The sequence below is a fragment of the Streptomyces sp. NBC_00873 genome (assembly GCF_045207415.1).
In the GTDB taxonomy this organism is placed as follows: Bacteria; Actinomycetota; Actinomycetes; order Streptomycetales; family Streptomycetaceae; genus Streptomyces.
This window is the reverse complement of the sequence record NZ_CP108803.1, coordinates 4,924,003-5,039,345: the sequence shown is the minus strand read 5'-3', so window position 1 is coordinate 5,039,345 and position 115,343 is coordinate 4,924,003. Positions and strand designations below refer to the sequence as shown.

101 protein-coding genes, 1 tRNA gene and 9 pseudogenes (2 of these 111 only partly in view) are annotated in these 115,343 nt (G+C 70.1%); 40 read left to right on the top strand and 71 right to left on the bottom strand.

Going from position 1 to position 115,343, the window contains the following annotated elements:
* The 5 genes from OH809_RS23230 to OH809_RS23210 all read right to left on the bottom strand — a co-directional run.
* Positions 1–799: the 5' portion of a methyltransferase gene (locus OH809_RS23230; protein WP_406420582.1), read on the bottom strand. It extends 713 nt beyond the left edge of the window; 799 of the gene's 1,512 nt are visible here — the first part of the coding sequence; the start codon lies at positions 797–799; its stop codon lies beyond the left edge, outside the window.
* Between the two features lie 80 nt (positions 800–879).
* Positions 880–1,506, bottom strand: coding sequence for a small secreted protein (locus OH809_RS23225; protein ID WP_406420583.1), 627 nt, complete (start codon positions 1,504–1,506; stop codon positions 880–882).
* A 298-nt stretch (positions 1,507–1,804) separates the two neighbouring features.
* A complete protein-coding gene (locus OH809_RS23220) occupies positions 1,805–4,237 on the bottom strand; it encodes a sodium-translocating pyrophosphatase (RefSeq protein ID WP_406420584.1) in 2,433 nt (810 codons plus the stop codon).
* Between the two features lie 287 nt (positions 4,238–4,524).
* On the bottom strand, positions 4,525–4,986 hold the full coding sequence (locus OH809_RS23215) for an ATP-binding protein (protein ID WP_406420585.1): 462 nt from the start codon (positions 4,984–4,986) through the stop codon (positions 4,525–4,527).
* 421 nt (positions 4,987–5,407) lie between these two features.
* Positions 5,408–5,761, bottom strand: a complete 354-nt coding sequence (locus OH809_RS23210; protein ID WP_003967428.1) for an STAS domain-containing protein — start codon at positions 5,759–5,761, stop codon at positions 5,408–5,410.
* Between the two features lie 78 nt (positions 5,762–5,839).
* Between OH809_RS23210 and OH809_RS23205 the strand changes: the two genes are divergently transcribed.
* Positions 5,840–8,365, top strand: coding sequence for a DEAD/DEAH box helicase (locus OH809_RS23205; RefSeq protein ID WP_406420586.1), 2,526 nt, complete (start codon positions 5,840–5,842; stop codon positions 8,363–8,365).
* On the opposite strand, the gene OH809_RS23200 is transcribed toward OH809_RS23205, so the two are convergent.
* From OH809_RS23200 to ssd, 7 genes are read right to left on the bottom strand one after another with little or no spacing between them, the layout of a single operon-like run.
* Entirely contained in the window at positions 8,259–8,726 is a 468-nt protein-coding gene (locus tag OH809_RS23200; RefSeq protein ID WP_406425034.1) for an Rv3654c family TadE-like protein, read from the bottom strand. The genes OH809_RS23205 and OH809_RS23200 overlap by 107 nt on opposite strands.
* Positions 8,727–8,776: 50 nt before the next feature.
* Entirely contained in the window at positions 8,777–9,106 is a 330-nt protein-coding gene (locus tag OH809_RS23195; protein WP_406515496.1) for a TadE family type IV pilus minor pilin, read from the bottom strand.
* Positions 9,107–9,164: 58 nt separating this feature from the next.
* Positions 9,165–9,374, bottom strand: coding sequence for a DUF4244 domain-containing protein (locus OH809_RS23190; RefSeq protein WP_406425036.1), 210 nt, complete (start codon positions 9,372–9,374; stop codon positions 9,165–9,167).
* Positions 9,375–9,430: 56 nt separating this feature from the next.
* Complete coding sequence (locus OH809_RS23185) at positions 9,431–10,234, bottom strand: type II secretion system F family protein (RefSeq protein WP_406420588.1); 804 nt, start codon at positions 10,232–10,234, stop codon at positions 9,431–9,433.
* Positions 10,231–11,112 (bottom strand): type II secretion system F family protein, encoded by an 882-nt coding sequence (locus OH809_RS23180; protein WP_406420589.1) that lies wholly within the window; start codon positions 11,110–11,112, stop codon positions 10,231–10,233. The genes OH809_RS23185 and OH809_RS23180 overlap by 4 nt, the downstream gene beginning before the upstream one ends.
* Positions 11,109–12,257 (bottom strand): TadA family conjugal transfer-associated ATPase, encoded by a 1,149-nt coding sequence (locus tag OH809_RS23175; RefSeq protein WP_406420590.1) that lies wholly within the window; start codon positions 12,255–12,257, stop codon positions 11,109–11,111. The genes OH809_RS23180 and OH809_RS23175 overlap by 4 nt, the downstream gene beginning before the upstream one ends.
* The gene (gene ssd, locus OH809_RS23170; RefSeq protein WP_406425038.1) at positions 12,254–13,327 is read right to left on the bottom strand and encodes a septum site-determining protein Ssd; all 1,074 of its coding nucleotides are present in this window, start codon (positions 13,325–13,327) and stop codon (positions 12,254–12,256) included. The genes OH809_RS23175 and ssd overlap by 4 nt, the downstream gene beginning before the upstream one ends.
* Positions 13,328–13,895: 568 nt before the next feature.
* On the opposite strand from ssd, the gene OH809_RS23165 reads away from it, so the two are divergent.
* On the top strand, positions 13,896–14,735 hold the full coding sequence (locus OH809_RS23165; protein WP_406420591.1) for an HAD family hydrolase: 840 nt from the start codon (positions 13,896–13,898) through the stop codon (positions 14,733–14,735).
* Between the two features lie 536 nt (positions 14,736–15,271).
* On the opposite strand, the gene OH809_RS23160 is transcribed toward OH809_RS23165, so the two are convergent.
* A complete protein-coding gene (locus OH809_RS23160; protein WP_406420592.1) occupies positions 15,272–16,096 on the bottom strand; it encodes an oxidoreductase in 825 nt (274 codons plus the stop codon).
* A 102-nt stretch (positions 16,097–16,198) separates the two neighbouring features.
* Between OH809_RS23160 and OH809_RS23155 the strand changes: the two genes are divergently transcribed.
* Positions 16,199–17,194 (top strand): ATP-binding protein, encoded by a 996-nt coding sequence (locus OH809_RS23155; RefSeq protein ID WP_406420593.1) that lies wholly within the window; start codon positions 16,199–16,201, stop codon positions 17,192–17,194.
* Between the two features lie 57 nt (positions 17,195–17,251).
* Here the strand turns inward: OH809_RS23155 and OH809_RS23150 are convergent.
* A pseudogene (locus OH809_RS23150) lies at positions 17,252–18,577 on the bottom strand (hypothetical protein).
* 287 nt (positions 18,578–18,864) lie between these two features.
* On the opposite strand from OH809_RS23150, the gene OH809_RS23145 reads away from it, so the two are divergent.
* From OH809_RS23145 to OH809_RS23120, 6 genes are all read left to right on the top strand, one after another.
* Positions 18,865–21,504 carry a bifunctional SulP family inorganic anion transporter/carbonic anhydrase gene (locus OH809_RS23145; RefSeq protein WP_406515495.1) on the top strand — a complete coding sequence of 880 codons (2,640 nt, stop codon included), beginning with the start codon at positions 18,865–18,867 and terminating at the stop codon, positions 21,502–21,504.
* Positions 21,505–21,667: 163 nt separating this feature from the next.
* Positions 21,668–23,665, top strand: a complete 1,998-nt coding sequence (acs, locus tag OH809_RS23140; RefSeq protein WP_406420595.1) for an acetate--CoA ligase — start codon at positions 21,668–21,670, stop codon at positions 23,663–23,665.
* Positions 23,666–23,918: 253 nt separating this feature from the next.
* Positions 23,919–25,325: a Na+/H+ antiporter NhaA gene (nhaA, locus tag OH809_RS23135; RefSeq protein WP_406515494.1), complete on the top strand. Its 1,407-nt coding sequence runs from the start codon at positions 23,919–23,921 to the stop codon at positions 25,323–25,325.
* Positions 25,326–25,372: 47 nt separating this feature from the next.
* Positions 25,373–25,912: a phage holin family protein gene (locus tag OH809_RS23130; protein ID WP_406420597.1), complete on the top strand. Its 540-nt coding sequence runs from the start codon at positions 25,373–25,375 to the stop codon at positions 25,910–25,912.
* A complete protein-coding gene (locus OH809_RS23125; protein WP_406420598.1) occupies positions 25,909–26,871 on the top strand; it encodes an alpha/beta fold hydrolase in 963 nt (320 codons plus the stop codon). The genes OH809_RS23130 and OH809_RS23125 overlap by 4 nt, the downstream gene beginning before the upstream one ends.
* A gap of 163 nt (positions 26,872–27,034) precedes the next feature.
* The gene (locus OH809_RS23120; protein ID WP_406420599.1) at positions 27,035–27,238 is read left to right on the top strand and encodes a hypothetical protein; all 204 of its coding nucleotides are present in this window, start codon (positions 27,035–27,037) and stop codon (positions 27,236–27,238) included.
* 54 nt (positions 27,239–27,292) lie between these two features.
* Here OH809_RS23120 and OH809_RS23115 read toward each other — a convergent pair whose 3' ends face one another.
* The 3 genes from OH809_RS23115 to nth form a co-directional block, all read right to left on the bottom strand.
* Positions 27,293–28,498, bottom strand: a complete 1,206-nt coding sequence (locus tag OH809_RS23115; protein WP_406420600.1) for a MarP family serine protease — start codon at positions 28,496–28,498, stop codon at positions 27,293–27,295.
* An 88-nt stretch (positions 28,499–28,586) separates the two neighbouring features.
* Positions 28,587–29,312 (bottom strand): NUDIX hydrolase, encoded by a 726-nt coding sequence (locus OH809_RS23110; RefSeq protein WP_406420601.1) that lies wholly within the window; start codon positions 29,310–29,312, stop codon positions 28,587–28,589.
* A gap of 59 nt (positions 29,313–29,371) precedes the next feature.
* Complete coding sequence (gene nth, locus OH809_RS23105) at positions 29,372–30,160, bottom strand: endonuclease III (RefSeq protein ID WP_406516272.1); 789 nt, start codon at positions 30,158–30,160, stop codon at positions 29,372–29,374.
* 424 nt (positions 30,161–30,584) lie between these two features.
* Here nth and OH809_RS23100 point away from each other — a divergent pair, with 424 nt between their 5' ends.
* A complete protein-coding gene (locus OH809_RS23100) occupies positions 30,585–31,259 on the top strand; it encodes a Crp/Fnr family transcriptional regulator (RefSeq protein WP_030925113.1) in 675 nt (224 codons plus the stop codon).
* A 127-nt stretch (positions 31,260–31,386) separates the two neighbouring features.
* Here OH809_RS23100 and OH809_RS23095 read toward each other — a convergent pair whose 3' ends face one another.
* From OH809_RS23095 to OH809_RS23080, 4 genes are all read right to left on the bottom strand, one after another.
* Positions 31,387–32,217, bottom strand: coding sequence for an MBL fold metallo-hydrolase (locus tag OH809_RS23095; RefSeq protein ID WP_366133474.1), 831 nt, complete (start codon positions 32,215–32,217; stop codon positions 31,387–31,389).
* A complete protein-coding gene (locus OH809_RS23090) occupies positions 32,214–33,128 on the bottom strand; it encodes an NUDIX hydrolase (RefSeq protein ID WP_406420603.1) in 915 nt (304 codons plus the stop codon). The genes OH809_RS23095 and OH809_RS23090 overlap by 4 nt, the downstream gene beginning before the upstream one ends.
* Before the next feature lie 209 nt (positions 33,129–33,337).
* Positions 33,338–33,808 (bottom strand): RidA family protein, encoded by a 471-nt coding sequence (locus OH809_RS23085; RefSeq protein WP_366689322.1) that lies wholly within the window; start codon positions 33,806–33,808, stop codon positions 33,338–33,340.
* Positions 33,808–33,966, bottom strand: coding sequence for a DUF4177 domain-containing protein (locus OH809_RS23080; RefSeq protein ID WP_019992579.1), 159 nt, complete (start codon positions 33,964–33,966; stop codon positions 33,808–33,810). Before OH809_RS23080 ends, OH809_RS23085 begins: the two co-directional genes overlap by 1 nt.
* Before the next feature lie 71 nt (positions 33,967–34,037).
* On the opposite strand from OH809_RS23080, the gene OH809_RS23075 reads away from it, so the two are divergent.
* The gene (locus OH809_RS23075; protein ID WP_406420604.1) at positions 34,038–35,024 is read left to right on the top strand and encodes an ArsA family ATPase; all 987 of its coding nucleotides are present in this window, start codon (positions 34,038–34,040) and stop codon (positions 35,022–35,024) included.
* Complete coding sequence (locus OH809_RS23070) at positions 35,021–36,391, top strand: ArsA family ATPase (protein WP_406420605.1); 1,371 nt, start codon at positions 35,021–35,023, stop codon at positions 36,389–36,391. Before OH809_RS23075 ends, OH809_RS23070 begins: the two co-directional genes overlap by 4 nt.
* 33 nt (positions 36,392–36,424) lie before the next feature.
* Here OH809_RS23070 and OH809_RS23065 read toward each other — a convergent pair whose 3' ends face one another.
* On the bottom strand, positions 36,425–36,772 hold the full coding sequence (locus OH809_RS23065; protein ID WP_406420606.1) for a WhiB family transcriptional regulator: 348 nt from the start codon (positions 36,770–36,772) through the stop codon (positions 36,425–36,427).
* 405 nt (positions 36,773–37,177) lie between these two features.
* Between OH809_RS23065 and OH809_RS23060 the strand changes: the two genes are divergently transcribed.
* Positions 37,178–39,391 (top strand): transglycosylase domain-containing protein, encoded by a 2,214-nt coding sequence (locus tag OH809_RS23060; RefSeq protein WP_406420607.1) that lies wholly within the window; start codon positions 37,178–37,180, stop codon positions 39,389–39,391.
* 82 nt (positions 39,392–39,473) lie between these two features.
* Here OH809_RS23060 and OH809_RS23055 read toward each other — a convergent pair whose 3' ends face one another.
* Complete coding sequence (locus OH809_RS23055) at positions 39,474–39,938, bottom strand: GatB/YqeY domain-containing protein (RefSeq protein WP_266984209.1); 465 nt, start codon at positions 39,936–39,938, stop codon at positions 39,474–39,476.
* 79 nt (positions 39,939–40,017) lie between these two features.
* Between OH809_RS23055 and OH809_RS23050 the strand changes: the two genes are divergently transcribed.
* A complete protein-coding gene (locus OH809_RS23050; protein ID WP_393298198.1) occupies positions 40,018–40,956 on the top strand; it encodes a metallophosphoesterase in 939 nt (312 codons plus the stop codon).
* 98 nt (positions 40,957–41,054) lie between these two features.
* Positions 41,055–41,128 (top strand) — tRNA-Pro (locus tag OH809_RS23045).
* A 166-nt stretch (positions 41,129–41,294) separates the two neighbouring features.
* Here the strand turns inward: OH809_RS23045 and OH809_RS23040 are convergent.
* Positions 41,295–41,530: pseudogene (locus tag OH809_RS23040) on the bottom strand (site-specific integrase); the annotation flags it as partial.
* 276 nt (positions 41,531–41,806) lie between these two features.
* A complete protein-coding gene (locus tag OH809_RS23035; RefSeq protein ID WP_406420608.1) occupies positions 41,807–42,613 on the bottom strand; it encodes a DUF1963 domain-containing protein in 807 nt (268 codons plus the stop codon).
* Positions 42,614–43,258: 645 nt separating this feature from the next.
* Between OH809_RS23035 and OH809_RS23030 the strand changes: the two genes are divergently transcribed.
* From OH809_RS23030 to OH809_RS23005, 6 genes are all read left to right on the top strand, one after another.
* Positions 43,259–44,080, top strand: a complete 822-nt coding sequence (locus OH809_RS23030) for a hypothetical protein (RefSeq protein WP_406420609.1) — start codon at positions 43,259–43,261, stop codon at positions 44,078–44,080.
* A complete protein-coding gene (locus OH809_RS23025) occupies positions 44,049–46,334 on the top strand; it encodes a hypothetical protein (protein ID WP_406420610.1) in 2,286 nt (761 codons plus the stop codon). The genes OH809_RS23030 and OH809_RS23025 overlap by 32 nt, the downstream gene beginning before the upstream one ends.
* A gap of 1 nt (position 46,335) precedes the next feature.
* On the top strand, positions 46,336–48,102 hold the full coding sequence (locus OH809_RS23020) for a vWA domain-containing protein (RefSeq protein WP_406420611.1): 1,767 nt from the start codon (positions 46,336–46,338) through the stop codon (positions 48,100–48,102).
* Positions 48,103–48,117: 15 nt separating this feature from the next.
* Positions 48,118–48,795: a vWA domain-containing protein gene (locus tag OH809_RS23015; RefSeq protein WP_406515493.1), complete on the top strand. Its 678-nt coding sequence runs from the start codon at positions 48,118–48,120 to the stop codon at positions 48,793–48,795.
* 356 nt (positions 48,796–49,151) lie between these two features.
* On the top strand, positions 49,152–50,123 hold the full coding sequence (locus tag OH809_RS23010; RefSeq protein WP_406515492.1) for a protein phosphatase 2C domain-containing protein: 972 nt from the start codon (positions 49,152–49,154) through the stop codon (positions 50,121–50,123).
* Positions 50,120–51,778, top strand: a complete 1,659-nt coding sequence (locus OH809_RS23005; RefSeq protein WP_406515491.1) for a hypothetical protein — start codon at positions 50,120–50,122, stop codon at positions 51,776–51,778. The genes OH809_RS23010 and OH809_RS23005 overlap by 4 nt, the downstream gene beginning before the upstream one ends.
* Positions 51,779–51,833: 55 nt before the next feature.
* On the opposite strand, the gene OH809_RS23000 is transcribed toward OH809_RS23005, so the two are convergent.
* Positions 51,834–52,532, bottom strand: coding sequence for a Crp/Fnr family transcriptional regulator (locus tag OH809_RS23000; protein ID WP_406420615.1), 699 nt, complete (start codon positions 52,530–52,532; stop codon positions 51,834–51,836).
* Positions 52,533–52,542: 10 nt separating this feature from the next.
* Complete coding sequence (locus OH809_RS22995) at positions 52,543–53,052, bottom strand: Pycsar system effector family protein (protein WP_078839924.1); 510 nt, start codon at positions 53,050–53,052, stop codon at positions 52,543–52,545.
* Between the two features lie 179 nt (positions 53,053–53,231).
* Between OH809_RS22995 and OH809_RS22990 the strand changes: the two are divergent.
* Together OH809_RS22990 and OH809_RS22985 are read left to right on the top strand one after the other, a co-directional pair.
* Positions 53,232–53,570 (top strand): annotated as a pseudogene (locus OH809_RS22990) (phosphotyrosine protein phosphatase); the annotation flags it as partial.
* Positions 53,571–54,692: 1,122 nt separating this feature from the next.
* Positions 54,693–55,037 (top strand): annotated as a pseudogene (locus OH809_RS22985) (GDSL-type esterase/lipase family protein); the annotation flags it as partial.
* A 190-nt stretch (positions 55,038–55,227) separates the two neighbouring features.
* Here OH809_RS22985 and OH809_RS22980 read toward each other — a convergent pair.
* Positions 55,228–56,667: an MFS transporter gene (locus tag OH809_RS22980; protein ID WP_406515490.1), complete on the bottom strand. Its 1,440-nt coding sequence runs from the start codon at positions 56,665–56,667 to the stop codon at positions 55,228–55,230.
* A gap of 55 nt (positions 56,668–56,722) precedes the next feature.
* On the opposite strand from OH809_RS22980, the gene OH809_RS22975 reads away from it, so the two are divergent.
* Complete coding sequence (locus tag OH809_RS22975; RefSeq protein WP_406515489.1) at positions 56,723–57,289, top strand: winged helix-turn-helix transcriptional regulator; 567 nt, start codon at positions 56,723–56,725, stop codon at positions 57,287–57,289.
* Here the strand turns inward: OH809_RS22975 and OH809_RS22970 are convergent.
* Positions 57,283–57,666, bottom strand: a complete 384-nt coding sequence (locus tag OH809_RS22970) for a nuclear transport factor 2 family protein (RefSeq protein WP_406420618.1) — start codon at positions 57,664–57,666, stop codon at positions 57,283–57,285. The genes OH809_RS22975 and OH809_RS22970 overlap by 7 nt on opposite strands.
* 40 nt (positions 57,667–57,706) lie before the next feature.
* Complete coding sequence (locus tag OH809_RS22965; RefSeq protein ID WP_406515488.1) at positions 57,707–58,543, bottom strand: class I SAM-dependent methyltransferase; 837 nt, start codon at positions 58,541–58,543, stop codon at positions 57,707–57,709.
* 70 nt (positions 58,544–58,613) lie between these two features.
* On the opposite strand from OH809_RS22965, the gene OH809_RS22960 reads away from it, so the two are divergent.
* Both OH809_RS22960 and OH809_RS22955 read left to right on the top strand, forming a co-directional pair.
* On the top strand, positions 58,614–60,482 hold the full coding sequence (locus tag OH809_RS22960) for a S9 family peptidase (RefSeq protein ID WP_406420620.1): 1,869 nt from the start codon (positions 58,614–58,616) through the stop codon (positions 60,480–60,482).
* A 227-nt stretch (positions 60,483–60,709) separates the two neighbouring features.
* The gene (locus tag OH809_RS22955; RefSeq protein WP_406515487.1) at positions 60,710–61,519 is read left to right on the top strand and encodes an SURF1 family protein; all 810 of its coding nucleotides are present in this window, start codon (positions 60,710–60,712) and stop codon (positions 61,517–61,519) included.
* A gap of 94 nt (positions 61,520–61,613) precedes the next feature.
* Here the strand turns inward: OH809_RS22955 and OH809_RS22950 are convergent, their stop codons facing one another.
* The 8 genes and pseudogenes from OH809_RS22950 to OH809_RS22915 all read right to left on the bottom strand — a co-directional run bounded on the left by OH809_RS22950 (position 61,614) and on the right by OH809_RS22915 (position 68,526).
* The gene (locus OH809_RS22950; protein ID WP_406420622.1) at positions 61,614–62,750 is read right to left on the bottom strand and encodes a hypothetical protein; all 1,137 of its coding nucleotides are present in this window, start codon (positions 62,748–62,750) and stop codon (positions 61,614–61,616) included.
* A pseudogene (locus OH809_RS22945) lies at positions 62,740–62,805 on the bottom strand (hypothetical protein); the annotation flags it as partial. The pseudogene OH809_RS22945 and the gene OH809_RS22950, both read right to left, overlap by 11 nt.
* A 106-nt stretch (positions 62,806–62,911) precedes the next feature.
* Positions 62,912–63,487, bottom strand: a complete 576-nt coding sequence (locus OH809_RS22940) for a SigE family RNA polymerase sigma factor (RefSeq protein WP_406420623.1) — start codon at positions 63,485–63,487, stop codon at positions 62,912–62,914.
* A gap of 358 nt (positions 63,488–63,845) precedes the next feature.
* On the bottom strand, positions 63,846–64,910 hold the full coding sequence (locus tag OH809_RS22935) for an aspartate-semialdehyde dehydrogenase (protein WP_406420624.1): 1,065 nt from the start codon (positions 64,908–64,910) through the stop codon (positions 63,846–63,848).
* On the bottom strand, positions 64,907–66,178 hold the full coding sequence (locus OH809_RS22930) for an aspartate kinase (RefSeq protein WP_406420625.1): 1,272 nt from the start codon (positions 66,176–66,178) through the stop codon (positions 64,907–64,909). Before OH809_RS22930 ends, OH809_RS22935 begins: the two co-directional genes overlap by 4 nt.
* Before the next feature lie 536 nt (positions 66,179–66,714).
* The gene (locus OH809_RS22925) at positions 66,715–67,374 is read right to left on the bottom strand and encodes a DUF5063 domain-containing protein (protein ID WP_406420626.1); all 660 of its coding nucleotides are present in this window, start codon (positions 67,372–67,374) and stop codon (positions 66,715–66,717) included.
* A gap of 134 nt (positions 67,375–67,508) precedes the next feature.
* Entirely contained in the window at positions 67,509–68,108 is a 600-nt protein-coding gene (recR, locus tag OH809_RS22920; protein ID WP_393298163.1) for a recombination mediator RecR, read from the bottom strand.
* 82 nt (positions 68,109–68,190) lie between these two features.
* Complete coding sequence (locus tag OH809_RS22915) at positions 68,191–68,526, bottom strand: YbaB/EbfC family nucleoid-associated protein (RefSeq protein WP_078839945.1); 336 nt, start codon at positions 68,524–68,526, stop codon at positions 68,191–68,193.
* 381 nt (positions 68,527–68,907) lie between these two features.
* Between OH809_RS22915 and OH809_RS22910 the strand changes: the two genes are divergently transcribed.
* Positions 68,908–69,708, top strand: a complete 801-nt coding sequence (locus OH809_RS22910) for an SLATT domain-containing protein (protein ID WP_406425041.1) — start codon at positions 68,908–68,910, stop codon at positions 69,706–69,708.
* 61 nt (positions 69,709–69,769) lie between these two features.
* Here the strand turns inward: OH809_RS22910 and OH809_RS22905 are convergent, their stop codons facing one another.
* From OH809_RS22905 to OH809_RS22895, 3 genes are all read right to left on the bottom strand, one after another.
* On the bottom strand, positions 69,770–70,420 hold the full coding sequence (locus OH809_RS22905) for a hypothetical protein (RefSeq protein WP_406420627.1): 651 nt from the start codon (positions 70,418–70,420) through the stop codon (positions 69,770–69,772).
* Positions 70,421–70,544: 124 nt separating this feature from the next.
* Positions 70,545–71,264, bottom strand: coding sequence for a GntR family transcriptional regulator (locus OH809_RS22900; RefSeq protein WP_406420628.1), 720 nt, complete (start codon positions 71,262–71,264; stop codon positions 70,545–70,547).
* Positions 71,265–71,378: 114 nt separating this feature from the next.
* Entirely contained in the window at positions 71,379–72,761 is a 1,383-nt protein-coding gene (locus OH809_RS22895; RefSeq protein WP_393298154.1) for an aspartate aminotransferase family protein, read from the bottom strand.
* Between the two features lie 211 nt (positions 72,762–72,972).
* Here OH809_RS22895 and OH809_RS22890 point away from each other — a divergent pair, with 211 nt between their 5' ends.
* A complete protein-coding gene (locus OH809_RS22890) occupies positions 72,973–74,829 on the top strand; it encodes a serine/threonine-protein kinase (RefSeq protein ID WP_406515486.1) in 1,857 nt (618 codons plus the stop codon).
* A gap of 5 nt (positions 74,830–74,834) precedes the next feature.
* On the opposite strand, the pseudogene OH809_RS22885 reads toward OH809_RS22890, so the two are convergent.
* The 7 genes and pseudogenes from OH809_RS22885 to OH809_RS22855 form a co-directional block, all read right to left on the bottom strand.
* Positions 74,835–75,029 (bottom strand): annotated as a pseudogene (locus OH809_RS22885) (hypothetical protein); the annotation flags it as partial.
* A 30-nt stretch (positions 75,030–75,059) separates the two neighbouring features.
* Positions 75,060–75,461 carry a hypothetical protein gene (locus OH809_RS22880; RefSeq protein ID WP_406420630.1) on the bottom strand — a complete coding sequence of 134 codons (402 nt, stop codon included), beginning with the start codon at positions 75,459–75,461 and terminating at the stop codon, positions 75,060–75,062.
* The gene (locus tag OH809_RS22875; protein WP_366137820.1) at positions 75,458–75,721 is read right to left on the bottom strand and encodes a hypothetical protein; all 264 of its coding nucleotides are present in this window, start codon (positions 75,719–75,721) and stop codon (positions 75,458–75,460) included. Before OH809_RS22875 ends, OH809_RS22880 begins: the two co-directional genes overlap by 4 nt.
* Positions 75,722–75,823: 102 nt before the next feature.
* Entirely contained in the window at positions 75,824–76,729 is a 906-nt protein-coding gene (locus OH809_RS22870; protein WP_406420631.1) for a hypothetical protein, read from the bottom strand.
* A 264-nt stretch (positions 76,730–76,993) separates the two neighbouring features.
* The gene (locus OH809_RS22865) at positions 76,994–78,457 is read right to left on the bottom strand and encodes a helix-turn-helix domain-containing protein (RefSeq protein ID WP_406425042.1); all 1,464 of its coding nucleotides are present in this window, start codon (positions 78,455–78,457) and stop codon (positions 76,994–76,996) included.
* Between the two features lie 373 nt (positions 78,458–78,830).
* A complete protein-coding gene (locus OH809_RS22860) occupies positions 78,831–79,523 on the bottom strand; it encodes a transposase (protein ID WP_406420632.1) in 693 nt (230 codons plus the stop codon).
* A gap of 94 nt (positions 79,524–79,617) precedes the next feature.
* Positions 79,618–80,019 (bottom strand): annotated as a pseudogene (locus OH809_RS22855) (transposase); the annotation flags it as partial.
* A 291-nt stretch (positions 80,020–80,310) separates the two neighbouring features.
* Between OH809_RS22855 and dnaN the strand changes: the two are divergent.
* Positions 80,311–81,426 (top strand): DNA polymerase III subunit beta, encoded by a 1,116-nt coding sequence (gene dnaN, locus OH809_RS22850; RefSeq protein WP_406420633.1) that lies wholly within the window; start codon positions 80,311–80,313, stop codon positions 81,424–81,426.
* Positions 81,427–81,704: 278 nt separating this feature from the next.
* On the opposite strand, the gene OH809_RS22845 is transcribed toward dnaN, so the two are convergent.
* Positions 81,705–82,988 carry an adenylosuccinate synthase gene (locus OH809_RS22845; protein WP_406420634.1) on the bottom strand — a complete coding sequence of 428 codons (1,284 nt, stop codon included), beginning with the start codon at positions 82,986–82,988 and terminating at the stop codon, positions 81,705–81,707.
* Positions 82,989–83,174: 186 nt separating this feature from the next.
* On the opposite strand from OH809_RS22845, the gene OH809_RS22840 reads away from it, so the two are divergent.
* Both OH809_RS22840 and OH809_RS22835 read left to right on the top strand, forming a co-directional pair.
* Complete coding sequence (locus OH809_RS22840; RefSeq protein WP_406420635.1) at positions 83,175–84,041, top strand: diacylglycerol kinase; 867 nt, start codon at positions 83,175–83,177, stop codon at positions 84,039–84,041.
* Between the two features lie 140 nt (positions 84,042–84,181).
* Positions 84,182–84,454 (top strand): DUF1876 domain-containing protein, encoded by a 273-nt coding sequence (locus OH809_RS22835; RefSeq protein WP_406420636.1) that lies wholly within the window; start codon positions 84,182–84,184, stop codon positions 84,452–84,454.
* A gap of 64 nt (positions 84,455–84,518) precedes the next feature.
* On the opposite strand, the gene OH809_RS22830 is transcribed toward OH809_RS22835, so the two are convergent.
* Positions 84,519–85,055 carry a GbsR/MarR family transcriptional regulator gene (locus OH809_RS22830; RefSeq protein ID WP_406420637.1) on the bottom strand — a complete coding sequence of 179 codons (537 nt, stop codon included), beginning with the start codon at positions 85,053–85,055 and terminating at the stop codon, positions 84,519–84,521.
* A gap of 113 nt (positions 85,056–85,168) precedes the next feature.
* On the opposite strand from OH809_RS22830, the gene OH809_RS22825 reads away from it, so the two are divergent.
* Positions 85,169–86,083, top strand: coding sequence for an ATP-binding cassette domain-containing protein (locus OH809_RS22825; protein WP_406420638.1), 915 nt, complete (start codon positions 85,169–85,171; stop codon positions 86,081–86,083).
* Positions 86,080–87,702, top strand: coding sequence for an ABC transporter permease (locus tag OH809_RS22820; protein WP_406420639.1), 1,623 nt, complete (start codon positions 86,080–86,082; stop codon positions 87,700–87,702). The genes OH809_RS22825 and OH809_RS22820 overlap by 4 nt, the downstream gene beginning before the upstream one ends.
* A 152-nt stretch (positions 87,703–87,854) precedes the next feature.
* On the opposite strand, the gene OH809_RS22815 is transcribed toward OH809_RS22820, so the two are convergent.
* The 15 genes from OH809_RS22815 to OH809_RS22745 form a co-directional block, all read right to left on the bottom strand.
* Complete coding sequence (locus OH809_RS22815; RefSeq protein WP_406420640.1) at positions 87,855–89,084, bottom strand: cytochrome P450; 1,230 nt, start codon at positions 89,082–89,084, stop codon at positions 87,855–87,857.
* A 160-nt stretch (positions 89,085–89,244) separates the two neighbouring features.
* Positions 89,245–89,907, bottom strand: coding sequence for a response regulator (locus tag OH809_RS22810; protein ID WP_406420641.1), 663 nt, complete (start codon positions 89,905–89,907; stop codon positions 89,245–89,247).
* A complete protein-coding gene (locus OH809_RS22805; RefSeq protein ID WP_406420642.1) occupies positions 89,904–91,223 on the bottom strand; it encodes a sensor histidine kinase in 1,320 nt (439 codons plus the stop codon). Before OH809_RS22805 ends, OH809_RS22810 begins: the two co-directional genes overlap by 4 nt.
* A 141-nt stretch (positions 91,224–91,364) precedes the next feature.
* Positions 91,365–92,240, bottom strand: coding sequence for an alpha/beta hydrolase (locus tag OH809_RS22800; RefSeq protein ID WP_406420643.1), 876 nt, complete (start codon positions 92,238–92,240; stop codon positions 91,365–91,367).
* Between the two features lie 109 nt (positions 92,241–92,349).
* The gene (gene kynU / locus OH809_RS22795) at positions 92,350–93,564 is read right to left on the bottom strand and encodes a kynureninase (protein WP_406420644.1); all 1,215 of its coding nucleotides are present in this window, start codon (positions 93,562–93,564) and stop codon (positions 92,350–92,352) included.
* Positions 93,557–94,405 carry a tryptophan 2,3-dioxygenase family protein gene (locus OH809_RS22790; protein WP_037690734.1) on the bottom strand — a complete coding sequence of 283 codons (849 nt, stop codon included), beginning with the start codon at positions 94,403–94,405 and terminating at the stop codon, positions 93,557–93,559. Before OH809_RS22790 ends, kynU begins: the two co-directional genes overlap by 8 nt.
* 161 nt (positions 94,406–94,566) lie before the next feature.
* The gene (locus tag OH809_RS22785; RefSeq protein WP_030977723.1) at positions 94,567–94,980 is read right to left on the bottom strand and encodes a DUF3151 domain-containing protein; all 414 of its coding nucleotides are present in this window, start codon (positions 94,978–94,980) and stop codon (positions 94,567–94,569) included.
* A gap of 56 nt (positions 94,981–95,036) precedes the next feature.
* Positions 95,037–96,560: an MFS transporter gene (locus tag OH809_RS22780; protein WP_406420645.1), complete on the bottom strand. Its 1,524-nt coding sequence runs from the start codon at positions 96,558–96,560 to the stop codon at positions 95,037–95,039.
* A gap of 88 nt (positions 96,561–96,648) precedes the next feature.
* The gene (locus tag OH809_RS22775) at positions 96,649–97,815 is read right to left on the bottom strand and encodes a MalY/PatB family protein (protein ID WP_406420646.1); all 1,167 of its coding nucleotides are present in this window, start codon (positions 97,813–97,815) and stop codon (positions 96,649–96,651) included.
* A 90-nt stretch (positions 97,816–97,905) separates the two neighbouring features.
* The gene (gene fbaA / locus OH809_RS22770; RefSeq protein WP_406420647.1) at positions 97,906–98,937 is read right to left on the bottom strand and encodes a class II fructose-bisphosphate aldolase; all 1,032 of its coding nucleotides are present in this window, start codon (positions 98,935–98,937) and stop codon (positions 97,906–97,908) included.
* 212 nt (positions 98,938–99,149) lie between these two features.
* Complete coding sequence (pyrE, locus tag OH809_RS22765; protein WP_406420648.1) at positions 99,150–99,689, bottom strand: orotate phosphoribosyltransferase; 540 nt, start codon at positions 99,687–99,689, stop codon at positions 99,150–99,152.
* A gap of 76 nt (positions 99,690–99,765) precedes the next feature.
* Positions 99,766–100,566, bottom strand: coding sequence for an aldose 1-epimerase (locus OH809_RS22760; protein ID WP_406420649.1), 801 nt, complete (start codon positions 100,564–100,566; stop codon positions 99,766–99,768).
* Between the two features lie 21 nt (positions 100,567–100,587).
* Positions 100,588–101,490 (bottom strand): SRPBCC domain-containing protein, encoded by a 903-nt coding sequence (locus tag OH809_RS22755; RefSeq protein WP_406420650.1) that lies wholly within the window; start codon positions 101,488–101,490, stop codon positions 100,588–100,590.
* Between the two features lie 121 nt (positions 101,491–101,611).
* On the bottom strand, positions 101,612–103,222 hold the full coding sequence (locus OH809_RS22750; RefSeq protein WP_406420651.1) for a polyamine aminopropyltransferase: 1,611 nt from the start codon (positions 103,220–103,222) through the stop codon (positions 101,612–101,614).
* Positions 103,223–103,306: 84 nt separating this feature from the next.
* Positions 103,307–103,828, bottom strand: a complete 522-nt coding sequence (locus OH809_RS22745; RefSeq protein ID WP_406420652.1) for a DUF2617 family protein — start codon at positions 103,826–103,828, stop codon at positions 103,307–103,309.
* Positions 103,829–104,581: 753 nt separating this feature from the next.
* Here OH809_RS22745 and OH809_RS22740 point away from each other — a divergent pair.
* Positions 104,582–105,763 (top strand): pyridoxal phosphate-dependent aminotransferase, encoded by a 1,182-nt coding sequence (locus OH809_RS22740; RefSeq protein WP_406420653.1) that lies wholly within the window; start codon positions 104,582–104,584, stop codon positions 105,761–105,763.
* 358 nt (positions 105,764–106,121) lie between these two features.
* Here the strand turns inward: OH809_RS22740 and OH809_RS22735 are convergent, their stop codons facing one another.
* Positions 106,122–106,715 carry a hypothetical protein gene (locus OH809_RS22735; protein WP_406420654.1) on the bottom strand — a complete coding sequence of 198 codons (594 nt, stop codon included), beginning with the start codon at positions 106,713–106,715 and terminating at the stop codon, positions 106,122–106,124.
* A gap of 693 nt (positions 106,716–107,408) precedes the next feature.
* Entirely contained in the window at positions 107,409–107,963 is a 555-nt protein-coding gene (locus OH809_RS22730) for a Uma2 family endonuclease (protein ID WP_406420655.1), read from the bottom strand.
* Positions 107,964–108,273: 310 nt separating this feature from the next.
* Between OH809_RS22730 and OH809_RS22725 the strand changes: the two are divergent.
* Positions 108,274–108,709: pseudogene (locus tag OH809_RS22725) on the top strand (aminotransferase class I/II-fold pyridoxal phosphate-dependent enzyme); the annotation flags it as partial.
* Between the two features lie 282 nt (positions 108,710–108,991).
* Here the strand turns inward: OH809_RS22725 and OH809_RS22720 are convergent.
* A complete protein-coding gene (locus OH809_RS22720) occupies positions 108,992–109,276 on the bottom strand; it encodes a hypothetical protein (RefSeq protein ID WP_406420656.1) in 285 nt (94 codons plus the stop codon).
* Between OH809_RS22720 and OH809_RS22715 the strand changes: the two are divergent.
* Positions 109,157–109,917 (top strand): annotated as a pseudogene (locus tag OH809_RS22715) (aminotransferase class I/II-fold pyridoxal phosphate-dependent enzyme); the annotation flags it as partial. The gene OH809_RS22720 and the pseudogene OH809_RS22715 overlap by 120 nt on opposite strands.
* 388 nt (positions 109,918–110,305) lie before the next feature.
* Here OH809_RS22715 and OH809_RS22710 read toward each other — a convergent pair.
* From OH809_RS22710 to OH809_RS22700, 3 genes are all read right to left on the bottom strand, one after another.
* Positions 110,306–110,569, bottom strand: coding sequence for a hypothetical protein (locus OH809_RS22710; protein WP_406420657.1), 264 nt, complete (start codon positions 110,567–110,569; stop codon positions 110,306–110,308).
* A 312-nt stretch (positions 110,570–110,881) separates the two neighbouring features.
* Positions 110,882–111,322 carry a hypothetical protein gene (locus tag OH809_RS22705; protein ID WP_406420658.1) on the bottom strand — a complete coding sequence of 147 codons (441 nt, stop codon included), beginning with the start codon at positions 111,320–111,322 and terminating at the stop codon, positions 110,882–110,884.
* Positions 111,323–111,637: 315 nt separating this feature from the next.
* Complete coding sequence (locus OH809_RS22700; RefSeq protein ID WP_406420659.1) at positions 111,638–111,877, bottom strand: hypothetical protein; 240 nt, start codon at positions 111,875–111,877, stop codon at positions 111,638–111,640.
* Between the two features lie 106 nt (positions 111,878–111,983).
* On the opposite strand from OH809_RS22700, the gene OH809_RS22695 reads away from it, so the two are divergent.
* From OH809_RS22695 to OH809_RS22680, 4 genes are all read left to right on the top strand, one after another.
* Positions 111,984–112,673: a hypothetical protein gene (locus OH809_RS22695; protein ID WP_406420660.1), complete on the top strand. Its 690-nt coding sequence runs from the start codon at positions 111,984–111,986 to the stop codon at positions 112,671–112,673.
* Positions 112,674–112,688: 15 nt separating this feature from the next.
* The gene (locus OH809_RS22690) at positions 112,689–113,678 is read left to right on the top strand and encodes a hypothetical protein (RefSeq protein WP_406420661.1); all 990 of its coding nucleotides are present in this window, start codon (positions 112,689–112,691) and stop codon (positions 113,676–113,678) included.
* A gap of 93 nt (positions 113,679–113,771) precedes the next feature.
* The gene (locus OH809_RS22685; protein ID WP_406420662.1) at positions 113,772–114,611 is read left to right on the top strand and encodes a hypothetical protein; all 840 of its coding nucleotides are present in this window, start codon (positions 113,772–113,774) and stop codon (positions 114,609–114,611) included.
* A protein-coding gene (locus OH809_RS22680; protein ID WP_406420663.1) for a hypothetical protein crosses the window boundary here: on the top strand, positions 114,598–115,343 show its 5' portion. Its footprint extends 1,651 nt past the window's final position; the window shows 746 of its 2,397 coding nt (coding positions 1–746); it begins with the start codon at positions 114,598–114,600; the stop codon falls past the right edge of the window. The genes OH809_RS22685 and OH809_RS22680 overlap by 14 nt, the downstream gene beginning before the upstream one ends.

The window sequence follows — 115,343 nt, the reverse complement described above, 5'->3', positions numbered from 1 at the left end:
CGTTCAGCCGGTCGCCGGCCTGCTGCACCAGCGTCCGGCACAGGTCGTCGCCGCCCATGCCGCCGTCGCGGTACGTGAGACGGGCGCCCGGCGAGATGACGAACGGCGGATTCGACACGATGAGGTCGTACGTCTCGGTGCCGACCGGCTCGAAGAGCGAACCCTCGCGCAGATCGGCCGGGGCGGCACCGGACAGGGCGAGGGTCAGCCGGGTGAAGGCGAGGGCGCGGGGGTTGAGGTCCGTGGCCGTGACCCGGATGGCGTGCTGCGCGGCGTGCAGCGCCTGGATGCCGGATCCCGTACCGAGATCGAGCGCGGAGGCGACCGGCGTCCGGACGGTGATCCCGGCGAGTGTGGACGACGCCCCACCGACGCCGAGGACCACCCCCTCCTCGTGCGAACCGATGCCGGCCGCGCCGCCGACCGCGCAGCCCAGGTCGGAGACGATGAACCAGTCCTGCCCCTCGGGCCCGCTGTACGGCCGCACATCGACGGCGGCCCACACCTCGTCGCCCGCGCGGATCACCCAGCCGTCCTCGACGCACTCGTCCAGCGGGAGCGCGGCGCGGGCCCGCTCGTACGGGACGGGGCACTGAAGCAGGAAGAGCCGCACCAGCGTGTCGAGCGGGGAGTCGCCACGGGTGGCCCGCAGCGCCGGAACCGTCTCGCTGCGGGCGAGCGCGGCATAGGCGGGCGCGCCGAGCAGGTCGAGGAGACCGTCGGCGGTGAAGGCGGCGGCAAGCAGGGCTTCGCGGAGCCGGGGCGAACGGTCGGGCGCGGGGAGACTGGTCGTACTCACCCGCCCATTGTGGCCGCTCCCACCGACAACGGCAGCGGCCCGGCAGCATCGGAGCTGCCGGGCCGGTCGTACCGCCGTTGTCAGGGCTTCTTGCTGGGCGACGCGGAAGCCGACTTCTCGGGGGTCTTCGACGGCGTGGCGGCCGGCGGGACCGAAGCCGTCGGCTTCTGGCAGCCCGGCTGCTTGGCCATCGCGATGCCGACCTTGCCGGACTGGAGCTGCTTCAGCGCCTGGTCACCGTTGGTGCTGATCTTGTTCAGCTCGTCGGCGATGCCCTTCAGACCGTCGGCGAACTTCGCCTGGTCCTTGATGTCGAGCGCGTCGACCTTCTTCTGCAGCTCCGCGTAAGCGGCCGAGGAGGCGTTGAGCTCCTTCACGGCCTCCTTGTGCGTGGTCGCGCCGTCGTCGACCGGCGGTGCGCCCGCCGAGTCCACAGCTGTGCCCAGCGCCTTGTACGCCTGCGAGATCTGCTGGAAGGCGGCCGAGTCGGTCTTCTGGACATCGGCGGGCTTGCTGTTGTCGGCGGTCTGCTGCTGGATGGCCGCGTTGGCGTTCGCGATCTTCTGCAGCTGGGGCTTGACCTGGTCACAAACCTTCTTGGCCCAGTCGTTGACCTTGTTGTCGCTGCCGCTGTTGTCGCTGCAGCCCGACAGCGTAAGTACCAGTACCGCACCGCCGGACAGTGCGGCTGCAAGCTTCTTGTTCACCGGATCGGTCCCTTCCAAGGCTCTCGGCCCCGGAACTTACACGCCAAATGACCTCCATCCGGGTGCCGGGTGTCCGATGGGTGGCCTTTTGTAGCCATTTGCACCAAGGGAAATGAGGGAGATACAACTCACGCACGAACGGGTGAACGCGCGCGGCGGACGAACGGCAAACGGGTGGGCAGCGCATCGGAATGCGCCGCCCACCCGTTCTTTGACCAGGTCATGCCCTTGCTTGATCAGGCGCTGCCCCGGGTTGACCGGGTCCCCGCGAGCTGTCGCTCTCTTCCCTGTACCCGCCTCATGAAACGGCAGCCGGATCGGTCGACTTGGCAGTCGCGCCGCCGTCGTCATCGGAGTCGTCCTCGTCGCCCACGGCGATCCCGCGACGCTTGGAGACATAGACCGCGCCGACGATGACGGCGAGGGCGAGCACCGCCACCAGCGCCCGCACGCCCGCGCTCGCGTTCGCCCCGTAGCTGAACTGCACCACCGCCGGCGCGATGAGCAGCGCCACCAGGTTCATCACCTTGAGCAGCGGGTTGATCGCCGGTCCCGCCGTGTCCTTGAACGGATCGCCGACCGTGTCGCCGATCACGGTCGCGGCGTGGGCCTCGCTGCCCTTGCCGCCGTAATGACCGTCCTCGACGAGCTTCTTGGCGTTGTCCCACGCGCCTCCGGAGTTGGCGAGGAAGACCGCCATCAGCGTCCCGGTGCCGATCGCGCCCGCGAGGTACGAACCGAGCGCCCCGACACCGAGGGTGAAGCCCACCGCGATCGGCGCCAGCACCGCGAGCAGCCCCGGCGTGGCGAGCTCACGCAGCGCGTCCTTGGTGCAGATGTCGACGACGCGCCCGTACTCCGGCTTCTCGGTGTAGTCCATGATCCCGGGGTGCTCGCGGAACTGCCGCCGCACCTCGTAGACCACGGACCCGGCGGACCGGGACACCGCGTTGATGGCCAGACCGGAGAAGAGGAAGACGACCGCGGCGCCGAGGATCAGCCCCACCAGGTTGTTGGGCTGCGAGATGTCGAGGCTGAGGGTCATTTCCCCGGCCTTGGCACCCACGTCGTCGACCGCCGTGGCGATCGCGTCGCGGTACGAGCCGAAGAGCGCCGACGCCGCCAGCACGGCGGTGGCGATGGCGATGCCCTTGGTGATGGCCTTGGTGGTGTTGCCGACGGCGTCCAGGTCGGTGAGGACCTGGGCACCGGCGCCGGTGACGTCGCCGGACATCTCGGCGATGCCCTGCGCGTTGTCGGAGACCGGTCCGAAGGTGTCCATGGCGACGATGACCCCGACGGTGGTGAGCAGCCCGGTTCCGGCGAGGGCCACCGCGAAGAGCGCCAGCATGATCGACGTACCACCGAGCAGAAACGCCCCGTAGACGCCCAGGCCAATCAGCAGCGCGGTGTAGACGGCGGACTCCAGACCGATGGAGATCCCGGCGAGTACGACAGTGGCCGGGCCCGTCAGGGAGGACTTGCCGATGTCCTGGACGGGGCGCCGGCCGGTCTCGGTGAAGTAGCCGGTGAGCTGCTGGATCAGCGCGGCCAGCACGATGCCGATGGCGACGGCGACCAGGGCGAAGACCCTAGGGTCACCGCTGTGCGCGGTGATCGCGCTGTCGGTGACGCCGTCCAGGTCGGCGTACGAGGACGGGAGGTAGACGAAGACGGCCACCCCCACCAGGACGAGCGAGATCACCGCGGAGATGAAGAAGCCGCGGTTGATGGCGGTCATCCCGCTGCGGTCGGCGCGCCGCGGGGCGACCGCGAAGATGCCGATCATCGCGGTGACCACGCCGATCGCCGGCACGATCAGGGGAAAGGCCAGTCCGGCGTCGCCGAAAGCGGCCTTGCCGAGGATGAGCGCGGCGACGAGCGTCACGGCGTACGACTCGAACAGGTCGGCCGCCATGCCCGCGCAGTCACCGACGTTGTCGCCCACGTTGTCGGCAATGGTGGCGGCGTTGCGCGGGTCGTCCTCCGGAATGCCCTGCTCGACCTTGCCCACGAGGTCGGCGCCCACATCGGCGGCCTTGGTGAAGATACCGCCACCGACCCTCATGAACATGGCGATGAGCGCGGCACCGAGCCCGAAGCCCTCGAGCACCTTGGGCGCGTCGGCGGCGTAGACGAGAACCACGCACGAGGCGCCGAGCAGCCCGAGCCCCACCGTGATCATGCCGACTACTCCGCCCGTGCGGAAAGCAATCTTCATCGCCCGGTGCGATACGTCGGTGAGATCTTTTTCCGGTTCGCCTTCCGCCGGAGTCGCCTCACGCGCGGCGGCGGCCACCCGCACATTGCTGCGGACGGCCAGACGCATGCCGATGTATCCGGTGGTCGCCGAGAAAAGCGCACCCACCAGGAAGAACAGCGACCGGCCGGCGCGCTGCGACCACGTGTCGGCCGGAAGCAGCAGAAGCAGGAAGAAGACCACGACGGCAAAGATGCCGACGGTGCGCAGCTGCCGGGCCAGATAGGCGTTCGCGCCTTCCTGGACGGCTGCCGCGATCTCCTTCATGCGGTCGGTGCCCTCGCCGGCCGCCAGCACCTGGCGGACCAGCAGCCGGGCGACGATCAGTGCGGCGACGGCGACGATCGCGATGACGATCACGATGACGCGGTTGTCATCGGTGAGTACCGCGGCCGCGAGAGAGGTGGGTCGGTCGGAAAGTGCGGAAACTTCGGGCAGTTCTGCCAGTGGTGTGTTGATGAAGCCCGCCATACGTCCTCCTTGACGCTCAGCGCTCAAGACGTGGACGGATTGTAGGGAGCAGAACCTGATCAAAACAGTCCGCGGTAAATGTAAATCGACTTTACCCGCCGATCGATAAATGATCGCGCCCTCGGATTGATCCGAATGCAGTAACGGGGCAGAAGCATTGTCCGTAGATCGCTGATCAAGCAGAAATGAAAAAAGGCCCTGCTCGGCAGGGCCCCGGAGAGTGGATCAGGAGTTACGGATCGAGGCGGCGCCGCGACTGGCCGGCCCGCTGTGACGCCTCCGGCGCCTCAGGGATGCGCCGATGCGGGCGTCTTGGGCCAGCTCATGCGGATCACTTCGCCGTCGGCCCCCGATCTGACTTCCACGTCGTCGACGAGGCCGCTGATGACCGCGAGACCCATCTCGTCCTCGCTGTCGGCATCGGCCTCGGCATCCGGTTGGCCGGGTCCCGCTCCGGGCGTGGCGCCGGGCGCCTCGGCGGTTCCGGTCTCCTCACCGCCAGGCACCTCGTCGCCGACCTCGACGGAGAAGGACTTCTCCTCCTCGGTCAGGACGACCTTGACCGGAGCGGTGATGCCGTGGTTGCGGTGCAGCCCTACGGCGCGGCTGCAGGCCTCACCGACGGCGAGCCGGACCTCGTCGAGCACTGCCTCGTCGACCCCGGCGCGGCGCGCCACGGCGGCCGCCACGAGGCGGGCCGTCCTGACGTGTTCGGGCTGGGCGCTGAAGCGGAGTTCAACAGTGGCCATGCGATCCCCCTCAGACGTACGGGCGTGCATCTCAGGGGCCCGGGCGCACTGCCCGGTACCCCCGCTCTCTCTTCCTCCGGAAGTCGGCAGAGCCACCGGCCCCCGACAGCCGACGTGCGACCGTCGGCGGCCGGCCCACCGATCTGCCGACGGGTTATCCCGTCGACGCCCGGAAGCCGTCCGTACCGATGACCGGCAGCCCGCTGCCGGGCGTGTCACAGCCGACGGCCCGGCCCGGCTGCCGGAATGCCGATGACCCGGCACCACGACTTCCAGCGAACCAGCCGCCCGCCGAACGGGCCGCGGTCCGACCCGGCTGTGCACCGGACCGACCGACTGCCGGACCGACCAGCTGACTGCCGGACCGACCGACTGGCTTCCGGACCGGCCTCCGGCCGATCCCGAAGCAGGCGGTCAGCCGTCAGTCGGTGGCCGCGACAGCCTCGTCGACCGTGGTGTGGATCGGGAACACCTTGGTCAGACCAGTAATCCGGAAGATCTTGAGAATGCGCTCCTGGTTGCAGACCAGGCGCAGTGAGCCCTCATGGGCCCGGACACGCTTCAGGCCGCCCACGAGCACGCCGAGGCCGGTGGAGTCGAGGAAGTCGACACCTTCCATGTCGACAACCAGGTGGTAGCTGCCGTCATTCACCAACTCGACCAACTGCTCGCGCAGCTTGGGCGCGGTATACACATCAATCTCGCCACCGACCTCGACGACCGTACGGTCGCCACCAGGGCCGGACACATTGCGAGTCGACAAGGACAGGTCCACGGATCCTCCAGCACCTTGCTATCGAGCGGTCGCCCCTCGGTCTCCCCGACGGAGCCAGGGGACGGATCGCCAGCCGCGATGGCATTCAATCACTTACCAGCAGCCATGCACGACGCCTTGGGACCATTGTCCGTCACAGCGGTGACACACTCGGTGCCGATGGCCAAGAATCACCGCCCCAGTCGACCACCCGAGAGCAGGGACTCCCGCCCCTCTCCCGCCATGGTCCTCGACCGGCTCGCCGCAGCGGCGGGCCGGTCCGCGCGCATCACTCATACGGAGCACTTGCCCCCGCGAACGGGTACCCATGCCATCTGGCCCGATCGCATCCGGCCGGAAGTGATCGCCGCTGTCCAGAAGGCCGGTATCGACCACCCGTGGGCACACCAGGCGGCCGCCGCGGAGCACGCCCTGGACGGCGAATCCGTCGTGATCGCCACCGGAACCGCCTCCGGCAAGTCGCTCGCCTATCTGGCCCCGGTCCTCAGCGCCCTGCTCGACGGCTCGGAGGCCCCCAACGGCCGTGGCGCGACCGCCCTGTACCTGGCCCCCACCAAGGCGCTCGCCGCCGATCAGCGGCGTTCGGTCAAGGACCTCGCGGCGCCGCTCGGCAACGCGGTCAGGCCCGCGGTCTACGACGGCGACACTCCGGTCGAGGAACGCGAATGGGTACGTCAGTACGCCAACTACGTCCTGACCAACCCCGACATGCTGCACCGCGGGATCCTGCCGTCCCATCCGCGCTGGTCCTCCTTCCTGCGCGCCCTGCGCTATGTCGTCATCGACGAGTGCCACACCTATCGCGGCGTCTTCGGCTCCCATGTCGCCCAGGTGGTGCGCCGGCTCCGCCGCCTGTGCGCCCGATACGGAGCCGATCCGGTCTTCCTGCTCGCCTCGGCGACCGCCGCGCAGCCCTCGGTCGCCGCGGGCCGCCTCACCGGCCTCCCGGTCATGGAGGTCGCCGACGACGCCTCGCCCCGCGGCGAGATGGTCTTCGCCCTGTGGGAGCCACCGTTGACCAAGCTGCACGGCGAGAAGGGCGCCCCCGTACGCCGTACGGCCACCGCCGAAACCGCCGACCTCCTCGCCGACCTGACCGTCCAGGGCGTCCGCTCGGTCGCCTTCGTGCGCTCCCGGCGCGGCGCCGAGCTCATCTCCGTCATCGCCAAGGAACGCCTCGCCGAGGTGGACCGCTCGCTGCCCGCCCGGGTCGCCGCCTACCGCGGGGGCTACCTCCCCGAGGAACGCCGCGCCCTCGAGCGCGCCCTGCACTCCGGCCGGCTGCTCGGTCTTGCCGCCACCACCGCCCTCGAACTCGGTATCGATGTCTCGGGCCTGGATGCCGTCGTCATCGCCGGCTACCCCGGCACCAGGGCGTCGCTGTGGCAGCAGGCGGGCCGCGCCGGGCGCTCCGGCCAGGGCGCCCTGGCCATCCTGGTGGCCCGCGACGACCCGCTGGACACCTTCCTCGTCCACCACCCCGAGGCTCTGTTCCAGCAGCCCGTGGAGTCGACCGTTCTGGACCCGGACAACCCGTACGTCCTCGCCCCCCATCTGTGCGCGGCCGCCGCGGAGCTTCCGCTCACCGGGAGCGACCTGAAGCTGTTCGGGCCGACCGTGGCCGAGCTGCTGCCGCAGCTGGAGGCCGCGAAGCTGCTGCGCAAGCGGGCGACGGGCTGGCACTGGACGCGGCGCGAGCGGGCCGCCGATCTCACCGACATCCGTGGCGAGGGCGGCCGCCCGGTCCAGATTGTCGAGGAGGGCACCGGCCGGCTGCTGGGCACCGTCGACGAGTCGGCCGCGCACACTGCCGTCCACGAAGGGGCCGTCCACCTCCACCAGGGCCTCACCTATCTGGTCCGGAAACTGGATCTGGAGGACTCGGTGGCGCTGGTCGAGGAGGCCAGTCCGCCGTACTCGACGACCGCCCGCGACACCACCTCCATCACCGTCCTGGAGACCGACACAGAGATCCCCTGGGGTGACGGAAGGCTCTGCTACGGCTCCGTGGAGGTCACCAACCAGGTCGTCTCCTTCCTGCGTCGCAAACTGATCACCGGCGAGGTCCTCGGCGAGACCAAGCTCGATCTGCCGCCCCGCACGCTGCGCACGCGCGCGGTGTGGTGGACGGTCACCCAGGACCAGCTGGACGCCGCCCGCATCAACCCGGAGATCCTCGGTGGCGCCCTGCATGCCGCCGAACACGCGTCGATCGGGATGCTGCCCCTCTTCGCCACCTGCGACCGCTGGGACATCGGCGGCGTCTCCGTACCCCTCCATCCGGACACCCTGCTGCCGACGGTCTTCGTGTACGACGGTCATCCGGGCGGCGCCGGATTCGCCGAGCGGGCCTTCCACGCTGCTCGCAGCTGGCTCGCCGCCACCCGCCAGGCCATCGCGTCCTGCGAGTGCGAAGCGGGCTGCCCGTCGTGCATCCAGTCCCCCAAGTGCGGCAACGGAAACGACCCGCTGCACAAGCGGGGGGCCCTACGCCTCCTCACCGAACTTCTCCGGTCCGCCCCGGCGGACCCGGAGCAGGCGGGGGAGCCGCCGAGCGCGGAATCGGACCGGGACCGCCCGTCGGAGGGCCCGCCCGAGACCTGACCTCGGGTGCGTACGGCCCGAACCGCACTCGGGCCGTCACATCGGCGATCTCCCCCTGCAGGGCGCACCGGACCACCGCCGCACCCTGCGCCTCGGCCACCTCCGCGGCCGCCCTGCACGCCGCCTCGGCCCCGCGAAGGGCCCGGTCTGCCGCTGCCAGGGCAGCCAGGTCCGCCGCCCCGCCGGCCCGGTGCCGAGCGACCACCACCTGGCCGAGCGCAAGCACGGCCGCGAACACCGCACACAACGCTGCCGTGGTCACCGCCACCCACACTGTCGCCACCCCCCGATCACGCCCCTCCCCACACCTACGCGAACCCACCACCCGCAACGCCCGTCGAACCCGCCACACCCACCGCATCCGTCGCACTCGTCGCTTCTGTCGCAGGGGCACCGCCCCGATCGCCCCCGTCACGGCTCCGCCCCCAGCGTGTCCTCGGCCATCGCCACCGCGTCCGCTCTCAGCGTCAGGGCCAGCGCACCCGGTCCGGGCGTCGGCGCGGCCACCCGTACCCGCCACAGCTCCCCGGCCCGTTCCACCTCCACACGCGCCCGGTCGGGTGCCACCGAACGGGTGACAGCCAGCACCTGCGCCTCGGGTTCGGACCGGGCCGCCGCCCTCGCACCGGCCCTTGCCGCATCCACACACCGGATCTGCGCGGCGGCGGCCACCAGCGCCCAGAGAAGAGCCAGAGCGAACAACACGAGCACCGGGATCACCATGGCCGCCTCCGCCGTCACCGCACCCCGGTCGCCTCCTCCCCCTTCGCGGTCCCCGAATCCGCTCCCCGAACGCCTCTCAGACCTTGGCATCGAGGGCGTCCGTGAGAATCGACTGCAGTGCCGCCATGACCGGCGGACTCGTGACCACCTTGTAGAGCACCGCCGCCAGCGCACAGGCGGCGATCGTCCCCACCGCGTACTCGGACGTCGTCATCCCGCGGTCCGTCCGGACTCGGCGCGCCACACCCCGTGCCCAGCCCCTGATGCGCTTGATTTGCCATGCCATGTCAACCCCCAGAAGTTTTCTTTTGTGCAGATTGGTCACTCATTCGATGCTTTTATTCATCGGGCTTGCAGGAGCCCGTTCGCCAGGCCGATGACCACCGGCGCCACACCGACCGCCAGAAAGGCGGGCAGAAAGCAGAGCCCCACCGGAGCTGTGATCAGCACGCCGGCCCGCTGGGCGCGCGCCACGGCCTCGCTCGACCGTTCCGCCCGCATCGCCTCGGCCAGCCGGGCGACCGGTTCCGCCGCCGGAGCCCCGGTCGAACCCGCCCGGTCCAGACAGCGGGCCAGCGCGCCTGCGCCCTTTATCTCGCCGAACCTCCCCCAGGACACGGCAGGTTCGCCGCCCAGCCGGATCTCCGCCGCTGTCCGTGCCAGCCGTTCGCCGACCGGACCGCCCAGCGACTCCCCGACCGCCTCGGCCGCTTCCCTCGGGCCGGCTCCGGCGGAGATGCACGCCGCCAACAGGTCGGCCGCCAACGGGAGCCGGCGTTCGGTCTCCGCAGCTTCCGCAGCGGACGCGGCGGGTCTGCGCCGATGCCGCGTCCGCTGCCATCGCCACGTGCCGTACGCCGCCACCAGTCCGACCGCGCACCCCCACGAACCGCCGACGAGGAACCAGCCCGTCACCACGGCGCCCAGCAGCGCGGCCCAGTTCTTCAACCGGGCCCCGCACACCGACCGCTTGCGCCGCCGCCTCCCGGCGTCGACCGCCAGCAGCACCGCGCCCCGGCGGCGCACCACCCGATGCCGCCTCCGCCCGGCCAGGCAGACAGCCAGGTATCCGACCGCGCCCAGGGCGACCGCCACCGGAACCGGCCCGCGGACGATGTGCGCCACCACGCCGGCCCCTTCGCTCATGGCCGCTCCCCCGCCCGTACGATCCGGCCGGCCCAACAGAGACCGGCCGTCTCCAGCAGCCCGCCCGCCAACAGGCAGACCAGCCCAGCCGGACTGTGCAGGAGCACCCCCAACGGGTCGGCCCCCAACGCCGCCCCCAGCCCCAGACCGAGCACCGGCAGCAGCGCCAGCACGGCCACCGTCGACCAGGCCCCCGCCAGCTGGGCCCGCAACTCCTCCCGCTGACGCCGCTCGGCCCGCAACGCGCCCTCCAGGCGGTCCAGACCGGCTGCCAGCCCCGCCCCGCCGTCGACCGCCACCCGCCAGCAGGCCGCCACCCCGGCGAGCCCCTCCAGCCCGGGTTCGCGCGCCGCCTGCCCGAGGGCCCCCGGCACATCGCCACCGAACCGCGCCGCGGCCGACACCGCGGCCTCCGCCGCACCCATCGCCCCCGTGCCACGCACCGCCACCAGCAGTGCCTGCCCCGGCTCGTGCCCGGCCCGCAGCTCGCCCACCACCGCACCGCACAGTGCCACCACGGCATCCGCTCTGCGCTCCCGCTCGTACCGCCCGGCCCGCTTACGAAGCCATCGCCGCACCAGTGGTACCGCCAGCGCCCCCGCGACCAGCGGCAGCACGGACTCGCCCAGCACAGCGAGAAGCAACGCCACCGGAAGACACAGCCACTCCCGCCGCTCCCGGAACATCCCCACGCACCACAGCCGGACCCGGTCCCGGCCGATCCGCGGCTCCGGCTCCAGCGCCGACCCGACGAACAACACCCGCGCCCGCCGCGTTCCTTGGCCCCGCCCCACCACCAGCCACGCCGCGGCCCCCGCACACACGGCCGACGCATATGTCGCGTACTCCGGCGCCCCCACCGCCGCGCCACCGGTCACAGCGCACCCCCGATCAGCGACCGCAGCCGCTCCCGGCCCCGCTCGTGGACGAAGCCGTCGGCGCCCCACCGCAGCGCCGGGACGGTCACCACCAGCCCGGCCGCATCCCTCTCCAGCACATGCACCTCGGCGATCCGGCGCACCCCGGCCCGGTCCCGTACGAGATGGACCACCACCGACAGCGCCGCCGCCAGCTGACTGTGCAGCGCCACCCGGTCAAGACCGGCTGCCGTCCCCAACGCCTCCAGCCGCGCCGGGACATGCTCGGCAGCGTTGGCGTGAACCGTCCCGCAGCCACCCTCATGGCCGGTGTTCAGCGCAGCGAGCAGTTCGGTGACCTCGGCGCCCCGCACCTCCCCGACCACCAGGCGGTCGGGCCGCATCCGAAGCGCCTGCCGCACCAGGTCCCGCAGAGTCACCCGTCCGGCACCCTCCTGGTTGGCAGGGCGTGACTCCAGCCGCACCACATGCGGATGGTCCGGCCGCAGTTCCGCCGAGTCCTCGGCGAGCACGATCCGCTCCCGCTCCCCGACGGCACCCAGCAAACTCGACAGCAACGTGGTCTTCCCCGCCCCCGTCCCGCCACTGATCAGGTACGAGACCCGGGCCTCGACCAGCGCCCGCAGCACCCGGTCACCACCCGGCGGTACGGTGCCCGCCGCGACCAACTCCGCCAGCGAGAAGGCCCGGGGGCGCACCACCCGCAGCGACAGACAGGTGGAACCCACGGCTACCGGCGGCAGGACCGCATGCATCCGGGTCCCGTCCGGAAGCCGCGCGTCCACCCAGGGCCGGGCATCGTCCAGCCGCCGTCCTGCCACTGCCGCGAGCCGCTGTGCCAGCCTGCGCACCGCCGGAGCATCACGGAAGGTCACCCCGGTGAGTTCGAGCCCACTGCCCCGGTCCACCCACACCCGGTCCGGTGCGGAGACCAGCACATCCGTCACCGCCGGATCGGCGAGCAGCGGTTCCAGCACTCCCGTACCGACCAGTTCGCCGCGCAACTCCTCTGCCGCGCCGAGCACTTCGGCATCGCCGAGAAGCCTTCCCTGGGCGCGCAGCGCGGCTGCCACCCCGGCCGGGGTCGGTGCGGCGCCGCTCTGCGCAAGCCGCTGCCGCACGGCGTCGAGGAGCCCGTCGGTCATGACGCACCTTCCCCACCGGGGCCCGTGGCGAGGCCCCCGCCGGCTCCACCGGCAAGCGCCCGCTCCCAGAACGCCGTACAGAATCTGGCGAGCGGTCCGCGGGCACTGGAGCCGGGCGGCGCTCCGTCGTCCTGAGCCGCCAGCAAACCTGATTCCAGCGGGAGTTCACCGGCGAGCGGCAAGTCGAGCGCCTGCGCCACCCAGCGCTCGTCCAGCCCCGCCGCGTAGGGGCCGCGTGCCACCACCCGCAGGTCGCCCAGGACCATCCCGGCCGTCGACGCCACGCGTTTTGCCGCCGCGACCGCCCGCAGTTCACCGGGGACCACGAGCAGCCCGAGGTCCAGCTGCGCAAGCGCCTTCGCCACCGACTCGTCGACCCGGCGCGGCAGATCGACGACGACCACGCCGCCGAGCCTGCGGGCGGCCGCCAGCACCGCCTCCATGGCCTGCGGCGGGATGACCACCCAGTCGTCACGCCCCCAGCTGAGCACCCGCAGCCCGTGCAGTGCGGGCAGCGACTCCTCCAAGGCGCCACCGCCCACCCGCCCTTTGGAATGGGCGAAATCCGGCCACCTCATTCCCTCGGCCCGCTCGCCGCCGAGCAGCACATCGATGCCACCGCCCAGCGGATCGCCGTCGATCAGCATCGTCCGCCGCCCGGCCCTGGCAGCGGTCACAGCGAGAGCACAAGCCAGCGTGGACGCACCGGCGCCGCCCCGCCCGCCGATCACCCCGACGGTGAGAGCGGGCCGCCCCACGCCCTCTGCCGCATTGGCGATCTGATCGACGAGCCAGCTCTCCGCATCGGGCAGCCGCAGCACATATTCGGCCCCGATCTCGACGGCCTGCCGCCAGACATCCGGTGCGTCCTGGTCGTGCCCGACAAGCATCACGCCCTGTCTGCGCAGCGCTCCGCGGCACCGCGAAGCCGCGTCGTCGCCCACCAGGACCATCGGAGCCTGCTCCCAGCCGCCCCTGCCCTCGGGCAGCGTGTGGTACACCTCAGGCTCCGCGCCGGCGGCCGCGCACAGCCGCAGCAGATCGTCGAGCAGTTCCACATCCTCGGTCACGATCAACGGTCCGCCCCGGCGTTCTCCGACGACCGACAGACGATCCCGTGCGATGGATTCAGCCACGATCTCCGCCCCCTTCTCACTGCACCTTCACCGCGGTTTCGCAGCGCTCTCGGAGCGTTCCGAGATCGGCGATATCCGGAACCCGCGGACTTCGCGGGTGGAATCACCGTGCAGCGCTTCGGAAAATCGTGTGGATCTTGCTCTAAAACTGTGGACAACTCCACGGTTGTGAATATCTCGGTCACCCAAACCGACGACTTCCGGAGAGCAGCACTTTCGTTACACACTGTGACGACACAGGGTCGTGAGGGAGGCCCGAAAAGACAGGCCGTCGCAGCCGAGAAGGAGACAGAATGCTTGATTCCGAGCGGCAGAAACGCGTCCGGACATGCGACGACCCCCGCCGGGGGGGAGAGCGGGGGTCGTCCCCACGGCCGACTCGGGGGGGGAGGAGTCGGACCGGGTTAGCACGGTCGCGAACGATCCGTGACTTCCATGGTGTACCCGAGAGCCTTCTCAGGCAAACCCGCGCACCAGAGTTTACGCCGAATGGTGGCCCCCTATGCTCTGCCTTGTGGAAAACCACTCCTTGCCGCGTACAGCAGCCTTCTTCGACCTGGACAAGACGGTCATTGCGAAGTCATCGACTCTGACCTTCAGCAAGTCCTTCTACCAAGGCGGACTGATCAACCGCCGTGCCGTACTGCGCACCGCGTACGCACAGTTCGTGTTCCTCGCCGGGGGCGCCGATCACGACCAGATGGAGCGGATGCGCGAATATCTCTCCGCGCTCTGCAAGGGCTGGAACGTCCAGCAGGTGAAGGAAATCGTCGCCGAGACCCTGCACGATCTGATCGACCCGATCATCTACGACGAGGCGGCGACCCTCATCGAGGAACATCACACCGCCGGACGCGACGTGGTCATCGTCTCCACCTCCGGCGCCGAGGTCGTCGAGCCGATCGGCGAGTTGCTGGGCGCCGACCGGGTCGTCGCCACCCGGATGGTCGTCGGCGACGACGGCTGTTTCACCGGCGAGGTGGAGTACTACGCGTACGGGCCGACGAAGGCCGAGGCGGTCAAGGCGCTCGCCGCGTCCGAGGGATACGACCTCTCGCGGTGCTACGCCTACAGCGATTCCGCGACCGATGTACCGATGCTGGAGTCCGTGGGCCACCCGCACGCGGTCAATCCGGACCGCGCGCTGCGGCGTGAGGCGACGCTCCGGGAATGGCCGATTCTCGTCTTCGACCGCCCGGTCCGACTCAAGCAGCGGCTGCCCGCCTTCTCGATGCCGGCGCGCCCGGCACTCGTCGCCGCGGCGGCGGTCGGCGCGGCCGCCGTCACAGCGGGGCTGGTCTGGTACACCTCGCGTCGGCGCGCGACCACAGCATCCGGCTGACCTCCCACATCCGGCCCAGACCTGCACCCGAACCCGGCCCGAACACGCCCTCGGCCGGCGGCCCCGGACGTGGGCCGGGGCGCCACCCACTCGCATCCGACACCCTCCGGCGACGCCCGGATCCCACACCCGACCGCCCGCCCGCCTCGTCCGTATTTGAACGCAAAAGTAAAGAAGTACGGCCAGCACTACCGCTCGCCCTGACTCTGGAGTACAAAGGACTCAACGGCCCGCGAGACCAAGGACATCCGAAAGGATTACCTGATAACGCAGAGAAGGCCCCACGGACCGAGCATGAATACCCAGCACCCACGCGACGTCGACCCGTCGATTACGGGCCAGCCGCACCAGGGAACGGGCTGAGTTCCCGACCTGATGGGCATTTTTCGAGGACGCATGGTAACTGGGTGGACGTGCCAGCGGCGGTACCGAGGACGGTACCGCCGCAACCCTTTTATCGGGCAGTGAAACTGACGAAGCACAACAGGGTTGACGGACCCGCCAGTTGAGGCGCGTGCCGGCAGTCTCGTGGGTCGTTACGCGGCTCCGCGCTGAAGCGCTTCGCAGACCGCCGTCGATTCCCTGACCCCCAGTTCCACCGCGCGCCCGCAGTGTGCGATCCAGGCGGACATCCCGTCCGGCGTTCCCGACCGATACCCCTCGAACGCTGCAACGTACGCCGCCCTGCCCTGCTCGGCGTAACCGACCTCGGCGGGGCAGACCGCTTTCGGGTCGAGCCCGCTCCCGATCAGGACGATCCGCTCGGCGGTCCGCGCGACAAGTCCGTTGTACGAGCCGAAGGGACGCAGCGCCAGCAGTTCACCGTGCACGACCGCGGCCGTCACCAGCGCGGGCGCCGCGCTTCCCGAAAGGATCAAGCCGGAGAGCCCCTCCAGCCGGCCGGCGACCTCGTCGGCATCGGGCAGCGGCGCTTCGATGAGCGGCTCGTCAACCGGTTCACCGACCAGCCGCGGGCGGCCGACCGCGTCGTCGGGCGCGGCCCCGCCTGCCGCCACGAGGTGCAGCCGGGCGAGGACCCGCAGCGGCGACTGCCGCCAGATGGAGAGCAGTTGGCCCGCCTCCGCGGTCAGCCGCAGCGCGGCGCCGATCACCTGCGACTCCTCGTCGCCGCTGAAGTCGGTGCGCCGGCGCACCTCCTCCAGGTTCCAGTCGGCACCGGAGAGCGCGGCGGAGCCGCGGGCGCCGCGGAGCGCCGCCTCCGCGGTGATCTCGTTGCTGCGGCGTCGCATGACGCGGTGGCCGTAGACCCGGTCGACGGCCTTGCGTACGGAGTCCACCGCATCGGTGACACCCGGCAGGGCACCCAGGGCGGCGAGCGGATCTGAGGCAGTCGTACTCATAAGTAGCGAGGCTACGCGCCCCCTACGCCCTTACCACCCCGGAGTGGTCTTCTTCACGAAGTGTGACTGCGCAGCGCAATTACACCGCTACCCTAGGTGAACATGAAGATCGCTTTCGTGGGGAAGGGCGGCAGCGGCAAGACCACGCTGTCCTCGCTCTTCATCCGCCACCTTGCCGCCAATGAAGCCCATGTCGTCGCGGTGGACGCCGACATCAACCAGCACCTCGGGGCCGCGCTCGGCCTCGACGAGGAGGAGGCTGCGGCGCTGCCCGCCATGGGTGCACACCTGCCCCTGATCAAGGAGTATCTGCGGGGCAGCAACCCCCGCATCGCCTCGGTGGAGACAATGATCAAGACGACTCCGCCCGGCGAGGGCTCGCGGCTGCTGCGGGTCCGCGAGGACAACCCGGTCTACGACGCGTGTGCCCGCACGGTCGGGCTCGACGACGGGGACATCCGGCTGATGGCCACCGGACCGTTCACCGAGTCGGATCTCGGGGTGGCGTGCTACCACTCCAAGGTCGGCGCGGTCGAGCTCTGCCTCAACCACCTTGTCGACGGCCCCGACGACTATGTGGTCGTCGACATGACCGCGGGTTCGGATTCGTTCGCGTCCGGCATGTTCACCCGCTTCGACATGACGTTCCTGGTCGCCGAGCCGACCCGTAAGGGCGTCTCGGTCTACCGCCAGTACAAGGAGTACGCACGGGACTTCGGGGTCGCCCTGAAGGTCGTGGGCAACAAGGTGCAGGGCCAGGACGACGTGGACTTCCTGCGGGCCGAAGTCGGCGACGACCTGCTGGTCACGGTCGGCCACTCCGACTGGGTCCGGGCGATGGAGAAGGGACGTCCGGCCCGCTTCGAGCTTCTGGAGGCGGACAACCGGATGGCCCTGCAGGCTCTGCAGAACGCCGCGGAGGACTCGTACGAGCAGCGCGACTGGGAGCGCTACACGCGGCAGATGGTGCACTTCCACCTGAAGAACGCGGAGAGCTGGGGCAACGAGAAGACGGGCGCCGACCTGGCCGCCCAGGTCGACCCCGCCTTCGTGCTCGACGAGCGGAGCGCACAGGCAGCCGCCGTACAGCCCGCGTGAGCCGGTCGCCCGAAGCCCCGTCCACCGACGACCCGGCGGGCGACGGATCGACCGGCGTCAGTGATCCGCCGGCTTCGTACCGGATTTACCGGGAGCCTTGACGGTTCCCGGAGTCCTGGCCGTTCCGGAGGCCTGGGCGGCGAGATGGGCCGCCCAGCCCTCCTTCGGCGCCTGGCCGACGTCGAGCGTGCAAAGTTTCGCCAGCGTCGCCGGGTCCTGGGCGTCCAGCCGGTCGGCGCGCTGCCTGAAGGACACACAGCGCACGCCCTCCTTGATGCAGACCGTCTCGATGGTCTCCTCGACGGCGCGCATGTACGTGCCACCGTTCCAGGACTCGAAGTGGTTGCCGATGATCAGCGGGGCCCGGTTTCCCCGGTACGCGCGGTCGAAGGCCTGGATCAGGCCGTCGCGCATCTGGTCGCCCCAGTACTCGCACTGGTCCGGGTCGCCCTGCATGGCCGCCCCGGACTGGTTGAACATGAAGTTGTAGTCCCTCGACAGCGTCTCGAACCCCCGCCCCGGCACCGGCACGAGTTGCAGGGAGAGGTCCCGGACGCCGTCCTTCTTCTTCGGCCAGACCTGTTTGTCGGCGCCGCTGGAGTCGTAGCGGAAGCCCATCGACCGCGCTGCGGCCACCATGTTCTTCCGCCCCTCCAGGCAGGGGGTGCGGCCGCCGACCAGCTCCGTGTCGTAGTCGAAGGGCAGCGGCTTCTCGTCCGCGAGGTCCGGGACGTTTGTCCTCCATTTCTTCACGAAGGCCTTGGCCTGGCTGATCTCGCGCTTCCACTCGGCGACCGACCAGGTGCCGACGCCGCCGTCCGGGCCGCAGAAGTGGCCGTTGAAGTGAGTGCCGATCTCGCCGCCGTCCTGCCAGGCGCCCCGGATCTGGGTGATGGTGTCCCGGATCCCCTTGATGTCGTTGAAGCCGATGCCGGAGCTGCCCGCGTTGTGCTTGGGCGGGTCGTAGAGCTCCCGCTTCTCCTCCGGCAGCATGTACACACCGCTGAGGAAGTACGTCATGTTCGCGTGGTACTTCTGCCGACCTCGCGAAAGCGGGAGAACAGCTCCTGGCTGTCCCCACCCACGCCGCCCCAGGAGAACACCACGAACTGCGCGGGCTTCTGACCAGACGTCAGGCGCATTGGCACGGGCTGCTTCGGCTGGCTGCCGGTGAAGGAGGTGGAGCCGTCGCCGATGAGCCGGAAGGTCTTCTCGGGGGCGTTCCCCCTGGGCCCGGCAGCCCCCTTCTCGGCACCCGGACCCGCAGCCCCGAAAGCCGAATCCGGAGCCGAACCGGAGCCCGGGCCGGAACAGCCGGCAACTCCCACCACGAGCGCGACGGGCCATGACACTCAGGGCGACCCTCTTCCTGGCGGCTATCATCCGCCCATCCTCTTCCTTTTCGGGTAATTTGCGTGGAATGCGCCGACACGGCGCAGGCACATTCGCACGCGACCCTGAGCGAATCGACACGACAAGCCATACGAAAAGCTTCCCATTCACGTGAATGGGTGATCGAATGGACCGTTTGCCCTCAATCATGGACACCATTCTTTACTCTCCATTACGATCTATTTACTGAGAGTTGAGAAATCCCGCCGCTGCACGCCGTGACCCACGGCCGCGTCCCCCACGTTCCGCGACCGCGCTGCCCCGGAGGAGACGGGAACATGTCTGCCTGCGTCCCCACTCGTCATGACCACACGTCCCGTAGTTGGCGCCAGTCCAACGGCCCGGGAATCAAGCGACCTCACAGCCCGCCACCGCCGCGCCGCGGCGGACGATTCCGTATCGCGGGCGCCGACCTGTCCGCATCGATCACTGTCTTTCTCATTGCCGTCCCCATGTCGCTCGGCCTCGCCGTGGCCATGGACGCCCCGCTGGAGGCCGGACTCGTCTCCGCGGCCGTCGGCGGCATCGTCGCCGGACTGCTCGGTGGCACCCCCCTTCAGGTCAGTGGCCCGTCCGCCGGACTGACCGTGGTCACAGCCGAGTTGATCCAGATCTACGGCTGGCGCACCACCTGCGCGATCACCATCGGCGCCGGGCTGTTGCAGATCCTGCTGGGCGCGGTGCGTGCGGCGCGCAGCGCTCTCGCCGTCAGTCCCGCCATCGTGCACGGCACCCTGGCCGGTATCGGCGTGGCCATCGCACTGGCCCAGCTGCATATCGTGCTCGGCGGCTCACCCCAGAGCTCAGCCGTCGGCAATGCCCTCGCCCTGCCTGCCCAGTTGGACCGGCTCAGCCCGGCCGCTCCTCTCGTCGGCGGGCTGACCATCGCCATCCTGATGGCCTGGCCACGGCTCCCCGGGCGGATCGGGCGGGCGGTACGGAGGATTCCGGCGGCCCTCGCCTCGGTGGCGATCGCAACAGCGATGGCGGCGGTGGCGGCTCCCGGGATCGCCCGGGTGGATCTGCCCTCCTGGCGGTCGCACGCCCTGCCCGAACTGCCGCAGGGCCCCGTACTTGCCCTCGCCACCACCGTGTTCACCGTGACGCTGGTGGCCAGCCTCGAATCACTGCTCGCGGCGGTCGCAGTGGACAAGCTGACCACCGACCGCGCCGGACGGCAGAGCGCCGAGCCTCCCGCCCCGGCAGTCCCGGCCGCCCCGCCGGTCAGGCGCTCCGACCTCGACCGCGAATTGCGCGGCCAGGGCATCTCCAATGTGCTGTCCGGCCTGCTGGGCGGGCTGCCGGTGTCAGGGGGCGCGGTGCGGAGTTCGGCGAATGTACGGGCCGGGGCCACTGGCCGCGCCTCCACCGTTCTGCACGGTGTCTGGGTCCTGCTCGCAGCCGGATTGCTGGTCGCGGCGCTGAAGTGGATCCCGCTGGCCTCGCTCGCCGCGCTGGTGATGATGGTCGGCATCCAGATGGTGAGCTTCGCGCACATCCGCAATGTTCATAAGCACCGCGAATTCCCGGTCTACGGGGCGACGATCACCGGTGTGGTGCTCTTCGGTGTGCTGAAGGGCGTGGTGATCGGCATCGCGGTGGCCGTCGTCATCGCCCTGCACCGGCTGGCCCGGACACGGATCACGGTGACGGATCAGGGCGGACAGCATCTCGTGGTCGTGCGCGGGCAGTTGACGTTCCTCGCGGTACCACGGCTCAGCCGGACGCTCGGCCGACTTCCTCAAGGCGGTGATGCCGTCGTCGAGTTGGACGGCTTCTTCATGGACCATGCGGCATACGAGACGATCCAGGACTGGAGCAACGCTCAGACCTCCCAGGGCGGCCGGGTCGTCTTCACCGGCAGATCCGGTGGCCGGATCGCCGAGCCTGCCTCGGCGGCGCACTCCTGCTGCCGCCCCTGGACGCCGTGGCGCAATCACCACTGCCACGACCGGCCCGAGCCGGCAAGCGTCCACCACGACCGCGGCACGCGAGCCGACGCCGGCGGCGGTGAGCATCACGCCAGCGCCACCCGCCCCAGCCCCGGTCCCGGTCCCGGTCCCGGAACAACCGAGACCACGGCGGCCGACACCATGACCGACGGCACGAGCAACGCAGCGCCCACCACAAGCGCCGCGGCCCCAGCCGCCGAACCCGTTCCCGGCACTCCGTCATCCCCCACACCCCCCGCCGCCCCCCGTCGGACCGGCGCGCACCGGCTGGTCAGTGGTCTGAGTTCGTTCCAGCGCAATACGGCTCCGCTGGTGCGCGAGGAGCTGGCCCGGCTGGCCCGGGAGGGGCAGCGCCCCTCCCAGCTCTTCATCACCTGCGCGGACTCCCGGCTGGTCACCAGCATGATCACGGCCAGTGGTCCGGGCGACCTGTTCACCGTGCGGAACGTCGGCAATCTGGTGCCCCCACCGGGCGCGGAAGCCGGCGACGACTCGGTGGGCGCCGCGATCGAGTACGCGGTGGAGGTGCTGCAGGTGGAGTCCATCACCGTCTGCGGCCACTCCGGCTGCGGCGCGATGCACGCACTGCTGGGCGCCAAGCCGGACAACTCGCAGACGTCCCTGTGGCGGTGGCTGCGGCACGGTCTGCCGAGCCTGGAGCGGATGACGTCCCGGCATCGCGCCTGGGCGCGGATCTCCGGCCGGCTGCCCGCCGACGCCGTGGAGCAGCTCTGCCTCACCAACGTGGTCCAGCAGTTGGATCATCTGCGCGCCCACGAATCGGTGGCACGGCGACTCGCCGAGGGCACGCTGCAGCTCCACGGGATGTACTTCCATGTCGGTGAGGCGCAGGCATACCTCCTGACCGAGGGCGCGAGCGCCGGTACATGTCTCGACGAGGTCTTCGACCACGTGGGCCCCGGCGATCCTTCCGGTTCCGGCGTGTTGGAACGTACAAGCGCCTGAACCGCACGCACCTCGGGTCCGTGAGACCTTGTGGTCCCGCTTCCGCATTGCACTGTGCTGCACCGCCTCGCAGGGGGAGCGGGACCGTGCCCCATACACGAAAACACAGGTCTAAACCAATTCCTGGCAGACACTTGTCACCTGGCCCCTGGACTGATGAGCTATGCCCCGGGACACAACGGACACCCTGGGAATGGGAGATGTCGTGAGCAACGAAAGCCTGGCCAATCTGCTCAAGGAGGAGCGGCGGTTCGCACCGCCTGCCGATCTGGCCGCGAACGCCAACGTCACAGCGGAGGCGTACGAGCAGGCCGGGGCGGACCGGCTGGGCTTCTGGGCCGAGCAGGCCCGGCGCCTGACCTGGGCCACGGAGCCGACCGAGACGCTCGACTGGAGCAACCCGCCCTTCGCGAAGTGGTTCGCGGACGGCAAGCTGAACGTCGCGTACAACTGCGTGGACCGCCACGTCGAGGCGGGCAATGGCGACCGGGTCGCTATCCACTTCGAGGGCGAGCCCGGCGACAGCCGTGCGATCACCTACGCGGAGCTGAAGGACGAGGTCTCCCGCGCCGCCAACGCCCTCACCGAGCTCGGTGTCGGCAAGGGCGACCGGGTCGCTGTCTACCTGCCGATGATCCCCGAGGCCGCCGTCGCGATGCTGGCCTGCGCGCGCATCGGTGCCGCGCACTCGGTGGTCTTCGGCGGCTTCTCCGCCGACGCCATCGCCGCCCGCATCCAGGACGCGGACGCCAAGGTCGTCATCACCGCCGACGGCGGCTACCGCCGCGGCAAGCCGTCGGCGCTGAAGCCTGCGGTCGACGACGCCGTATCCCGTATCGACAGCGTCGAGCATGTCCTCGTGGTGCGGCGCACCGGCCAGGACACCGCGTGGACCGAGGGCCGCGACGTCTGGTGGCACGAGATCACCGGCCGCCAGTCCGCCGAGCACACCCCCGAGGCCTTCGAGGCGGAGCAGCCGCTCTTCATCCTCTACACCTCGGGTACGACGGGTAAGCCGAAGGGCATCCTGCACACCTCCGGCGGCTACCTCACGCAGACCGCGTACACCCACAACGCGGTCTTCGACCTCAAGCCGGAGACCGATGTCTACTGGTGCACGGCCGACATCGGCTGGGTGACCGGGCACTCGTACATCGTGTACGGACCGCTGGCCAACGGCGCGACGCAGGTCATGTACGAGGGCACGCCCGACACCCCCCATCAGGGGCGTTTCTGGGAGATCGTGCAGAAGTACGGCGTCACGATCCTCTACACCGCGCCGACCGCGATCCGTACGTTCATGAAGTGGGGAGACGACATCCCCGCCAAGTTCGACCTGTCCTCGCTGCGGGTCCTCGGTTCGGTCGGTGAGCCGATCAACCCCGAGGCATGGATGTGGTACCGCAAGCACATCGGCGCCGACAGGTGCCCGGTCGTGGACACCTGGTGGCAGACCGAGACCGGCGCGATGATGATTTCGCCGCTTCCCGGTGTCACGGACACCAAGCCCGGTTCGGCGCAGCGCGCCCTGCCCGGCATCTCCGCCACCGTCGTCGACGACGAGGCCCACGAGGTGGAGAACGGCGGGGGCGGCTACCTCGTCCTCACCGAGCCGTGGCCGTCGATGCTCCGCACCATCTGGGGCGACGACCAGCGCTTCATCGACACGTACTGGTCGCGCTTCGAGGGCAAGTACTTCGCGGGCGACGGCGCCAAGAAGGACGAGGACGGCGACATCTGGCTGCTCGGCCGGGTCGACGACGTGATGCTCGTGTCCGGGCACAACATCTCGACGACCGAGGTCGAGTCGGCACTCGTGTCGCACCCGGCGGTCGCCGAGGCGGCCGTGGTCGGCGCGGCCGACGAGACGACCGGTCAGGCCATCGTCGCGTTCGTGATACTGCGTGGTACGGCGTCCGCGTCCGACGAGCTCGTCGCGGACCTGCGCAATCACGTCGGTGCCACGCTCGGCCCGATCGCCAAGCCGAAGCGGATCCTGCCGGTGGCCGAGCTGCCGAAGACCCGCTCCGGCAAGATCATGCGGCGTCTGCTGCGTGACGTTGCCGAGAACCGCGAGCTGGGCGACGTCACCACGCTCACCGACTCCTCGGTGATGGACCTCATCCAGACGCAGCTGCCGACGTCGTCGTCCGAGGACTGACAGAGGCACAGGCAGAAGGCCGGAGCACCGGCCGACGTACGTGTACGAACCCGAGGGGCATCCGGCAACGCGCCGGGTGCCCCTCGGGCATTTAAGGTGAAGACCACTGGATACGCCCCCCGCACACCCCCGGGTACAGTGGCAGCAACGTCAACAACACATCAAGAAATCTCCACAGGGTGTGCCGGGAAGTCTGGTCGGCAAGTGCATCAGCCATGCCATCGCTGCCGTACCGACCCGGAGGTCTCCACTCGTGGCCGCGCCCGCTCCCACACCCCCGCCGTCCCGCCGCACCTTCCTGGGGCGCCTCTCCCTCCCCGAGCGGAACTACCTCGCGGACGCCCTGCGCACCGAGACCGTCGGCGGAGTCATCCTGCTGGTCGCCGCCGTCGCGGCGCTGGTCTGGGTGAACACCTTCGGCTCCAGTTACCGGGCCCTCAGCGACTTCCACTTCGGTCCGGGTTCCCTGGGGCTGAATCTCTCCGTGCAGCACTGGGCGGCCGACGGGCTGCTCGCGGTCTTCTTCTTCGTCGCGGGCGTCGAGCTCAAGCGCGAACTGGTCGCAGGTGAGCTGCGCGATCCCAAGGCGGCCGCGCTGCCGGTCATCGCCGCCGTGTGCGGAATGGCCGTGCCGGCCGTCGTCTACACGCTGGTGACCGTGATCGGCGGCGGTTCGACCGCAGGGTGGGCCGTCCCCACGGCCACCGATATCGCCTTCGCGCTCGCTGTGCTCGCGGTCATCGGCACCTCGCTGCCGTCCGCGCTCCGCGCCTTCCTGCTCACGCTCGCCGTCGTCGACGACCTCTTCGCGATCCTGATCATCGCGGTCTTCTTCACCGACGACATCGACCTCGCCGCGCTCGCCGGCGCCTTCGTCGGCCTCGCCGTCTTCTACCTCCTGCTGCGCAAGAACGTGCGCGGCTGGTACGTCTACATCCCGCTCGCGCTGGTCATCTGGGGCCTGATGTACAACAGCGGCATCCACGCCACCATCGCCGGTGTCGCCATGGGGCTGATGCTGCGCTGCACCCGGCGCGAGGGCGAGGCGCACTCCCCCGGCGAGCACATCGAACACTTGATGCGCCCGCTGTCGGCCGGTCTCGCCGTGCCGCTGTTCGCGCTGTTCTCGGCCGGGGTGTCGCTCTCCGGCGACGCGGTGGCGAACGTCTTCACGCGGCCCGAGACGCTCGGTGTCGTGCTGGGGCTCGTCGTCGGCAAGACGGTCGGCATCTTCGGCGGTACGTGGCTGGCCGCCCGCTTCACCAAGGCGGAGCTGAACAAGGACCTGGCCTGGGCGGACGTCTTCGCGGTCGCCTCACTCGCCGGGATCGGCTTCACCGTCTCGCTGCTCATCGGCGAGCTGGCGTTCGGGGGCGACGCGTTCATCGAGAACGAGATCAAGGCAGCCGTGCTGCTGGGGTCGCTGATAGCAGCCATGTTCTCCGGTGTGCTGCTCAAACTCCGGGTACGTACCTACCGGGCGCTGTACGAGGCGGAGGAGCGCGACGAGGACGAGGACGGGGTACCCGACATCTACGAACAGGACGATCCGGCGTACCACCTCCGGATGGCCGCGATCTACGAGAAGAAGGCCGCAGAGCACCGACGCCTTGCCCAAGTGGCGGGGGTGGCGAGCAGCAAGCCGGACAGTCCGGCATGATCTGACACCAGATGTGTTGAGCAGGAGAGCAGAAGAGGGAGTCAGGGATGAGCGACCCCGGCAACTACGCGGGCAGCGCCGACCGCAGTCTCGGGCAGCTGGTCGCCTCGGCGACGGCCGAGATGTCCGCGCTGGTGCACGACGAGATCGCCCTGGCCAAGGCCGAGATGCGGCAGGACGTCAAGCGGGGTGTGACCGGCAGTGTGGCGTCCATCGTCGCGGGAGTGCTGATCCTGTTCGCGGTGCCGGTGCTGAGCTTCGCGGCGGCGTACGGAATCCACAACCTGGGCCTCGGGCTCGCCTGGTCGTTCCTGATCGTGGGCGGTGCGTTCATCCTGCTGGCGATCGTGCTCTTCCTGATCGCCAAGGCCACGTTCAAGAAGGTCAAGCCGCCGGAGAAGTCGATGGCGTCGGCCAAGCAGTCGGCGGCCCTGCTGCAGGGCGTCAAGCCGCACCCGCGTCCGGCGATCACCGCGAGTGCCGGTCTCCCGGCCGTCACCGCCTCGGGCAGCACGCGGACGGAGAAGGCCGGAGCGAAGTCCGCGGTCAAGGAGGAGGCGTCCGCTGTGGCACGCTCGTCCACATGACCGTCCCCGATTCCAGCGCATTCGGCCCCACAGGCCCCGGCTCCGGCAGTCCCGTACGGATCGACGGTCCCTGGGTCCACCGGGATGTGGCGGCCAACGGGGCACGCTTCCACATCGCCGAGTTGGGCGACGGCCCTCTGGTACTGCTGCTGCACGGCTTCCCGCAGTTCTGGTGGACCTGGCGCCATCAGCTGACCGCGCTCGCCGACGCCGGGTTCCGTGCCGTCGCGATGGATCTGCGCGGGGTGGGCGGCAGCGACCGTACGCCGCGGGGGTACGACCCCGCCAACCTGGCCCTCGACGTCACCGGCGTGATCCGGTCGCTCGGTGAGCCGGACGCGGCGCTGGTCGGCCATGACATGGGCGGATACCTCGCCTGGACAGCCGCGGTGATGCGGCCCAAGCTGGTGCGTCGGCTGGTGGTCTCCTCGATGCCGCATCCGCGCCGGTGGCGGTCCTCGATGCTCTCCGACTTCGCGCAGTCCCGGGCGGGCTCGTACATCTGGGGTTTCCAGCGCCCCTGGGTGCCGGAGCGTCAGCTCGTCGCGGACGACGGGGCCTTGGTGGGCCGGCTGATCCGCGACTGGTCGGGTCCGCGGACGCCCGGGTTCCCCGACGACGCGACGGTGGACGTCTACCGGCGTGCGATGTGCATCCCGTCGACGGCTCACTGCTCGATCGAGCCGTACCGCTGGATGGTGCGCTCCATGGCGCGCCCGGACGGCATCCAGTTCAACCGCCGGATGAAGCGCCCGGTACGGGTGCCGACGCTGCATCTGCACGGTTCGCTCGATCCGGTGGCCCGTACGCGGAGTGCGGCGGGGTCCGGCGAGTACGTCGAAGCGCCGTACCGTTGGCGACTTTTCGATGGTCTGGGGCACTTCCCGCACGAGGAGGATCCGGCCGGATTCTCGACCGAACTCATCAACTGGCTCAAGGATCCCGAGCCCGACCGGTAGCCCCGGGACAGGCCCTGGGGGCGGCCGGACACGTAACCGGTCGCGACCAACCGGTGGCCGGAAGAGCACGGTTGTCCGACGAACAGCCAATTGCCCGGCGCATAGGCCAATTGGCTGGCGCCCGCACGATTACCGACCATGAGGCACGGGCAGACGTCGGGGTATGGGCTGGACGCACGACTTCGGTGACACAGCACGCAATCGTCGCTCGACCGCTACGGCGGATCCGGGCATTCATGAGGGGGACGGCCCTCAGGGCCGGGTGCTCGGTGTGCATGACCTGCATGATCCCCAGCTGGGTATTCCGCACATTCTCCGCCGCCGGGCCCGCTGGGTCTCGGCGCGGCTGCGCCATCCCCGCGGATGACGCAGTCCTGACCTGATCACACGGACGGACCCGGGCCGACCCCTGTCCGTTTCCCTACAGCGCGCACGCCTGGCTGTCGACCTGCTGGTTGGCGGTGCGGCCGTGGGCGATGTCCTGGCGGATCTCGTCGGCGGTCAGGGCGTAGCCCGTGTCGGGGTCGTCCAGCGACTTGGCGAAGACGACTCCGTACACCTTGCCGTCGGGGGTCAGCAGCGGTCCGCCGGAGTTGCCCTGGCGGACCGTCGCGAAGAGCGAGTACACATCGCGGCGGACGGTGCCCCGGTGGTAGATGTCCGGGCCGTCGGCGTCGATGCGGCCGCGGACGCGCGCGGAGCGTACGTCGTACGAGCCGTTCTCCGGGAAGCCCGCGACGATGGCGTCGTTCCCCGTCGCGGCGTCGTGGTCCGTATCGGTGAACTTCAGCGGCTTCGCGTCGAGGTCCGGGACGTCGAGTACGGCGATGTCGCGCTGCCAGTCGTAGAGGACGACCTTCGCGTCGTACAGCCGCCCCTGGCCGCCGATCTGGACGGTCGGCTCGTCGACGCCGCCGACGACATGGGCGTTGGTCATCACCCGGCGGTCGGAGAAGACGAAGCCGGTGCCTTCGAGGACCTTGCCGCAGCCCGGGGCTGTACCGACGACCTTGACGATGGACTGCTTGGCGCGGGCCGCGACGGGGCTGCCGGCCAGGGCCGGATCCGGGGCCTTGACCTCGGTGATCGGCTCGTTGGCGAAGGGGCTGAAGACCTGCGGGAAGCCGTTCTGCGCGAGGACGGAGGAGAAGTCCGTGAACCAGGTGGAGGCCTGGGCGGGCATCACCCGGGAGATCCCGAGCAGCACCGAGGAGTTACGCACCTCCTTGCCCAGCGTCGGCAGCGACGTGCCCGCCAGTGCGGAACCGATCAGCCACGCCACCAGCAGCATCGCGACCACATTGACGAGTGCGCCGCCGGTGGCATCGAGGGCGCGGGCGGGCGACCACGTGATGTACCGCCGGAGTTTGTTGCCGAGGTGGGTGGTGAATGCCTGGCCGACGGAGGCGCACACGATCACGATGATGACCGCGACCACGGCGGCCGTGGAGGAGATCTCGGAGCCGTCCGTCAGCTGGTCCCACAGGACCGGCAGCAGATAGACGGCGACCAGGCCGCCACCCAGGAAGCCGATGACCGACAGGATGCCGACGACGAAGCCCTGGCGGTAGCCGATCACTGCGAACCACACGGCGCCGGCCAGCAGCAGGATGTCCAGCACGTTCACCGTCTATTGCCTCGCAGATTCGTCACCGGACCCGTTCGTTCGGCTGGGACCGGGCAGGCCCGAACGGCCCAGCACGGAAGTCAGCCTGTCATGCGCGCCAGTCGAGCGGCACCTGCCTGGTCCCGTCCCAGGGGCGCTCCCAGCCCGCGAAGTGCAGAATGCGGTCGATCACCCCGGCGGTGAAACCCCAGACCAGTGCAGATTCGACCAGGAATGCCGGGCCTCGGTGACCGCTGGGGTGCACCGTCGTCACCCGATTGGCCGGATCAGTGAGATCCGCCACGGGAACCGTGAAGACCCGGGCGGTCTCGGCCGGATCGACGACCCCGACCGGACTCGGCGCCCGCCACCAGCCAAGTACGGGCGTGACGACGAAACTGCTCACCGGGATGTAGAGCCGGGGCAGCACAGCAAAGAGCTGGACGCCGCGCGCATCGAGTCCGGTCTCCTCCTCGGCCTCCCGCAGAGCCGCCCTGAGCGGCCCTGCGGTCGCCTGGTCGCCGTCCTCGGGGTCCAGGGCTCCCCCGGGGAAGGAGGGCTGCCCGGGGTGGGAACGAAGTGAGCCTGATCGCTCCATCAGGAGCAGCTCGGGCCCGCGCTCGCCCTCACCGAACAGGACAAGGACGGCGGACTGGCGCCCGGCGCCGCTCTCGGGCGGCAGAAAGCGGCTGAGCTGCTGGGGCTCGATGGTCCGTGCGGCGCGGGCGACGGGCTCGAGCCACTCGGGCAGCCCGTCCGTCGAGACGGCGATCGCGTCGTCCCGGCCCACACCTGCGGAGTGATCCTCCACCTGGCTCTGTTCGTGCGTCTTCATAGGCACCCCTCGTCTCACAACGCCTGCGGTCGCGCATTTCGTTCCGGAAGGGCGCCCCGTCACCCGGCTCCCAGCGCCGGCGCGGGCTTGCCCGGGTAGTCGGGCGGCGGGCTCAGCCGCTGGCCGGGCTGTCCGCCCATCTCGTACTTCAGGAGCTTCCGGGCCTTCTCCGGATCCGTCTCGCCCTCGCCGTACGAAGGGCAGAGCGGGGCGATCGGGCAGGCACCGCAGGCGGGCCTGCGGGCGTGGCAGATGCGGCGGCCGTGGAAGACGACGCGGTGCGAGAGCATCGTCCACTCGCTCTTGGGGAAGATCGCGGCGATCTCCGCCTCGACCTTCTCCGCGTCCTCCTGCTCCGTCCACTTCCAGCGGCGGACCAGCCGGCCGAAGTGGGTGTCGACCGTGATGCCGGGGACGCCGAAGGCATTGCCGAGGACGACATTGGCGGTCTTGCGGCCGACGCCGGGCAGCGTGACCAGGTCCGCGAGCCGCCCCGGGACCTCACCGCCGAAGTTGTCCCTGAGGGACGCGGAGAGCCCTATCAGCGACCTGGCCTTGGCCCGGAAGAAGCCGGTCGGGCGGATGATCTCCTCCAGCTCCTCGGGGACGGCCGCCGCCATGTCCTCGGGCGTCGGGTAGGCGGCGAACAGCGCGGGGGTGGTCTGGTTGACTCTCAGATCGGTGGTCTGGGCGGAGAGGACCGTGGCGACCAGGAGCTCGAAGGGGTTCCGGAAGTCCAGCTCCGGGTGGGCATACGGATAGACCTCGGCGAGCTCGCGGTTGATCCGGCGGGCGCGGCGGACCATCGCGAGGTGCGACTCCGGCTTCCCGGACCTTCCCGGCTTCACCGCTGCCCCGACCGTCTTCCCGGACGCCCCGGACGTCTTCGCCGATGCTCCGGCCTTCTTTGCGGGCCCGGTGGACGCCTTCGCGGGCCCCCCGGCCTTCACCGACTTCACCGACTCCCGAGTCGGGCGTTTTGCGGCTTTTGCCGGTTGACTCGTAGACTGTTCGCCCACAGCGGAATCACGGTCTTCCGACACCCCATCAGCCCCCTTGGCCTGCGCTCTCACCGGCTTGTTGGACACCTGGCCAGCCTAGAGCCAGGCACTGACATCCGCCCCGGTCACTGTGGATCCGTCCCCAATCGGCCCCCTGCCGCGTGATGGGGCGCGCCCGTGCGTCAAACTGGTTTGTGATTGATCGCACTGTTTTACCGTCCGGCATGATGGGGACCACGGTTCCCTGAACAGGCCGACAAGGAGAGAACTCGTGGACGACGTTCTGCGGCGCGCCCCGCTTTTCGCGGCGCTCGATGATGAACAGGCCGCGGAGCTCCGCGCCTCGATGAGTGAGGTGACCCTCGCACGCGGCGACGCTCTCTTCCACGAGGGCGACCAGGGTGACCGCCTGTACGTGGTCACCGAGGGCAAGGTGAAGCTCCACCGCACGTCCCCTGACGGACGCGAGAACATGCTGGCCGTCCTCGGCCCCGGCGAGCTGATCGGTGAGCTGTCGCTCTTCGACCCGGGCCCGCGCACCGCCACCGCCACCGCGCTGACCGAGGTCAAGCTCCTCGGCCTCGGCCACGGCGACCTCCAGCCCTGGCTGAACGCCCGCCCCGAGGTGGCCACGGCCCTGCTGCGCGCAGTCGCCCGCCGACTGCGCAAGACCAACGACCAGATGTCCGACCTGGTCTTCTCCGACGTACCGGGCCGTGTCGCCCGCGCCCTCCTCGACCTGTCGCGCCGGTTCGGCGTCCAGTCGGAGGAAGGCATCCACGTCGTCCACGACCTGACCCAGGAAGAGCTGGCCCAGCTGGTCGGCGCCTCCCGCGAGACGGTCAACAAGGCGCTTGCCGACTTCGCGGGCCGCGGCTGGCTCCGCCTGGAGGCGCGCGCCGTGATCCTGCTGGATGTGGAGCGCCTGGCGAAGCGTTCGCGCTAGCCGGACACCACCCCCTCACGACGGGAGAGGCCCCGCCGGACGGCGGGGCCTCTCGCGCGTCACGGCGCCTCGGCCACGCGTCGGCGCCTCGCAGCCCCGATATCAGCGCCACGGGCGTATCAGCGGCTCAGATCAGCCCGTGCTCGCCCAGGTACTCCAGCTGCGCCCGCACCGACAGCTCCGCCGCGGGCCACAGCGACCGGTCCACGTCCGCGTACACGTACGCCACCACCTCCGTGGCCGAGCGGTGCCCGGCCTCCACCGCCGTCTCCACCTGGGCGAGCCGGTGCGCGCGGTGGGCGAGATAGAACTCGACCGCGCCCTGTGCGTCGTCCAGGACCGGACCGTGCCCCGGCAGCACCGTGTGCACCCCGTCGTCGACCGCCAGCGAGCGCAGCCGCCGCAGCGAGTCGAGGTAGTCGCCGAGCCGCCCGTCCGGGTGCGCGACGAGCGTGGTGCCGCGCCCGAGGATCGTGTCGCCGGTCAGCACCGCCCGGTCGGCGGGCAGATGGAAGGAGAGCGAGTCGGAGGTGTGCCCCGGGGTCGGGACCACCCGCAGTTCGAGCCCTCCGGTGGTGATCACGTCGCCCGTCGTCAGCCCCTCCTCGCCGAGCCGCAGCGCCGGGTCCAGCGCCCGCACCGCCGTACGGGTCAGTTCGGCGAAGCGCGCCGCGCCCTCCGCGTGGTCGGGGTGACCGTGGGTGAGGAGGGTGAGGCCGATCCGCCGGCCGGCGCGCTCGGCGGTGTCGATGACGGCCTGCAGATGGCTGTCGTCCAGTGGGCCCGGGTCGATGACGACCGCGAGGTCGGAGTCGGGCTCGGCGACGATCCAGGTGTTGGTGCCGTCGAGCGTCATCGCCGAGGCGTTGGGGGCGAGGACGTTGACCGTACGGGCGGTCGCGGGGCCGGAGAGGACCCCGCCGCGCGGCTGCCCGGGCAGCGCTGCTGCGTCGCTCATGCGGAACCATCTCCGGTCGGGACGTGCTTGGTGAATTCGTCGTGCCCCGGCCAGCTCAGCACCAGTTCGCCGTCCTCCAGCCGGGCCTGTGCCAGTACGGGGGTGAGGTTCTGGGAGGACGCGGCCTTCAGCGCCTCGGCAGCGGTGCCGTACGGGCGCAGCTGACGCAGCGTCGACACGGTCGGCGGCATCATGAGCAGCTCGCCCCGGTCGTATCCGTCGGTGGCGTCCGCCGGGGAGATCCATAGCGCGAGGTCGGCCTCGGTGGAGGCGGAGGGGGCACCTCCCACGCCTTCAGGGCCATGGGAGAGGGTGCGCTGGCCCTCGGGGAGCGCGGCGACGAAGAACCAGGTGTCGTAGCGCCGGGGTTCGAACTCGGGCGTGATCCAGCGCGCCCACGCCGCGAGCAGATCGGAGCGGAGTACGAGCCCGCGCCGGTCCAGGAACTCGGCGAAGGACAGCTCGCGGGCGACGAGGGCCTCGCGGTCCGCCTCCCAGTCGGCGCCCGTGGTGTCGCTGACGACGGTGTCGGCGGTCGGCCCGGCAAGGAGAACACCCGACTCCTCGTACGTCTCACGGACCGCTGCACAGACGATGGCCTGCGCCTCGGTGACCGTACCGACGCCGAGCCGCTCGGCCCAGAGCTCCAGCGCGGGTCCGGCCCAGCCGACGAGGCGGTCGTCGTCGCGCGGGTCGACGCCGCCACCCGGATAGGCGTACGCACCTCCGGCAAAAGCCATGGAGGTGCGGCGGCGCAGCATGTGGACGGTGGGCCCGCCCTCGGTGTCAGCGGGGTCCCGGAGCAGCATCACGGTGGCAGCGCGCCGGGGCGTCGCGGCCGTGAGCTCGCCTGCGGCGAGTGCCCGGATCCGGTCGGGCCATTCCGGTGGGTACCACTGACCATTGGACATGGCCGGAGGCTATCCGGAACCGCGACGATGTTCGAGAGGCAGCAAGGGGCGCACGGGACGCGACACACTTCACACATGGACCCGGGACCGTGAAACGCGTGATCCCGCCCGGCCGCACGGACCGGCCGTGAAACGCGTGATCCCGCCCGGTCGCACGGACCGGGCGGGATCATGGATCACGGAGGTACCCGCCTCACTGCGGCAGCGGCTCAGGCCCCGTCCAGCTCGACCTGCACCTCGACCTCGACCGGCGCGTCCAGCGGCAGCACCGCGACGCCCACGGCGCTGCGCGCGTGCACGCCCTTGTCGCCGAGCACCGCGCCGAGCAGCTCGCTCGCACCGTTGATCACGGCGGGCTGCCCGGTGAAGTCGGAGGCCGAGGCGACGAAGCCCACGACCTTCACGACCCGCTTGATCCGGTCCAGGTCGCCCGCGACCGACTTCACGGCGGCCAGCGCGTTGAGCGCGCAGGTCCTGGCCAGCTCCTTGGCCTCGTCCGGCGTGACCTCCGCACCGACCTTGCCGGTGACCGGAAGCTTGCCCTCCACCATGGGCAGCTGGCCCGACGTGTACACGTACACACCGGACTGGACGGCCGGCTGATACGAGGCGAGCGGCGGTACGACGTCCGGCAGCGTCAGTCCGAGTTCGGCGAGCTTCGCCTCGACGGCGCCCGCCATTACGGCTTCTCCCGCTTCAGGTAGGCCACGAGCTGCTCGGGGTTGTTCGGGCCGGGAACGACCTGGACCAGCTCCCAGCCGTCCTCGCCCCAGGTGTCCAGAATCTGCTTCGTCGCGTGCACGAGAAGCGGCACGGTCGCGTATTCCCACTTGGTCATAGGCCGACTGTAATGCCTGGCACGTACGGGCTCGTGCGTAGCCCGGGGCCGTACTGGTTAGGCTCGAATACGTGAGCAGGTTCCAGGTCGTCAGCGGCAAGGGCGGTACCGGTAAGACCACGGTCGCCGCCGCCCTCGCGCTCGCCCTCGCGACCGAGGGCAAGCGCACCCTCCTCGTCGAGGTCGAGGGCAGGCAGGGCATCGCCCAGCTCTTCGAGGCGGATTCCCTTCCGTACGAGGAGCGCAAGATCGCCGTCGCGCCGGGCGGCGGCGAGGTGTACGCCCTCGCAATCGACGCGGAGCGTGCACTCCTCGACTACCTCCAGATGTTCTACAAGCTCGGCAGCGCGGGCCGGGCGCTCAAGAAGCTCGGTGCGATCGACTTCGCCACGACGATCGCACCCGGTGTACGGGACGTGCTGCTGACGGGCAAGGCCTGCGAAGCCGTACGCCGCAAGGACAAGCAGGGCCGGTACAGATACGACTACGTGATCATGGATGCGCCGCCCACCGGCCGCATCACGCGCTTCCTCAATGTGAACGACGAGGTGGCGGGGCTGGCCCGGATCGGCCCGATACACAATCAGGCGCAGGCCGTGATGCGGGTGCTGAAGTCCCCGGAGACGGCGGTCCACCTGGTGACGCTGCTGGAGGAGATGCCGGTCCAGGAGACCGCGGACGGCGTCGCGGAGCTGCGGGCGGCCGAACTGCCGGTGGGCAAGGTCATCGTGAACATGGTGCGGCCGCATCTGCTGGACGAGGACGCGCTGCGTACCGCCTCCGGGAGCCGCCGCAAGGAGATCGCCAAGGCGCTCACCCGGGCGGGCGTGACCGGGTCCGCGGCGCTGGTACGTCCGCTGATCGAGCAGGCCTCCGAGCATGCCCAGCGGGTCGAGCTGGAGCGCGAGCAGCGCGCGGCCCTCGCGGGTCTGGAGCTGCCGACCAACGAACTTCCGCTGATCGGCGAAGGCGTGGACCTGCCCGGTCTGTACGACCTGGCGGTCGAACTCCGCAAGCAGGGCGTCGACGAAGAGGCGGGCCAAGGGGTGGGTGCATGAGAACGGGTACGGAACCGGGCACCGATGCGCGTACGGACGCCGGTACAGGCACAGCCACGGCCACCGCGCCCGCGCTGGACACCGACGCGCTGCTCGACGATCCGGACATCCGGATCATCGTGTGCTGCGGCTCGGGCGGCGTCGGCAAGACCACGACCGCGGCGGCGCTGGGTGTACGGGCCGCCGAGCGCGGCCGGAAGGTCGTCGTCCTCACCATCGACCCGGCCCGCAGGCTCGCCCAGTCCATGGGCATTCTCTCGCTGGACAACGTCCCGCGCCGGGTGCCGGGCATCGAGAGCGCCGGTGAGGGCGGCGGTGAACTGCACGCCATGATGCTCGACATGAAGCGGACCTTCGACGAGATCGTCGAGGCGTACGCGGAGGGCGAACGGGCGCGCGCGATCCTGGAGAACCCCTTCTACCAGTCCCTGTCGGCCGGTTTCGCGGGCACGCAGGAGTACATGGCGATGGAGAAGCTGGGGCAGCTGCGGGCGCGCAACGAGTGGGACCTGATCGTTGTCGACACCCCGCCGTCGCGTTCCGCGCTGGACTTCCTGGACGCGCCCAAGCGGCTCGGCTCGTTCCTGGACGGGAAGTTCATCAAGCTGCTGATGGCTCCGGCGAAGATGGGCGGCCGGGCCGGGATGAAGTTCCTCAACGTCGGCATGTCGATGATGACGGGAACGCTCGGCAAGCTGCTGGGTGGCCAGTTCCTGCGCGACGTACAGACGTTCGTCGCGGCGATGGACACCATGTTCGGTGGATTCCGGACCCGGGCGGATGCCACGTACAGGCTGCTGCAAGCGCCCGGCACGGCGTTCCTCGTCGTCGCGACACCGGAGCGGGACGCACTGCGCGAGGCCGCCTACTTCGTGGAACGGCTGGCCGCGGAAGACATGCCCCTGGCCGGTCTGGTCCTCAACCGGGTCCACGGCAGTGACGCCGCCCGGCTCTCTGCCGAGCGCGCCCTGGCAGCCGCAGAAAATCTTGACGACATCGGCATTGTGGATCAGACCACCGGGAAGGCTGGACTTCGTGACCCGGCCGACTCGGCAGTCACCTCTCCCGAAGACCCCGAGTCGCCGCCCTCTCCCGCCCGTTCCGAGCACACCCAGGATGCTGACACCGAACCAGAGGCTGATGCCGTCTCCGTCGAGCAGCTGACCGCAGGCCTGCTGCGTCTGCACGCTGAACGCATGCAGGTGGTCGCGCGCGAACAGCGCACCCGCGACCGCTTCACCGCACTGCACCTCGAGGTCCCCGTGACCGAAGTCGCGGCGCTGCCCGGAGATGTGCACGACCTCGCAGGACTGCGGGCCGTCGGGGACCGGCTCGCGGCCGATTCCGCTCCGGCCGGAGCTGCGTAACCCACCCGGACGGCCGGGTGGACCCCCAGCGGTCTACCCCACGGCGGCATACGTCCCGTGCAGTTCGTCGTCCAGACCGATGGCCACCGGCAGGATGCCCGTGGACCGCTCGTACTCACTGCGAGCGGTCTCCAGCAGTCGGCGCCAGGACGTGACGGTGGGTCGCCTGCGCAGCAGCGCGCGACGCTCCCGTTCCGTCATTCCGCCCCACACGCCGAATTCGACGCGATTGTCCAGCGCATCGGCCAGGCACTCGGTCCGCACCGGGCAACCGGTGCACACCGCCTTGGCCCTGTTCTGCGCTGCCCCTTGTACGAACAGTTCATCCGGATCGGTAGTGCGGCAGGCTGCCTGCGCACTCCAGTCGGTTACCCAGCCCATCCCGGCGCCGTCCTCTCCCGAATCGAGGCTCCCCCACGGCGGTAGCGGCATATTCACCGCTGCCAGTTGAGGACGTTACGGAAGGCGGCGACAGCACAACACCCCCTTCGGGCCCAATCTTGAATGGCCCGAACGGACTATGCGTACGCGGCAGATCACCCAGGGGAGTGAGGCGAGGACATACAAGAATTTCCCCGCAAAATAGGGACAATTCACCTGAGTCACAACGGACGTTCGATGACACATGGGGCGATTCGGGGGCGCCCTAAGTGCTGGCCGAACCGTGGTCGGTCACGGCCGAATGCTGCATGGGGTTGATACGGAACCGGACTGCTGTGACAGTTGGGAGCAGCTTAGGCCAACGCATATACGCGTGTCCGGCGAATGAGAACGTAGGCTGCCCCCATGCCAAAGAACCGCTCGGGCGGGGGTCTCACCGCGACCCAGCAGGCCGCCAAGTTCCTCGGTGTCGCCGCACTCTCCGGAGTCGTGCTCGCAGGCATCGCGCTGCCGGCCGCCGGAGCACTGGGGCTCGCCGCGAAGGGGACGGTCGAGGGATTCGACGAGATCCCGGCCAACCTCAAGACTCCGCCGCTGAGCCAGCGCACCAAGATCCTGGACAGCAAGGGCGGCATGCTTGCGACGGTCTACTCGCGTGACCGCACCGTCGTTCCGCTGAAGGACATCTCCCCGTACATGCAGAAGGCGATCGTCGCGATCGAGGATGCCCGCTTCTATCAGCACGGGGCGATCGACCTCAAGGGCATCCTGCGCGCGATGAACCGCAACGTGCAGGCGGGCGGCACCGCGCAGGGCGCGTCGACCCTCACCCAGCAGTACGTGAAGAACGTCTTCGTCGAGGAGGCGGGCGACGACCCGGACAAGGTCGCGCAGGCCACCCAGCAGACGATGGGCCGCAAGGTCCAGGAGCTGAAGTACGCGATCCAGGTCGAGGAGGAGCTCGGCAAGAAGAAGATCCTGGAGAACTACCTCAACATCACGTTCTTCGGGCAGCAGGCGTACGGCATCGAGGCGGCCTCCCAGCGCTACTTCTCCAAGCCGGCGAAGGACCTGAAGCTGGAGGAGGCCGCCCTGCTGGCCGGCATCGTCCAGTCGCCGAGCCGCTACGACCCCGTCAACGACGCACAGGAGGCGACCAAGCGTCGCAACACCGTGCTCCAGCGGATGGCGGACGTCGGGAACATCACCCACACGGCGGCGGAGAAGGCGCAGGCGACGCCGATCAAGCTGAGGGTCAGCAAGCCGAAGAACGGCTGCATCACGGCCGCCAGCGGAGCCTCCTTCTTCTGCGACTACGTCCGCAAGGTCTTCCTCACCGACCCGGTCTACGGCAAGACGCAGGAGGAGCGGGCCAAGGTCTGGAACCAGGGCGGACTCACGATCCGCACGACGCTCGACCCGCAGGCGCAGGCGGGCGTGCAGGACTCGATCAAGAGTCACGTCTACAAGACGGACAACGTCGCCACCGCCGTGACGCTGGTCCAGCCCGGCACCGGCAAGATCATGGGCATGGGCCAGTCCAAGCCGTACGGTTTCGGGCCGAACGAGACCCAGTACAACTACTCGGTCAACAAGGACATGGGCGGCTCGAACTACGGCTTCCCGACCGGGTCGACGTTCAAGCCGTTCGTCGCGGCAGCCGCCATAGCACAGGGGAAGCCCGCGACCCAGGTCTATTCGTCGCCGTATGAGATGCCCTACCCGACGGTCCAGACCTGCGACAAGCCGTACGTGAACCTGAACGGCGAGCGGGTGCCGAACGAGGACGAGTCGGAGCGCGGTCCGTACGCGCTGAAGGAGGCGATGGCGAAGTCCGTCAACACCTACTTCATCCAGATGGTGCAGGACATCGGCCTGTGCCCGGTCATGAAGATGACCGACAAGCTCGGAGTGGTGCAGGGCAACGGGGACAGGCTCCCCGAGTCCCCCGCCATCGCGCTGGGCTCGAAGGGCCTTTCGCCGCTGACGATGGCCAGCGCGTACGCCGCGTTCGCCAATCACGGCACGTACTGCACGCCGATCGCCATCGAGTCGGTGAAGAAGGCGGACGGCTCCTCCCTCCCGGTGCCGAAGTCGACCTGCACACAGGCGATGACGCCGATCGTGGCGGACACCGTCAACACGCTGCTGCTCGGCGTGATCGACTCCGGTACCGGCCAGGAGGCCGGTCTGCAGAGCCGCGACAGCGCGGGCAAGACGGGTACGACCGATGAACGCCGGAACGCCTGGTTCGTCGGCTACACGCCGAACATGTCCGGCGCCGTCTGGGTCGGCAGTCCGACCCAGGCGGTCAAGATGGTGGGCATCAACATCGGTGGCGTGTACCGGGACAAGGTGTACGGCGGCCAGGTCCCCGGACCGATCTGGCGCGACGCCATGACGAACGCCCTCAACGGACTGCCCGCCCCGTCGTTCAACACCGTCAACATCCCGGACCCGCCGGACGACACGGACGAGGGCCGGGGCAGGGGACGGGACAGGAGGCGGGACAGGGGCGACGGCAACGACCCGTTCCCCGACATCAGCGCCTCGCCGGACCTCATCGGCGGGAACAACGGCCCCCCGCGCCCGGGTAACGGCGGCACGAAGGGTCCCTGACCGGCCGCTCGGTCCATGAACGAGGAGGTGGGGTGACCCGGAACATTCCGGGTCACCCCACCTCCTCGTATGTACGGTCCGCTCAGCCCGCGAGGAGCTTCTTCACCGCGGCGGCCACCCGGCCGCCGTCCGCGCGCCCCGCGACCTTCGGGTTCACGATCTTCATGACGGCACCCATCGCCCGCGGCCCCTCGGCGCCGGCGGCCTTCGCCTCGTCGACCGCCGACGCGACGATCGCACCCAGCTCGTCGTCACTGAGCTGCTTCGGCAGGTACGCGTCGAGCAGCTCACCCTCCGCCTTCTCGCGCTCGGCCTGCTCCGTCCGGCCGCCCTGGGCGAAAGCCTCGGCCGCCTCGCGGCGCTTCTTCGCCTCCTTGGCGATGACCTTCTGCACCTCGTCGTCGGAGAGCTCACGCGACGTCTTGCCGCTGACCTCCTCCTTGGTGATCGCGGTGAGGGTCAGCCGGAGCGTCGACGAGGTCAGCTCGTCGCGCGCCTTCATGGCCGTGGTGAGGTCTTCCTTGAGCTTGGACTTGAGCGTGGTCATGTGCTGATTGTGGCAGGTGCGGGGTGGCCACCGCCCGCCGGTTTTCCTGTCGCCGCGTCGTGTCTGCGACGATGGGCATATGCGCGCACGCTACGGAGTACCCCTGAAAGTCACGGCAGTCGGCGCAGCGGTCGGCGCCGCCGGGCTCGTTTACGCGGCAGGTTTCGAAGCCCGCTCGTTCCGGCTCCGACGGGTCACCGTCCCCGTACTCCCGCACGGAGCACGCCCGTTGCGCGTGCTGCAGGTCTCCGACATCCACATGGTGAGCGGCCAGCGCAAGAAGCGCGGCTGGCTGCAGTCGCTGGCCGGCCTGCGCCCGGACTTCGTCGTCAACACCGGCGACAATCTCTCCGACCCGGAGGCCGTACCGGAGCTGCTGGACGCGCTCGGTCCGCTGATGGAGATCCCGGGTGTGTACGTCTTCGGCTCCAACGACTACTACGGCCCCAAGCTCCGTAACCCGGCCCGCTACCTCTTCGAGAAGGCCCAGGGCAAGCACGGCCTCAACGGCAACGCCCCCGCGGTCGGCGTCGTCCACAACCCGTGGGAGCCGATGCGCGATGCGTTCGACGAGGCGGGCTGGCTGGACCTGAGCAACACCCGGGGCCGTCTCAAGCTCGACGGCCTGGAGCTCGCCTTCACCGGCCTCGACGACCCGCACATCAAGCGCGACAGGTACGCGGAGGTCTCGGGCGGCCCCGAGACGGGCGCCGACCTGTCCATCGGCGTGGTCCACGCCCCGTACCTGCGCACCCTCGACGCCTTCACCGCCGACGGCTACCCGCTGATCCTGGCCGGTCACACCCATGGCGGCCAGCTCTGCATCCCCTTCTACGGGGCCCTGGTCACCAACTGCGACCTGGACACGGACCGGGTCAAGGGGCTCTCCAGCCACACGGTCGGCGACCGGCGCGCCTACCTCCACGTCTCCGCAGGCTGCGGTACCAACCGCTACACCCCGGTCCGCTTCGCCTGCCCGCCCGAGGCGACCCTGCTGACGCTGACGCCCCGCGACTGAAACCCGGGGGCGCCTCGCCCACCGGAGCAGAAACCGGATTTCGTCTCCGGGCGCCGGTGGGCTAAAGTAATCGATGTCGCCGGGACACCGGCGGCAATCGGGGTGTAGCGCAGCTTGGCAGCGCGCTTCGTTCGGGACGAAGAGGTCGTGGGTTCAAATCCCGCCACCCCGACAGCTGAAGTAGCAGGCCAGAGGGCCCTTACCGACTAGGTAAGGGCCCTCTGGCGTTGCTGTGTGTCTATCTGCGTGACTAGTGCCCCTCCCGGCAAGCTTTGCCCCGTCGCGCCGCCCAGCACGCCCGCTCGCCGCGTTGGCCAAAGCCCTGGTAGCTCCGCTACACGGACAGAGCGCCACACCGCGATGTGCGGAGGCTGCGGCGGGTCGGCATCCGGCTGGCCCTTGAGGAAAACGTGGTCCCAGGTGAGGGCTCGCAGTTCTTCCGTACGCGCGCCGGTCAGCAGGGCGACGACGATGTACGCGTGCATCGAGGTCCCCTCCGCTGCCTTGAGAACGGCCTCGCCTGGGTGAAGGTGAGCGCCTTGGACGGGCGCCCTGCCTGCCCCTGAGGCACGGATCACAGCGCAACAAGCGTGTCTTCGCCCCGGCTGGCCGCGCCCGGCGGCGCGCCGGCGGCTGCGGGGGCGTGGGTGGAGGAAACCCACTGTGGCTGGGGGCGGTCGGCTCCACGGCTTCAGGCAGCCACTTTGGGGCGAGCCTCGCAGATCATGGCCCCACCGTCGTGCTTTAACGGGCAGGTCCACAGACTGCCCGACTCGCCGGAAGCTTACGGGGCCATGATCACTCGCCCCAAAGCAGCTCCAGCCCAAAGCCGCTCCACCGACCTCAGCTGTCAGTGGCAGTCGAAGCGCCAGCCCCACGGGAGGCCGGGGCACTGGCGGCAATGGAAGAAGTAGACGCCGCCACAGTCGCCCAACTGTATGTCGCCGGTGATGGTCAGAAGGTGCTCCATGCGGTGTCCGCTCTCGCAGTTCGGCCAGTCGGCAGGCTGCGTCCAGGCGGGCCAGCCGCCGACCTTCGTCCCGATGATGTTGGAGTCGGGTGGCCACATGGAGCCGCCCGTCGGCAACCGGAGACGAGGTTCCCAGGTCTCCCACATGTCCTTGGGTAGATCAAGCCACCTCGGAAAGTCCTCCGCTGTAATCGGGGACAACGTGGAAGGTTCCGGCATGTTGTCCTCGTCGTACTCCCCCTCGCTCACCCCGGGGATCTCGGACAGCAGCCCTCCAGCCACGACCTCCGCCTCGTTGCGCCAGTACAGCTGCGGCATCACCAGCCCGGGATCCTGCTCATGTATCAGCGCGCACCACACCAGCTGCAGCAGATCCTTCCCCTCCGGGAACTCCAACCCCGGCACATCCTGGGCAAACAGCTGGAGGATCGGCACCATCGGCACCGCGCCCGGGACAATCTCGGTGTGGTTGCGCCAGTCGGACCCGTACGTCCAGTGGTCTTCCTGCGCGCAGTACGGCCACGGCTCGTCCGCGGGCCACAGCAGCTTGCCTCCCAGCGAGCTCTCCCGCACGCCAGGGTCGCCGGGCTCCGGGTTGAGGAGGGTGGTTTCCCGGGCAAGGCCCGCGTACTCCGGTATCAGGGTGCGCAGATCCTTCGGGGGCAGCTCGGGTGTGTCTCCGGGCATCGTGGCTCCTCGAGCGTACAAAGATCGACGGGACGCTGCGGGCACGTTAGTACGTGCCACCGACAACCCCATACAGCAACGGCCGCCTCATCACACCCCCTAGATCTTGCCGCACGGGACTCGCAACATAACCGCGGCGCTCTGCACGTGATCGCCGCGCAGGCATGGTGAGCGTCACGCCTCGCGCCTGCGCGTTTGCGCATCCGGCCGCCGACTCGCCCCGAGGACAGCTTGTGGAACACGACTGCACTGCGACGGCCCCGACGCCTCGGAGCCGGTCGGACACCCTTCGGAGTGCTGGCGGGCAGGTAGTCCATGGCCCGCGGTGGCAGGCGTCGTCGCCGGCCATGTTCAGGCCGCCGATAGCGAAGCCTTCACATACGCGCCGCTAGCCACTTCACCCACTCTTGCAAGTTAAGACCCACCGGACTCACGAGTCGCGTAACTAGGCAATTTCAACTTCTGGAGCTAGCCACGAGCCGCTGACCAGTACTTGTCCCCGATCTGGCCTCCGGGACCCCGATTGGCTGCGGAAACCCGGCTTCCCGCTGTGGGTCAATTGGCGTAGACCCACAGGACTTTGGTGTCATACAACTGGGGTGACTGATCGAGTAGTTGCTGTCTAAAGCCCTTGGGGAGATCGCCATGTCTGGTGAGGCCACGCACTGCTGGGTCGTGGTGCTGGACATAGAGAACTTCAGTTCCCGGCCCGATCCGATCCAGCGTTCCCTGCGAAGCGGGATGTACGAGGTACTCCGTGAAGCGCTTGTACGGGCCGGGCTGTCGGCCGATGGCATCGTCACCGAGGACCGTGGCGACGGGGTCCTGATGATCGTTCCTGCGGTCGTTTCACCAATCGTTCTGGCCGGACCGTTCGTACGCGCCCTTGACGACGAGCTGAAACAGAAGGCGGTCGTCTACAGCCCCGCCCACGCGATGCGGTTCCGGGTCGCTCTGCACCAGGGGCTCGCCTCGCGAGACGGTGAGGGCTGGTCCGGGGACGCCGTCAACACCGCCTGCCGGCTGGTCGACGCGGGGCCGTTGCGCGAGGTCCTGGCCGCGGCGGCTTCGTCGCGGATGGTCTTCGTCGTGTCGGACGAGATCTACCGGGCGGTCGTCCGGCACGGACACCGTTCCATCGACCCGGCCGCGTATCTGCCGATGCCGTTCCGGACCAAACACGGCGAGCTCATCGAGAGCTGGGTGACCGTGCCCGGATCTCCGGCCCCGCCCGGTCTCCCCGCGGCGGCACCGGATCGCCCCGGGCAGGCCGGGCCCCCGGAGACGGGCGGACCCGAGGCCGGCGGTCCTCAGGCGGCCCCGGACGGGCAAGGGGGAGCAGCAGCCGGCCCAGGCGACCGGATATCGCCGAACGGAGCCGGTATCAGCGTCGGAACCGTCCACGGTGATGTGTTCCAGGGCAACAAGACCGTCAATGTCAACACGAACGGCCCAGTCCGGCCATGACAACACCGACGGGGGGAGCGCCGGCCGCGGGCGGCGCCGCGGGAGCAGCACCGCCCGCGGCCGGCACGGGGGCGGGCCGGGTGGGGCGGCGGATAACGCCGCCCCACCCGGCCCGGCGCAGGCTGCAGCCGAGGGACAGCCCCAGTCCGCAGACGGCGCGTCGGGTGCGCAGGGCAACGGGGAGGGCGGCGTCCAGGGCGAGCCTCCGCGTTCCGGCCCCGGAGCCGAGTCCTTCGAGGCCACCGGCCGGATGGGGCAGGGGTCTCTGCGCCACGACCGGGTACGCAACGCCTTCGCCAACGTCGAGGGCGACGTCTTCGGCGGCGACAAATACGTCCTGCTCCTGGGCGGCGCCCAGCGGCGCCTGCGGACCATCTCCCCGCTCCTGGACGAACGGGTGCGCTTCGCATACCAGGAGCCTCGTGGCCTGTCCGCCGCCCGGGAGGCGCTGGCGGGCCGGCATCTACTGATCCTGCGCGGCGCCCCCGGCCACGGGAAGACGGCCATGGCCGTCCGCCTGCTCCAGGGCATGGGTGCCACCACCAAATACCACCTGGACAGTGATGTCGACTTCGCCTCCCTCGTCGACCTCCTGGAGCGCGGTGGGGACTCCATCGAGCGCGGTGCGGCCTTTCTGCTCGACCAGCCGTCCGCGATCGCCGGCCTGCGCCGAGAGGTGTACGAGAAGGTGCAGGGCGCACTCGCCCTCGCGGGCGCGTGGCTGGTGATGACCGTCTCCAGCACCGAGGTCGCGGACAGCGAACTCCTGACGGCGGTCGTCGACGTCACCGAGGCGCCCGACCAGCGCGGCATCGTCTCCTCGCATCTGCGCTGGCGTCTGGGCGACGCGGTCCGCGACCGGCTCCTCGCCGACGACGGCATCGGGAAACTGCTGGACGAGCAGCTCGACGGCGACCCCGCCTGCAAACAGGCAGCCGATCTCGCGGCGGCGATCACCGAGGAGTGGGAGACCGGCCAGCTGGACCCTGAGAGCATCAAGAAGCGCCGTGCCCGCCAGGCCGACGAGGACTTCGACATCTGGGTCGAGAGCCTGCGGGAGCCCGCCGCCCGGAGTCTCGCGATCGCCCTCGCCGTGCTCAACGGCCTGCCGCAGGAGTACGTAGCCACCGCCGCCCGTGCCCTGCGCGAGCAGCTGGAGGACGACCGCCCGCATGTGCTGATGGCCGGGCCGAACGGTGAACCGCCCCGTATCAACGACCCCTTCGGTGCCCCGCGCCGCACGCAGCTGACCCGGCTGCGTGCCCGTGACATCGGCAAGGAGAACGGCGAGCCGGGCCGCGCGCTGGAGTACAAGGACCCCTCCTATCCGCGACGGATCATCCGGCACGCATGGATCCAGTACGAGATCCAGAGCGAACTGCTCGACTGGCTGTCGGCTCTGGTCGTGGACCCGGCCGAAGAGGTCCGGGTCTACGCGGCCGCGGCCCTCGGGGTAATCGCGGCAGAGTCGTACACCTACCTCTGCGACCAGGTCTTCCACCAGTGGGCGCAGAGCGAGAACCCGCTGCGGCGCGACGCCGTCGCCTATGCCCTTCAAATCGCCTCGCGCGACCCCTGGATCAGGGAGCGGGCGGACATGCTGGTCGCGGGATGGTTCGCCGATCGGAGCCGGCCCTATGCGCAGGCGACGGCGGCACGGGTGTACGGCATGGGTGAGGACCCCGAGCTCGCCGTTGCGGCGCTGGCCCGCCTCACCGTCGTCGACCGGGCAACCGTGGCCGTGGCCGTCGGCCGCAGCCTGACTGATCTGCTCGCGCAGAACACCGACTCGGCGGGGCTGGTGCTCCGCACCCTCCACGAGCGGTCCGCCGACCACCGAAGGCGGCCGACGGCGCTGCTCTCGTTCCTGATCGTGGCGGCCCAAGTAGTGGTGGGCAGGGAAGCGTCGGGGACCGACGGCTACATGGAGCAGTGGCCGGCCCTCCTCTATCTGGCGCACCACCGCGAGGAGTTGCGTGCACCGTTCATCGCCCTGTGGCGTGAGTCACTCAACCAGGCGGAATTCGGTAAGGAGGCCCAGCAGGTGCTGCGCAATTGGGCCGCGGTCGCCGAACGCGATCCGTCTCTGCGGTCCATGTTCCAGCTGATGGTGGGCGCGATCGCGTACGGGGACCCGAGAACCGGCCGGATCCTGCGACGGTGCGCGGCCGACTGGGTCGACCTGGACGAGCTGGCACCGCTGCCCCTGACCACTGCCGTCGTCCATGCTCAGCTCGATCTGGAAAGGGTGTGACATGACAGTCTCACTGATCCTCAACAACCGTCCGGTGTCACGCGGTCAGCTCGCCACCCTGCCCAACCTTCCGCCGAACTTTGCGGTCGTCTATCCCCTTGACGGCGGTGGCTGGGAGGTCGAGTCGCCAAAGCACCGGACGATGACCCAGCGGTGGCTGGGCAAGAACAAGCTCTGCTACGTCGTGGACCTGGGTGATCACCGGCGAACGGCCAAGCTCACCAAGACCCCGTTGACCTGCAAGGACCAGGCGCACCGGTTCGAGGCGACGATCGACGTCGGATTCCGGGTGCATGATCCGGTCGCGGTGGTGCGGAGCAATCTCCCCGATGTGCTCAGCGCCGTCTATCCGCATCTGGTCAGCAAGATCCGGCCGCACGCGGCGCGGTTCGCGATCGACGAGGCCTTCGAGGCCCAGGCCAGAATCAACGGGGCGCTGGCGCTGCCCATCCCGCTGCCCGAGGGCATGACGCTCTACTACTGCGATGTGCAGCTCGAACCCGACCAGGCGGCTCGTGAGTTCATCCGCAGCCGCACCAGGGCGGGCCGGGACTCGGAGATGGGCCGCATGCAGCACAAGGCGGCCGTCGGGAACACCCGCCACCAGGAAACGATCAAGAACATCGAGCAGGAGGCCCGGATCGAGCGGGACAAGCGGGAACGCGCCGCCCTCGCCTCCGTACAGCTCGACTTCCGCAGCCTTGTCCTCGAACACCTGGCGAAGCACCCGGACGACACCGAGAAGGCTATGGATCTGCTGATGCGCTGGGAGGAGGGACGACAGCTGCGAGCCCTGGACCAGGAGCAGCGGCAGGTCGAGATGGTCCGGTACATGATCGACAAGGGCATAGTGCGGGAGGTGGATCTGCCCGGCCTGCGAGAGGGTGTGCTCGGGCCGTCGGCCAGTGTCTTCGGCGGGATGCTGCCGCCGGCTACCGGGGCGCTTGCGCAGACGGCGTCGGCAACCCCGCATGCGCTGCCGCCGGTAGCGCAGACGGCACCGCCCGCGCCCCAGCCGCCGGCGACCCCGCCGTGGGGCGGGACCCGTCCCGACGCCGCGCAGCGGTCCGGTGGCACCCCATCCGCCCCGCCGCCTGACATCCGCCCGACGACGGTCGGCCTCGCTCCGGTCTACGTCGTCCTGGACACCTCCGCGTCCGCGGCCGGCTGTGTCACCGAACTCCGTGACTCGCTCCGGTCATTGCAGACCCTGCTCGCCAACAGCCCGGATGTGACCTCGGCCGTACGGCTGTCCGTACTGACCTTCTCCGACACGGCCGACGTCCGGATGCCGCTCACGCGGGTGTCGTGGCAGACCGGCGTCCCCGACCTCCAGGCAGGAAACGGCTGCCGGTACGAACCCATTTTCCGCCGCCTGCTGGAGCTCGTACCTCTGGAGACGGAACGGCTCAAGCAGCAGGCGCCGCGTGTGAACCGCCCCACCGTCTTCCTCCTCGCCGCGGGCGACCCGGAGGACGGCGGCCAGTGGCAGGCCGCGCACCAGCAGCTGATGCAGCACCAGTACCGGCCGAACATCGTCGCCTGCGGCATCGGTGCGATCGACCGGCGGACGGTGGCGCGGATCGCCAGCCCCGCCGAATTCGCTGTCGCGGCGAACGCACACGCGGACCTGGCGGAGTCGGCAGCGCAGTTCTCGATGCTCCTCCAGAACACCGTGCTCCACCTGGGGCGGAGTGCAGTCGCCGGCTCCTCCGAGCTGCGACTGGAACGCCCGCAGGGACTGAGCCCCATCGAAGATGTCGAGTAGAGAGAGTCGAAAGAAATGGCCGAAACCCTAGGGCAGTTGCTGCCGGTGTACGTACTGGCGGACGAGTCCGGTTCCATGCATCCCTACGTCGGTGACCTCAATGCCGGACTCGCCTCGCTCCACCGGGCCATGCTCGGCGAGCCGATGGCCGCAGCGAAGGTCCGCTTCTCGGTGCTGGGGTTCGCCAACAGTGTGACCGAGCGGCTGATACTCGCCGATCTGCGGGCCGAGAGCGAGCTGCCACGCCTTACGGCGAGCGGCGGCACGAGCTACGAGGCGGCCTTTACCGCTCTGCTGAGACGGCTCCCGCAGGATGTGGACACGCTCAAGAGCCAGGGTTACCGCGTTCACCGGCCCGCGGTGTTCTTCCTCAGTGACGGACAGCCGAACTTCGGAGAGGCATGGCAGGACAGACACCGGGAGCTCACTGACCGCTCGGTGACCAAGGCGGCGCCCAACATCATTGCCTGCGGCATCGGCCAGGCCGAGGCCGAGACGATACTCAGCGTCGCCACACAGTCGGAGTTCGCCTTCATCTCGGTGCCCGGTGCCCAACTGGGCGAGTCCATCGCTCAGTTCTTCACCGCGCTCACCAAGAGCGTGGTGGAGTCAGGCAATGCGATGGCGTCGGGCCAGCCGGAGCTGGTGGTCGAGCGGCCGGAAGGCTTCCGGCTCGCGATTGACGAGGTGTGAGCGTGGCGCGTTTCTTCGGGCGGCGACGGGAGAACGAGGGGAAGCCCTCCGAATCCTCCGGCGCCGCCGAGTCCCCGGCGGGGAACCGGATGCCGGACGCCCAGACCCCGGCCGTATCCAGGGACGGCCGGCCCCCCGCTCTGCCCCCGGCCGACAGACCGCATTCCGGGCCGCCGACGCCGGGACACGGGTCGACGCCGGGACACGGGCCCGCGTTCCCGGCGCGTCACGCGCCTCCGCCGGGGCAGGGAGCATCCACCGGCTACGGGCCGTCGGCCGGTCACCGGCCTCCGCCGGGCCAGGCGCAGCGGGCGGCGCCCGTCCTGCCCCACCAGCAGCCGGACCGCGGTTCCCCGGTGCCCGCACAGAACACACGGGAGCCCCGGCCCCCAGGGGCACAGCCGCCGGCCTGGGCCCGTTTCGTGCTCGGCCGGCCGACCGCCCGGTTCGAGCCGAAGCCGCCGCCCGCGGACCCCTACCGCCCCGACACGCTGTTCGACGGCTGGTCCACACCGGGGCTCACCGTCCGGCTGGCCTCCGTGCGCGGTGACGCGCACCGCTTCGGCGGGCAGCCGCGCCAGGACGACATCGTGGTGGCGGCGCACGAGCCGACCGATGCGGTTGTGTTCGCTGTGGCGGACGGCGTCTCAGCGGCTCCTCAGTCGCATGTGGGCGCCGCGCTGGCCTGCCGTACCGCCGTCGCCGACGTACTGAGGCAGCTGGACGAAGGACGGCCGCACGTCGACTGGAACCGGGCCGTCGCTGCGGCCGCGTACCAGCTGTTCATGCGGGTGACCCGCGGTCCGGAGCCGACCCGGGAGCAGAAACAGGAAGCCCAGGCCCTGCTGGCCACGACCCTGGTGACGGGCGTCGTGCGGCTCACCGGGAGCGGACAGCTGGAGGTCAATCTGGTGCACGTCGGGGACAGCGGTGCCTGGATGCTCCATGAGAACCGATTCCACCCGTTGCTGGGCGGCAAGGAGGAGCGTGCGGACGGGGTCTTCTCCTCCGCGGTGTCGGCACTGCCATGGGTGCCGCCGCAGATCGAGGGGACCTGGTACACGGTCCCCGAGGACGGGGTGCTGCTGATCGGGACGGACGGGTTCGGCGATCCGCTGGGGGACGGCACGGGGAGGATCGGGTCGGTGATTGCGTACGAGTTGGGCCGTCCGCCTCGTGAACCGCAAGCCGTCGCGCAGCTGCTCGACTTCTCCCGCGAGACATTCGACGACGACCGGACCCTGCTCGCGGTCTGGCCGCGTCACCGCCTCGACGAGAGCGGCGGCCCTGGACCCGCAGCGGCCCGGACAGGCGGAGCGCCGGGATGAGCGGGGCGTATCCGGGAGCCATGGATGCCGACCGGGTAGTGAAGGGGCGGAAGTTCAACTCCGGCGGTCAGGGCTCGGTGTGGGCGGTCAAGGACCGGACCATCAACGGGACCTGGCCGGTGGCCTACAAGGAGTACCACACCAGGATCCGCCCCGAGCTCAAGCCCGAAGTCCTCGCCGCGATGGTCGACTTCATTCCGTCCCTGCCGCACGGCACCGGCCAGTGGCTCGCCGAGTGCACCGCCTGGCCGGCTGTGCTGGTGACGGACTCCGCCGGGGTGAGCGGCTTTCTGATGCGGCAGATCCCCGAACGGTTCTTCCGCCGGTTCGACTTCGCGCCGGTCGAGTCGCGGCCCGCGGGCTTCCAGTACCTGCTGAACGGCCCGGCCTACTTCGATACAGCGGGCTTCACCATCACACCCCGCCAGCGGTTCGAGCTGCTCCTGGACTTCGCCCGCACGCTGGGGCGACTGCACTCCCTCGGCGTCGTCGTGGGCGACGTGTCGCCGAACAACGTGCTCTTCTCCCTTGACGGGACGCCGAGTTGCTTCCTCATTGACTGTGACGCGATGGCGCTGCACGGCAAGTTGGCGCTCCAGACAGCGGAGACACCCAACTGGGATCTGCCTTCGGGCGAGCGGTTGGGCAGTCCGACAGGCGACGCGTACAAGTTCGGGCTGCTCGCCGCACGGCTCTTCGCAGGCCAGCAGGACGGCCAGGACCTGACGGTTCTGCGTGCTGCCGACCCGGCCGTGGGGCAGCTGGCCAAGCGGAGCCTGTCCGCCGATCCCGCCAGGCGGCCGTCGGCGGAGGAGTGGCTGAGTGCCCTGGCCGACGCGGCTACCACGGCGCCCGCGACGCTTCCGCAGGCCACACCACCGCGAACCTCCGTACCGCGGAACGCGGCGGGCACGGCGTCATCACCGCCAGGTGCCGCACGGCCACAGCAGCCGCCGCGGACCGTGCCCAACACCCCGCCCATGCCCATGGCCCCCCGAACCCCCAATATGCCAAGGCCGACGCCACCCACGCCGGGCAAGTCCAGAGTCGGCCGGCGGTTCGTCGCGATCGTGCTGATCATCCTGGCCTTCGTCTACGGTCCCGATCTCTACGAGAAGATTGAGAAAGGGCTCCAATCCGGCAGCCCCGGCCAGTCGGGTCAGGGCATCGGGTCCAACAGCTCCGGCTCGTCCGCTCAGAACTCCGAAGAAGGCCAGGCGCTCAGCCTGAACGGCCTGCTGCAACGGAACGAGGGGAACCGTGGCGGCGTCGGCGAGGCGGTCCGCCAGATGACCGCCTGCCCGGGCCGCTCCGGACTCCAAAAGGCCAAGGGGGTGTTCGAGGACGCGGCGACGGAGCGGGACGAACTCGTGCGGGATCTGGAAGCGCTCGACCATGATTTGCTGCCCAGCTCCATGACGAAAAGTCTCGAATCCAGCTGGCAGGCGTCGGCCGACGCCGATCGTGCCTACGCGCGGCTGGCCGGCGAAATGATGAACAGCTGCACGCCCAAGGCCGTGCTGTCCTCGTCGCAGTGGCGGGAGGCGTCCCATGCGAACACACGGGCGACGCGCGCGAAGAAGGATTTCGTCTCCGACTGGAACCCGATGGCTGAGGAGCACGGGCTGGCCAAGATGTCCTGGGACGAGTTGTGACCGCGCCCCGTACTGTCCGACGGCTAGCGACCGGGTCCGCACCGCCAGGCTCCTCCTAATACCCGGTGCTGCTCAGCCGTTTCAGTTCATCCGGCCGGTCGATAGTCAGCTTGTTGCGTCCCGTCGTCACCCAGCCGCGCCCGCGCCACTGCTCAAAGACACGGCTGACCGTCCGCCGCGAGCTGAGGACGAGTCCGGCGAAGTCGTCCTGGGACAGCGGCAGGGCGATGAGGACGGATCCATTGCCCTCGGGGCGCCCGTACTCCCCGCCGAGCTCCAACAGCAGTGCGGCGAGCCTGGCCTGGACAGCTTCGGAACCGGCGGCGGCCCGGTGGCCGTCCGCCTCGCGCAGGCGCTCGGAGAGCACCTGCTGGAGCGCGAGCGCGATGGCGGGCGTGGACCGGGCGGCGGCACGGAACAGGGACGACGGGATCATCAGGGCCTCGACCCGAGTCAGCGAGGTGAGTGTGGCGGAGCGCGGTCCGCCGTCCAGTGCGGCCTGCTCGCCCAGCAGGTCCCCGGCGTTGCGGATGGCTAGCACGGCCTGGTAGCCCCCGGCGGAGTTGGCGGCGACCTTGGCGCAGCCGCGCCGGACGACGAGCAAATGGTCAGTGAGGTCGTACTGCCGCAGCAGGGTTTCCTTAGGTGGGAAGGCAACCATGCGGCCGATGTCGCGCAGTTGGACCCTGGCGTCGTCGTCGAGCAGCGACCAGAAGGGCATCCGGCGCGGGCGGCGGTGGGGTGCGCTGTCCACAAAGGCCGTTTCAGACGAGAGCGACAACGACGGCGACCAGCAGACTGCCGATGACGGCCAGCAGCAGCGATTGCTGGACACGCCTGTGCTTCGTCCAGGCGATCGCGCTCATGACAACGAGCTGGCGGCTGAGGGTGGGCAAAGGATCGGCGCGGGCGAGCCGCTGGGCGAGGTCGTCGGGGGTCCAGTGGCGCAGATGGCCGTAGAAGAGGAACTCGTCCTCGCCGGGGTTGGGCGAGCGGCCCTGGCCGTTGTGGCGAGGGACGACGACGAGAACGGCGAGGACCGCAGAGAGCCCGATGAGTGCTACTCCCAGCCAGAGGATGACCTCGGCGACGCCGGTCACGCGGTCGAGGGAGCGGCCACTGCCGGACAGCGCGGCAATTCCGGCGAGGGCGGCGGACTCCATGGCCAGGGCGAAGGACGCCTTGGCGTCCACCGTGCGGGTCGACTCGTGGAGCGAGGCGTGGATCTGCCAGGCGATCTTCGCCGCCTCAGCCCGGGACTCTTCCTGCGACACTGGAGCCCCCCAATTCTCGACACCCCGCCACTATAGCCACGGTCAGGCCGGGCCAGCACTCCATCCACCATGTCGATTGCCTCTGGTCCAGCCGGAATTGAAGTGAACCGTCCGGGGATTGATCTAGACTCCGGACCCCGGCCGGACCACGCTTGACGCTCGATCCAGGCCCTTTCCGTGAGCTCCACTCGGCCGACTCCGACCCCGTTGACGCCGTGAACCCGGCCGCCGTCGAGGCCATGGCCGAGGTCGGCGTCGACATCTCCGCCGAGACCCCCAAGATCCTCACGGTCGAAGCGGTCAAGGAATCGGACGTCTGCATCACCATGGGCTGTGGCGACACCTGCCCGGTCTTCCCCGGCAGGCGGTACCTCGACTGGAAGCTGGAGGACCCGGCCGGCCGGGGCGTCGAAGCCGTCCGCCCCATCCGCGACGAGATCAGGGCGTTGGCAGAGAGCCTGATCGCCGAAATCGCCCCGCGAGACCGGGCTCCCCTGAGCAGCGACGCACCGCGCTAGTCGGACTCGCGCGGTCGGGCCGTCCGCGCAGGCGGCAATCCGGCACCTCGCGACGCGCCGCATCCCCCAGCCCCGGACGCCCGGAATGCGCGCTTCGCACTCACATGCGAATCTGAAAGTGGCCCCTCGTCCGAGATCGGCTACAGGAGGCGTAATCGTGAGCAAGAAGCAGAGCCGACAGAATCGCGGTGCCCGCACGGGTGGCCACGAACGCAGCGCGTCCGCGGAGACGAAGGATCAGACGCAAGCGCATATCCGAGAAGCTCCTGGGCCGGTGCGCGCGATATCGGAGCAGGTCTCTCACCGGAAGCAGCGTAGGTTCGGGCACAACTGATCTTCGGCGGCCGACCGTGACCGAAGCGCTGTGGTGGCACCCCGCGTGGGGGCCACCACAGAGTGCGCCCGTCGGCCTGAATCCGCGCAGCCCCCGGCGCCATCTGTGGCGGCGCCCCCGCGGGTATGCCGCTGATGCCGCGGCCGGCCTGCGGAGCCGTGTGGTGTCGCGTGAGCGGTCACCCGCCCCGTTCTGTGATCCACCCGACGACGAGAACCGTGTCCCCTGTGCCCGGGCGCACGGTCAGCGCGACCGCTCCGCAGCCGTCGGCATCGGCGCCGGGTTCAGGTCGCCGGGCACGAGCGGGACCGGATCCGCCACTTTGCCCGGCCACCGGGCCCGATGCCGCGCACCCCTTCGATGATTTCGTAGCACCTCCCGCGCCGAGTGCGGACTCCTCGTCCGGCGCGTTCGCCCGGTCGGTTGCGACCGTGAAGCGCATCGCGGTGAACAGACCGCCCGCTGCGGCACGTTTCGATGTCGATACCGGGGCCGGTGGTGATCCCGGCCGTCAGGATCCGTCGTACTGCCGCCTGCGAACCGAATACCGGCATCGTCATCCCGGTCGCCGGGCAGACCGCAACTGTGCGCGCTGCCGATACCGGGGGCGACGGGGCCCGTCGTGGCCACGGTCAGGGTGACCGGTCCGTCGTCCGACGGGAGCAGGTTCTTGCGCACGCGGCGCAGCTCCTGGGGGCGGGGCGCCGAAGTCCAGCTTGCCGCCGCTCGGCCGACCGTGTCCGAACACCGCTCACAGTTCGGCGTCGGTGAGCGTCTGACGAGCCGACGCCCAGCCGGCCTCGGCGACCTCCTCGGCCGCCGCCGGCGGGTATGTCGCCCTCGGCGACTCCTACTCGGCCGGCGTCGGTTCGGGAAGCTATCTCTCCGACTCCGGCGACTGCCACCGGAGCACCAAGGCCTACCCCTACCTGTGGGCGGCGGCGAATTCGCCGTCCTCGTTCGCCTTCGTCGCATGCTCGGGTGCCACGACCAGCTCCGTCGCCGGCAGCCAGCTAGGTGTGCTGAGTTCGTCGACGACCCTGGTGAGCGTCACCGCGGGCGGCAACGACGTCGGTTTCGCCGATGTCATGCAGGACTGCGTCCTGTACAGCGAGTCCACCTGTGTGAGCGCGTCCGACGTGCTGAACGGTGTCATCGCCAAGCCCAAGGCCGCGGGGCCGTCGGGCGGCTATCTGCCCGCCTTCCGCTCGGTCGCGTAACACGCAACGGGTAAGAGGTATCGGGTAACGCGTTCGTGCGGTACGGAAATGTGGCGGTCCGCCGGGACGTCTCCGGTGGGCCGCCACACGTCTGCCGACCCGCTCAGGCGCGGCCCGCGGTGCCCGGCCGGGGCAGGGCGAGGGCCGTCGCTGCGGCGAGTACGGCGGTGACGGCCGCTGCCCACCAGCCGTGCCGGAACGCGTCGAGTGCCGCGGCCGGGGTCTCCGGGGTGGCGAGCAGGGTGACCATCAGGGCGACGCCGAGGACCGAACCGGACTGGCGCGCCATCGTGGTGACAGCCGATCCGGTCGCGAACCGGGTCGGTGGCAGGGCCGCCGCAGCCGCGCCGACCAGAGTGGGCAGGGCGAAACCGACGCCGATGCCAGTGATCAGCAGGCCGGGCACGAACCCCGTCGCGTAGTGCGGAGCCGTATCGAGCGCGACCGCCCACCAGCCGAGGCCGACCGCGAACAGCAGGCAGCCGAGCGCCGCCGTGCGGCCCGCGCCGAGGCGGCGGACCACCGGGCCGGAGGTGACGGCGAGCGCCGGGACGACCGACGGGCCGGGCGCGATGGCCAGTCCGGTACGGATCGCCGAGTACCCCCACACCTGCTGGCACCAGAGCACCGAGGTCAGCAGCATCGCCGCGAACGCGACGGTGAAGAGGAGCGCGGCAAGGGTGGCAGCCGCGAAGGCCGGGGTGCGCAGCATCGGCAGTTCGACGATCGGCGCGTTGTGCCGGGCCGATCGCAGCCAGAACGCCCCGCCGAGCGCGATCGCGGCGACGAGCGAGCCGATCACCTCCGGCGAACCCCAACCCCAGGCATCGGCCTTGACCAGTCCGAGCGCGAGCGCACCGATGGCGAGCGTGAGCACGGCCGCGCCGACCAGGTCCGGGAAGCAGCCGTCGCGGTCCGGGCGGGCGTCGGGCAGCAGCCGGGCCCCCGCCACCAGTCCGGCCGCACCGACCGGCACGTTGACGAGGAACACCCAGCGCCAGTCGGCCTCCACCAGCAGCCCACCGATGACGGGACCGAGACCGGCGGCGATGCCCCCGATCGCCGCCCAGCTGCGGATGGCCCGCGGTCGGCGCTCCGGCGGGGTGTTGACGAGCAGGAGCGCCAGCGAGGTCGGCATCAGCGCGGCGGCTCCGGCGGCCTGCAGGGCGCGGGCGGCGACCAGCCAGCCGACGCCCGGGGCTACGGCGCAGAGTGCGGAGGCGACGGTGAAGACCGTCAGCCCGAGGAGGAAGCCGCGCCGGTGCCCGTACCGGTCGGCCAGCCGGCCCGCGACGACGAGCAGGGCGGCGAAGACGATCGCGTACGCGTTGAGCACCCAGGACAGCGAGGCGAGGGAGCTGCCGTGGAAGGAATCGCCGAGGGCGGGGACGGCGACGTTGACGATGAACAGGTCGAGGTTCACAACGAAGACACCGGCCGAGATGATCCAGGCGGTGGCACGGGAGCGCGCGGCCGTGCCCTTCGCCGCGGGCGGCGCGAGGTCAGCCGCCTTCGTTAGTGAGTTTGATTCTCCAACTGTCATGGCGGCAAGGTAGCGCCAGTAAGTTTGAGATGGCAACCTTGTAAGGGTGAGTGCAATGAACGGTTCCGTGAGCCGGATCGACACAGGTGCCCTGCCCGGGCGGCCCTGTTCCGCCGCCGCCACGCTGCATGTGGTGGGCGAGAAATGGGCGCTGCTCGCGGTGCGCGAGATCTTCTTCGGCAACCACCGGTTCGAGGCGATCGCCCGCAATACCGGGGCGCCGCGGGACCGCCTCGCGGCCCGGCTGCGCTCGCTGGAGCAGGCCGGGGTGGTCGAGCGACGCCCGTACAACGAACGGCCGCCGCGTTACGAGTACCACCTGACCGAGGCGGGCCGGGACCTCGCTCCGGTGATCCGGGCCCTGCTGGACTGGGGCGACCGCTGGGTGCTCGACGAGCCGCCCGTCGTCATGATCCATGAGCCGGGCGGCGTCCCCCGGCCAGGCAGCACGGATACCCCTGTCGACGGCGGGCACGGGCACGATCTCGACGCCGCGTGGGTCTGCCGCACCTGCGGCGAGGAGGTCGTGATGAACACCCTCACCGTGGACGTCCGCGTCCCCGGCTGGGACCGGGCCGGCCCCACCCCCGTGGAGGCCGCCCCTGAAGCCGCGCCTCAGTAACGCTCGGCGAGGTGCTCCCGCCCTGCCAGGGGCTCGTACGGCTCCGGCCAGAAGTCCGTGATCTCCACGATCCGGCCCTGGTCGTCCCCCGTGAAGAAGTGGATGGCGTGCATCTCTTCCAGGCCTACGGTGAACAGCGTCCGAACGGCCACCTGTTCGCCTGCCCGGTCGGCCACGATCCGTTCAACACGGACATGCCGGTCCCCCGGATACTCCCGGTTGAACCGGAGATACCGCTCCTTGCCGCGGATGCGCTCGCGGGTCTGCGGCAGGTCGTAGAAAACCTCCTCGGCGAGCGTCGTCGCGAAGGTGTCCCAGTCACGTGTCTCGGCCGCGGTCCAGTACGTCTCCACCGTGGCGCGCAGATCGGCAGTCATGGTTCGAGTCTGAACCCCACCACTGACAACCGGCCTTCGCTCAACCCGCAGCCGGCTTCGACGCCTTGATCGAGTACATCAGTGGAATGCGGGGCCGGTCGGACGGGAAGCGGTGGAACCCGTCGGCATGCCGCTCCAGTGCCGCGAACCGCTGGAAGAGCGAGGCGTCGTGCTCGTGCAGGAACTCGATCCGCAGTCCGGCGGCGGCCAGCGCCGACACCACGTCACCGACGGGGTGCTGCCACTCGACGCTCCGGTTGTGGACGGTCGGTGCGTCGAGGTCCGCGTACGTACCCGGCGTCTCGTCGACCCATGCGTCGCGGCTGAAGTAGTCGTACGTGATCGTCGAGCCGGTCGCGTCGTCGAGGCAGTCGGTCAGCGGATGGAACTCCGCGAGATAGAGGAATCCGCCGGGCGCGACGAGCGCGGCGGCGATCTCGGCCCAGCGGTGGGTGTCCGGCAGCCAGTTCAGCGCACCGACGCCGGTGTAGACGATGTCGTAGGAGGTGTCGGGGACGGCCTCCGCCGCGTCATGCACATCGGCGGCGACGAACGCCGCCCGGTCCGGGCTGAACCCGAGCTCGCGGGCCAGACCACGGGCGGTCTCGACGGCAGGCTCGGAGAAGTCGAGCCCGACGACGTGCGCTGCGCCGTGCCGGGCCCAGGAGAGAGTGTCGAGCCCGATGTGGCACTGCAGATGCAGCAGCGACTTTCCCGTGACGTCCCCGACCTCCGCGAGCTCGAACGCGCGCAACGCGTCCTTGCCCGCCCGGAAGGCGTCAAGGTCGTAGAAGTCGCTCGCCGTATGGATCGCCACGCGCTCATCCCAGCGCGCGCGGTTGGCCTCGCGCCAGTCGTCCGGAGTCGGGGAGTACATGTCAGGGAGGTTATCCACAGGCTGAGGACGATGTGAACGGATTTTCCGGGCCCGACGCAGAATGGGGGGCATGACTGAGATCACTGGCTCGACGACCGACTCCGCTCCGGCGCGGGCGAACGGCACTGTTCCGGCACAGACGACCGATTCCGTTCCGGTGTGGGAGCAGCGCTTCCGGGCGCCCCGGGTGTCGTTGCCCGACTGGGCGGAGGACGCGCCGGACCGTGCGCTGTTCGTCTCCAACGCGACGGGGACGTACGAGCTGTACGCATGGGACCGGGCGAGCGGGGATCAGCGGCAGGTCACCGACCGGCCGAACGGGACGACGGACGGGGTGCTGACCCCGGACGGCGAGGCGATCTGGTGGTTCGACGACACCGACGGGGACGAGTTCGGGGTGTGGATGCGCCAGCCGTTCCACGGCGGTGGTGGTGAAGGGACGGCGGACGTGCCCGCGGCTCCCGGTCTCGCCCCCTCCTACCCGGCGGGGCTCGCGATCGGGCGGGACGGGACGGCGGTGATCGGCCGCTCCACCGACGAGGACGGGACGACGGTCCATGTCGTACGGCCGGGGTCCGCGCCCGTCGAGATCTACCGGCACCGCGAGTCGGCGGGCGTCGGGGACCTGTCGCACGACGGGACGCTGATCGCCCTGGAGCACACCGAGCACGGCGACGCGATGCACTCGGCGCTCCGCGTGGTGCGGCCGGACGGAACGACGGTCGCCGAACTCGACGACACCAAGGGGGGTACCGAGGAGCTGGGGCTGACCGTGCTGGGCTTCGCGCCGGTGGCCGGAGACACCCGGCTGCTGATCGGGCATCAGCGGCGGGGACGCTGGGAGCCGATGATCTGGGACCCGGTGGCGGGGACGGAGACGGACCTCGCGATCGATCTGCCCGGCGACGTGGGCGCCGAGTGGTATCCGGACGGCTCCGCGCTGCTGATCGTGCACGGCTTCGAGGCCCGCAGCGACCTGTGGCGGTTCGAGCCGGGCACCGATACCGCTCCGGTACGGGTGGAGACGCCGGCCGGATCGGTGTCGGGTGCCACGGCCCGGCCGGACGGCACGGTGGAGTATCTGTGGTCGTCGGCCGCGCAGCCGCCCGTCGTTCGGTCCACGACGGGTGGGATGGTGCTCGATCCGCCGGGCGCGAAGGCTCCGGAGTCGGTTCCGGTGGAGGACGTGTGGGTGGACGGTCCGGGCGGCCGGATCCACGCGCTCGTGCAGCGGCCCGCCACTCCGGCGGAGGGACCGTTCCCGACCGTCTTCGAGATCCACGGCGGCCCCACCTGGCACGACAGTGACGAGTTCGCGTCCGGGCCCGCCGCCTGGGTGGACCACGGCTACGCGGTGGTCCGGGTCAACTACCGCGGCTCCACGGGCTACGGGCGGGCGTGGACGGACGCGCTCAAGCACCGGGTCGGCCTGATCGAACTGGAGGACATCGCGGCGGTACGGCAGTGGGCGGTGAAGTCCGGGCTCGCGGACCCGGAGAAGCTGGTGCTGGCCGGGGGCTCGTGGGGCGGCTATCTGACCCTGCTCGGCCTGGGTACGCAGCCGGACGACTGGGCGCTGGGCCTGGCGGCGGTCCCGGTCGGCGACTACGTCACGGCGTACCACGACGAGATGGAGGCCCTGAAGGCGATGGACCGCACACTGTTGGGCGGCACGCCGGAGGAGGTGCCCGAGCGGTTCGAGGCCTCGTCCCCGCTGACGTACGTCGACGCCGTGAAGGCACCGGTCTACATCTCGGCGGGAGTCAACGACCCACGCTGCCCGATCCGCCAGGTCGAGAACTATGTGGACCGCCTGAAGGACCGGGGCGCCCTGCACGAGGTGTACCGGTACGACGCGGGGCACGGCTCGCTCGTCGTCGAGGAGCGGATCAAGCAGGTGCGGCTGGAACTCGACTTCGCCCGACGGCACCTCGGGTAGTCGGCGTCCGGGCCCGCGCCGTGGCAGGCGACGGCGCGGGCCCGCGCCAAGGCCCTGGTGGCGCCCGGGCCACGCGGGGGCCCGCGCCACGCTCCGGCGCGGCGTCCCGCGCCGACCTCCGCCCCGCACGGCGGCGTCCCGGGTGACCGGCATCCTGGCCCGGGCGGGTGGGGGTGCTTGCGGCACCCCGGTCCGGGATGCCGGAGCGGGGACCGTACCGTGGAGGGGTGTACCGGTTCCTGCTGACCCCGCGATGGTGGGGGATCAACCTCTTCGCCGTCCTGGCCATCCCGTTCTGCGTCTTCATGGGCACCTGGCAGCTCGGGCGCTTCGAGGACCGCGTGCAGACACACGAACAGGCCCAGGAGCAGCCCGCCCCGGGCAACAGGGCCGCCGAACCGCTCGACGATCTCCTGCCGGTCGACAAGGTGACGTCCGGGCGCCCCGCCACCGCGACGGGCCGGTACGCCGACCAGTTCCTGGTGCCCGGCCGGGAACTCGACGACAAGAGCGGCTTCTACGTCCTGAACCTGCTGCGCACCGACAGCGGCAAGGCGCTTCCGGTGGTACGCGGCTGGCTGCCCGGCAAGGCAGGGCAGACCGCGGTTCCCGCCGCTCCGACCGGTGAAGTCACCGTGACCGGCGACCTCCAGGCGTCCGAGAACGCGGGGACTGCGGGCGTCGACCCGGCGGGCGGACTCCCGGACGGCCAGCTCGGCATGATCAGCGCCGCATCGCTGGTCAACCTCGTCCCGTACGACGTGTACGACGCATGGGTGACGCTCCAGGACACCGACAGCAAGAGCACCGACGCCAAGAACAGCGGGGCCACTGCTCTGCGCCCCGTACCCGCCGTCGCGCCGCAGGGCAGTGGGCTCGACCTGAAGGCGTTCCAGAACCTCGGCTACACCGGCGAGTGGTTCGTCTTCGCCGCCTTCGTGCTCTTCATGTGGTTCCGGCTGGTCCGGCGCGAGGCGGAGGCCGCGCGGGACGTGCGGCTCGGCCTCGCGGACGATGCTGACACGGACAGCGCCTGAGGCGTGCTGACACACATACGTGCGTCGTCACGTATGTGCGTCGTCACGTATGTGCGTCGTCACGTATGTGCGTCGTCACGTATGTGCGTCGTCGCTACGCCGACGGGGCGATCACGCCCGTCCGGTAGATCGTGCCCGCGCAGGCGTTGGGGATCGTCGCCGCAGCGACCTGCGAACCGGGCTCCGGAGTGTGCGTCACGGCGACGCTGCCGTCCAGCGTTCCGCCATCGTCCGCGCCACCGAGCTGCGGGTCCGTCTGCGACGTCCCTTCACTGGTGCCGCCGCTGGTACCCACGGCGTCGTCGGTCGGCGTCGGGTCCGGCGAGCTGCCGGCGGTCGGGCAGGTGTCCTTCGGTACCCAGGCGAACTGCACCTCGTACGTCATGGACGGCTTCAGCAGCACCGCGCCCGCCTCCTGCGACGGGTCGGGCAGTCCGGCCGCCGGGTCGCCCGCGGTGTGCTGGACGACATCGATCCTGGCCGGGTCGGCCGCGCCCGTCGTCTCGAAGCCCACGGTGCCGCTGCTGGTCACGGAGCAGTCCGTGCCGGAGGTGTTGGAGATACGGAACGTGCCGTACACCGTGCCGTCGGCACCGGGCGCGCCCGCCTGGGCGGAGGCGACACCGAGCTGCCCCGGGTCGCAGACCGGCGTCGAAGCCGCCGCGGTCTCGGCAGGGTCAGCGCCTCCGCCTGACGCGCTGCCGCCTGTGCCCGTGCCGCCGCTGCCCGAGGGGCTGCTGGTGCTGTTGGGGTGGCCGTTGGAGCCGTTCTTGTGTCCGTCGGTGCCGCCGCTGTGGCTCTTCTCGTCGGCCTCCGAACCGGAATCGACGCCGTTGCCGCCCTGGGCCTGCTCGCCGTGTCCGGCGATGGCCGGGTTGGCGGTGTCCGAGCCGGTGGAGCGGGCGACATGGACGAACGCGGGGACCGCGGTGCCGATGAGCAGCGCCGCCGCCGCCATGCCGACGACGACCTGCCGCCGCCGGGCGCGCCGGGCGGGAACGGCACGCCGCAGGTGGTCGAGGGCGCCGTCGGTGGGTGCGAGGTTCTGGACGGCACCGTGGAACATGCGGCGCAGTGCGAGCTCGTCCAGGTCGGGGCCGGAGCCGCCGGCTGCGCCGGAACCGTCGTCGGAGTCCGTGCCGAAGAGCTCCGACAGACCTCCGAGCCCGGCCATTCCGGCGGGATCGTCGCCACCGTCCTGCGCCTCCTGCGCGCCTGCCTCACCCGTCACGGATGCGGCAGCCTCCGTGACGGCATCCGTATCCGACTGCGGATCCCGATCCCCGTTCGGCTGCGCGTTCGAGGTGTTCTCCGGCCCGTGGTTCACAATTCCGTTTCCAGTCCGGTCAATCCCACGCTCATGCGTGCGTGCTTGCCTGCGCTCGCGCCAGTTCATGCCTGGGCCTCCATCACGACGCGAAGCGCCGCGATACCGCGCGAGCCGTACGCCTTGACCGAACCCAGCGATATGCCCAGCGTCTCGGCCACCTGGGCCTCGGTCATGTCCGCGAAGTAGCGCAGCACCAGCACCTCTCGCTGGCGCCGTTGCAGCCCCCGCATCGCTTTGATCAGCGCGTCCCGCTCCAGCTGGTCGTACGCGCCCTCCTCGGCGCTCGCCATGTCGGGCATCGGCTTGGAGAGCAGCTTCAGCCCGAGGATGCGGCGGCGCAGTGCGGAGCGCGACAGGTTGACGACCGTCTGGCGCAGGTACGCGAGTGTCTTCTCGGGCTCACGTACCCGGTTGCGCGCCGAGTGCACGCGGATGAACGCCTCCTGCACCACGTCTTCACACGACGCGGTGTCGTCCAGCAGCAGGGCCGCGAGACCGAGCAGCGAACGGTAGTGGGCGCGGTAGGTCTCGGTGAGGTGGTCAACGGTGGTTCCGGCTGCCACTCTGCGCTCAGCGCCCTCGCGCTGCGACGGGAGCTGGGCGGGGCGCGCAGCGGGCATGGGCGCAATCACCGGCATACCGCCGGGTGCGCGGGGCCTCCGGAGCGGACGCACTGAAGCGCCCCGCAACGGGCCCACCACTGTGATATCGAGAACCTCTGCCACGCCTGTTGGACACGTTTCCCCCCGTCAGGGTTGTACGCGTACGGCACCGCGTTTGGGGCTGTGCGACATGCCCTCATACGTACCTGCTCTTCCCCGAATGCCACGATTTCGCGCCCCGCCGCGCAAGAAGTGACCGCATAGACGCGCGCTCCCCGGCCGCCGGTTCCAGCACGCCAAAGGTCATCGTCGGGCACCGGAAGGTCCCAGCTCAAGAGATTCTGACGAGCAACTTGCTCACAGGTGGTCCACAGAGCGTACAGAAACGATCGGATCAGGTCCGGGGAAATTCTGCGGCCACCGCTTCGGCGATCTGCGCCACGTTCAGCGCCGCTCCCTTGCGGAGGTTGTCGCCACAGACGAACAGCTCCAGGGCGCGCGGATCGTCCAGCGACCGCCGCACCCGCCCCACCCAGGCCGGGTCGGTGCCCACGACGTCGGACGGCGTCGGGAAGTCACCGGATGCCGGGCTGTCGAAGAGGACGACACCCGGCGCGGTCGCCAGGATCTCGTGCGCCCGGTCGACCGCGACCTCGTTCTCGAAGCGGGCGTGCACGGACATGGAGTGTGTCGCGATGACGGGTACGTACACACAGGTCGCCGCGACCCGCAGGCTCGGCAGGTCCAGGATCTTGCGGCATTCGTCGCGGATCGCCAGTTCCTCGGAAGACCAGCCGTCGCCGGCGTCGGTCCCGGCCCACGGCACGACGTTGAGCGCCACCGGCGCGGCGAACGGCGAGTCCTCGGCGTCCCCGAGGGCGCGGCGTACGTCCCCGGGCTTGGTGCCCAGTTCCGTGCCGGCGACCATCGACAGCTGTTCGCGCAGCGCCACGACGCCGTCGCGGCCCGCGCCGCTCACTGCCTGGTACGAGGAGACGACGAGCTCCCGCAGCCCGAATTCGGCATGCAGCGCACCGACGGCGACGATCAGCGACAACGTGGTGCAGTTGGGGCTCGCGATGATGCCGCGCGGCCTGATCCGTACGGCATGGGGGTTGATCTCGGGCACGACCAGCGGCACGTCCGTGTCCATCCGGTACGCCGCCGAGTCGTCGATGACGACGACACCCTTGGACGCGGCGATCGGTGCCCATCGTGCGGACACGTCGTCGGGCACCAGGAAGAGGGCCACGTCCACGTCGTCGAACACGTCCTCGGTGAGTTCGACGACTTCGGTCTCCTCGCCGCGTACGACCAGCTTGCGGCCGACCGAGCGCGACGAGGCGATCAGCGTCACATCGCCCCAGACGTCCGCGTGCTGCGAAAGGATCTGGAGCATGACGCCGCCGATCGCCCCGGTCGCTCCGACGACCGCGAGCGAAGGGCGGCGAGGTGTCATCGGCCGGTGCCCCCGTAGACGACGGCCTCGTCGGAGTCGCTGTCGAGGCCGAAGGCGGTGTGCACGGCGCACACGGCCTCGATGACGTCGTCGGCGCGGGTGACCACCGAGATGCGGATCTCGGACGTCGAGATCAGCTCGATGTTCACACCGGCGTCGGACAGCGCCTCGAAGAAGGCCGCGGTGACCCCGGGGTTCGTCTTCATACCAGCGCCGACCAGGGAGATCTTCGCGATCTGGTCGTCGTAGCGCAGCGACTCGAAGCCGATCGTGCCACGGTTGCGCTCCAGGGCGTCGATGGCCTTGCGGCCCTCGGCCTTCGGCAGCGTGAACGAGATGTCGGTCAGACCGGTCGACGCGGCGGAGACGTTCTGCACCACCATGTCGATATTGATTTCCGCGTTCGCGATGGTGCGGAAGATCGCGGCGGCCTCGCCCGGCTTGTCGGGCACGCCGACGACGGTGATCTTGGCCTCGGAGACGTCATGGGCGACTCCGGAGATGATCGCGTGCTCCACCTTCTGGTCCCCTTGCGGCTCGTTGCTGACCCAGGTGCCGCGCAGTCCGGAGAAGGACGAGCGGACGTGGATCGGGATGTTGTAGCGGCGTGCGTACTCCACGCACCGGTGCAGCAGCACCTTGGAGCCGGACGCGGCCAGCTCCAGCATGTCCTCGAAGGAGATCCAGTCGATCTTCCGGGCCTTCTTCACGACCCGCGGGTCGGCGGTGAAGACACCGTCCACATCGGTGTAGATCTCACAGACCTCGGCGTCCAGCGCGGCCGCGAGTGCGACGGCGGTGGTGTCGGACCCGCCGCGGCCGAGGGTGGTGATGTTCTTGCCCTCCTGGCTCACCCCCTGGAACCCGGCGACGATGGCGATGTTGCCCTCGTCGATCGAGGTCCGGATACGGCCCGGCGTGACATCGATGATGCGCGCTTTGTTGTGGACCGAGTCGGTGATGACGCCGGCCTGGCTGCCCGTGAACGACTGGGCCTCGTGGCCCAGGTTTTTGATCGCCATCGCCAGCAGGGCCATGGAGATCCGCTCTCCGGCGGTCAGCAGCATGTCGAACTCACGCCCGGCAGGCATCGGTGACACCTGCTCGGCGAGATCGATCAACTCGTCCGTCGTGTCGCCCATCGCCGACACCACGACAACCACCTGGTTGCCGTTCTTCTTGGCATCGACGACTCGCTTGGCGACACGCTTGATGCCTTCGGCATCGGCTACGGAGGAACCTCCGTACTTCTGCACGACAAGGCCCACGTGCGCTCCTCGCTCAATCCATTACTGCGGTCGACTCAGTTTAACGAGCAGTCCGGAATCGCCCCGCTGATATCGCATCGTGAGATGTCCCGCTCACCACGTGATCATCGGCGTGTCGCCCGGACTGCCCGTACGGGTCTGCTGCCCGGTGATCCCGGTACCACGCCCGCATGTGGCTCAGCCCACACCGGGCAAGGTCCGCGATCTCCGGGTCCGCCCCCTCCAGAGTGAACCGGAACCCCACGGACCGCCCCCGGACACTCCCCCCGATGCACAAGCCGCTCCGCACCCTCCCGCTGCTTCTCGCCCTCGCCTCCGTGCCCCTGGCCGCCGCCCCGGCCCATGCGGGCGGCACCTGCTTCGCTACCGACACGGACGCACGCGTGCGATCGCAAGGCGGCCGGAAGTCCTTGAGTGGGATCTCCCCTGCTCGAACGAAGCTGAGAGCTCGGGGAAGGAGCCACCAGGGCTTTTGGCCAACGCGGCGAGCGGGCGTGCCGGGCGGTGCGACAGGGCAGAGCTTGCCGGGAGGGGCACTAGTTCACCGGGCGCAGTCCCAGCGGTCCCGCGATCTCCTCGGCCATGACCCGACCCGCCTCCTCGGCCAGATCGTCGTCGACGGTCTCCGAGTCCGTGTCCAGCCCGTCCAGTTCCTGGAGGGGCTGGTTCAGGCGGATGTGGGCGACCAGGGACTGGAGGGCGCGCAGGGTGGCGGAGGCGGTGGAGCCCCAGTTGGAGAAGTAGGAGAACTGCCACCACCACAGCGCCTCGGTGGCGCGGTCCTCTTCGTAGTGGGCGAGGCCGTGACGCAGGTCCGTGACCAGGTCGGCCAGGTCGTCGGAGATGCGGGCCGGGACCGGGGCCTTGCGGGGCTCGTAGGGGTCGAAGACCTCGGAGTAGACGTCGATCGGTTCGAGAAGGGCCGCGAACCGCTCGCGCAGGCCGTCGGCGTCCGGTTCGGCACCCAGGTCCGGCTCGTAGCGCTCGTCCGGGAGGACGTCCTCGTACGCGCCGAGCCGGCCGCCCGCGAGGAGCAGCTGGGAGACCTGGAGGAGCAGGGTCGGGACAGCCTGCTCCGGCTCGTCGACCTTGGAAACCTCGGTGACCGCGACGATGAACGTCTTGATCTGGTCCGCGATCTGGACGGCGAAGTCGTCCGGATCCTGCGTGACGGAATTCAGCGTGGCGTCAGACATCGAGGGGACCTCCCGTGGGCACGGTCGCGAACGGTGAGTAGAACATAGCGCCGCTCAACGTAAAGCCGCCGTGAGACGTCAAGGTTTCGTCCGCAAGGATCCCGGCCGTGGTGCGGGTGTCGTACGGGGCGGGGTCAGACATCCAGCAAGCGCCTCCCCTCGAAGGCGCGGCCCAGGGTGACCTCGTCCGCGTACTCCAGGTCGCCGCCCACCGGCAGCCCGCTGGCCAGCCGCGTCACCCGCAGCCCCATGGGCTTGATCATCCGCGCCAGGTAGGTCGCGGTGGCCTCGCCCTCCAGATTGGGGTCGGTGGCCAGGATCAGCTCCGTGATCGAGCCGTCGGCCAGCCTCGCCAGCAGCTCGCGGATGCGCAGATCGTCCGGGCCGACGCCCTCGATCGGGCTGATCGCCCCGCCGAGCACGTGGTAGCGGCCCCGGAACTCACGGGTCCGCTCGATCGCCACGACGTCCTTCGGCTCCTCGACCACGCAGATCACCGTCTGGTCGCGGCGTGCGTCGCGGCAGATCCCACACTGCTCCTCCTGCGCGACATTGCCGCACACCGAGCAGAACCGGACCTTGTCCTTGACCTCCAGGAGGGCCTGGGCGAGACGGCGCACGTCGGTGGGCTCGGCCTGCAGGATGTGGAAAGCGATCCGCTGCGCGCTCTTGGGACCGACGCCGGGCAGCCTGCCCAGTTCGTCGATGAGGTCCTGGACCACGCCTTCGTACAACGGAACGCCTTCCTGAGCTGAGTGCCTCGACTGCTACTGCTGTTGTTGTCGTGGTACGAACGGTAGTTGCTGTGCAGGCGGATCAGAAGGGAAGACCGGGCATGCCGCCCAGCCCCTGGGCCAGCGGGCCCAGCTTCTGCTGCTGAAGCGCCTGCGCGTTCTCGTTCGCCGCCTGGACTGCGGCGACGACGAGGTCGGCGAGCGTCTCGGTGTCCTCGGGATCGACCGCCTTGGGGTCGATCACGAGGCTGCGGAGCTCGCCGGAGCCGGTGACGGTCGCCTTCACCAGACCGCCACCCGCCTGACCGTCGACCTCGGTCCTGGCCAGCTCCTCCTGGGCCTGGGCGAGGTCCTGCTGCATCTTCTGGGCCTGCTGCAGCAGCTGCTGCATATTGGGCTGGCCACCACCGGGAATCACGGTCACTCCTGGCATTTCGACGACAATGTTTCGGTATGCCGAGCCTACGTGGTCACCGGGAACCGCGCCCCACCCACTGTCGAGCAACTCTTTCGGGTGAGATCCGGTCAACTACGACAAGACTCCTATACCTGATCACAGGGCATGCACACCCGGGAATACCGCGATTTCGGCCCCACGGCCCACCATTCGGCGGTAGGAAGGGCATGCATATCAATACGCACACGTGCGTCGTCCGTCACGCAGGGTTACGCGAGCGGAACGGTCGGCCGCGTCGAAGGTCCGCCCGCTGTCGCATGCACGTGTCCCATACGCGCGTCCGAAACGCCGAAACGCCGAAAACACAGAGTGCAGAGGAGTGCCCCGGTGAGTCAGCCGGAGATGCAGCCCGAGAGGGCGCCCCGCAACGAGTCCGGCGCGCCCGGTTCGGCCGTTCCGCCGGGCTCGGGCCCGGGCTCCGGGCCGGGCTCGGAGCCGCGCTCCGGCTTCCGTGCGCGGGGCCGGGATCTGACCGGACAGCCGTTCCCGCTCGGCGACTGGGGCGAACCCGCGGAACGCCTCGACGAGCTGTACCGCTGGGTCGAGGCCGAGGCGCTGCGCACCGCCGGCTGGTATCTGAACGACCGGGTGTGGAAGCGACGCGGCGCCAGGGCGCTGCGGATCGGCACGGCGGCCGGGGCGGTCGCGGGCGCGGCGCTGCCGCTGCTCGATCTGACGGGCGCGCTGCACGGGGCGGCCGGCTGGGGCTATCTCTCACTGCTGCTGGGTGCCGCCTGCATGGCCTGCGACCGGTACTTCGGCCTGACCTCCGGCTGGATAAGGAACCTCGCCACGGCGCAGGCCGTGCAGCGCCGGCTTCAGGTGCTGCAGTTCGACTGGGCGTCGGAGTGCGTACGGGAGGTGCTCGGGCCGACCGAGGGGACGGCGAGCGAGGCGGCTGAGCGGTGCCTGGGGGTGCTGCGGCGGTTCTCCGAGGACATCACGGATCTCGTACGGTCCGAGACCGCGGACTGGATGGTGGAATTCCGGGCCGGGCCTGCGCCGATGGGGATGCAGGCACTGGTCTCGGGGAGCGGGATCGGCGGGCGTACGGAGCCGGGGGCGGCGCAGGGGCGGTACCCGATGCAGTCGGTGACCCGGCCGAACATGCCGCGGCAGCGACCACCGGAGTCACCACGGTGACGGTGGTCCCGGTGGGCGGTGACTCCGGTGGGCGGTGAACTCGGCGGTCCGGGCCGCCGCGTCAGCTGAAAATGATCATGGAGCCTTGGGCGAGGCTGCGGGTCGCCGCCGCGTGCAGGCCCAGCCAGACGTGCCGTTCCCGGGCGAACGGGCTGTCGTCGTACGGAATCGGGCTCGCCGGCTCCTCCAGCGAGGTCGGCGCGACGGGCGGCAGCGGGGCGGCCGGCGGGTTCGCCGGGTCGATGCCGATGGACGGAGCGACGTACTCCAGCTCCCGCAGCAGCCCGTGCGCCGAGCCGAGCGGGCCGCCTCCCTCCAGCAGCTGGTCGTTGGAGAGCGGGGAGGGGAAGTCCACGGGGACGTACGCCCCCGCATGGTCGTAGTGCCAGACCAGGTGGGATTGCCGCGCCGTCGACTCGAACATTTCCAGCAGCTGCTCGTAGTCGCCGCCCAGTTCGTCGACCGGTGTGACGGCGAGACCGCTCAGCTGCAGCAGATAGGCGCGGCGCAGGAAGTGCAGTGCGTCGTAGTCGAAGCCCGCGACCGGGGCCACATCGCCGGTCAGACCCGGCATGTAGGCGTAGACGGGTACGGCCGGGAGACCGGCCTCGCCCAGCGCGTTGTCGTAGACGGCTATCTCTTCGGCGAACGGGTTGTCGGGGCTGTGGCACAGCACATCGACGAGGGGGACCAGCCACAGGTCACAGGCCACGAAGTCTCGCTCTCCCACGGGATCTCGCGCGGTTCGCGCGATGGTCGGGACAGCGTAATGCGAGGATGCCATCGCGCACAGTGGTCCCTCATGACCGGCTGCGGAACACCTCGCCGCCGGACCGTCAGCCGCCGTGCCCCGGATGCGGCGGGTCGCCGGCCGCGAGCCGCTCCGCCCAGCTCAGCGCGTGGGCGTTGTGGCCGTCGAACACCGCACGCACCGCGTCGCGGTCCCCGAGCGTGATCGCCGCGACCAGGTCCTGGTGGCCGCTCCAGAGCCAGTCGCGCACATCCACGTCGCTGCGGAGGTACGGCACGGCGAACACCCAGGCCTGGATGCGCAGCCGGTGCAGGAAGTCGGTGATGTACGTGTTGCCGACGAACGCGCCCAGCTCACGCCAGAAGCGCAGGTCGTACCCGATGAGGATGTCAAGGTCACCGCCCCGCGCCGCCCGTGCGGCCTCGTCGGCGCGACGGCGCACGGAGACCAGCGCGTCGCGGTACTTCGCCGACTGCGCACCCTTCGGGCGGACCGGCCCGTCGAAGACGCTGCGGATGACCCCCTCGACGACCAGGGTGCGGGCCTCGACGATCGCCCGGTAGTCGTCCACGGCGAACTCGTGCACCCGGAACCCGCGGTGCTGGTCGGATTCGAGCAGGCCCTGCGCGGAGAGATCGAAGAGCGCCTCGCGGACGGGCGTCGCGGAGACCCCGTACTGCTCGGCGATCTGCTTGACGGTGAACTCCCGTCCCTGCTGCAAACGCCCGGCAAGCACCTCGTCACGCAGCGCGTCCGCGATCTGCTGCCGCAGCGTACTGCGGGTCACAGTTCCACTCGCGCGCATGGCGACCCTCCCTTGTCGGCTTCGGGCCACCTTAAGCCAGGGCCGGTGTGCCCGGATCCGGGCACGGGGGGAGGGACGCCATGCGGACGGCCCGCGAAATGTGGGCGGAGCGCGTCAGACGGTGTGCTCGTCCGCGACGGACAGGGCCACGTCCAGAGCCGCCAGACCCTCCTTGGCCTCGGCCTCCGTGACGTTGCAGGCCGGAACGGCGTGGGTGCGGTTCATATTGATGAAGGGCCACAGGCCGTTCTTCTTGCAGGCCGCGCCGAACGCCGCCATCGGCGCATTGGCCTCGCCGGCGGCGTTGTACGGGACCAGCGGCTCCCGGGTCTCCTTGTTGCGGACCAGGTCCAGCGCCCAGAACGCGCCGAGACCGCGCACCTCGCCGACCGACGGGTGGCGCTCGGCAAGCTCACGCAGGCCGGGGCCGAGGACGGTCTCGCCGATGCGGGCGGCGTTCTCGACGACCTTCTCGTCCTCCATGACGCCGATGGTGGCGACGGCCGCGGCGCAGGCCAGCGGGTGACCGGAGTACGTGAGTCCGCCCGGGTAGGGGCGGGTCTCGAAGGTGGCGGCGATCTCCGCGGAGATGGCGACACCGCCGAGCGGTACGTAACCGGAGTTGACGCCCTTGGCAAAGGTCATCAGGTCGGGTGTGACGTCGAAGTGCTCGGCGGCGAACCACGTGCCGGTGCGCCCGAAACCGGCCATCACCTCGTCGAGGATGAAGACGATGCCGTACCGGTCACAGATCTCGCGGACGCCCGCGAGGTAGCCGGGCGGAGGCGTCATGATGCCCGCCGTGCCGGGGATCGTCTCCAGGATGATCGCGGCGATGGTGGCGGGCCCCTCGAAGGCGAGGGTGTCCTCCAGGTGCTGGAGGGCGCGGGCGCACTCCTCGGCCTCGGTCTCGGCGTAGAACGGCGAGCGGTAGAGGAACGGCGCCCAGAACCGTACGACACCTGCGGAGCCGTTGTCGGACGGCCAGCGGCGCGGGTCCCCGGTCAGGTTGATCGCGGTGGAGGTGGCGCCGTGGTACGAGCGGTAGGCGGAGAGGACCTTCGTACGGCCGGTGTGCAGCCGGGCCATCCGGACGGCGTTCTCGACGGCCTCGGCGCCGCCGTTGGTGAAGAAGATCTTGTCCAGGTCGCCGGGGGTCCGCTCGGCGATGAGGCGTGCGGCCTCGGAGCGGGCCTCGATCGCGAACGCGGGAGCGAAGGTGGCGAGCTTGCCCGCCTGCTCCTGGATCGCGGCGACGACGGTGGGGTGCTGGTAGCCGATGTTGGTGTAGACGAGGCCGCTGGTGAAGTCCAGGTAACGGTTGCCGTCGTAGTCCCAGAAGTACGCCCCCTCGGCGCCGGCGACGGCGAGCGGGTCGATCAGGCCCTGGGCGGACCAGGAGTGGAACACGTGCGCACGGTCGGCGGCCTTCACGGCCGCACCGGCCGCGGAGTCGACCTGCGGAGCGTGGGAGGCATGGGAGGCATGAGGGGTCATGCGGCGAGCGTAGGTCGTGCGGTGAGCGGCTCGACATGGCCAACGTGTATGGCGTGGGGCGGTTTGGTGGGCAGGGTGTCGGGTCGGCGCGGCGCTCGAGGACGGAACCGGCAGCGGACGGAACCGGCGCCCGGGCGGACTGCTGGGGCGTGACGTGCGCCGCTATTCTCGACCCGTCCGGCGTGTCGCCGTACGGGGGAGGTCGCACACCATGGAAAAGCTCGGGTCCGCCGACCCGCAACGCATCGGCGCGTACCGCCTGCTGGGGCGGCTCGGCGCGGGCGGCATGGGGCAGGTCTATCTGGCCCGGTCCGACCGGGGCCGTACCGTCGCGATCAAGCTGGTACGCCAGGAGCTCGCCGAGCAGCAGGAGTTCCGCGACCGGTTCCGCCAGGAGGTGCAGGCCGCCCGCCAGGTCGGCTCGACGTGGACGGCCCCCGTACTGGACGCCGACACCGAGGCCGCCGTGCCGTGGGTCGCGACCGGGTACGTCGCCGGACCGTCCCTCCAGGTCACCGTCTCCGGGCGTGCGGGCGCACCGGTGGGGCCGGCCCCGGGAGCCTTCGGTCCGCTGCCCGAGCGCTCGGTCCACATCCTGGGTGCCGGGCTGACCCGCGCGCTCCAGGCCATCCACTCCGCCGGGCTCATCCACCGCGACCTCAAGCCGTCCAACATTCTGCTGACGATCGACGGTCCGCGAGTCATCGACTTCGGCATAGCCCGGGCACTGGACACCGCCACCGACGGTGGTCTCACCCGCACCGGGGCGCTGGTCGGTTCGCCCGGTTTCATGGCGCCGGAGCAGGTGCGGGGCGAGCGGGTGACCGCGGCGTGCGATGTGTTCTGCCTCGGCTCGGTGCTGGCGTACGCGGCGACGGGCAGGCTTCCGTTCGGCGGGGCGGACAACGAGGTCCATGCGCTGATGTTCCGGATCGCGCAGGAGGACCCGGACCTGACCGGCGTCCCGGTGGATCTGGTCGACCTCGTCCGGGACTGCCTCCTCAAGGACCCGGCCGCCAGGCCGACGACGGACGCGATCCTGGAACGACTGGCGGAGGACGACCCCGCCGAACCGTGGCTGCCGGGCGCGCTCCTCGCCCAGCTGGGCCGTCACGCGGTGGAGTTGCTGGACTCGGAGGACCCGGAGGAGCCGGAACGGCCTGCGGAACCGGCTGACCCGTCCGGTCCGCAGGACGCGGTGCCCGCGGCGGCGGAACCGCCCGCCCCGCAGCCTCCGGCCCCGCAAGCACCCGACGGGGTCCATGCGATACCCACGGTGATCGGCGCCTCAACCCCCGTACCGGGTCCTGCTCCCGCGTACGGCTACCCGCAGTTGCCCGCCCAGCCACACCCCGGTCAGGTACAGCCGTACGGCTACGGATATCCGCAGCACCAGCAGCAGCCACCGCAGCACCCCGGCTTCGGCTCCACGCCTCCGTACGGCCCCCACTATCCCGCCTCCGCCGCGCAGCCCGAACCGGTACGCCGCAGGGCGGGTTCGACCGTCGCTCTCATCGTGGTCGCCGTGCTCGTCGCGATCGGTGCGGGCGGTTCGGTGTACGCGCTCATGAGCGACGACGGCACGAAGTCCAGTGCGTCCCCGAGCAGTTCGCCCAGCCCGTCCACGTCCGACGACCCGTCCGAGGAGCCGTCGGACTCCCCCTCCGACGCTTCCCCGCCCCCCTCCGACGAGGAGAAGAACGGCGACGGCTCCATACCCGAGGGCTACCTCGGTACCTGGTCCGGCAGCATCGACAACCCCGCCGGCCACTCCACCCGCGAACTCGTCATCCAGCAGGGCAAGGTCGGCCAGACCGTCCTCACCCTCACCGCGGAGGGTCCGATCGACACCGGCGGCACCTACCGCTGCGTCTTCCAGGCGGACCTGACCGACGAGCCGTCCCCCGACGGACCGATCCACATCGGACCCTCCACGATCACGCTCGGCGAACCCATGACGTCCTGCACCCCCGGCAAGGCCACCACGCTGACCCTGTTGCCGGACGGCACTCTGCGCCGCGAGAACCCGGACACCGGCGAGAAGGTCACGTACACGAAGACCGGCTGAAGGGTTCAGCCGAGCGCCGCTCCGGCCGCGTTGAGCAGCAGCAGCGTATGGACGAACCTGCCGGGCGCCGTCGGCGGAAAGCGCCACGCCAGCGGCCAGGTCCGCCCGGTCAGCGCCGGGACCGGTACGTAACTCACGCACCCGGCACGCGCGTTCAGCTGCGTCACCCCGTCCGGCCATGCCTTGCGGGCGGTGCCGGGTGTATCCGGCCCTGCGTGCCTTCATCCCGGTCAGCGCTTGTCAGGCAGCCGAATAGTCCTGACAAGCGGCACGTCCGCGTACAACTCGGGCATTGCCGTCACCACAGGGCGCCCGTCCGGCCAGTCCAGCGTCGGCCGCGAGAGATGGATCGCGTGGCCCAGATGCCACTCGACACCATCGCGAATCAGCGCACCCACCGCAGAAGCACCGGCAAAGTCCAGCTCCACGATCTCGGCGGCCGGCAGCGCACCGACATGATCAGCCAGCCCCTTCCTCGTACCGTCCGCAGCTGCCAGGCAGAGGGTCGGTACATAGACGTGCCGAGTCGGTCCGTGCGCGGTATTGACCACGAGCTGCGAGGCAAGCCGATTGCCTGCTCCGAGCGCGACGAGGGCGGACTCGTCATAGATCACCGCCGTCGACCCGGTCACAGGCTGTCCACAGGCCGGCCGGCTTCCAGGTCCTGCCAGACCTTCTCGGCCCTGTCGTGGTCATCGTCCGTGAGCGTCACACCGAAGTGCGTCTCGCAGTACGCCTTCGTCTCCTCGTACCGCTTCTGGAGTTCGGGCCGGGTCGGTGTCGCCCCAGCCAGTTCGGCGATCAGGTCACGCATGGTCAGGCCGCGCTCGCGGGCGAGAACCATGAGGCGGTCACGGACAGCGGGGTCAACCTTGACGGTGGTGTCGGCCATGACGAAAGTATACCGCCGGTATACCGTCTGGGGTGGGTCAAGCTGGAGGGTCATGTTGCGCTTTCTCTTGGGCTTACCCGGCCCTGTTCCGGGCCGGGAGTTCTAAGTGGCCGCAGCCTCGGCAAGAGCGCCCAGGGCGGCCCGGACCTTGGCCCGCCCCCGTTCGGCGGCGTCCCGGAACCGGGCGTGTGCGGGATTCACCGAGGGCGGCGCACAGACTCGGCAGGCCGCCGAGTCCACGACCGGCACTCCGCACTCCGGGCACTCGGCGCGGGGCGCGGGCGGCGCGGGCGGCGCAGGGGATTCGGGCCGGGTGGGCATCTTGCGGATCAGCCGGTCGCCGATCAGGCCCGGCGCCGTCAGCACGGGCGTGGGCAGGCCACTGGTCAGTGCCTCCCGCACCTGGGCGTCGGTCGCCCCGGCCGCCCGCCACTCCTCGACCCGGGGCGCCAGCCGCACCGCCTCCGCGGTGCCGAGCGTGAGGCGGGGGTCGCGGCGGCCGAGCGAGAGCAGCAGTTCCGTGGCGGACCTGAGCTGTTCGGGCACGGAGAGGCGAGGCAGCCGCCGGACGCTTCTGCGCGCCCTCGGTTCCTCACGCGCCGGGGAGGGAGGTTCTTGTTCCCCCGTCTTTTCTCCCTTGGGGAGCGGGCCCGCACCACCGTCGTCCGATTCACCGGAGGCCTGATTTCGGCCAACTTCTTCCGGGGGCTCGACATGCGGGGTATCGAACACTTCGTACACCGTCCGCAGCTCACCCGAGGCCGGGTCCTGGCGGAGCAGCCGACGCAGATAGCCGGAATCCTCCAGCTGACGCAGGGCGTCGGCGATGCGCGTACGCCCCTCCTTGCGCTGTTCGGCGAGCGCCCGGATCGAGGCACGGGCGCCGTTCGGGAGGCTGAGGAGATACACCAGTACGCCTGCGGCGCACCACGAGATGGAACGGTCACGCAGAAGTGCGTTGCCGAAAGTGGAGAAGGAACGCGTCGGCGTTGTACGGTAAATGCGCATCCGGAGCTGTTACTCCTGGTGTCGAGCCCCCGGGTGTTGCTGCACCGCGGGGGCATTCTCATGTCTGAAGTTCCGCTGCGAATGCAATGCCACACACCGTCACCGGCGCAAATGCCAAAAGCATTGGCCAGAACCGCAGTTGGGGACAGCGGAGCGTCCTCTCCATACCGCCTCCGACCTGCCGTTTTCCACTTCGGGTGCACTGCTTTTCAACCCCCGGAATTTTCTGCGATCACCGGATGAGTTCACCCCCGAGGGTGAAACTCACGCTGGGACGGTGACACCCGCAACGTCCAGCGCCCGGAAAGCCAGCCACAACTCGTAACGCGCACTGGGCGTTTGGAGCAGTGAGCGTTGAAGTGCCGCTTCGAGCCGGGTGAGACGCTTGCGGGCGCCCGGCACCGAGATCCCCAACGCCTCGGCGGTCGGGGCCAGTTGGGCCCCGCACTCCAGCCAGCACCGGACCGTCGCCTCGGCCGCCCCGCCGTTCCGGCGGAGCGGTTGCAGTTGCTGGGCCGCCCACTCCCGAACGTCCGGGCGGCGCAGGATCTCGTCCAGGGAGCGGGCCCCCTTCGCGGGCTCGGCGGGACGGGGTGCGCGGGCGGGTGTGGCGCGGATCCGCAGCGCCAGGTCGAGTGCGGCCTGATCGGCGAGCCGGTCGAGGTCGCGTCCGAGCAGCTCGCCGATCAACCGCAGCCGTGCGGACAGGGTGTTGCGGTGGATCTTCAGATGCTTGGTCGCATGGGACGAGAACGCGAGCCAGGAACCCAGCGTCGCCGCCAGTTCCTGACTGCCGGGGTCCTGGCTGCGCCGGGGCAGGTAGGTGAGGAGCGGCGCCAGCAGGGCGTCGGCCCACTGTGCGCCCTCGGCGCCGACGAGCAGCGCCGGTTCCGGTGCCGAGCCGAACCGGGCGTGGCGGACCGGCAGTCCGCGGGCGACCGCCAGGGCATGGAACGCCTGCCGGTATCCGGTCGCCGTGTCGCTGAGCGGAACCTCCTCGCTCACGCCGACCACGCAGTCGTCCACCACGACGGCGACTTCGCGGCCGAGTCGCGGCTCGGTCCCGCCCGGGCCGGCGGGCACGACGAGGATCAAGTGGCGTGCGTACACCGGACACCGCACGATCCAGGACCGTCCGCCGGAGAGATCCGTGCAGACCTTCGCCACCTCGTCCCGCCGCCCGCCCGGGCACTCCACCACGCACACCTGGACGGGGTCGGGCAGCCTGGGCTTCAGGGCGCCCGCGACCTGGTGGGCGATGGAGAGCTGGCCGGTCATCAGCAGATGCAGCACCGCTTCCCGGCCGCGGGACTCCGCGAGGTCGACGCGGCGGCGTTTGCGTTCGACCGATTCGGCGGCCCAGCACATGGCCAGGGGCATCACCGCGTCGGCGAGGAGCGTGGCCAGCCCGTCCGGCAGCGGACGGCACGTGACAACGGCGAGGAGCGGGACGCGGGCGTCGCGGGCATCGGGAGGGCCGTCGAGAGGGAGCAGCAGAGCAGTGTCCGGGCCACGGTCGAGGGTGAAGGAGCGTGCGCCGAGGGCCGTCAGTTCCCTTGCGCCGTCGGAGGCGAGCGTGACGGCCGCGGCGCTCGTACGGTCCGGGGTCCGTGCGACGGCGTGCAGGACGGTTCCGTCGTCGTGGAGCAGTCCGGCCCAGCCGTCGGCGCGCCCCGACAGCCAGCGCAGCAGTTCCTGCACGCCACCGACGCGGGCCAGGCGGTGCATCCGCAGTACGTCGTCGGCCCGTTCCCGCGCTCGCACAGGCCCTCCGCTCCGTACTCGTACCCGTCTGTCCCCTGTCCCCGGCCGTGGAGGAAACCGGAGTGCAGAGTACCGGTCTGGCTGTGCGGACTGTTACCCCCGTGGTGTCCACACCGTGCGAATTGAATCTTCCTGTCGGGTACCCGTCGCTCTACAGTCCGAACGTGTTCCGCGGACGGCATGGATGTCGGGGGATGTCGGGGGATGTCGGGTGCCGTCCGTGGTCACCCCGGCGTCGGGGGACGGCGGGGTGAACGACGGCAGCGACCCACGGGGGTGGCCGCTGTCGTCGGCCGCGCGTCGCCGGACCTCGGTCGATTGATGCTCCTATTGGCTGTCAAGCGGCGGTTAGCCAGTCGCGGTAGGCATTGGCGAGGGTGTCGTCACGGCGGGTGCCGCGTTCGATGCAGGAGATGACTGCGGGCCAGACGTTGAAGTGGTGGGCGGCGGCGGTGAGGGTGATGTTCTTGGCCTGGCGCGCGGGTCGCAGGTCGGCGATGGCGGGGACGGCCACCGCTGTGGTGAGGCAGCGGAAGACTTCCCGGGCGATCGCGCGTTTGAGGAGTCGGATGATCTCTTTCTTGGTCCGTCCGGCTTCGGTCTGCCTGGCCACGTAGTCGCGGGTGCGGCCATCGCTGGCCATCCGTACGAGGGCTATCCGGTAGAGAGCGGCGTTGGCGGCGCGGTCGCCGCCCCGGGAGAGACGGTGGCGGTTGGTTTTGCCGCTGGAGGCGGGTACGGGGGCGGCGCCGCACAGGGCTGCGAAGGATGCCTCGGTGCGCAGGCGTTCAGGGTTTCCGCCGGCTGTGACAAGGAGCTGGGCGGCGGTGTCGGGGCCGACGCCGTAGGCGGCGCGCAGGCCCGGATTCTGCTCGGTGACGGCGGCGTCCAGTGCCGCGGTGAGTGCGTCGTGCTCGGTGGTGAGGGCTTGGACGCGCTGGGCGAGGCTCTTCAGTGCGGTCAGGACGGCGACATGCAGCTGGTCGCAGGCGGGCGAGGGCGTTGATCTGCGTCTTGCCGTGCAGGGCACGGTACTTGGCGCGGATGCCGTCCGGGGCGGTGATGAGGATGTGGCCGATCTGGTTCAGGGTGGCGGTGCGGGCCTTGATCGCGGACCGGGCTGCGTTGTGGAGGGCGCGTATGCCGCTGACGGTGTCATCCTTCGGCGCGGCTGCCGCCCGTCCGGACAGGGCGGCGCGGGCGGCCGCGTAGGCGTCGATCGGATCGGACTTGCCGATCCGGCGGCGTTCGGCCTTGTCGGGCCGGTTGACCTCCACCACTGCCAGGCCCGCGTGGCGGGCGGCACGGGTGAATCCGAGGCCGTAGGAGGAGGTTCCCTCCACTCCGACGGCGGTCACGGTGCCGTGTGCGTTGAGGAACGCGATCGCCGCGGCGAAGCCGGCGGTCGTGGTCGGGAACTCGGCGTCGGTGACGTGGCCACCGTGGTCGGTGACGACCGCCACGTGGATCGTGTCCTTGTGGGAGTCGACTCCTCCGTACCCGGTCTCGTGCGCTGTGTCCGTCATGCCCGCTGCTGTCATGCTGGAGGTGCCTTCCTAGCCGGAGGTGGCGCCCGGCCGGGTGGGGCAGACAGGACATTGAGGGGGCTTCTGACCAAGCTCCTATCAGGTCATGTTCCACCTGGCCGGAGCCATGAAGAACGGGTCCCGGCAGCCGGACAGAACAACCGGAGGACAGCCCAGCAGGGCGTCAGTCAGTGGTGGAGCCACGACCACCGGAACCCACTTACGAGTATCAATGTCAGTGGCGCCCTCTAGCGTCGGACCCCGTCCGGTCCGACGGAGAGAGGCCCCGCCATGGAGTTCCGTATTGATCGCAGCGCTCTGACCGATGCCGTGGCCTGGGCGGCCCGGGTGCTGCCCACCCGGTCGCCCGTACCCGTGCTCGGCGGGCTGCTGCTGGAGGCCGACGGCGAGGTGTTGCGGATCTCCGGCCTGGATTACGAGGCGTCCGCCTGCATCGAGGTGGAGGCGGAGACCGTGCGGGCCGGGAAGGTCCTGGTCATGGGGCGACGGCTGCTCGATGTGTGCCGGGTGCTGCCCGAGAGTCCGGTGGTGTGCGCGGTGGAGGGTTCACGGTTCTCGGTGACCGGCGGCGGCGCCCGGTTCGGGCTGTCCGTGCTGCCGCTCGACGACTATCCGTCGCTGCCGCCGCTGCCCGAGGTGCTGGGAGCGGTGGACTCCGAGGAGTTCGCCGCGGCCGTCGCCCATGTGACCGTGGCCGCGGGCCGGGACGACACGCTGCCGACCCTCACCGGGATCCGGCTGGGGCTCGACGGCGACACGATGACGCTGGCCGCCACGGACCGGTACCGCTTCGCGGTGCGCACGCTTGGATGGAAACCGGAGACGGCGGACGTCACGGCCGATGTGGTGGTGTCGGCCCGGCGGCTGACCGAGATCGCCCGCTCCTTCGGCCGCTCCGGCATGGTCCGCGTCGCACTGGACGTCGGATCGGCCGGCTTCGAACTCGCCGGGATGCGGACCACGGTCCGCCTCCTGGACGGCCGACTCCCCCGCCACGACAAGCTGTTCACGATGGCGGACCCGACGACCGCCGTCACGGACCGGGCGCCCCTGGTCGAGGCCGTCAAGCGCGTCGCGGTGGTCGCGGACGGCGACAGCCCGCTCCATCTGACCTTCTCCGACGGCTCGGTGCTGCTTCAGGCGGGGTACGAGGACGATGTCGCCTCTCAGCGACTGCCCGCAGCCCTGGAGGGCGCCGACGAGCTGACGGTCGCGTTCAACCCCGCGTACCTGATGGGCGCCCTGACCTCGTTCGACGCGCCGGTCGTCCAGTTCCGCATGATGGGTCCCGGCCAGCGCGCCCTGATCACCGGCGGGACGGCCGACGAAACCGAGGGCGGCCCCACGCACCGGCATCTTCTGATGTCCGTGAAGCCGCTGGTCTGACGGCCTCCCCCGCGACAGGAAGTGGATCAGCGCGCGGCGTCAGGCGGAGTCGCAGGGCGTCGGGAGCCCACTCCCCATCGCGGGGGAGGCGGAAGGCATGCCGGCGGCACGGCACCGGTGTGTGACAGCGGTCCGGGCCGAGCTGCGCCCGGGACACCCTGACGGTGACCGGCTCCACCGCCTTCGAACCGGTCGTGCGGGAGCCGGCGCAGAAGAGTGAACGCGCGGAGGGGGCCGGGGCGCAACAGCCGCCCCGGCCCCCTCCGCGTCGTCCCGTCCTACAGGAAGGAGTTGATCTCGATGGTCTCGGTGCGGCCGGGGCCGACACCGATCGCGGAGATCGGGGCGCCGGACATGTCCTCCAGCGCCTTCACGTACGCCTGCGCGTTCTTCGGCAGATCACCGAAGGTCTTGGCCTTCGTGATGTCCTCGGACCAGCCCGGCAGCATCTCGTAGACCGGCTTCGCGTGGTGGAAGTCGGTCTGGCTGTACGGGAGCTCCTCGACGCGCTTGCCGTCGATCTCGTACGCGACACACACCGGGATCTGCTCCCAGCCGGTCAGCACGTCCAGCTTGGTGAGGAAGAAGTCGGTGAGACCGTTGACCCGGGTCGCGTACCGCGCGATCACCGCGTCGAACCAGCCGCAGCGACGGTCGCGGCCGGTGGTGACACCGCGCTCGCCACCGATCCGGCGCAGCGCCTCGCCGTCCTCGTCGAGCAGCTCCGTCGGGAACGGACCGGCGCCGACGCGGGTGGTGTAGGCCTTGAGGATGCCGATGACCCGGCTGATCTTCGTCGGGCCCACACCGGAACCGGTGCAGGCGCCGCCCGCGGTCGGGTTCGACGAGGTGACGAAGGGGTACGTGCCATGGTCGACGTCGAGCAGCGTGCCCTGACCGCCCTCGAAGAGGACAACCTTGCCCGCGTCGATGGCGTCGTTGAGGATCAGCGTCGTGTCCGCGACGTACGGCTTGATCTGCTCCGCGTACTGGAGCATCTCCTCGACGATCTTGCCGGACTCGATGGCGCGGCGGTTGAAGACCTTGGCGAGGAGCTGGTTCTTCTGCTCCAGGGCCGCCTCGACCTTCTGCTCCAGGATCGACTCGTCGTACAGGTCCTGAACGCGGATGCCCACACGGTTGATCTTGTCGGCGTACGTCGGGCCGATACCGCGGCCGGTCGTGCCGATCTTCCGCTTACCGAGGAACCGTTCCGTCACCTTGTCGACGGTGACGTTGTACGGAGTGATCAAATGAGCGTTGCCGCTGATCAGCAGCTTGGACGTGTCCACGCCGCGCTCGTTGAGCCCACTCAGCTCGGAGAGCAGGACCGCCGGGTCGACGACGACACCGTTACCGATGACCGGGGTACACCCCGGCGAAAGGATTCCGGAGGGGAGGAGATGAAGTGCGTACTTCTGGTCGCCGACGACCACCGTGTGGCCGGCATTGTTGCCGCCTTGGTAACGCACCACATAGTCCACGGATCCACCGAGGAGGTCGGTGGCCTTTCCCTTGCCCTCGTCACCCCACTGAGCACCGAGCAGCACAAGTGCGGGCACAGGCGTACACCCCTTCCGGGCGGGGCATGTCCAAGGTCAGGGGGCGTACGAAAACGCCGCACATGCCGTACGACGATGTACGACGAAGCCTGAACCGTCGAACCGGGTGCCCCGGAATAGACGAAGCCCCTGGCGCAATAGCGCAAGGGGCTCTTGCACCAAGATGCTACCCGAGGAAGGACCGAGGTGTCGGCTGCCCAGCCCCCCGGCAACGGTACGCACCAACTGCTGGTGGTCATCGACCCGGTCGCCCGCCGGACCGACGGCGAGTCCGTCCGGATCGCGAAGGACGTGCTGAGCGCCGGTTCGCACGCCAAGATCTGCCTCCCGGACAGTCCGGAGGAGTTCGCGCGGGCCTTGTCCCGCCGGGGCAGCAGGCGGCTGGTGGTCGTCGGCGACGACCGGTCGCTGCTGCGCGCCGTGGCCTTCCTGCACCGGGAGCGGGAGCTGGCCGGTGCAGCGCTCTCGCTGGTCCCGGTGGGTGCCGCGGCCGCGCTGGAACTCGCGCATTCGCTCGGCGTGCCCCTGGGCGCGGTGGCCGCGGCGCGCGCGGCACTGGACGGGGCGGTGCGCCGGCTCGACCTGCTGGTCGACGACAGCGACGGTGTCGTCCTCGGCGCCCTGCGCATCCCCGCCCTGACCGCGGTACCGGGGACGGCGGCGGCGCACACGGGTGTCACGGCGGTCTGGGACACCTGCCGCTCCCTCGTACGGACCCTGGTCCGCCCCGCCCCGTCGCCGGCCACGCCCGCCCCGCCCCGCCCCCATCGGCTGCGGGTCGAGGCGGACGGGGTGCTGCTGAACGATCTGGACCGCCCGGTCGAATCGGTGACGGTGAGCGCGCAGGGCGGTGACGGGGGCCTGGCGGACGTGGTGGTCCGGACGACGGCCGGCGAACCGGTGATCGCGGCGGCGAAGGCGGTCACGGTCTCCGGCGCGGACTTCCGCTACCGGGCGGACATACAGGTCGGCGGCCCGGTCCGGACGAGGACGTGGACGGTGCGGACGGGTGCGTGGGGACTGATGCTGCCGGTGGCGGTGGAGAGCGGATGACCCCCGCGCCGTGGGCGCGTACGTGAGGGTTCAGGGGACGTGTCGCACCTGTCGCGACCTGCACGCGACCGGCCCCTGACACACCGAGCGCGGGCGCGGAAAGAGGCGCACCCTGGTAGCAGGTCCTGGAGGTGTTCGCCATGATGAAAACCGCTGTCGGATGGCACATCGAGCTGGAATTCGAGGAAGACAACCACCGCACCCGTGCCGCCGCCCTCGTACGGCTTCCCGACGGGAACGAGGTACGTGCGCACGGATACGCCAGCCGCCACCCCTCCGATGCCCAGCAGCCGAGGGTCGGCGAGGAGATCGCGGGTGCCAGAGCACTGAACGAACTCGCCATGAACCTGCTGACCAAGGCGCACGACGAGATCGACCAGGCGTCCGGCCGGACGTCGCACCCGCTGACCTGAGCCGTTCCGAGCCGAGGCCCAGGACCCAGTATCCCGGGCCTCTTGCCCAGCTCTTCCGTTCTGCCTAGGTCCTGTCCGGGAGGTCCAACTTCTTGCGGTGGTCGCGCCAGCGGTCCATCAGGCCGACCAGTTCCGTCTGCAGGAACTCGAAGAACTCCGCAGTCTCCGCGAGCCGCGCACCGGCAGGCGTGTCCGGGCCGAGCGTCTCTGCGCCCTCCTTGAGGGTGTGCTCCCAGCGGGTCAGGACCCGGTCGCGGCTGGCGAAAGTGGCGTACCAGATCTCGTTGTGCAGGCGGTAGCGGTCCCTGCGCGAGCCCGGGTCGCGTTCGCGGCCGACCATGCTGACCTGCGTGAGGTAGTTGATCGCTCCGGAGACCGCGGCCGGGCTGATCCGAAGCTGCTCGCTGAGCTCCGCCGAGGTCATGGAACCGTCGTCGTCCGCGAGCAGCGCCGCGAAGACGCGGGACGCCATCCGCTGCATGCCCGCCTCGGTCATCTCGGCCGCGAAGCGCTCCACGAACCGCGACACGGCTTCCTCGTCGCGCGCGTGCTCGGGCTCCGGCTCGCGCTCACGCCCGTCCGCGCCGGTTTCGCTGCTCATCGCCCCATCGTCTCCCCTGAATTTCCTGCGGGTTCCCCGGCCCCGGGCCACACCCCGACTTTATACGCTTCCTTAACTTCACAAGTTTGTGAAAATAGCGTACGTTCAGAAACATGACGAAGGCAATCGCCGTGGCCGGACTGCACAAGTCGTTCGGGCGGACACACGCGCTGGACGGCCTCGACCTCGCGGTCGAGACCGGTGAGGTTCACGGCTTCCTCGGGCCCAACGGTTCCGGAAAGTCCACCACCATCCGGGTCCTGCTGGGCCTGCTGCGGGCCGACTCCGGCGCCGTCCAGCTGCTCGGCCGGGACCCGTGGAACGACGCGGTCGAGCTGCACCGGCGGGTGGCATACGTCCCCGGTGACGTCACCCTGTGGCGCAACCTCTCCGGCGGCGAGGTGATCGATCTGTACGGCCGGCTGCGCGGAGGCCTCGACCCGGCCCGCCGGGCCGACCTCATCGAGCGGTACGAACTCGACCCCACCAAGAAGGGGCGTACGTACTCCAAGGGCAACCGGCAGAAGGTCGCCCTCGTCGCCGCGTTCGCCTCCGACGTGGACCTGTTGATCCTCGACGAGCCGACCAGCGGGCTCGACCCGCTCATGGAGGAGGTCTTCCAGAGCTGCGTCGCCGAGGAGCGCGAGCGCGGACGGACGATCCTGCTCTCCAGCCACATCCTCAGCGAGGTCGAGGCGCTCTGCGACCGGGTGAGCATCATCCGGCAGGGACGCACGGTGGAGACCGGTTCCCTGGCGGACATGCGGCACCTGACCCGTACGAGCATCACCGCCGAACTGGCCGGCGCGCCCAACGGGCTCGCACATTTGCCCGGCGTGCACGACATCGACATCCAGGGCATGCGGGTCACGCTCCAGGTCGACACGGACAAGCTCGACGCCGTCCTCAGGTCGCTCACCGCGTCCGGCGTACGGTCGCTGACCAGCACCCCGCCCACGCTGGAGGAACTCTTCCTGCGGCACTACGCCGCGGACACCGACGAACGCGCGGGGGTGACGGCGCGATGACTGCCGTAACCGTGCCCGCGACCCGTGCCGGACGCCCCGCCCGGGGCGGGCAGCTCACCGGCACCGGAGCCCTGCTCAGGCTCGCGCTGCGACGCGACCGGATCATGATGCCGATCTGGGTGATCGTGCTCGGCGGGTCGTTCTCCTCCGTCGGGAAGTCCTTCTCCACGCTGTACGACACCGCGGCCCAGCGCGCCGAACTCGCCGCCTCGATGAATGGCAACAGTTCGCTGCGCGCGGTGTACGGACCCGTCTTCAACGACTCCGTCGGCGGGCTCGTCACCTGGCGCATGGCCGGCTTCGGCGCCGCGATGGCAGCCGTGATGAGCCTGATCATCGTCATCCGGCACACCCGCGAGGAGGAGGAGACCGGCCGCCAGGAAATGCTCTCCTCCGCCATGGTGGGGCGCCGCGCCCCGCTGACCTCCGCCCTCCTCGCCGCATTCGTCGCCGACGCCGCGCTCGCCCTGATGATCGTCGCCGGGATGGCCGGGTCCGGAGCGGGCGGCGCCGGGGCGGTGGCGCTCGCGCTGACGGTCGCCGGAACCGGGGCGCTGTTCGCCTGCACCGCGGCGATCGCCGCCCAGCTCACGGAGAGCGCGCGGCTCGCGAAGGGGCTGACGGCGGCGGTGATCGGCGCCGCGTTCGTCCTGAAGGCGGCGGGCGACTCGTCGACGGACGACGCCTCGTCCGTACTGAACTGGCTCTCGCCGATCGGCTGGGCGGAGAACGTCCGGGCCTACGCCGACGAACGGTGGTGGGTGCTGCTGGTGATCGGCGCGGCGGTGCTGCTCCAGGGCGGGATCGCGTACACCCTGGCCGGGCGGCGCGATGTCGGCATGAGCTTCCTCCCGCCCCGTCCCGGACCCGCGACAGGGCGGATCTCCACGGCGTTCGGGCTGGCGCTGCGGCTGCAGCGCGGTGCTCTGATCGGGTGGACGCTGTCGTTCGCCGCGGTCGGCGCCGTCTTCGGCGGGCTCACCGGCGGGGCGGCGGATCTCGTCGGCAACAACGAGAAGACGAAGGAGATCTTCGAGCGGATGGGCGGGCAGGCCGGTCTGACGGACGCGTTCCTCGCCGCGATGGTCTCGATGCTGGGGATGGTGGCCGCGCTGTACGTCGTCGCGTCGGTGCTGCGGCTGCACGGCGAGGAAACCGCGGGGCGCGCCGAACCCGTGCTGGCGGGCGGGGTGAGCCGGATCGGCTGGGCGGCCGGACATCTGGTCATCGCCTTCGGCGGCGCGGCACTGATCATGGCGGTCGGCGGCCTCGGCCTGGCCGTCGGCTACGGCCACGAACTCCCGGCCGTACTGGGCGCGTCGCTGGCGCAGCTGCCCGCCGTCTGGCTGCTCGGAGGACTCGCCGTCCTGCTGTACGGCGCGCTCCCGAAGGCAGCGGTGGCCTCGTGGGGAGTCGTCGGAATCTGCCTGACACTGGGGTGGATCGGGCCGGCGGTGAACATGCCGCAGCCGGTGATGAACCTGTCACCCTTCAGCCACCTGCCGAAGCTGCCGGGCACGGAGATGCAGTGGCCGCCGGCGCTGTGGCTCGCGGCGGGCGCGGTGGTCCTGGTGGCGGCGGGACTGGGAGCGCTCCGGAGGCGGGACGTGCAGGGGTGACCGGGTGACCGTTCCTGCCCTCGATCGCCGGACGGGCTCGGTGTTCAAGCCCGTCGAGGCGGTCCCCCGTGGCCTTGAGCCATGGGGGAGATCGAGGACACCGCCGGCCCGCCGCCGCCCTGCGGACCGGGGTGCTGAGTGGAACCTTCCGGTCACAGCTCCACGCGCAGCTCCTTCAGGCCCCTGATCACGTAGCCCGGGTTCCACTCCGGCTCGGCCGCCAGCCGCATCCGGGGCGCCCTGCGCAGCAACTCACCGAAGGACGCAGCGAGTTCGACTCGGGCGAGTGGCGCGCCCAGGCAGAAGTGGATGCCCGCACCGAAGGTGATGTGCGGGTTCTCCTGCCGGGACAGGTCCAGCGTGTCCGGGTCCGCGAAGCGCGCCGGGTCGCGGTTGGCGGAGCCGAAGAGCAGGGCCACCTCGGAGCCGCGTGGAATGACCGTGCCGTCGATCTCGATGTCGTCGAGGACCCAGCGCTCGAACATCTGCAACGGAGTGTCGTACCGCAGCAACTCCTCCACGGCCGTGGGCAGCAGCCCGTGGTCGGCGCGGAGGGCCGCCAGCTGCTCGGGGTGACGCAGCAGCGTCCACCAGCCGTTCACGGTGGTGTTGACCGTCGCCTCGTGGCCCGCGTTCAGCAGCAGCACACACGTGGAGATCATCTCCTGCTCGCTGAGCCGCTCCCCTTCGTCGTGCGCGGCGATGAGCGCGGAGATCAGATCCGTACCGGGGTTCTTGCGGCGCTCCGCGATCAGCTCCCGCAGGTACGCGGAGAAGTCCACCGAGGCGCGGACGGCGGCGCTCGCGGTCTCCTCGGACGGATTCAGTTCGAACATTCCGCAGATCGCCGCCGACCAGGGCCGCAACGGCCCGCGGTCGGACTCGGGGATGCCGAGCATCTCGGCGATGACGGCGACGGGCAGCGGTTCGGCGACCGCGGCGAGCAGGTCGCCGCCGCCCGCCTCCACAAAGCTGTCGACCAGCTCGGCGGCGAGCCGCCGCACCGTCGGGACGAGCTGCTCGACCGTGCGCGGGGTGAACGCCTTCGAGACCAGGCGCCGGATCCGGGTGTGGTCGGGCGCCTCCAGGTCGAGGATCCCCTGCCCGTTGAGGGTGGTGAAGGGCTCGTGCGCGGCGGGCGGCGGCGTACGGCCGAACTCCTCGTGCGTGAAGCGGTGCAGATACGTCCGGCCCAGGCGCCGGTCCCGCAGCAGCGCGGACACATCGGCGTAGTGCGGAATGAGCCACTGGTTCGTGGGCTCGAACCGGTGCACCCGGCCGCCGGCCCGCAGCGCGGCGTACGCGGGGTACGGGTCGGCGACGAACGCCTGTGACCAGGGGTCGAACGAAGCGGTGGCGGCGGGCTGCGAAGACTGGTGCATGAACCGACGCTAACCCGACCGGTCGGTTCAGAGGCTGTCGGGCTACCTTCGATCGGGAAGCGGGCGGGGCCTGGAGCGTGCGTGCCAGGGCACGACCGCCCGATCAGAGGTGGCCCGACAGCCTCTCGGTCACGGGCGGCCCTCAAGGGGAGCAGGAAGGTCAGGAGGGGGTGACCAGGCGGGCCTCGTACGCGAACACCGCGGCCTGCGTGCGGTCCCGCAGCCCGAGCTTCACCAGGATCCGGCTCACATGCGTCTTGATGGTGGACTCGGCGACCACCAGATGCGAGGCGATCTCCGCGTTCGACAGCCCCTGCGCGATGAGGACGAGCACCTCCGTCTCGCGCTCCGTCAGATCGCCGATCTGAGCCAGCGCGGGTGACCGCGGGGCTCCGGCGAGCCGCGAGAACTCGGTGATCAGCCGCTTGGTGACGGTCGGCGCCAGAAGCGCTTCCCCGGCCGCCACCACCCGTACACCATCGGCGAGTTGGCGCGCGGAGGCGTCCTTCAGCAGAAAGCCGGACGCCCCGGCACGCAGCGCCTGGTACACGTACTCGTCGAGGTCGAACGTGGTCAGCACCAGCACCTTGGCGGCCGCGTCGTTGGTGACGATCTCGCGGGTCGCCTCGATGCCGCCCAGCTCCGGCATCCGGATGTCCATCAGGACCACGTCGGGCCGGAGCGCTGCGGCCTGGGCGATGGCCTGCCGGCCGTCGACCGCCTCGCCGACGACCTCGATGCCCGGCATCGCGCCCAGGAGCACCGAGAAACCCTCGCGGACCATCATCTGGTCGTCGACGATCAGGACACGTATGTCGTTCATGAGGTCTCGCTCCGCGTCGGTTCCTGGGCCGGCGGTACGGGGATGAACGCGGTGATCTCGTAACCGCCGTCCGCGGCCGGCTCGGCGGTCATCTCGCCGTTCAGCATCGCGACCCGTTCCCGCATCCCCGTGATCCCGTGCCCGGCACCCTGCGACGGTTTCACCGGACCGGTCGGCGGACCGTTGACGACCCGCAGCCCGAGCCCGCCCAGCACATAGCCGATCTCGACCTTGGCGGTGGCGCCGGGGGCGTGCCGCAACGTGTTGCTGAGGGCTTCCTGGATGATCCGGTACGCCGACAGCTCGACGCCCTGCGGCAGTTCACGTACCGCGCCGGTGATCGTCTTCTCGGCCACCAGGCCGGCGTCGGCCACGTTGGCGAGCAGTCCGTCGAGTTCGGCGAGGGTGGGCTGCGGTGCGTCCGGCGCCTGGTAGTCCTCGGCCCGTACGACGCCGAGAACCCGCCGCAGTTCGGTGAGGGCGGCGACGGCGTTCTCCCGGATGGTGACGAAGGCCTGCTCCAGCTCGGGGGGCGGGTTCTCCACCCGGTACGGGGCCGCCTCGGCCTGGATCGCGACGACCGACATGTGGTGGGCGACCACATCGTGCAGCTCACGGGCGATGGTGGTGCGCTCCTCCAGCAGCGTGCGCCGGTCGCGTTCCACGGCGGTGACGGTGCGCTGCACGGTCACCTCACGCTCCGCTTCCCGGCGGGTCTGCACGACGGTCACCACGAGCAGCGCGAACGCGGAGGTCACGGCCATGGGCGCGGTGGTCGTGGAGTCGTGCCACCCGATGTTCTCCATGACGATGCCGAGCACCACGGTCAGCACCCACATCCAGGCCGCGGTACGGGGCCGGGTCCGGGCGGCGACCACGACGAGCACCACCAGATGGGCGAGGAACATGCTCGGCGTCCACGGCCAGCCACGGTCGCCGAAGATGCCTGCCATCGGAGTGAGCGCCATCGACATCCAGAACGCGCCGACCGGCCTGACCAGAGTCATCACTACGGGTACCGCCGGGAGCAGCGCGGTCACGATGATCTCGATCCCGGACCCCAGCCCGGAGCGGTCCGCCACGGTGAGGCCTAGGAAGACGGTGATCAGCGCGGCCAGCCCGACCAGCGCGTGCGGCGTCCACCCGGCCCGCGCGCGCATCCCCTCGGACAGCAGCCGGGTCAGCGCCCGGCCGGTCCGCATCGGCGGCAGATAACGGTAGGCGAACGCATCATGGAAGAGGTCCTGCCGCAGGCCGCCTATCGCCCCTGCGGCCAGCCGGAACTCGGGACTTCTGGTCTTGGTGGTCTCGGTCACGCCCTCACGGTAGGCGGCCCGGCGGGCGACGTCGTCAGCAGTGATACGGATCCTGCGGCATCCGTCGCAAGGACTACTCGGACCCACCCGGGCGGACCGGTCACGGCCGGGGCCGCCGCCGGACGGCCCCGGGACCGCCTGTCACCACGCGAGCTGCGCAATCTCCTCCGCCACCACCGCACACGCATCCGCCGCCGGATCGATCAACGGAAAGTGCCCGACCTCCTCCAGCAGCGTCAGCCCCACTGTCTCGCCGGCCTTCGCCGCCGCAGCGACGAACGCCTCCGCGACCGCCTGCGGCACCGTGAGGTCAGTGCGTCCCTGCACCAGCGCCGTGGCGATTCCCGTCGGCAGCAGCACAGCCGGGTCGGCGTACGGACTCCTGGCCGCGAAGTCCTCTTCGCTTCCGAGCAGTTGACCCACCGCACCGGAGCAGACATCCAGCTCCACCGCCGTGGTGAAGTCGGCGATCGGCGCCAGGGCGACAACGCCGCGCAGCGGCGGCGCCGCCGGCAGCCGCCACGGCGACCCTTCCGGGAGTACGTGCCGGGCCGCTGCCCACAACGCCAGGTGACCGCCCGCGGAGTGACCGGTGACGACGATCCGCCGCGCATCGGCCTCCGGCAGTTCACGGGCCAGCAGCGCGGGCAGCGCGTCCATCGCCGCGGCAACATCGTCGAACGTCTCGGGCCAACGGCCCGCGACCGGACCGGAACCGCGCTGCTGCGGGATCTCGCTGCCGCACCGGTACTCGACATTGGCGACGGCGAACCCGCGCCGGGCCAGGAAGTCCGCGAACGGCGACACATGCTGCCGGTCGTACGGCGCCCGCCACGCACCGCCGTGCAGAAGGACCACGACGGGCGCCCCGGCCCGCCCGTCCCGTGGGGCGTAGAAGTCGATCACCTGGTCGGGGTGGTTGCCGTAGGCGGCGGTGGCGTCGGGGGCGACAGCCGGATGCGAGAACGCCGACTCGGTCTCGACTGCGTCCCGATCACGCGCGGCGGAATCCGACATGCTGCTCCAACCATCCGACAGAGGTGCCCAACTGGCCTGACCAGCGGGGACGGTATCAGCACGGGACACCGCGTCCCCACGGGGACCGACCGTGGGGACGCGGCAGGCGTCACACCCCGCCGAGCGGCCCGCTCACCACCTCACCCAGCACCCGCGCAGCCCGCTCCACATCCGCGAACCCCACGTACAACGGCGTGAACCCGAACCGCAGCACATCCGGCCGCCGCAGATCCCCGACCACGCCCCGGGCGATGAGCGCACGCATCGCCGGCTCGGCGACCGCCGCGTCCACACACCGCAAGGACACCTGGCTGCCGCGCTCCCCGTGCGCCCCCGGGGTGACCGGGACGACCACGCCCTCCGGCACATACGCCCCGACGCACTCCAGGAAGAAGTCCGTCAGCGCCAGCGACTTGGCCCGTACCGCCTCGACCGGCACCCCGTCCCACACGTCCAGCGCCGCTTCGAGCGCCAGCATGGACAGGATGTCGGGGGTTCCGACCCGGCCGCGCACGGAACCGTCCGCCGGAGCGTAGTCCTGCGCCATCGCGAACGGGTCGGCGTGCGAGGTCCACCCCGGCAGCGGCGAGTCGAAGGCCGCCTGGTGCCGCTCGGCGACGTACAGATAGGCGGGCGAACCGGGCCCGCCGTTGAGGTACTTGTACGTGCAGCCGACCGCCAGGTCCACCCCGTGCGCGTCGAGCCCGACCGGCAGCGCGCCCGCGCTGTGGCACAGGTCCCAGACCGCGAGCCCGCCCGCCGCGTGCACGGCGGCGGTGAGACCGGGCAGGTCGTGCAGCCGGCCGGTGCGGAAGTCGACGTGGTTGAGCAGGACGACCGCGGTGCGCGGACCGACCGCACCCGGCACGTCCGCCGGGGCGACGGGGACGAGCCGGTGCCCGGTCATCCGGGCGGCGGACTCGGCGATGTAGCCGTCCGTGGGAAACGTCGTCGCGTCGACCAGGATCTCGTCGCGTCCCGCGGGCGCCAGCCTGCTCGCGGCGACGACGGCCTTGAAGACATTCACACTCGTCGAATCGCCCACCACGATCTGCCCGGCGGCGGCCCCGACGAGCGGGGCGATCCGGTCGCCGATCCGCTCGGGCGCGGTCCACCAGCCGCTCTCGTCCCAGGACCGGATGCGCAGCTCACCCCACTCGCGGGTGAGGACCTCCTGCATCCGGGCGGGTATGTGCCGGGGCAGCGCTCCTAGCGAGTTGCCGTCGAGATAGACGGTGTCGTCGAGGATGAACAGCTTCCGCAGATCGGCGAGTTCGTCGGCGGCGTCGAGTGCCGCGGCCCGCGCGGCGAAGGTCTCAGACATGGCTGCGCGCCGTCCACAGCTCCGGGAACACGTTCTTCGTGGCGCGTTTCTCCAGCCACGCGACCCCGGCGGAGCCGCCGGTGCCGGTCTTCGAGCCCATCGCGCGCCGGGTGGCGACGAGGTGGTCGTTGCGCCAGCGCCACACCAGTTCACCGACGTCGGTGAGCGCCTCGCCGAGCCGGACGAGCTCGTCGTGCCGCTCGGGATCGGCGTAGATCTCCGCCCAGACGGCCTCGACCTCGGGGGACGGCTCGTACTTCTGCGTCAGGTCCCGGCCGAGCACGGCCTGCGGTACGGCGTGCCCGCGCCGAGCGAGCAGGGCGAGCACCTCGTCGTACAGACCCGGTTCGGCGAGCGCCTTCTCCAGTTCGGCGTGGACGCGGGGTGCGCCCCGGTGCGGTACGAGCATGGACGCGGACTTGTCGCCGAGCAGGAACTCCATCCGCCGGTACATCGCCGACTGGAAGCCGGAGCCCTCGCCGAGTGCGCCACGGTAGGAGTTGAACTGGGCGGGGGTGAGCTGGGCGAGCGGCGTCCAGGACGCGTTGAGCGCCTCGAGTTCCCGTACCGACCGCTTCAGCGCGTCGCGTGCGACCGGCAGCCGGTCCTCGCGCAGGGCGTGCGCCGCGGTCTCCCACTCATGGACGATGACCGTGAACCACAGCTCCATGACCTGGGTGGTGACCAGGAAGACCATCTCGCCCGGGTCGTCGGAGCGGAGGTGCTGGAGGTGGGTCAGGACATCCGCCTGGACATAGTCCTCGTACGGAGTCGTTCCCGCGAAGTCCAGGTGCGGGGTGTCCGCACCGGTGGCTTCGGGATCGGGGTGGATCGTCGACATTGCTGTCTCCTCGACACGAGCTTCCGGGTAGCGGTCCGCCCCTTCCGTGAGGTGATGGAGCTCCGGTCCCCTGCCCGCATCTTAAGCGGAGCCCCGCGAAAGGCGCAGGCCCCGCAGACGGCGATACGTCTGCGGGGCCGTGAACAGGGCGTATGCGCCTGCTATCCCAGGATCTCGGCGGCGGTCGGCGACGAGTCGCGGAGGAACGTCGAGCAGCGCTCGTACTCCTCCTGCTCACCGATCGACTGCGCGGCGCGCGCCAGGGCGTGCAGGGCGCGCAGGAAACCGCGGTTCGGCTCGTGCTCGAACGGTACGGGCCCGTGGCCCTTCCAGCCGGCCCTGCGGAGCGCGTCGAGGCCGCGGTGGTAGCCGGTGCGGGCATAGGCGTACGACTCGATGACGCGGCCGCCCTCGAACGCCTCGTCGGCGAGCTGCGCCCAGGCCAGCGAGGAGGTCGGGTACTTCGCGGCGACGTCAGCGGGGGCGGTGCCGTTCGCGAGCAGCTCGCGCGGCTCCGGGTCGTCGGGCAGGTGGGTCGGGGGAGGCCCCCCGAGCAGGTTCTCGTGGATGGACATGGGTTCAAGTGTGCCTGGCACATGCGCGTCGGGGGTAGCCGGGCGCCCCCGAGCGGTCAGGCCCGGCCCGGGTCCCCGTCCTCGTCCTCGTCCCGCGCGGGCTCCAGGGGAGGTGCCGCGAAACCGCAGTGCACGGTGCATTCGGGACGCGCCTTGCCCTTCCGGGCCGCGGGCGGTGTCCGTACGGTCGCCCAGGCGATCACCGAGCCCAGCACCATCAGCCCGGCGCACATCGGCATGGCCCGCCGGAAGGTCGCGGCGAACTCACCGGCGTCGCGGTACGCCTCCGGCCCCATCCCGGCGAGCAGCGGCAGCGCGGCCACGGCGATCAGGCCGGCGGCGCGGGCGGCGGCGTTGTTGATCCCGCTGGCCAGCCCGGCGCGCGCGGTGTCGACGGAGGCGAGGACGGTCGCGGTGAGCGGCGCCACCAGGGTGACCAGGCCGAGGCCGAGCACGGCGACGGCGGGCAGCACGTGCTGTACGTACGCGGAGACGGAGGCGTCGCCGGGCCCCACCCGCAGCATGAGCAGCATCCCGGCGGCGGCGAGCAGCGGCCCGACGGTGAGCGGGATACGGGGGCCGATGCGCTGCCCCAGCTCGCCCGACGAAGCGGAGAAGAGCAGCATCAGCACCGTGGTCGGAAGGAGGGCGGTTCCGGCGCCGAGGGCGGAGTACCCGGCCACGACCTGGAGCTGAATCGCGGAGAGGAAGAAATAGCCGCCGAGCGCCGCGTACACGCAGAGCGTGACGATATTGACGGCGGTGAACTGACGGGACTCGAACACCGACGGCGGCACCATGGGGTTCGCCCGCCGCCGCTCCACCTGCACGAACGCCACTCCGAGCAGCACTCCGCCCACGGCCGCCCCGATCACGGCAGCAGACGCCCCCTGCCCGGGAGCCTCGATCAACGCGTACGTCACCAGGGCCAGAGCCAGCGCGCCGAGCACGGCCCCCAGCACATCGAAGCGCCCGTGCGCGTGCGGGTCCCGCGACTCCGGTACGTGCCGCAGCGCGACCGGCACACAGATCGCGGCGACCGGCACATTGATCAGAAACACCCACCGCCACCCCGGTCCGTCGACGAGCCACCCCCCGACGAACGGCCCGATCGCGGCCCCCACCCCACCGAAGCCGGACCACAGCCCGACCGCGCGCGCCCGGTCGTCCGGGTGAAAACTGGCCTGGATCAACGCCAGCGACCCGGGCGTGAGGAGCGCCCCGCCCACCCCCTGAAGGGCCCGGGCCGCAATCAGCACGACAGCATTCGGCGCGACGCCGCACAGCAGCGAGGCGGCAGCGAACCACACCACCCCCACGGAGAACACCCGCCGCCGCCCGTACCGGTCCCCGAGCGCCCCACCGAGCAGGATCAGCCCGGCAAGGGTCAGCATGTAGGCGGTGACGGTCCACTGAAGAGCGGCGAGATCGGTGCCCAGGTCCTTGCCGATACGGGGCAGGGCGACGTTGACGACAGTGGAGTCGACCATGGCCATGGCGGACCCGAGGACGGTGGTCAGAACGACCCAGCGCCCGGGTGCGGAGGCGGCACGGATCTGACCGGCAGGTGTCTCGCCCATGCCAGCAGCATCCCCGGTCCGGGGGGAGGTGGCCAGTCCTGGGCGGGCACCTGCCAGAGGGGGCGCCTTGCGCCCTGTCCGGCCGGGATCAGCGCACCACACCCAGCGCCCTGATCAGCGCCTCGACGCCCGCCTCCACCTTGCTGCGCGGGCACCCCACGTTCAGACGGAGGAAGCCCTCCGCGCCGTACACCGCCCCCGGCATGATCGCGACCTTCTCGCGTTCGATCAGCGCCCGCTGCAGCGCCTCGTCGTCCACACCCAGCGGGCGCAGGTCGATCCACGCCAGGTAGCCGGCCTGCGGCGGTTCCCAGGACAGTTCGGGAAAGGCCGTGTTCAGGCGTTCGGCGACCAGCGCCAGGTTGTCGCGGACGTACGCCCGGACCGCGTCCAGCCACTCCCCGCCCTCCCGGTACGCGGCTATGTGCGCGGTCAGCGACAGGACCGCCGAGGAGGCGAGCCCCTCTGCCGTCTCCATGCGCCGCAGGAACTCCGTCCGGTCCGCCGGGTCGCCGATGATGCCGTACGAGCCGGTCAGCGCCGGGAAGTTGAAGGACTTCGAGGCGGACGAGATCACCGCCCAGCGGCCCCCGCCCGCGCCCGCCACGCGCGCCCACGGCACATGCCGATGGCCCTCGTGCACGAAGTCCGCGTGGATCTCGTCGCTGATCACCGCGACCCCGTGGCGCGCCGCCAGCGCCGCCGTCTCGACGAGCTCCGGCTCCGTCCACACCCGGCCGGTCGGGTTGTGCGGCGAGCACAGCACCAGCACCTTCGCGTCGGGGCGCGCCAGCTCCCGCTCCAGCGCCTCCGTGTCGCCCACCGGCACGCCTCGCAGCTCCCGGCCGAGACCGGTGATCGCCTTGCGGAAACCGTCGTACGTGGGGGTGTGGACGACGACGCCGTCGCCCTCGGCCGTCCACATCTGGAGAAGCTGCGAGAGCTGGCTGAGCACCGACGGGGCGTAGACCAGCCGGCCGGTGTCCAGCTCGGTGCCGTACCGGGTCCCGTACCAGTGCGCTATCGCCGACCGGAAGTCGTCCTGCTGCCAGCTGGTGTATCCGAGGACGCCGTGGTCGAGGCGGGTCCGCAGCGCGGTCAGCACCTCCGGGGCGGTCTCGAAGTCCATGTCGGAGATGGTGAACGGGAGGAGCCCGTCCACCCCGAACCGGTCGGCGACTCCGTCCCACTGGACACACCAGGTGCCCCTGCGGTCGACGACGGTGTCGAAGTCATAGCCTGCGCTCGCCTGCACCAGTGCTCCTTCTGCTCGTTCGCAAACGCGCCGTGGGCCCGGCACCCCCAGGGAGTACCGGGCCCACGGCCGCCGTTCTCAGACCTACTGCTACTTCAGCTTCGTGCCGGTGGACCGCAGGTTGGCGCAGGCCTCCGTGACGCGCTTGGCCATGCCCGCCTCGGCGGACTTGCCCCAGCTGCGCGGGTCGTAGACCTTCTTGTTGCCGACCTCGCCGTCGACCTTCAGCACACCGTCGTAGTTGCGGAACACGTGGTCCACGATCGGGCGGGTGAAGGCGTACTGGGTGTCGGTGTCGAGGTTCATCTTCACGACGCCGTTCTCCAGCGCGGTGGCGATCTCCTGCTCGGTGGAGCCGGAGCCGCCGTGGAAGACAAAATCGAAGGGCTGGCTACCAGCTGTCTTGCCGTACTTGGCGCCGACGCCGTCCTGGAGGTCCTTCAGCAGCTCGGGACGGAGCACGACGTTGCCCGGCTTGTAGACGCCGTGCACATTGCCGAAGGACGCGGCCAGCAGGTAGCGGCCCTTCTCGCCCAGACCGAGCGCCTCGGCGGTACGCAGCGCGTCGTCGACGGTGGTGTACAGCTCGTCGTTGATCTCGTGCGTGACGCCGTCCTCCTCGCCACCGGTCGGGGTGATCTCGACCTCAAGAATGATCTTGGCGGCGGCGGCCTTGGCCAGCAGTTCCTGGCCGATGGCCAGGTTGTCGGCGAGGGTCTCGGCCGAACCGTCCCACATGTGGGACTGGAACAGCGGGTTCAGGCCCTTGGCTACGCGCTCGGCAGAGATGTCGAGCAGCGGACGTACGTAGCCGTCCAGCTTGTCCTTGGGGCAGTGGTCGGTGTGCAGCGCGACCGTGATGTCGTACTTGGCGGCGACGATGTGCGCGAACTCGGCGAGGGCAACGGCGCCCGTGACCATGTCCTTGTTGTGCTGACCGCCCAGGAACTCCGCCCCACCGGTGGAGATCTGGACGATGCCGTCGCTCTCCGCCTCCGCGAAGCCGCGCAGTGCAGCGTGCAGGGTCTGGGTCGACGTCACATTGATGGCCGGGTAGGCGAACTTGCCTGCCTTCGCCCGGTCGAGCATCTCGGCGTAGGCGTCGGGGGTTGCGATGGGCATCTGTCCGCTCCTTGGGATGTGCGGGGTGCGTTGCTGGTTCCCTGACCTGGGGGCGACGTCATCGTCGCCCCCATCTTCCCAGACTCTCGCTCCGGCTCCACCCGGCGGACTCCCCCAACGTTCGGGCTGGGCCGCTGGAGGCGTACGACGAGGGCGGACGGTTTCACGTGAAACCGTCCGCCCTCGAAGAAAAACGCAGGTCAGGCCAGCGATCAGGCCAGGTCGAGATCCGACACCGTGTAGGCGTGGACGTACGGGAGACCTGCCTCGGCAATGGCCGGAGCCGCACCCCGCTCCACGATCGTGGCGACGGCGACGACCTCGCCACCGGCCTCGCGTACCGCCTCCACAGCCGTCAGCGGCGAACCGCCGGTCGTCGAGGTGTCCTCGACCACCAGACAGCGGCGGCCCTTCACGTCCGTGCCCTCGATCCGGCGCTGCATCCCGTGCGCCTTCTGCGCCTTGCGGACGACGAACGCGTCCATCCGCTTCCCGCGCGCGGCGGCAGCGTGCAGCATCGACGTGGCGACCGGGTCGGCGCCCAGCGTGAGCCCGCCCACGCAGTCGTAGTCGAGCTCGGCGGTCGCGTCCAGCATGACCTGACCGACCATCGGAGCAGCCTCGCCGTCCAGCGTGATGCGGCGCAGGTCGATGTACCAGTCGGCCTCAAGACCCGAGGACAGGGTCACCTTGCCGTGCACCACGGCCTTGTCCTTGATCTGCTGGAGCAGCTCAGCGTGTACGTCAGTCATGGCTACGAGCTTAACGGCCTCCCCCACGACAGAGAGTGGACTCCCCATCGTGGGGGAGTCCGTAAGGCCGCCCGCCTCAGAGCCTGCGCCAGCTCCAGGTCGTCACGATCTCCAGCGGGTCGATCGGGGTGACATAGCGCGGCGCGGTGTTCAGTCCGTTCGGCGGACCCGACTGCGGCTCCACGCAGACAGCCTCGTCCTGCTCGTCGTAGACGACGACCCACTCGGACCGGCTCTTCACCTTCAGTTCCAGTTGCTGCGGCCAGGTGAGCGTCACGTCGACCCCGTCGGGCATCCCGAAGCAGTCGTCCCACGGGCCGGGCAGCGGCGGGATCCGGCGGCCGGTCGGCAGATGGTTCTCGCCCCGCTCCTCCTGCCAGGCGGCGTCGAAGCCGATCTGCACGTCGTCACCGCCGGTTCCGAGGTTGCGCAGGAACCAGGGGTGCCAGCCGGCCTGTGCGGGGAACGAGTCCCCGTACGTCTCGATGCCGAACGCGAGCGTGAGCGATTCCTCGGCCAGTTCGAAGGTCTGGGTGACCCGGCCCGGATACGGCCACGGCTCGGCCAGGTCGTAGTAGAACGCGGCCTCGGTCCCGCCCGCCTTCGCCGTGAGCCACGCGGTGTCACGGCCGGTGCCGTGGATGGCGTGCGGCGGGGAGTTCAGCGGCAGCTGGTGGGGCACATCGCCGTTGTGGAACCGGCCGTTCTCGGTCCGCCCGCACCACGGCACCATGGGGAAACAGCCGTACCGCTCCCCCTGCCGCAGCAGTTCGGTGCCCCCGATCCGGAGGCTGCTGATGCGGCAGCCGTTGGCGGGGTCCACGGTCAACTCGGCGTCGCCGACGGACAGCCGGACGTTCTTCTCGCTACTGCTCACACGACGACACTACTGGCGCCGCTACCTCCGCCGCCGCAGCGCCCGGCCGATGACGACCGCGGAGGCAAGCGCGAGGGCGGCCGCCGGGACCACCCAGCGCAGGGTGGCGCCCGCGGTGGTCTGCTCGGGCGACGGCACGGGCGCGTACCGGCCGCGCGGCGGCGCGTGGTCGACCTCCTCGGCGCTGCGCCCGATCATGGTCCGGCGCGCGTGCGCGGCCTCGGCGGGCGGGCCCTCGGGGACGGCGGACCCCATGTCCGCGGAGGGGTCGGGCGAGGGCGGCGGCACCGGCGCCTCGAAGACCGAGCCGGTGCCGGGGGGTGTCCGGTCGGAGGGTGCCCCGGCAGGGGGCATGCCGTCGGACGGTGCCTCGGCGGAGGGTGCCTCCTCGGACGGCGATTCGCCGGACGGTCCCTCGTCGGACGGTGCGGAGGCGGCGGGCACCCCGCCGGACGCCGCCCCCTCGGCCTCGTCGCCCGCGCCGTGCGTCGCCAGTGTCTCGGTCACCAGCTGCTGCGTGAAGCGGTCCAGCAGTCGGTATGCCGCCGCCAGCGCCGCCTCCGGTTCCAGCTCCACGATGCGGCCCTCGCCGCCCGCCGTGCCGGTGAATCCGATCGTCGTACCGCCGTCCGTCTCCGTCAGGCGGATCGTCAGGCCGAGCTTCGCCGAGCCGGTGCCCCGTGCCTCCACGCCCTCACCGGTGACGGAAACCCCTGCCCCGTCCGGCAGCGCGGTCGGTGTCAGCGTGCCGCGGTACGTGATCGTGTGGCCGCCGATCCGGACCTTGAGCCGGCCGGCCAGGGGGCCCGCGGACACGTCGGCATCCTGCTGGAGGCCCGGCACGCAGCGGGCGACACGGGCGGAGTCGCCCAGCGTCCGCAGCAGGGACGGGACCGGAACCGGAACGAACACCTCATGCTCCATGGAAACCGAGCCTACTCAGGCACGGCCGCCCCGTCAGCGCTTCCGCACCCGGAAGAGCCGGGATCTCCCCCGGAGCGACACACATCCGATCCCCCGGGACCGGACGTGCCCGCGCATGCCCTCACGGCTCCTCCCGGTACCGCGGATGCACGAGCGTCGACGGCGCCTGACCCCGCAGCCGTCGGCCCTCCGCATACCGGGCCGCCCGCGCCAGTTCCCCTTCTGTGAGGAACCGGAGTTTCGGCGGACGTGGAGGCAGGTGAAGGGCCGGAGGTCTCACGCCCGGGCGGGCGAGGACGAAGCCCCAGTCGGGGCGGCCCTGCGCAGCGTCCGTCGTGCGGTCCGGGCCCGCCGCGAAGCCGGAGAGACGCCCGCTGATGCGGTACGGGCGGGTCCGCAGGCCCGCCGCTCTCATGGACGCCTCGACCGTCCAGAACGTCCGGGGCCGGACGACGGGCGGGCCCGCGTGCACCACCAGCCGTCCGCCCGGCGCGAGGGCTTCGGTGACCAGGCCGTAGAACTCCGCCGAGTACAGCTTCGTGCTCGCCGTGATCCCGGGGTCCGGCAGGTCGGAGATCACCACGTCGTAGCCGCCGTGCGACGCCTCCCGGAGCCAGGTGAACGCGTCCGCGGTGACGGCGGTCAGCCGCGGATCGCGGTACGCGTGCGCGTTCAGCGCGGAGAGTGCGGGGTCGGTACGGGCCAGTCGGGTGACGCCGCGGTCGAGCTCGACGACCGTGACGCTCCGTACGTCCGGGTAGCGCAGCACCTCGCGGGCGGCCAGGCCGTCGCCGCCACCCAGGATCAGCACCCGGGCATGGGGCCCGTTCATCGCCGGATGGACCAGCGCCTCGTGGTACCGGTACTCGTCACGGGCGCTGACCCGCAGCCGCCCGTCCAGGAAAAGGTCCAGGGAGCTGCGACCGGCCCCGGTGAGGACAACCTCCTGCACGTCGGTCTGCACGGCGACCCGCACCTGGTCCCCGTACACCGCACGCCGGGCCACCCGCTCGAAGTCGTCGACCAGCACCGTGGCGGCGGCCAGCAGGGCGATCACCGTCACGTTGGCGACGATCAGCAGCCACCGGGACCGCCGGGTCAGGTCCCGCCGGAACACCCACAGCACCAGCGCCCCGCCCGCCGCCGCGTTGACCGTGCCGGTGAGCAGCGCCCCGGTGAGCTGGCCGAGGACCGGCAGCAGGAAGAAGGGGAACGCCAGTCCGCCGACCAGCGCACCCACGTAGTCGGCGGCGAACAGATCCGCGACCGCCCCGCCCGCGTCCTGCCGGTCGACGCGCTGGATCAGCGTCATCAGCAGCGGGATCTCCGCGCCGATCAGGATGCCTATGGCGAGCGAGAACCCGACCAGCGCGAAACGTGACTCCCCCATCCACGCGAACGACGCGTAGAGCACGAGCGCCGAGCAGCCGCCGATCAGTGCGAGACCCGCCTCGATCAGCCCGAAACCCACGGCGGCATGGCTGCGTAAACGTTTCGCGAGCAGCGAGCCGACCCCCATCGCGAAGACCATCACGGAGAGCACGACGGATGTCTGGGTGACGGAATCGCCGGTCAAGTAGGAGGCCAGAGCGACCAGTTCGAGTTCGTAGACCAGCCCGCAGGCGGCGCAGACGAAGACTGTGGCCAGCACGAGGAACCGACCGGTCCGCGGTCGTACGGGAAGACGCGGCGCACCCCCTCGCAACGACACCTGCACCTGCTGGTCGATCATGACGCGAACGCTACGTCACGATGACGTCGCCGCTTGTCACCCACAAGGGTGCAAGTGCCGTGCACGCAACCGGGTTGAGGCGATTCAGCGCGCCACCACCGGCATCCGCACTCCCACCCGGGTGCGGGTCGCCACCAACTGCCCCTCCTGCGGGTACGCGTGCCAGGTGCGCCACCGGACCTGGCCCTCCGATCGCTGCGCGAGCATGGCGGTGAAGGCGTGCGGGCTGCCGGGGAACGTGCCTGCGAGGCCGTGCGGATGGTCGGTCACCAGGGCGAGGAGCTCCTGCGCACGCCCGGCGAAGGAGCCCGCGGAGAGCGTCTCGACCCGCGCCGCGAATTCGTACTCCCAGTCACCGAGCCGTTTGGCGACGCCGAGCGGCAGCGGCGTGGAGCTGCCGGGGATGCAGGCGACGGTTTCGGAACAGGTACCGCCGTCCTCTTCGAGAAGCACCTGGTGGGAGGCGCCGAGCAGACGCAGCTGCAGTTGGGCCCCGCCGAGCTCGAGGTCGAGCACGGCCAGGGCTGGGAGCGGTTCACGCCCCAGCGCCCAGGCCAGGTCGGCAGCACGGGTGTCGGAATAGGCCGTCTGGAGGGTCGTGAGCATGGGTCGGCTCCGCAAAACACGCATGGACACATGGACAGGGGACGCCCCCGTAACGACGCACGTGGAGGGTGGGGAACGCCCGATCAGGTCCAACTCGGGTCCGAGGGCTGGATGTTCTCTCCAACGAGGGAATCATGAAGTACGCCGCGTCCACAGCGTTTTTGCCCAACTTGACGTGGTTTCCATCCCCTCGGGGGCCCAACGGTTCACCTGTTCACCGCAAACGCGTTGCACGGCCCAACAAAAAGGTGCCCGGCGGGAGTTCACCCGTCGGACACCTTCACCACGCGGACCAGCTGCCCCGTGTCAGCTGCCTCCGCCGCATCCGCCCCCGCCGCCGCACGAGGAACCCCCGCCGCACGAAGAGCCCCCGCCACACGAGTGACCACCGGAGTGGCCGCCCGAATGGCCGCCGCTTCCGCAGGACGAGCCACCGCCGTCGCCGGCCGCCCACCAGCCGCCACCGGCGGCCGCGCCACTGCCCGAGCCACCGCCCGCGCGGCGCCGCCCGCTGCGCACCCGTCCCGACCTCCGGTTGGCCGCCACCGCCAGCAGCAGCACCACGACGAACCCGACAGCCACGACCCCGATCAGCACATCAGGAGAAATCCTCATCGACCTCACGTCCCTTCCGTCCCCCGAAGCGAGGCCCCCCGCTTCACACCGCTTCTCGCGTGAGTGGGGGATGCCCTCGGCCCCCCGGAGCCAAAGCAGACTTGAGCAACTCCAGAGCTTCGGCCCAGGATGACGGGCATGACACAGGGACGACCGCTGCTCAACCGCCGCCTCGCCGAGTTCGGCACGACGATCTTCGCGGAGATGTCGGCGCTGGCCGTACGGACCGGCTCCATCAACCTCGGCCAGGGCTTCCCCGACACCGACGGCCCCGAAGAGATCCGGGAGGCCGCGGTCCGCGCGCTGCGCGCCGGGCACGGCAACCAGTACCCGCCGGGCCCCGGCGTCCCGGAACTGCGCACCGCGATCGCCGACCACCAGCAGCTGAGGTACGGACTCGCGTACGACCCCGACTCCGAAGTCCTCGTCACGGCGGGCGCCACCGAGGCCATCGCCGCCGCCCTGCTCGCCCTGGTGGAACCCGGCGACGAGGTCATCGCCCTGGAGCCGTACTACGACTCCTACGCCGCGTGCATCGCCATGGCCGGCGGCACCCGCGTCCCGGTCACCCTGCACCCGGACGCGGACAGCGGTACGTACCGGCTCGACCTCGACGAGCTGCGCGCCGCCGTCACCTCCCGCACCCGGCTGATCCTCCTCAACACCCCGCACAATCCGACCGGCACCGTCCTGACCCGCGAGGAGCTGGCGGCGATCGCCGCACTCGCCTGCGAGCGGGACCTCCTCGTCGTCACCGACGAGGTGTACGAGCATCTGGTCTTCGAGGGCACCCACCTGCCGATCGCGGGCTTCCCGGGCATGCGCGAGCGGACCGTGACCATCGGCTCCGCGGGCAAGACGTTCTCCTTCACCGGGTGGAAGGTCGGCTGGGTGACCAGTACTCAGGAACTCGTGACCGCCGTCCGGACCGCCAAGCAGTTCCTGACCTACGTCAGCGCGGGCCCCTTCCAGTACGCGGTCGCCGAAGCACTGCGCCTGCCGGACGCGTACTTCGACAGCTTCCGCGCCGACCTCCGCCGCAAGCGCGACCTGCTCGGCGACGGCCTGCGTGCGGCCGGGTTCGAGGTCTACCAGCCGCAGGGCACGTACTTCATCACCACCGACATCACCCCCCTCGGCGAGAAAGATGCCTACGCCTTCTGCCGAGCGCTCCCCGAACGCTGCGGCGTCGTCGCCATCCCCAACTCCGTCTTCTACGACGACCCCGACGCCGGCCGCAGCCAGGTTCGCTTCGCCTTCTGCAAGAGGGACGACGTTCTCGCCGAGGCCACCAGCCGCCTTCAACGCCTCGCGTCCTGAACTCACGCCGCCTTTGGGCTCGCTCGAAGCACGCGTCCTCATCGGCAAGAACGGCGACGGTCATGGGAGTTCTGCGCGCACTGCGGCGCCGGAGGCGTCGCCGGTCATGAGTCCGGCATCAACCTCGACGGGTCATGCGTGAGAAAGAGCAGGGGCGGGCCCGTACGGGCCACCCAGTGGGGGGTGGACCCGGCGTCGAAGGAGGAGCTGAGACGGGCGTCGACCACACTCGGCCACGCCCCCGACGCGTAGCGTGCGCCGCAGCGGACGTGCGATGCCGGGACCCACCGATTTCCCCGGCTCCGTGCCGGTGCCGGTCTCACCCTGCGCCTGCGGCACTTGGCGGTATTGCCGCTGGTCAGCGGGGCCGCTTGCGGCCGCTCTTGTCGGCAGGGCGCCCGCGCTTGCGGGCGCGGCCGGGACGGGCGGCGGGAGCGCATAGCGCCCGGGCCGCCAGCTGTCTGAGCTCTTCGAGTCCAGCCCGGTCAGGGTGCGTGGAGTCCAACGCGGCGGCAACCGCGTCCCTGGCCTCGAAGCCCTGGGCGCGCAGCGCCTCCTCGGCGCCGTCCCGGCCGCCCGCCAGCTCCACGAGCTGGAGCAGGCTCTCGGCGAGCACCAGCAGATACTCGGCATCGGTCATGTTCTCGGGGGACAGCAGCTCACGCTGCGCCAGAGCGTTCAGCGCCAGCGGCGCCAGCTGGGTGTCGCGACACAGCGTGCGCAGCAGACGCTCGCCCTCACCGTCCGGCAACGCCGCCAGCAGCACGTCGAGCATCGCCTGCGCACGCGCACGAAAAGCCATGGTCCGTACGGAGTCGGTCAGTTGCCGCAGTGCGGCCTCCCGCTCGCCGCGGGCAGAAATCCAGCCGGCCAGCTCCGCGCGGGCAGCATCCGGGTCGTAGTCCTCGGCCAGCACCCCCAGCAGGCCTCGCCGGGGCAGGAGCCAGTTCACCGACCAACGGCGCGTCCCGGCCCACCGCCAGCAGCCGCTGCCGTACGGCCCGGGTACCGAGCTTGGTGAGACGGATGAGCTCGACCGGCCCGGCGGTCAGCTCCTCACGCTGGGCGCGGGCACCCTCCTGCGCCGCCGGGTCCGCTGCCACCCCCGCGACGCCCAGCAGCCCCACAAGCTCGGCCGGCATGTCCGTGGGCAGCTCGTCTCCGGCATCGAAGAGGTCGACATCGAGGAACACCGGATCGGCCATCCCACGGTCACGCTCGATCGCGCCCAGGTCGAGTACCGTGCGCAGGTCCCGGTCGGCGTGCTCGAACCACATCCGGTGCTGGAGGTCCGACCCGCCGTCCAGCTGGAAGCGGGGGAGAGCAGCAGTTCCTCCACATGGCGCGACTCCCACAGCCCCAGTCGGCCGTCGGCAGTCGCCCGGTGCCGGTAGTCCAGCACCGTCTCGGCCGTGAACCCGTCGACCGGCAGCCCCTGCTCCCCGGCCCACCGGACCAGCCGGTCGACCAGCGACCCGCACGCCGCCTCGAACTCCTCCTCGGCCCCGGCTTCGAACCGCATCCGCATGAACCCGCCCCAACCTGTCCGCAGCACTCCTTGCCTTGCCGCGCCACGCTACCGCCGAACCGCGGCCGGCAAGTCGGCCGAGGACGAGCGGCCTGCTACTTCAAGGGCATCACGTCGTCAGCGGGCGTCTGCCTCGGGCTCCGGGCGTGGGAGTTCGTCGAGGTCGAGGGTGAAGGTGCGACCGTCGGCCAGGGGGATGGGCAGCTTGCCCGTGCCGTACTTGTGGGTGTGCGCCGCGATGTAACCGGTGGCGGTCGGCTGGGTGTGGAGGACGGCCTCCTGGGCGTAGGGATCCACGACCAGGTAGACGGGGATGCCGTACCGGCCGTACTTCGCGGTGCAGTCGTCGTAGTCCTTGCGTGCGGAGGAGGTCGAGACGACTTCAGAGATCAGCAGGACGTCTTCGAAGCTGTAGCGCATGCCCTCCCGGCGGGCGTCCTCGCGAAGGATCGCCAGATCGGGGGCGGAGTTCTCGTCGGCGGGGAAATCGATGTAGACGTCGGAAGTGACCTTCGCGTGACGGCCGAGGGCGAGAGCGGAGTCGATCTGCATCGATCTGATGGTGCTGGAGTGCTCTTCGCTCTGCGGAGTCATGATCACCTTTCCGTCGGCCCCGAACAGGACCGTGTACCCCTCGGGGAACTCGGTGTGCACGATCGCGTCGACACTCATGGACGGCTCCTTCCCGTGTGCGGTCAGGATACGGCGGACAGTGTCACGTCACCGAGAACCCGGCGGTGCGGCTGTGAGACCGGAGAGGTTCCGCGGTCGCATGGCTCCGTCGTCCGGCGGTGACAGGGCCGCTTCATGAGGACGGTCCAGAGTTTGTTCGGAGCCGAAGCGCCACGGGCGGCGACCAGGAAAGCGCGGATGCCTCGGAACCGTGCACCACGGGACGCGCACAGCGGCCGGCTCACCGGCAGTCCCGGAGACGCCCAGGCGGACCTGCTGCGCGGCATACGAATGAGTGCATGAAAACGGAGTGGCCTGGGTGACCGCGGCCCCGGAGCTGGTGGCGGCGGTCCGCTCGGCGAAGCAGTTCCTGACCTACGTCTCCACGGGCCCGTTCCCGTACGCGGTCGCCGAGGCGCTGCGCCTGCCCGACAGCTACTTCGACGGGCTGCGCGCGGAATCTGCAGGCCAAGCGGGACCTGCTGAGCGCCGGGCTGGCCGAGGCCGGATTCGAGGTCTACCGGCCCGCCGGGACGTACTTCGTCACCACCGACATCCGTCCGCTCGGCGGCGAGACCGACGGATTCGCGTTCTGCCGCGCGCTGCCCGAGCGGTGCGGGGTCGTCGCCATCCCCAAACCGGTGTTCTACGACCATCAGAAGGCCGGCCGCAGCAAGATCCGCTTCGCCTTCTGCAAGCGGGAGGACGTCCTGCGAGAGGCTGCTTCCCGTCTTCAGCGATGGTGAGCGCCCCTGCCACTGCCCGCTGACGTTGGTGACCAGCAGGTTGCGCCACTGCGCTTGTCCCACCGGCCCATAGGCCTGCTTGGCCATCCGCTGGAGAGCCTTACCACCGTCAACCGGGACGAGGACAGCGATCCCCCTCGACTGCCCTGAGCGCATCCAACGCCCCGGGCAGGCGGAGCCGGCCCGAAAGGACACATCGGGCGAGGACGCAACCACGCTGCCGCCCCCGCAGGAACTCAGCAGCTTCTTCGCCTGAGGTCCCGTCCTCAGTTCGCCCAGGGGCTAGGAAAAGAAGTACAGGCAGGCGCCGATACCGATCAAGGAAATCCCAATCGTCGCCGCACCCCACCCATTTCGTCTGACCTTTGCAGCCGCCTCCAGGTTCCCCTTTTCACGCTCCTCGCGAACCACTTTAGGCGCAAGAAACGGCGAAAACTCGGCAAGAACCTCAAGGGCGCCACCCGCGTCCCCCTGACCCTCCACGCCCCCGACTTCCGCCCGGATCTCGACGCGCTCCGCGACGCGGTCACCGACCACACCCGCCTGCTGCTTCTCAACTCCCCGCACAACCCGACGGGCATGGTGCTGACCCGGAAGGAGCTGACGGCCATCGCCGAACTGGCGGTCGAGCGAGACCCGCTCGTGGTGACAGACGAGGTATACGAGCACCTGGTCTTCGAAGGCGAGCACATCCCGCTCATCTTCCTGCCGGGATGCGCGACCGTACGATCTCGATCTCCTCCGCCGGGAAGACCTTCTCGTTCACAGGATGGAAGGTTGGCTGGGTTACCGCGTCCGCACCGCTGGTCACGGCCATCCGCACGGCCAAGCAGTTCCTTACGTACGTATCGTCGGGCCCGTTCCAGTACGCGGTCGCGGAGGCACTGCGCCTACCGGACGACTACTTCACCGGCTTCCGCGAGGGCCTGCGCGCCAAGCGCGACATCCTCGCCGACGGGCTGACGGCGGCGGGCTTCGAGGTCTTCCACCCCCAAGGCACGTACGTCATCACCACCGACATCGCTGCCCTCGGCGAAAAGGACGGCCTGGCCTTCTGCCGGAGCCTGCCGGAGCGGTGTGGTGTGGTCGCCGTCCCCAACGCGGTCTTCTACGACGACCCGGAGGCCGGCCGCAACCAGGTCCGCTTCGCCTTCTGCAAGCGGGAGGACGTCCTGCGAGAGGCTACTTCCCGTCTTCAACGATGGTGAGCGCCCCTGCCACTGCCCGCTGAACCAGGGGGCGGGGGCGTGCGTGCCCGGCGGACTCGAGGGGCCGCCGGGCACGCAGGAGCACCGCGGCCGGCTGCCGTCACGCCGGCTCGCGGTGCTGGTGCGGCATCTGCCGCAGGACGCCGCCCTGACGCATGAACTGCATGGCGAAGCCGTCGAGTGGAGCGTGACGGCCCATCTCCTGGCCCATGTGGTCGACCGACTGGCGGAAGCAAACTCGATGTTCGCAACGGTCAATCAGGGCGACGACGCCGACCCTCCGGAGTATCCGATGCCGCTGAAGCGGCCCACGGACGACGAAGCCACGGACGCCCCTTTCGTCCCCCACCTCCCAGGAAATACTCCGTTTCCTTTCTTAGGGCAATCCCTACCCGAGGACGAACATCGCCGCCGAGAGCACGAGCATCGCAGAGGCGAGAACCATGAAGGCCACCGCGAGTTTTCCGCTCGTCATCTGCTCCGGCGTCTCGACATTGCTTAGATCCCGGGGATCGTAGACCACCATGAGCGATTCCCCGATGCGCGCCGGGGGGAAACGGAAGGGCCCGACGCTGGCCTCCCATTCCGTGCCGTCCGCGGGGAATCTCACCATCAGGAAAGAGGTGCCGTTCGACGGGTTCCCTTCATTCACGCACTGTGCGGTGACCCTGACCCCGCGAACCCGCAGCACCCGGCCGCGCCTGAAGATTCGTACCGCAACAAGAAGTACGGAAAGCGCCAAAAGGGCGACTAGAGTCGCTAACCCATACATTTACCGCACTCCAAAATAGCTCCAGAGGACAATCCGGGCATACCGACGTCGGACCAGTTGGCCCAATTCTTCGGCTCCGCCTGACGACCGCGACCTCAACCGCGCGCAGGACAGCGAGCCGGCAGACCGTCTTCGCCATGCCGAGGCCCGCGGAGATGACCCGGTTCCTCGCCTGCCATGCGAGAAGCAATGTCACAGGTTCGCGGCAATCACGCACAGGATCACCGCCGGGATCTGGGTGGGAACCAAGACCCACAGCCATCCTAGATCGAGAGGAAATGTCCGCGCTCGTTTCGGCTGACGTTCATCGTAGACGACACGACCATATGACCCACCTGCCCTCGGGGGCAATTTTTGAGTGCCGATCATCTGGAGATTCCCGTGGTGGTCCTTGAATGTGAGGAGATATCCGCGACTCCCATTGGTCCATGTTTCCTCGACCGCAATAATCTCCGTAACCACACCTCGGCGCTTCAAAATCCAGAGCACCCACGGCCAATAGAGCCCGAACCCGGAAGAGGCTGCGGCCATAGTCAGCAGAATACCCTGGACAATCAGAGTCCCCATGGAGGCGAGCGTACCGCCATGAACATTGCGCGAGAAGACCGGAGGGATGATGAGTGATTCACCCATCTGGGACAAAATACATCAACTCGACGCCGACATAGCTGCACTTCAGCCCACCCAGAAAGGCTGGCTACCCAAATGGCTTGATGAGCACCTGAAGAAGTGGGTGGCGGCGAATAACCAACTGATCTACGAGAGCACCCAGGCATTCTGGGTCGACCCGAGCGCCGGGACGAGGACACCGACGCCCCCGAGCCTCCCGAGCCCCTGCCCCGTCCCGGCGAGACCCCGCAGCCCACCACGCCCGAACCTCACACGGAATACCCGGCCCCGGAGAAGCTGGCCCAGTTCTTCGCCTGACGGAAATCCAGTGCTCTGGGGCTAAGCAAAGAAGTAGAGCGCGGCCCCCGACGCGATGGACAGTATTCCGAGCGACAGCGTGATGAAGACATTTCTTCGAACTCGGCTTGCGGCTTCCAGGTTCCCCTTCTCCCGCTCTTCGCGCACCACGCCAAACATCAAGAAGAAGAAGAGCAAGCAAATCGCCCCGCCGACCGACAGGAGGACACCTACCGCTCTTGCGAGAATCTGCGCGTCGGTGACATCAGCAGCCCCGATCATAAAATCCCACCCTTTCTGCCTCAATGGGCACACTACCCCCTCTAAGGAGTCACGGTGGAGAGGGGCGCTGTCAAGAAGGCCAGCCCCGACGGAAGAAGTGATTTTTGTGCCAAAACACACAACCGATGAGATTTACGACAAATTGACGGAACTGGAGGGTTCACTCAACTCCCAGAAGACTGCCGGAAGTTCGCCTGCCGTGACGACAGGTGAGCTCAATCAGAAGGTCACAGACCTCAAGAATGCCATCTCCGAGGGCCCCAAAGACAAGGCCACAGACTTGAAGGGAGCCCTTTCGGAGCTACCCGTATTGAAGGAAACACTGGCAATCCTAAAAGGTGGCAGTGGACTTGCCTACATAGTCCTGGGAGTAGTAGCCGCGAAGGCAGCCCTCTCTACTCTCGGCATCAAGCTTTTCGACATCCAAAAGGGTGTCCAGGCACTGTCCCGAAAAGCATTCGAGGGCAAGGAGATCACAACAACGGAAGGTGGAAGGATAACCCGGGCCATACCCGAGGAACCTCAACAGCCGCGCCCCCTTCCTTCTGTCACCCAGGTCAACGAGGTCAAGGAGGCAATACGCAAGTTGAACGCGGAGGTTCACACCTATAGTTCGCGCGCACGTCAACTGCCCTCCTCCCGCAACATGAAGCAGCTGGCTTCCGCGGCCGAGCGCCTCGACCGGGTTGCCCGCGCCCATGGGAACGTCTCTCAGCTCGCTTCCGCGACCAACACCCTGGAACAGCGGTTCCGCTCACTCTCGCAGGCGGTCTCCGGCGCCGCCGGCGCCGCCTGACCGGAGGAGGTCCCTGTGTCACTCGTCAGCTCTCTCACCCGCGCCACCAGCGCCCTTGGCCGTCTGCGCACCGCGGCCAATTCGACTGGCAGCGCCCTCAACACCATCAAGGGCAGGACTGGTCAGGCCGACAGCGCCGTCGGCAGGCTTCGCGCCGGACTCGGCACCGCGGATACGTCTCTCGCCAAGTCCAAAACCTCCACCGACAAGTTCAAGACCTCCCTCGACCACCTCAAGTCCTCCTCCGGCAAGGCCCACACCGCCCTCCGCGACGTAAAACGCCAGTCCGACGCCGTGGAGAAGTCGGTGGGCAAGGCCGGCAAGTCCGCGACTGGCGGCGGCAAGTCCATGGGCGGCCTCGGCAAGGGCCTCAAGGGTGCAACGCTCGCCCAGAAGGGCCTCAACACCGCCATGAAGGCCAACGCCTTCGGGCTGATCATGACGCTGCTCGCGCCGATCATCGGCCAGTTCATCAACATGGACAAGGTATCCAAGGCTCTCGCCGCCGGCGTGAAGTGGGCCTGGAACGCCATCTCCGGGGCCATCAAGTCCCACGCCGGGCCCATCAAGAGCATCATGAAGGGCCTGGTCAACGGCTTCACCGCACTCCCCCGCGCCTATATCGGCGGCATCAACGCCATGATCCGCGGCCTCAACTCGATCCACGTCAAGATCCCCGGCTGGGTGCCGGTCGTCGGCGGCAAGGAGTTCGGGATCCATCTGCCACAGATCCCGAACATCCCCACCCTCGCCGAGGGCGGCGTCGTCAGCGCCCGCGCCGGCGGCCGCCTCACCGTCATCGGAGAAGGCGGCGAGGACGAAGCCGTCATCCCGCTGTCCAAGCTGAGCCGCATGCTCGGCCACCACCCGGGCGGTGGCGCCGCCCTCCACCGCCTCGCCGCCGCCGTCGAGAAGCTCGCCGAGCGGCCCGTGCACGTACAGGTCGACTCGCAGACCATCGCCCGCGCCGTGTTCCTGGGGCAGCGGCAGCTCGCCCGCCGGTAGGGCCGGCTCCCCGACCGTGCACAGCCGATGACGCCCGATGTCGTCGGCCTTTTTCATGCCCGCATGCTCCGACAGCAAAGAGAGGTGAACCCCATGGCCAGCAACCTATGGATAGGCCCCCCAGGAGCCCTCTACGAGATCGACCAGGCTGCCACGTCCTTCGACCGCAGCGCCGAGCTCGGCGTCAGTGAGTTCAAGTCGCTCGGCGGCCGCGTCACCATCACCCGTACCGCCGCCACCGCCCGACGGATGAAGATCGGCTGGGACCGGCTCGCGGCCGCCGACGCGCGGGTGCTCGACCGGCTCGCGCGGCGCATCGACGGACCGGGGCCTTTGGTCCTCATCGATCCCGCCGCCGGCAATGTCCTCGGCGCCGCCCAGGCCGCGGGACGAGGAGCCGCCGGGGCCACGGACACCACGGGCCTGCAGCAGTGGTTCAAGGTGTCCACGACCGGCGCCGTCGCCGAAATCGGCGCCGCGCCAGGCACGTTCGCGTTCACCGCAGCCGACGCCACCAGCAAGGTCGCCTGGCGCTGCGTGCCGTGGGGCGACAACTTCCCCGTGGCTCCGGGTGCGCGCATTTCCTTCCGCGCGCCGACCGCCTTCGCTGCGCTGCCCACCGTCGCCGTCAACATCGACTTCAAGAAGGCCGACGGGAGTTACCTGTCGGGCCCCTCGGCAACAGGGGCGTACCTCGCCGCGACGGTGCCCGCCGGTGCGGTGTACGCCACTGCCTGCGCGACCCCGGGCGCAGCGGGAACGTACGCACTGGCCGGCGCCTGTCTCGCGTACGACGACGGGGCGGCGGACAACGTCCCCGGCGACGGTCTGCCCGCGATGTCCGTCACCGCCTACAGCGACACCCCCGGCCGGCCGCTGCCGTACCGCAGCATCAGCCTCGATCTGGTGGAGGTGGCCAGTGCAGCCGGCTGACAGCACCACGCGGGCGGCGCTCGCCTCCGGCGAACGCACCGCCACGCACACCACCCGGCTCGGCGGCAAGGACGTCACCGCGCAGGTGGAGTCCTGGCAGGTCGAGCGCTCGTACGCGACCGATCTCCCGGCTGCCATGCGGGCGTTCTCCGGCAGCTCGGCCGCCCAGCTGCAGCTTCAACTGGCGGGTACAGGAGGGGATTCCGCCCCAAAGCTGTACTCGGCGTGGGCCGCCCACGCCACCGGCGACCTCGCTCGCCCCGGCCAGTCCGTCGTCCACGAGACGGGCGTCGGCGGCGGCAGTACGCTGCCCGCCTTCCGCGGCACCCTGCGCAACCGCAGTGCCGCCTCCGGCTCGGACACGGTGCAGCTGACCGCGCTCGACGGCGCGGAGCGACTGCGGGCGCCCGCCGAACTGCCCCGCCCTTACACGGGTTTGTACTGGGGACGCCCTCTCGCCAGCGCCACCTGGTGCGTCGACGAGCTGCTGCGGCAAGCGGGTCTCCTGACCGCCCCGCCGCCGCGCGCCCCGCAGTTCGTCGCCGGGCAGCCGCTGACCCTCGTCCACGCCACCCTGCACGGCGGTTTCGCGACGCCGTACGGCATGCCCGAGGACCTGCCCGATCCGCGCCACTACACCTGGTCACGCACCGGTGCTCCGCACGAGATGGCGCTGGTGCCGCGCGGACTGCCCGCCGGCGAGAGCGGCATCACCGCTTCCTGGTTCCCGCG

Coding starts and splice junctions, on each gene's coding strand:
- OH809_RS23220 (WP_406420584.1), bottom strand. CDS start 4,237: ATGGCGGGCTTCATCAACACACCACTGGCAGAACTGCCCGAAGTTTCC.
- OH809_RS23215 (WP_406420585.1), bottom strand. CDS start 4,986: ATGGCCACTGTTGAACTCCGCTTCAGCGCCCAGCCCGAACACGTCAGG.
- OH809_RS23205 (WP_406420586.1), top strand. CDS start 5,840: ATGGCATTCAATCACTTACCAGCAGCCATGCACGACGCCTTGGGACCA.
- OH809_RS23200 (WP_406425034.1), bottom strand. CDS start 8,726: ATGCGGTGGGTGTGGCGGGTTCGACGGGCGTTGCGGGTGGTGGGTTCG.
- OH809_RS23190 (WP_406425036.1), bottom strand. CDS start 9,374: ATGGCATGGCAAATCAAGCGCATCAGGGGCTGGGCACGGGGTGTGGCG.
- OH809_RS23185 (WP_406420588.1), bottom strand. CDS start 10,234: ATGAGCGAAGGGGCCGGCGTGGTGGCGCACATCGTCCGCGGGCCGGTT.
- OH809_RS23175 (WP_406420590.1), bottom strand. CDS start 12,257: ATGACCGACGGGCTCCTCGACGCCGTGCGGCAGCGGCTTGCGCAGAGC.
- OH809_RS23165 (WP_406420591.1), top strand. CDS start 13,896: ATGCTCTGCCTTGTGGAAAACCACTCCTTGCCGCGTACAGCAGCCTTC.
- OH809_RS23160 (WP_406420592.1), bottom strand. CDS start 16,096: ATGAGTACGACTGCCTCAGATCCGCTCGCCGCCCTGGGTGCCCTGCCG.
- OH809_RS23155 (WP_406420593.1), top strand. CDS start 16,199: ATGAAGATCGCTTTCGTGGGGAAGGGCGGCAGCGGCAAGACCACGCTG.
- OH809_RS23145 (WP_406515495.1), top strand. CDS start 18,865: ATGTCTGCCTGCGTCCCCACTCGTCATGACCACACGTCCCGTAGTTGG.
- acs (WP_406420595.1), top strand. CDS start 21,668: ATGCCCCGGGACACAACGGACACCCTGGGAATGGGAGATGTCGTGAGC.
- OH809_RS23130 (WP_406420597.1), top strand. CDS start 25,373: ATGAGCGACCCCGGCAACTACGCGGGCAGCGCCGACCGCAGTCTCGGG.
- OH809_RS23125 (WP_406420598.1), top strand. CDS start 25,909: ATGACCGTCCCCGATTCCAGCGCATTCGGCCCCACAGGCCCCGGCTCC.
- OH809_RS23120 (WP_406420599.1), top strand. CDS start 27,035: ATGGGCTGGACGCACGACTTCGGTGACACAGCACGCAATCGTCGCTCG.
- OH809_RS23110 (WP_406420601.1), bottom strand. CDS start 29,312: ATGAAGACGCACGAACAGAGCCAGGTGGAGGATCACTCCGCAGGTGTG.
- OH809_RS23095 (WP_366133474.1), bottom strand. CDS start 32,217: ATGAGCGACGCAGCAGCGCTGCCCGGGCAGCCGCGCGGCGGGGTCCTC.
- OH809_RS23090 (WP_406420603.1), bottom strand. CDS start 33,128: ATGTCCAATGGTCAGTGGTACCCACCGGAATGGCCCGACCGGATCCGG.
- OH809_RS23085 (WP_366689322.1), bottom strand. CDS start 33,808: ATGGCGGGCGCCGTCGAGGCGAAGCTCGCCGAACTCGGACTGACGCTG.
- OH809_RS23080 (WP_019992579.1), bottom strand. CDS start 33,966: ATGACCAAGTGGGAATACGCGACCGTGCCGCTTCTCGTGCACGCGACG.
- OH809_RS23070 (WP_406420605.1), top strand. CDS start 35,021: ATGAGAACGGGTACGGAACCGGGCACCGATGCGCGTACGGACGCCGGT.
- OH809_RS23065 (WP_406420606.1), bottom strand. CDS start 36,772: ATGGGCTGGGTAACCGACTGGAGTGCGCAGGCAGCCTGCCGCACTACC.
- OH809_RS23060 (WP_406420607.1), top strand. CDS start 37,178: ATGCCAAAGAACCGCTCGGGCGGGGGTCTCACCGCGACCCAGCAGGCC.
- OH809_RS23055 (WP_266984209.1), bottom strand. CDS start 39,938: ATGACCACGCTCAAGTCCAAGCTCAAGGAAGACCTCACCACGGCCATG.
- OH809_RS23050 (WP_393298198.1), top strand. CDS start 40,018: ATGCGCGCACGCTACGGAGTACCCCTGAAAGTCACGGCAGTCGGCGCA.
- OH809_RS23035 (WP_406420608.1), bottom strand. CDS start 42,613: ATGCCCGGAGACACACCCGAGCTGCCCCCGAAGGATCTGCGCACCCTG.
- OH809_RS23030 (WP_406420609.1), top strand. CDS start 43,259: ATGTCTGGTGAGGCCACGCACTGCTGGGTCGTGGTGCTGGACATAGAG.
- OH809_RS23025 (WP_406420610.1), top strand. CDS start 44,049: ATGTCAACACGAACGGCCCAGTCCGGCCATGACAACACCGACGGGGGG.
- OH809_RS23020 (WP_406420611.1), top strand. CDS start 46,336: ATGACAGTCTCACTGATCCTCAACAACCGTCCGGTGTCACGCGGTCAG.
- OH809_RS23015 (WP_406515493.1), top strand. CDS start 48,118: ATGGCCGAAACCCTAGGGCAGTTGCTGCCGGTGTACGTACTGGCGGAC.
- OH809_RS23005 (WP_406515491.1), top strand. CDS start 50,120: ATGAGCGGGGCGTATCCGGGAGCCATGGATGCCGACCGGGTAGTGAAG.
- OH809_RS22980 (WP_406515490.1), bottom strand. CDS start 56,667: ATGACAGTTGGAGAATCAAACTCACTAACGAAGGCGGCTGACCTCGCG.
- OH809_RS22975 (WP_406515489.1), top strand. CDS start 56,723: ATGAACGGTTCCGTGAGCCGGATCGACACAGGTGCCCTGCCCGGGCGG.
- OH809_RS22970 (WP_406420618.1), bottom strand. CDS start 57,666: ATGACTGCCGATCTGCGCGCCACGGTGGAGACGTACTGGACCGCGGCC.
- OH809_RS22965 (WP_406515488.1), bottom strand. CDS start 58,543: ATGTACTCCCCGACTCCGGACGACTGGCGCGAGGCCAACCGCGCGCGC.
- OH809_RS22960 (WP_406420620.1), top strand. CDS start 58,614: ATGACTGAGATCACTGGCTCGACGACCGACTCCGCTCCGGCGCGGGCG.
- OH809_RS22940 (WP_406420623.1), bottom strand. CDS start 63,487: ATGCCGGTGATTGCGCCCATGCCCGCTGCGCGCCCCGCCCAGCTCCCG.
- OH809_RS22935 (WP_406420624.1), bottom strand. CDS start 64,910: ATGACACCTCGCCGCCCTTCGCTCGCGGTCGTCGGAGCGACCGGGGCG.
- OH809_RS22925 (WP_406420626.1), bottom strand. CDS start 67,374: ATGTCTGACGCCACGCTGAATTCCGTCACGCAGGATCCGGACGACTTC.
- OH809_RS22910 (WP_406425041.1), top strand. CDS start 68,908: ATGCAGCCCGAGAGGGCGCCCCGCAACGAGTCCGGCGCGCCCGGTTCG.
- OH809_RS22900 (WP_406420628.1), bottom strand. CDS start 71,264: ATGCGCGCGAGTGGAACTGTGACCCGCAGTACGCTGCGGCAGCAGATC.
- OH809_RS22895 (WP_393298154.1), bottom strand. CDS start 72,761: ATGACCCCTCATGCCTCCCATGCCTCCCACGCTCCGCAGGTCGACTCC.
- OH809_RS22890 (WP_406515486.1), top strand. CDS start 72,973: ATGGAAAAGCTCGGGTCCGCCGACCCGCAACGCATCGGCGCGTACCGC.
- OH809_RS22875 (WP_366137820.1), bottom strand. CDS start 75,721: ATGGCCGACACCACCGTCAAGGTTGACCCCGCTGTCCGTGACCGCCTC.
- OH809_RS22870 (WP_406420631.1), bottom strand. CDS start 76,729: ATGCGCATTTACCGTACAACGCCGACGCGTTCCTTCTCCACTTTCGGC.
- OH809_RS22865 (WP_406425042.1), bottom strand. CDS start 78,457: ATGCACCGCCTGGCCCGCGTCGGTGGCGTGCAGGAACTGCTGCGCTGG.
- dnaN (WP_406420633.1), top strand. CDS start 80,311: ATGGAGTTCCGTATTGATCGCAGCGCTCTGACCGATGCCGTGGCCTGG.
- OH809_RS22835 (WP_406420636.1), top strand. CDS start 84,182: ATGATGAAAACCGCTGTCGGATGGCACATCGAGCTGGAATTCGAGGAA.
- OH809_RS22830 (WP_406420637.1), bottom strand. CDS start 85,055: ATGAGCAGCGAAACCGGCGCGGACGGGCGTGAGCGCGAGCCGGAGCCC.
- OH809_RS22825 (WP_406420638.1), top strand. CDS start 85,169: ATGACGAAGGCAATCGCCGTGGCCGGACTGCACAAGTCGTTCGGGCGG.
- OH809_RS22820 (WP_406420639.1), top strand. CDS start 86,080: ATGACTGCCGTAACCGTGCCCGCGACCCGTGCCGGACGCCCCGCCCGG.
- OH809_RS22815 (WP_406420640.1), bottom strand. CDS start 89,084: ATGCACCAGTCTTCGCAGCCCGCCGCCACCGCTTCGTTCGACCCCTGG.
- OH809_RS22810 (WP_406420641.1), bottom strand. CDS start 89,907: ATGAACGACATACGTGTCCTGATCGTCGACGACCAGATGATGGTCCGC.
- OH809_RS22800 (WP_406420643.1), bottom strand. CDS start 92,240: ATGTCGGATTCCGCCGCGCGTGATCGGGACGCAGTCGAGACCGAGTCG.
- kynU (WP_406420644.1), bottom strand. CDS start 93,564: ATGTCTGAGACCTTCGCCGCGCGGGCCGCGGCACTCGACGCCGCCGAC.
- OH809_RS22790 (WP_037690734.1), bottom strand. CDS start 94,405: ATGTCGACGATCCACCCCGATCCCGAAGCCACCGGTGCGGACACCCCG.
- OH809_RS22785 (WP_030977723.1), bottom strand. CDS start 94,980: ATGTCCATCCACGAGAACCTGCTCGGGGGGCCTCCCCCGACCCACCTG.
- OH809_RS22780 (WP_406420645.1), bottom strand. CDS start 96,560: ATGGGCGAGACACCTGCCGGTCAGATCCGTGCCGCCTCCGCACCCGGG.
- fbaA (WP_406420647.1), bottom strand. CDS start 98,937: ATGCCCATCGCAACCCCCGACGCCTACGCCGAGATGCTCGACCGGGCG.
- pyrE (WP_406420648.1), bottom strand. CDS start 99,689: ATGACTGACGTACACGCTGAGCTGCTCCAGCAGATCAAGGACAAGGCC.
- OH809_RS22755 (WP_406420650.1), bottom strand. CDS start 101,490: ATGGAGCATGAGGTGTTCGTTCCGGTTCCGGTCCCGTCCCTGCTGCGG.
- OH809_RS22750 (WP_406420651.1), bottom strand. CDS start 103,222: ATGATCGACCAGCAGGTGCAGGTGTCGTTGCGAGGGGGTGCGCCGCGT.
- OH809_RS22745 (WP_406420652.1), bottom strand. CDS start 103,828: ATGCTCACGACCCTCCAGACGGCCTATTCCGACACCCGTGCTGCCGAC.
- OH809_RS22740 (WP_406420653.1), top strand. CDS start 104,582: ATGACACAGGGACGACCGCTGCTCAACCGCCGCCTCGCCGAGTTCGGC.
- OH809_RS22730 (WP_406420655.1), bottom strand. CDS start 107,963: ATGAGTGTCGACGCGATCGTGCACACCGAGTTCCCCGAGGGGTACACG.
- OH809_RS22705 (WP_406420658.1), bottom strand. CDS start 111,322: ATGGGTGAATCACTCATCATCCCTCCGGTCTTCTCGCGCAATGTTCAT.
- OH809_RS22700 (WP_406420659.1), bottom strand. CDS start 111,877: ATGATCGGGGCTGCTGATGTCACCGACGCGCAGATTCTCGCAAGAGCG.
- OH809_RS22685 (WP_406420662.1), top strand. CDS start 113,772: ATGGCCAGCAACCTATGGATAGGCCCCCCAGGAGCCCTCTACGAGATC.